Genomic DNA, 92,396 nt, shown 5'->3' with positions numbered 1-92,396 from the left:
GCGCGCCCATATTCTCGAACTTGTCCTTCAGTTCGATTTCCTTGGCGACGGTGACGCCGTCCTTGGTGATGCGCGGTGCGCCGAACGACTTGTCGATCACGACGTTGCGGCCCTTCGGCCCCAGCGTCACCTTCACTGCATCGGCCAGAATGTCGACGCCGCGCAGAATGCGCTCGCGCGCGTCACGGCTGAATTTTACGTCCTTGGCTGCCATCTGACTGCCCTTTCAATGGTGTTGAAGTTGAACGAAGAAATGGTGGTTCGGAGAATTCCCGGGTGGCCGGCTCAGCCGACGATGCCCAGAATGTCCGATTCCTTCATGATCAGCAGGTCTTCACCGTTGACCTTCACCTCGGTGCCCGACCATTTGCCGAACAGGATACGGTCGCCCGGCTTCACGTCCAGCGGGGTCACCTTGCCATCTTCGGCCTTGGCGCCCGTGCCGGCGGCGACGACTTCGCCTTCCTGCGGCTTTTCCTTGGCGGTATCGGGAATGATGATCCCGCCGGCGGTCTTTTCCTCGGCTTCGACGCGGCGAACAAGCACGCGGTCATGCAAAGGGCGAAAGTTCATGCGCTCCATCCTTTCATCGGGTTGGTCTGAGCTGTTCTTAGCACTCACTGCCCGCGAGTGCTAACGGTCGGGCATATGGGCGCGCTGGCGGCAGGCGTCAAGGGTTGCGGCCGCGTCAAAAAGCGTGTGATGGTGCTAACACGGCGGCTTTACTCAAGCGACGCTGTCGTTTAGCGCAAAGCAGGGGCTCACGAAGGATGGCATGGGCATGAAGCTGCTGCGTGGCGCGTGGAAATTGCTGGTCGGCATCAAGGATCTGATGGTGCTGGCGCTGATGCTGATCTTTTTCGGCGCGCTGTTCGCCGCACTCACCGCGCGGCCCAACACGGCCTCGATCAAGGATGGCGCGCTGGTGCTCGACCTGAAAGGCAGCATCGTCGAGCAGCCCCGCGCCGCAGAATTCGCGTTCGACGGCCAGGATCAGCCGCGCGAATTCCGCCTGCGCGACGTGGTGCGCGCGATCGACGCCGCGCGCGACGATGCGCGCGTGAAGGCCGTGGTGCTCGACCTCGATTCCTTTGCCGGTGGCATGCCGGCGGCGCTGAACGACGTGGGCGACGCGCTCGACCGGGTGCGCAAGGGCGGCAAGCCGGTGCTCGCTTATGCCAGCGGCTACAGCGATTCCGCCTATCGGCTGGCGGCGCATGCCAGCGAGATCTGGATGCACCCGATGGGCGGCGCGCTGTTCACCGGGCCGGGCGGGTCGCGGCTCTATTACAAGGGCCTGTTCGACAAGCTGGGCGTCAACATCCACGTCTATCGGGTCGGCAAGTTCAAATCCTTCGTCGAACCCTATACCCGCACCGACCAGTCCGACGAGGCGCGCGAAAATGCGCAGGCGCTTTATGGCGCGATCGCGGCCGACTGGCGCGAGACGGTCGCCAAGGCGCGGCCAAAGGCGCAGGTGGCGGCGTTCCTGACCGATCCGGTAACGCCGGTGCAGGCGGCTGGGGGAGACATTGCCCAGGCTAATCTGAAAGCGGGCCTGGTCGACAAGCTGGGTGACCGCACTGCCTTCAACAAGCGCGTGGCGCAGATTGCCGGCGCAGTGCCCGACAAGGCGGGCCAGTTCCGCACCATCGCCTATGACGCGTTCCTCGCCGCGCACCCGCCCAGCACCTCTGGCGAGGCAATCGGCGTGCTGACGGTGGCGGGCGACATTGTCGATGGCAAGGCGCCGGCGGGCACGGCGGGCGGCGACACGATCGCGCGGGCGCTCGCCAAGGGCCTCGACAGCGGCAAGCTGAAGGCGCTGGTCGTGCGCATCGATTCGCCGGGCGGCTCGGCGATGGCGTCGGAGACGATCCGCCTTGCCATTCTGGAAGCCAAGGCCAGGAAGCTGCCGGTCGTCGTGTCGATGGGCGGCGTGGCGGCCTCGGGCGGCTATTGGGTGGCGACGGCCGGCGACGTGATCTTTGCCGAGCCCAACACCATCACCGGCTCGATCGGCATTTTCGCGGTGCTGCCGACCTTTGAAAAGGCGCTCGACAAGATCGGCATCACCAGCGACGGGGTGAAGACCACGCCGCTTTCCGGCCAGCCCGACATTGCCGGCGGCACCAACGAAGCCGTGGACAAGCTGTTCCAGGCCGGCATCGAGCATGGCTATCGCCAGTTTCTGGAGCGGGTGGCGCAGGCGCGCGGCAAGACACCGGCGCAGGTGGACGAAATCGCGCAGGGGCGCGTGTGGGACGGCGGCAGCGCGCGCCAGATCGGCCTGGTCGACCGGTTCGGCGGGCTCGACGACGCGATTGCCGAGGCCGCGCGCCGCGCCAAGCTGGACCCCGGCGCCGTCTATCCCCGCTATCTGGAGAAAAAGCCGGACTGGTTCGCCGAATTCATCGCCGGGCTGATGCAGCGCAGCGGCGATGATGATGCTACACAACCGGGCGATGCCTATTCGCGGCTGGCGGCGGAGCGGCGCGCGATCTTTGCCCGCGCGCTGGGCGATGCGCAGCGGCTGGCAAGCGGTGCGGCGATCCAGGCGCGGTGCCTGGAATGCGCGAGCCTGGCGCCGGCGGCGCCGCAGGGGGGAGACAAGAGCTTGATGATGCTGCTTCTGGCAAGGCTCGACTGGTGATCGCGATCCGCCCCGCCGTCGAGAGCGATTCTCCGGCAATCGCGGCCATCTATGCCCCGTTCGTGCTGGGCGGCACCGTGTCGTTCGAGACCGAGGCGCCCGATGCCGACACGATGTGCCGGCGCATGCATGCCTGGCGCGGCTATTATCCCTGGCTGGTCGCGACCAGCGGCGAGGATGGCGGCGTGCTGGGCTATGCCTATGCCGGCCTGTGGCGCGACCGCCCGGCCTATCGCTATGTCGTTGAAACCTCGATCTACACCGCCGGGCCGCTGCAGCGTCAGGGGCCGGCACGGCTGCTCTATGACGCGCTGATCGACACGCTGCGCGCGCAGGGCTTCACCCAGGCGATCGCGGTGCTTTCGCTGCCCAATGAGGGTGCGATCCAGCTGCATGAATCGGTCGGCTTCCGCCGCACCGGCATGTACCGCGAGATCGGCTACAAGCAGGGCCAGTGGCTCGATATCGGCTTCTGGCAATGCGCGCTCAACACCTCGCGCGTGCCGCCGGTCGAGCCGCGCCCGTTCAGCGAAGTGGGCGTGGTGCGGGATTAGGTTTTTGGGGCCTTATCGAAGGCGTTGCCGGCCCTCTCCCCCACCCGACCACCCATGAAGGATGTCATCGTGGAAGGCCGACGGGGTCCCCACAAAGTAGTATTTTGTGGGGTGCCCCGGGCGGGGGCGCGGGCCGGCACCGCCAAGGTTTCAGTTCAACTGAAACCAGCTCTACCGGCAGCGATTCTTGGCCGTCAGCGTGCGATCGACCGCGCGGCCGGCAAAGGCGCCGCCGGCTGCGCCCACCGCCGTGCCGAGCAGGCCGCCGCCCGCCGCATTGCCGGCAACCGCGCCGCCAACGCCGCCCACGATCAGCCCGGTCGTGCCCGACGAGCGCCGGCACTTCTTGCGCGGCTGTTGCTGCTGGGCGTCGGCCTTGCCGTAATCGACAGTTACGGGAACGACCAGCGCTGCGGCCGCTGCTGCCAGGATGAAATGTCGCATCTTGCTCTCCATTGCTTGGGATGATTGCGCGCCGATAACGCCCAAAGGGCCAGACAGGTTTCACCGCCCTGACATGAACCCGTGCTTAAACCAGTGGAACAGCGGCTGCCGAGTCGTCGCCAAACCAATCCCCGCTATCCACGTTATCCACAGCTTTTGGCCAGCGATTCGCGCTTTGGCCGACTCGGCAGTCGTGAGAGCATCAACCCGTAAGCCGGACAGAAAGTAGCGAGAAATCGTTGATTTCAAAAAGGCTTAGGTCGGCAGGAAGACCGCGCAGGTGGCATTCGCAAACCGTGCGGAGGGAGCGTCGGCGGAATGTTGATCGGGCTGTCAAGGCGCGATGCTTCGGTGTCGCTGCACAGGTCGGTTCGGGCCAGCATTCAACGCGGAAAGCGAGATTGCTTTCGTCGCGGTTGCGCCCAGCAATGGGAGTGGCAGGACGAAGGACGGCGCCGAAGCGGATCGTTCGCGGCCAGACACCGGCAGGTGGCGACACCTCCGGCCGAGGGAACGGGAGCGGTCAGGGTCTGGTTCCGTCCCGAAAGGGGCGGCGAGATCAGGCCATGCCGCCGAAACCAGGTGGCGCGCGCGCTGCGGCCCGGCATGGTGACATGCCCGGCAGACAGGGTGCCACCGCTGAAGTCCGGCGACAGGGGGTCGATCGAAAGATCGGCCCCCATTTTATTGCGCCGCCCCCCGGTTGGCAGCGCGCGGCCGCCGCCCTAGCCTCTGTCGGCTCGTCAAGCGGGAGCGTGGCCATCAACGCAATCTATGACCGGATCGGCACCGATTATGCCCGGCGGCGACAGGCCGATCCGCGCGTCGCCCGCCTCATCCATGCCGCGCTTGGCACCGCGCAGAGCGTGGTCAATGTAGGCGCCGGGGCCGGCGCCTATGAACCCGCCGGCCGCGCGCTGATCGCGGTCGAGCCGTCGGCAGCAATGATTGCCCAGCGCCCCGCCGGCGCAGCGCCCGCACTTTGCGCGCGGGCCGAGGCGCTGCCGCTGGCCAACAAGTGCGTCGATGCAGCACTTGCGGTGCTGACCGTGCACCACTGGGCAGACAAGACCGCCGGGATGCGCGAGTTGCGCCGGGTGGCGCGCGGCGCCATCGTCCTGCTCACCTATGATCCCGCGCACCGGCCCTGGCTGACCGATTATCTGCCCCAGCTGGCCGCGCTCGACGCCGCACAGATGCCGGCGATGGCCGATTATGCGCGCTGGCTGGGGCCGGTGCGGATCAGCCCGGTGCTGGTGCCGCATGATTGCATCGACGGCTTTCTCTACGCCTATTGGCGCCGGCCCGAGGCCTATCTGGACCCGGCCGTGCGCGCCGGCAGCTCGTCCTTCTGGGCGATTGACGGCGCCGAGCAGGGGCTGGCCGCGCTCGCCGACGATCTGCGCGCGGGCGCCTGGGCACGGCGCTATGCGAGCGTTGCCGCTGAGGACAGCTATGACGCCGGCTATCGGCTGGTTGTCGCGCCGGGCTGATATCCACCACAAGCAGCGGAGCGCCCGGTGGCGGTCCTGCGCCTAGAGCCATCGCCGAGCCAGCCCGAAGCGGCGCTGGCCACAGGTTTCAAGGAGCAGACCGATGTCATTTCGCATCCGCGGGCTGGACCCCGCCCCTTTCCAGCACCTTTACAGCCTGGCCGACAGCGCCCTGCTGGCACAGGGCGTCAAGCGCCGGGTGGTGGACAGTAACCCCGGCTTCCCCGACCGCATCGAGGTGCGCGATCTGGAGGTCGGAGAGACCGCGCTGCTGCTCAATTTCGAGCATCAGCCGGCGGCAACTCCCTATCGTGCGCGCCACGCGATCTTCGTGCGCGAAGGGGCAACCGCCGCGCTCGATCTGGTCGACACGGTGCCGCCGGTGCTGCGCCGGCGCTGGATTTCGCTGCGGGCCTTTGACGCGCAGGGCATGATGCTGGGCGCCGAACTGGCGGAGGGTTCGGTGATCGAGGCCGGCATCGACCGGCTGTTCGCGAGCGGCGCGGTCGCCTATCTCCACGCCCATTATGCCGCCGCCGGCTGTTTCGCGGCGCGGATCGACCGGGCGGGGTGATTGAGGGCGCCGGGGTGAAGGTTTAGGGCTGGCGCACATGCAGCCGATCGATTCCCTCACCCACAGCATCGGCCCCGCGCTTGATCTGGCCGGGCTGGCGGTGTTTGCCGCCTCGGGCGCGCTGGCGGCCGCGCAGCGCGGGCAGACCATGGTGACGCTCGCCTTTTTCGCGCTGATCACCGGCGTGGGCGGCGGCACGCTGCGCGACCTGCTGATCGGCGTACCGGTATTCTGGGTGCAGGATTCGCGCGCGGCGGCTGTGTGCCTGGGCATTGCCTTTTTCATCTATGTAACGCCCCAGCGCTGGTGGGCGGGCGCAGCGTTGGTGTGGTTCGATGCGCTGGGGCTGGCGGCCTATGCCGTTTACGGCGCGGCCAAGGCGCTGAATGTCGCGGTGCCGGCGGTGCCCGCAATCGTGATGGGGGTGATCTCCGCCTGTGTCGGCGGCATCATCCGCGACGTGCTGGCGGGCGAACCCTCGATCCTGATGCGGCCCGAACTTTATGTGACGGCGGCAGCGCTGGCGGCGGCGCTCTATGTCGGGCTGGTGCTGGCGGGCGCGCCGGTGGCGGTAGCGGCCGCAATCGGCGCGCTGGGCGGCTTTGCGCTGCGGGCGGCAGCAATCCACTGGAAGCTCCGGCTGCCCGCCTATCGCGGACGGCGCTAGGCCCGGTTTCGGGGTCGTTGAGACGCTTCTGGTCCGGCGCTTACCGCCCTCCCATTGAATATGGCCGTCGCGACGCTTTCGGGGTCCCCGCACGGCAAGATTTGTCTGGCGCTGGGGCCGACCCGCCCTACTCAGCCGGCTTTGCCCCCAGCCGGGCGAGTCGCGCCTCATGTTCGGCGCGGCCGAACGGAAAGCGCGTGTACCAGAAGGCGGTCGCAAAGCGCAGCGCGAGTGCTGCGATGATGTAGTAGATCATCAGCCGGTCGATGGTCATCGCCGACACCTGCCCCACTTCCGCCTTGGCCGGGAAGGCGGCCAGTTCCAATATCTGCCCCGCCACGCCAATACCCAGCGCGCCGGCCACTTTCTGCACGAAGAAGCCGCCGGCGAAGAACACGCCTTCGGACCGGCGGCCGGTGCGTATTTCAGAATCCTCCACCACATCGGCCAGCATCGCGCTGCCCAGGATGGTGGCCGCCACGCCGCAGGTGATATCGGCAATGTAGATGGTGAACAGCAGCGGCACCTGGAAAGGCGATCCCTTGGGCGGGAACCAGCCGAGCAGGTCGAGCACGAAGGGCGCGACCGTCAGCAGCACCGACATGATGGTCAGGATCGCCGCGATCCGGGGCTTGTCCCCCCCGCGCGACAGGCGCGGCGCGAGGATGAAGGCAAAGATCGCCCCGATCAGCAGCGCCCCCGGCACCATGCTGCGGGTGGCGGTGTCGAACTGCCACACAAAGGCATAGATATAGTTCGACATGGTGAAGGCGACGCCCTGCGCGGTATAGCCAAAGGTGCCGGCGGCGATCAGCACCAGGAAACCCCGGTTCAGGATCGCGGCGCGGAATTCGCGCCAATGCTCGCCGGGCGGGGTGGGCGCCGGCTTCGGCAGCGACTTTATCTCCGGGTGCAGCCCCATCGACGACAACAGGATCGACAGCGCCATGATGACGGCACCGGTCAGCGCATAACGCTGATAGCCGAGCGGATTCTGCAGGCCATCGGCATGCGTGGCATCGGGCACCAGGAACACGGCATAAGCGAGGAACAGCATCCCCAGCCCGCCCGCCCAGGCGAACAGATAGCGGTAGGAGAAGAGCAGCGTGCGCTCGTCATAGTCGGAACTCAGCTCCGGCCCCATCGCGGCGGAGGGAATTTCGAACGCCGACAGCGCAATGCGCACCAGCAGCGCCGATCCGAACACATAAGCGAGCAGCGCGTCCTGAGACCAGCCGGCGGGCGGGTTCCACAAGAGCAGCCAGCCCAGCGCCACCGGCAGGGCGGAGGCATACATCCACGGGTGCCGCCGGCCCCAGGGCGTGCGCGTGATGTCTGACAGGAAGCCGACAAAGGGGTCGACAAACGCCTCCACCAGCAGCGCGGCGGCAATCACCAGCCCCAGCCGGCCGGGCGGCAGGCCCATCACCTGATTATAATAGAGCAGCAGGAAGGTGGTGAAGCCGCCGTCCTTCACCCCGTAAGCGATCGAGCCGAAGCCGAACGACCAGCGGGTGAGCCGCGATACGCGGCGTGCCGCCGGCGTCATGCCCGCGCCGGTCACTTCTGCATCGCCTCCAGCATGGTGAACAGGCCCGGTGTCTGTGGGTCCCAGCTGTGACGCGGGCCAAGCGTGATGCCGCCATCGACCACGATATGCGTGCCGGTGACGAAGCCGGCATCGTCGCTGGCGAGATAGGCCACGGCAGCGGCGATATCCTCGGCCAGCCCCGCGCGCTGCACCGGCTGCGCCTTGGCGGCGATGCCGGCAATCGCGGCATTGGCCTGATCGCGCAACGGCCCTTCGATGCCGACTGAACTGACGAAGATGTTGGTGGTGATGAAGCCCGGGCAGATGGCGTTCACCCGGATGCGGTAGCGCGCCAGATCGGCCGCCGCCAGATGTGTCAGGTGCAAGACGCCGGCCTTGGCAACCGAATAGGCAGTGGGCGCCGCCCCGGTCTGCAGCGCGGCGATGGAGGCGGTGTTGACGATGGCGCCGCCGCCCCGCTTGGCCATCAGCGGCGCGGCATAGCGGATGCCGAGCGCGACCGAGCGCAGCAGCAGGGCCTGTGTGCGGTCCCACCCGTCCGCGCTGATCTCGTCGATGGGCGCGCGGTCGCCGCCGGCGCCGGCATTGTTGAACAGGATGTCGATGCCGCCGGCCGCGTCCCCGGCCGCGATCAGCGCCTCGATCTGTGCCGGCTCCATCACGTCGCAATGCTGATAGGTGATGCGCCCGCCGCTCTCGGCCGCAAGTGCGGCGCCGCCGGCGTCGTCGATATCGCCGATCAGCACATCGGCCCCCTCGACCACCAGCCGCAGCGCGGTCGCGCGGCCGATGCCGGAGACGCCGCCGGTAATCACTGCCCGTTTGCCAGCAAAGCGCATCGGCCTGCCTCTCCTCTGTTTTTGGGCAGCATAGTATGGGGTTGCGCGTGGTCAATCGGCCAGTTTCGAATTTTGGGTTTGGCTTGCGGGGGGTGTGGCGGGCGGCTAACCAAGGGGCTGCAACCCCTTGTGAGCGGGGCGACAAATCAGGGAGAGGGGCATGGCGCTCGACGCGGAAACTTTTGCGCAGCTGATCGAAACGGTGCGCCGCTTCGTCGCCGAACGGCTGCGCCCGCTCGAAGGGCAGGTCGAGGCCGATGACGCGATCCCCGACGGCATCGTCGCCGAAATGCGGGCGATGGGGCTGTTCGGGCTGTCGATTGCCGAGGAGTTTGGCGGGCTGGGGCTGACCATGGCGGAGGAGTGCCGCGTCGCCATCGAGCTGGGGCGCACCACGCCTGCCTTCCGCTCCACCTTCGGCACCAATGTCGGCATCGGCAGCCAGGGCCTCGTGATGGCCGGCACGCCCGAGCAGAAGGCGCAGTGGCTGCCGCGCATCGCCAGCGGCGAGGTGGTGACCAGCTTTGCGCTGACCGAGCCCGATGTCGGCAGCGATTCGGGCGCGGTGAAGACGCGGGCGGTGCGCGACGGCAATGTCTACCGCCTGTCGGGCACCAAGCGTTACATCACCAATGCCGACAAGGCCGACCTTTTCACCGTCATGGCGCGCACCAGCGACGCGCCCGGCGCGCGCGGCGTTTCCGCCTTTCTGGTGCCGCGCGACCTGCCGGGCGTGTCGATCGGCGAGCCCGAGAAGAAAATGGGGCAGAAGGGCGCCAAGGTCGCCGACGTCAATTTCGACGCGGTGCCGGTGCCGGCGGAGAACCGGCTGGGCGCCGAGGGCGAAGGCTTCAAGATCGCGATGCGCGTGCTCGACCGGGGCCGGCTGCACATTTCGGCGGTGTGCGTGGGCGTCGCCGAGCGGCTGATCGCCGATTGCGTCGCCTATGCCGCCGAGCGGCAGCAGTTCGGCAAGCCGATTGCCGAGCATCAGCTGATCCAGGCGATGATCGCGGACTCGAAGACCGAGGCACTCGCCGCGCGCGCACTGGTGCTGGAAACGGCGGCGGCAAAGGATGAAGGCCGCGACGTCGTGCTGGAAAGCTCGGCCGCCAAATTGTTCGCCAGCGAAATGGTCGGCCGCGTCGCCGACCGCGCGGTGCAGATCTATGGCGGCGCGGGCTATATCGCCGATTACGGGATCGAGCGGCTGTACCGCGATGTGCGGCTGTTCCGCATCTATGAAGGCACCAGCCAGATCCAGCAATTGATCGTCGCGCGCGAAACGATGAAGCGCGGGGGGTAATCACTCCCCCTCCCGCTGGCGGGAGGGGGTCGGGGGGTGGGCCTCCGGCATCATCAACGAGACACCGTCTGCGGCTGGCCGGGCGCCCACCCCCGGCCCCTCCCGCAGGCGGGAGGGGAGACTATCATGGACACCACCAACCTGTTCCGCCTCGACGGGCGCGTCGCGCTCGTCACCGGGGGCTCGCGCGGCATCGGCCGGATGATCGCCGCCGGGTTCATCGCGCAAGGGGCAAAGGTCTATATCTCGTCGCGCAAGGCCGATGCCTGTTTCGAGACGGCCGAGGCGCTTGGCCCCAACTGCGTCGCGCTGCCGCAGGACGTGTCGACGGTGGCCGGGTGCAAGGCGCTGGCCGCGCAACTTGCCGAGCATGAAACGAAGCTCGACATCCTCGTCAACAATGCCGGCGCCGCCTGGGGTGAACCGTTCGAGGTGTTCCCGGAAAAAGGCTGGGACAAGGTGATGGACCTGAACGTCAAATCGCCCTTCTTCCTGACCCAGTCGCTGCACGAAGCGCTGAAGGCGGCGGCATCGCCCGCGCGGCCAGCCAAGGTGATCAACATCACCTCGATCGACGGGCAGCGGCTGAACCCGTGGGAAACCTATAGCTATCACGCCTCCAAATCGGCGCTCATCTACCTCACCAAGCGGATGGCGGCGCGGCTGGTGCGCGACCATATCAACGTCACCTCGATCGCGCCGGGCGCCTTTGCCAGCGAAATGAACAAGGCCGCGCGCGACCATGGCGACGCGGTGGCGCAGGCCATTCCCGCCAAGCGCATCGGCGCCGACGAAGACATGGCCGGCACCGCCATTTATCTGGCCAGCCGCGCGGGCGATTATGTGGTCGGCGACACGATCACCGTCGATGGCGGGCTGGTGAATGCGGCGCTGGGCAGCAGCATCGACGCGTAACGGGTGACGGCGCCGGGCGACCGCTGACCAAAGCCCCTCCCCTACAGGGGAGGGGGGTGGGGCCTCTCCAAAAAACAGCGCTGCGCTCTGCATAGAGGCCCACCTCCCGACCTCCTCCCCTGAAGGGGAGGAGGAGTGCATGGCCGCGACCTGGCTTTGCCTCGATTCCCCCCAACGCGTCCGCCCCGAGCGAAGTCGAGGGGCGGGATGCCCAGGGCGCCGTATCGGGTCCCCGTGTCCCGAGGAGGCTCGACACGAACGGGGCTGCTGGCGCCCGAAGTTGGCGGATCGCGCCAGAAAATGGGGCACGATACAATGGGCCGAATCGAGCACTCTCGGTTAATATCATTAAAAATCAACATCATACGTGTATGGCATGAATAATGCACTTCAGACCAGTGATGGCGGATTGCGCCATCGGTTTGAGGAGTCTGAAATCATGAGCTTGATCATCCTGGCCGCGCTGTCAATGGGCGCGGCGGCCCCGGTCGACACCGCCAGCATCAACCGGGCGGACTGGCACAAGGTTGCCACCGCTGCGCGCCGCATGGAGCTGTCCACGCGCGTGCTGTATGAAGCGATGACCGCGCAGGAAGCGCCGCGCCGCAACCCCAGCCAGCAGCGTTACTGCATCCGCCGCGACGATGTCGTCCCCGGCAAGAGCGGCACCGTCTGCCGGACCGAGGCGCAGTGGCTGGCGCTGGGCATCGACATGGCCGCGTCGCAGAGTTGACGCGAGCCGCCGGGATCAGCCGACAATTCCCCCGGCTGCGAGCACCGCGAGCGTCACCAGCTCGCTTGCGGTGCTCGTCATCGGGGCGATCTGCACCGGCTTTTCCATGCCGACCAGCATCGGACCGATCACGCTGTCGCCGCCGAGTTCGCGCAGCAATTTGGCGGAGATATTGGCCGATTGTAGCCCCGGCAGCACCAGCACATTGGCCGGGCCAGACAGGCGCGCAAAGGGGTAATTGGCCAGCTGGCGCGGGTTGAGCGCGACATCGGGCGCCATTTCGCCTTCGAATTCAAAGCTAACGCCGCGCTGATCGAGCACTTTCACGGCGTCGCGGATATTGTCCAGCCAGCGCCCCTCGGGATTGCCGAAGGTCGAATAGCTGAGGAAGGCGACGCGCGGTTCGTGCCCCATGCGGCGGGCGACGGCGGCCGTCCCCTCGGCAATGTCGGCCAGTTCTTCAGCACTTGGCCGCTCGTTGAGCGTGGTATCGGCCATGAACACGGTGTGGCTCTGCCCCACCATCAGATGGACGCCAAAGGGGGTGCGGCCAGCGGCGGGGTCGATCACCCGGCGCACCTCGCGCATCGCATGGGCATAGGTGCGGGTGATGCCGGTGATCATCGCATCCGCTTCGCCCAGCTGCAGCATCACCGCGCCGAACACGTTGCGGTCCTGGTTGATCATCCGCTCGCAATCGCGGCGCAGATAGCCGCGCCGCTGCAGCCGGGCGTAGAGGAACTCGACCATCTTGGGCACCAGCGGCGAATTGCGGCTGTTGTGCAGCTCGAACCGGGCAGGGTCGTCAACGCCCAGCGCGCGCAGCCGCTCGGGCACGTCGTCGCGCCCGACCAGCACCGGGGTGCCATAGCCGCTTTCCTGGAAGGAAATCGCCGCGCGCAGCACGACCTCCTCCTCGCCTTCGGCAAACAGCACGCGCTTGGGCCGCGCGCGCGCACCTTCATAGGCAAGTTGCAGCACCGAGGTGGTGGGGTTCAGCCGCGCGCGCAGGCAGTGGCGGTAATTGTCGAAATCGCTGATCGGCCGCGTCGCCACGCCGGTTTCCATCGCCGCTTTGGCAACGGCGGCCGGCACCACTTCCATCAGCCGCGGGTCGAAGGGGGCCGGAATGATATAATCGGGGCCGAAGCTGTGCCGCACGCCGTACGCCATCGCTACTTCTTCGGGCACCTGTTGCCGGGCAAGCTCGGCCAGCGCATTGGCCGCGGCGATCTTCATCGCGTCGTTGATGCCGGTTGCGCGCACATCGAGCGCGCCGCGAAAGATGAACGGGAAGCCCAGCACATTGTTGACCTGGTTGGGATAGTCGGACCGGCCGGTGGCGACGATTGCGTCGGGGCGCGCCGCTTTCGCATCGGGCGGCGTGATTTCGGGGTCGGGATTGGCCATCGCGAAGATGATCGGCCGGGGCGCCATGCCGCGCACCATCTCCTGCGACACGGCGCCCGCTGCTGACAGGCCCATGAACACATCGGCGCCCATCAGTGCCTCGGTCAGCGTGCGGCAATCGGTATCGACGGCGTGCGCCGACTGCCACTGGTTGACGCCCGCGCGCCCGCGCCAGATCACGCCGGTGCGGTCGCACATCATCAGATTTTCGCCCGGCAGGCCCATTGCCTTGATCAGTTCGGCACAGGCAATGGCGGCGGCACCCGCGCCATTCATCACCACCCGCGTCGTCTTGATGTCGCGGTCGGTGAGGTAGAGCGCGTTGATCAGGCCGGCCGCCGCGATGATCGCGGTGCCGTGCTGATCGTCATGGAACACAGGGATGTTCATGCGTTCGCGCAGTGCCTGCTCGATCACGAAACATTCCGGGCTCTTGATGTCTTCCAGGTTGATGCCGCCAAAGGTCGGCTCGAGCAGCTCGACACACTCGATGAAGCGGTCGACATCCTCGGTCTTCACCTCGATGTCGATCGAATCGACATCGGCGAAGCGCTTGAACAGCACTGCCTTGCCTTCCATCACCGGCTTGGAGGCAAGCGCCCCCAGATTGCCCAGCCCCAGAATGGCGGTGCCGTTGGAGATGACCGCGACCAGATTGCCCTTGGCGGTATAATCATAGGCAGTGGCGGGGTCGGCGGCGATCGCCCGCACGGGCGCGGCGACGCCGGGCGAATAGGCAAGCGCCAGATCGCGCTGGGTGGCAACCGGCTTCGACGCGATCACCTCGATCTTGCCGGGGCGCCCCTCCGAATGGAACAGCAGCGCTTCGCGGTCGAGCTGGGCGGAGGTTTCTTCGGTCATGCGGTGCCATTCCCTTGCTTTGGCGCTTCCTTACGACGCGGGGCCGCGTCCGTCACCCCGGCTTTCGCGCGCCGCGCCCGCCAAGCGCATAGACGACCGCACCCGACGCCACCGCCGCACCCAGCCCCAGCCAGGCGGCCGGCTGGGTGCCCGCGATCAGCGCCAGCGCAACCAGCGCGGCCGCCACCAGCACCACCCGCTGCGCGGTGCCGCTGCCAAGCCCGCGCCGCCGCTCGATCACCGGCAGCGCGGCGATGCAGCCCAGATAGACCAGCAGCCGCGACGCCACGCTGATCAGCGCCAGCGCGGTGAACCCGCCCGACAGCGCGAGCAGCGCCGCCACCGCGCAGATGGCGACCACTGCATTGCGCGGCACCGCGCCCGGCACCGAGAGCCGCCCGAACCAGCCAGGCGCCGTTCCCTGCCCGGCAAAGACGACCAGCCGGCGCGAACTGATCAGCACCGTGAACATGGTGTTGCCCAGCACCGAAATCGCGGCAGTGAGCGTGACCACCAGCGCGCCCGCGCCGCCGATCAGCCGCGCGGCAAGCGTGGCCAGCGGCGCGGTGTCGACCGGGCCGGGGGCAAATGCGATGGCGACATAGGCCCAGCACAGCAGCGCATAGAGCGCCGTCACCCCGGCAAACACCAGGATCACCGCGCGCGGCATGTCGCGCTCGGGGTGTCGCGCCTCGCCGGCGACGGTCAGCGCGCCTTCGAAGCCGACAAAGGCAAAGGCGGCAACCAGCCCGGCCTTGACCAGATCCTGCCCGGCGGCATCGGCCGGCGCGGCGCCACCCGCCAGCGCCACCGGCACCGCCAGCACGATCAGCAGCACCAGCGGCGCGAGCTTGGCGACCGAGCCGAGCTGCAACAGCCGCGACACCCCCGCCACCCGGCCTAGGTTGAGCAGGGCCAGCAGCGCAATCGCGCCCGCCACCAGCAGCGGGTGCAGCACCGTCGCCAGCGCCGGCGTCGCGGTGCCGATGCCCGCCGCGCGCAGCAGATAATCGGCCAGCACATTCACATTGGCCGCCAGCGCCGACAGCGACGACAGCAGCTGCATCCAGCCGATCTGGAAGCCGGCGGTGCGGCCGAATGCCTCCTCCACATAGAGAATGGGGCCGCCGGTGCCGCGATAGAGCGTTGCCAGCCGCGCCATCACCAGCACGACAGGCAGCAGCACCACGCCCACCAGCACCACGACCAGCGGCGCGGCGCCACCGGCTTGCGCTGCGACCAATGCGGGAAAGGCAAACACCCCGGCGCCGACAATGCCGTTCAGCACAAAGGCGGCGACGCCCCCGATGCCGACGCTGCGCGCCAATCCGCTGGGCTGTGCCGGCATCTCCATCGGGCGCAGGCTATCGCGCGGTGCCGGCCGGGGCAACATCGCGCGCCATCGGTTGCGCAAGGGGTTGAACCACCCCGGCCAATCCGTGCTAACCGCTGTCGGATGACCGCCGCTCCCACGCCGATGATGGCGCAATATCTGGCGCTGAAAGCGGAAGCGGGCGATTGCCTGCTCTTCTATCGCATGGGCGATTTCTTCGAGCTGTTCTTTGACGATGCGAAGGCGGCAAGTGCCTGTCTCGACATCGCGCTCACCGCGCGCGGCGAGCATCTGGGCGCGCCGGTGCCGATGTGCGGGGTGCCGGTGCATGCGGCCGAAGGCTATCTGGCGCGGCTGATCAAGGCCGGGCACCGCGTCGCCATTGCCGAGCAGACCGAAAGCCCCGAGGCCGCCCGCCGCGCGCGCGGATCAAAGGCGCTGGTCGACCGCGCCATCGTGCGGGTGGTGACCGCCGGCACGCTGACCGAGGAAGCCCTGCTCGACGCGCGCAGCAGCAACTGGTGCTGTGCCATCGGCGCGGCGGCGGGCGGCGTGGCGGTGGCGGCGGCCGATATCTCCACCGGCCGGTTCGAGATCATCGAGACGACCGAGGCAGCGCTGGCTGCCGAGCTTGCCCGCCTCAACCCGGCCGAGACGCTGGCCGCCGAAGACGGGCCGTTCGCACACCATGCCACGACACTGCGCCCGCGTGCGGCGTTTGACAGCGCCGGCGGCGAGGCGCGGCTGAAGAGCCTGTTCGCGGTCGCCACGCTGGAGGCGTTTGGCGATTTCAGCCGGGCGGCGCTGTCGGCCGCGGGCGCTTTGGTGGACTATCTCGTTTACACCGGAAAAAGCGGTCGCAACCCGCTCGAACGCCCGCAAATCCATCGCAGCGAAGACACCATGGCGATCGACGCGGCGACGCGCGACAGCCTGGAGCTGACCCAGGCGCAGGGCGGCGGGCGCAGGGGCAGCCTGCTCGACGCGGTCGACCGCTGCGTGACGGGGGCGGGTGCGCGGCTGCTGGCGGCGGATCTTGCCGCCCCGCTGATGGACGCCGGCGCCATCGGCGAGCGGCTCGACCTGTTGCAGCTGTTTGCCGATGATGCCGGCGGGCGCGCGGCCTTGCGCGACACGCTGCGCCAGGCGCCGGACATCGGCCGCGCGCTGGGGCGGCTGGTGGCGGGGCGCGGCACCCCGCGCGATCTGGGCCAGCTGCGCGACGGCCTGGGCGCGGCCTGGGCGCTGGCCGAGCGGCTGGCCCGGATCGCCCCGGCGCCGGCGCTGCTCGCCCGCCTTGTCCCCGCGCTGCAGGGGCATGGCGCGCTGATCGACACGCTTTCCCGCGCCCTAGTGCCCGCCCCGCCGGTCGATGCCGGCCAGGGCGGCTATATCGCCGAAGGCTATGACCCCGCGCTGGACGATCTGCGCGCGGCGGGTGCGGGCGGGCGGCGGGCGATTGCCGCGCTGGAGGCACGCTACCGCGCCGAAACCGGCATATCGGCGCTGAAAATCCGCCACAACGCCGTGCTCGGCTATCATGTTGAGGTGCCGGCGCGCCACGGCGACACGCTGATGCGCGAGGGCAGCGGCTTCACCCACCGCCAGACCATGGCGGGCGCGGTGCGCTTCAACGCGCCCGACCTGCACGAGGCGGCGCTGAAAGTGACGCAGGCCGGCGCCCATGCGCTCGCCGCCGAAGCCGCGCATCTGGAGGAGCTGACCGCGCTCGCGCTGGACCGGCGCGCAGCGATTGCCGCGACGGCGGACGCGCTTGCCCGGCTGGATGTGGCGGCCGGGCTGGCCGAACGCGCGGCCGAGGGCGGCTGGACCCGGCCCCGCCTGGCCGACACCCCGGTGTTCGAGGTAACGGGCGGCCGCCACCCGGTGGTGGAAGCGGCCCTTGCCCGGGCGGGCGACCGCTTCGTCGCCAATGACTGCGCGCTGGGCACCGGCGCCCGGCTATGGCTGGTGACCGGGCCGAACATGGGCGGCAAATCCACCTTTCTGCGCCAGAACGCGCTGATCGCGGTGCTGGCGCAGGCGGGCAGTTTCGTGCCGGCGGAGTCGGCGCGGCTGGGGCTGGTCGACCGGCTGTTCAGCCGGGTGGGCGCCGCCGACAATCTGGCGCGCGGCCGATCCACCTTCATGGTCGAAATGGTCGAAACGGCGGCGATTCTGGCGCAGGCGACACCGGCGAGCTTCGTCATTCTGGACGAGGTGGGGCGCGGCACCAGCACCTATGACGGGCTGGCGATTGCCTGGGCAGTGGTGGAGGCGATCCATGACGATATCGGCTGCCGCTGCCTGTTCGCCACCCATTATCATGAGCTGACCCGGCTGGCGGAACGGTGCGAGGCGCTGGCGCTCCACCATGTCCGCGCGCGCGAGTGGAAGGGCGATCTGGTGCTGCTGCACGAAGTGGCGCCGGGGCCGGCCGACCGCAGCTATGGCATTGCCGTCGCCCGGCTGGCCGGCCTGCCGCCGGCGACGCTTGCCCGCGCCAAGGCCGTGCTCGCCCGGCTGGAGGCGGGCCGCGCCAAGACCGGCGGACTGGCGGCGGGGCTGGACGATCTGCCGCTGTTCGCCACCGCCGCCCCGGCCGAGCCCGCGCGCGATGCGCTCCGCGACGCGCTCGCCGCGCTCGACCTCGACGCGCTCACGCCGCGCGCCGCGCTCGACACGCTCTATGCGCTGAAAGGGCTGGCGGGGGAGGCGGGCTGAGAGGCGCCTGACCCGGTTGAGGGGCGCCTGAGATAAAGCCCCTCCCCTTCAGGGGAGGGGTTGGGGTGGGGCGTCTCCAAAGAAGCGCCGCGCTCTATGATAGACGCCCCTCCTCCCGACCTCCTCCCCTGAAGGGGAGGAGGGGACCGTGCCCCAACCCGTTCGCCCCGAGCAAAGTCGAGGGGCGCGGCCGCAAGCTCCAATCTCCCCTCCCGCAGGCGGGAGGGGCTAAGGGATGCCGTCGATCAGGGCTTCAGCCCTGGCGCAACTGTTCCACAAAGCCAGTGCTGGCGGCGTCCAGCGCGCGCGACTGGCTGGTCACGCCTTGCGCGACCTCGGCGATCGATTTGGCGAGCGATATCGCGATGCCGGCTTCCTTGGTGAGCGCGATCAGATCGGACTGCACCGTCTGCGCGCCGCCCGTGGCGCTGGCGACGCTGGCGAAGATGCCGTCGGTCGCCTCGGCCTGGGCGGCGATGGCGCGGGCAATGTCGCTGGCGCTGCCGGCGATGCGGCCGAAATCGCCAGTCATCGCTTCCACCGATTGCAAAACGCCATCGGCGCCGGCGTCCATTTCGGCAATATGGCGGCCGATCGCGGCGGCCGCTGCACGAGTCTGCGCGGCGAGGGCCTTCACCTCGCCGGCCACCACGGCAAAGCCGCGCCCCGCCTCGCCCGAATGCGCCGCCTCGATCAGCGCGTTCAGCGCCAGCGTGTTGGTGCGCGCCGCGATCCGCTCGATCTCGGCAGTGATGCCGCGCACGGTGCGGCTGCTCTCGGCCAGCGTCTCGGCGCGCAACCGCGCCTGATGCGCCGTGCTTTCAGCGGTGGCCGTTGCGCTGACCTGGCCTTCCACCTCGGCGCGAATCGCATCGATCGACTCGCGCAGCCGCGCCGCCGCCGACTGGACCGCTGCCATCGAGGCACCGGCGGCTTCGGCCCGCGCGCGCACCGCGCCGACATGTTCGCTGCTGACATCGCCCACCCGGATCAGCCGGTTGGTCGACACGCCGAGCGCCTTGGCCGCCTGGCCCAGCGCCTCGATCACCGCGACGACCGATGATTCATAGCGGCCGGCATGCGCGTCCATCGCCGCGCGATGCTGCTGCGCGGCGGCCGCCTGTTCGCGCGCCTGGCGTTCCAGATGGGCGCGCTCCATAGCCTGCTGCTCGGTGGCAGCACGGGCGGCATCTTCGGCGCGGCGTCGTTCCGATGCGATCAGCTCGGCACTGGCACGCATCCGGTCCGCAAACATGCGGGTGTTGTTGAGCCCGATGACGGTCAGCGCGGCGATGAACAACACCAGACCCATTTCATAGATCCAGGGCACACTCAGCATGGGGATCAGGCTACCGCCGAGCCATGCCGCTACGATGCCCAAGAACACCAGCCCGGCCAGCGGAAGCAGCGCGAAATTCGCGCCGCCCAGCGCGATTGCCGCGACCGACACGCAGGCAATACCAATGCGATCCTCGATGACGGCACTCTGGTTGAGAACATCCAGATGAAGATACCAGGCAATGCCGGAGAACAGGGCATAGCCATAGAGCGCAGCCACACGATCATCCGCCGTCATGTGCCGGCGATAATAGGGGAACAGCACCGCCGCGCACACCGCAACCTGCGGCAGCGCAGCCAGCAATGGCGCCAGGCTCATCAGTTTGAAGGCATAGCAGCCGCCCAGCCCAAACGCGGTGCACAGGTTCAGCCACGCCATCTTGCTGGCGATGTTCATCGTTTCGGCGACCCGATCGGCGCGGCTGGCGGCGTCGATGCCGACGCGATCCTCCGCCGCCGCAACGACGGAAGACAGCCGTTTCTGCCACTTGTCGAACATGTCCCCTCGCATTTTTGGCGGTCTATCAGGGCTTTGGTTAACAATGTCCCAACCATGATTGCGCGGATGACGGCGGCGGCGCGCCCGGCTATGCTCGGCGGGCCATGAGCAACCGTTTCGAAGCCGTCCGCCAGCGCCGCCAGATCATCGACCGGCGGGCGCTGGCCGAGGAACTGGCCGCGCTCGACGGGGCGGACACGACCGCGCTGCGCCGGGGCGCGACCGCCATTCTGAAGCGCGCGCTGGTGGCGGGCCGGGTGGAGATTGCCCGGCGGCTGGCCGAGCACCCCTCACGCGGGCTGGAGGCGGCCGCCGCGCAGGCCTTCCTGACCGACCAGATCCTGCGCCTGCTCTATGATTTCACCACGCAGCGGCTGCACCCGCTGGCCAGCCCGACCGCGGCCGAGCGGCTCGTCCTGATGGCGGTCGGCGGCTATGGCCGGGGCGAGATGGCGCCGCATTCGGACGTCGACATCGCCTTCCTGACGCCCTGGAAACAGACCGCCTGGTCCGAACAGGTGATCGAGTCGATGCTCTATGCGCTGTGGGATCTGGGGCTGAAACTGGGCCACAGCGCGCGCGGACTGGACGAGATGGTGCGCCAGGCGCGCGCCGACATCACCATCCGCACCGCCCTCCTCGAAGGGCGCTATGTATGGGGCGACATGGCGCTCTATGACGAGGCGCATCGCCGCTTCAACGCAGAGGTGCAGCAGGGCACCGCCCGCCCCTTCCTGACCGACAAGCTCGCCGAGCGCAACGAGCGCCACCACCGCATGGGCGACAGCCGCTATGTCGTTGAACCCAATGTGAAAGAGGGCAAGGGCGGCCTGCGCGACCTGCACACCTTGTTCTGGATCGGCAAATATTTCTACCATGTGTCGAGCGTCGCCGGGCTGGTCGAGGCCGGGCTGCTGACGCCGGCCGAATATCGCCAGTTCCACCGGGCGGAGAACTTCCTGTGGGCGGTGCGATGTCACCTGCACATCATCACCGGCCGTGCCGAGGACCGGCTGACCTTCGACGTGCAGCGCGAAATCGCCGAGCGGATGCGCTTTGCCGACCGCGCCGGCGCCTCGCGCACCGAACGTTTCATGCGCTTCTACTTCCTGCAGGCAAAGACGGTGGGCGACCTGACCGGCGTGTTCCTGGCGCATCTGGACGACGCGATTGCCGCGCGCGGGCGGCGCTTCGGCTTTCCGATGATGCTGCGCCGGCCGCGCCGGCTGAACGGCTTCGTGCTCGATCGCGGGCGGCTGGCGCTGCCGGCAGATGACTTTTTCCAGCGCGATCCGGTGCGGCTGGTCGAGATCTTCGCACTGGCCGACAAGCAGGCGCTTGAAATCCACCCCCAGGCAATGCGCGCCGCCGCGCGAGACGCCAAGCTTGCCGATGACGTGCGCGACGATCCGCGCGCCAACGCACTGTTCCTCGACGTACTCACCTCGCCGCGCGACCCGGAGACGGTGCTGCGCTGGATGAACGAGGCCGGCGTGTTCGGCCGCTTCATTCCCGATTTCGGCCGCGTCGTCGCCAAGATGCAGTTCGACATGTACCATCACTATACGGTCGATGAGCATTCGATCCGCGCGATCGGCCTGCTCGCCCGCATCGAGCGCGGCGAGTTGAAGGCCGATCATCCGGTGGTCAGCAAGGTGCTGAAGCAGATCGTCTCGCGTCGCGCGCTCTATGTCTCGGTGCTGCTGCACGACATTGCCAAGGGGCGCGGCGGCGACCATTCGGTGCTGGGCGCGGAAGTAGCGATGAAGCTGTGCCCCCGGCTGGGGATGAGCGCGGCCGAAACCGAAACCGTCGCCTGGCTGGTGCGCTGGCATCTGCTGATGTCGGCCACCGCCTTCAAGCGCGACCTGTCCGACTACAAGACCATCCTCGACTTTGCCGCTGCAGTGCAAAGCCCGGAGCGGCTGCGCCTGCTGCTCGCACTCACCGTGGTCGATATCCGCGCGGTGGGACCGGGGGTGTGGAACAGCTGGAAGCGCCAGCTGCTGGGCGAGCTGTTCGAGCTGGCCGAGGAATTGCTGCGGCTGGGCCACAAGCAGAAAGGGCGGGCCGAGCGGATCGCCGCAAAACAGGCCGCGCTCGCCGCGACGCTGGGGTGGGAGGCGCCCCGCTTTGCCGCCCTCGTCGCGCGGCTGCCCGATGCCTATTGGGTGGCCGAGCCCGACGATGTGCTGGCCGGCAATGCCCGGCTGATCGCGGACGCCGGCGATGCCGAGCTGGCGATCGACGCGCGCGTCTATGCCGAGCGCGGCGCGACGCTCGTCACGCTCTATGCGGCCGATCATCCCGGGCTGTTCTATCGCGCGGCGGGCGCCATCCATCTGGCCGGCGGCAACATCATCGACGCGCGCATCCACACCACGCGCGACGGCATGGCGCTGGACAATTTCCTGGTGCAGGACCCGTTCGGCCGCCCGTTCGACCGGCCCGAACAGCTGGCGCGGCTGAAAAAGACGATCGACGATGCGCTGGCCAACCGGGTGCGCCTGTCCGAGCGGCTGCACGCGCGCCCCCTGCCCCGCACCCGGGCGGAGGCGTTCGAGATCGCCCCCAATGTGCTGATCGACAACAACGCCTCCAACCGCTTCACCGTGGTGGAGGTGAATGCGCGCGACGGCCCGGCGCTGCTCAACCGGCTGGCGCAGGCGCTGTTCCAGTCAAAGGTCACGATCCATTCGGCGCATGTCGCCACCTATGGCGAGCGCGCGGTCGATACCTTCTACATCACCGATCTGCTGGGCGAGAAGATCACCGCCACGCAGCGGCTGCGCGCGCTGGAGCGCCGGCTGCTGGGCGCGGCAGCGAATGACGGAGACTGGGCACGGGCTGCTTAAGGGAGGCGGACATGGGCGTGGTGGGCTTGGGCGGCTTTTTCTTTCGGGCCGCCGATCCGGACGGGCTGAACAGCTGGTACCGGGAACATCTGAACGTCGGCGCCGGCTGCAATGCCGACGCGACCGGCCCGGTCGATGACTGGTCGTGGCAGGTCGAAGCGGGACCGCTGGTGTTCGCCCCGTTCAAGGCCGACAGTGACTATTTCGCGCCCGACAAGGCGTTCATGCTCAACTTCCGCGTGCGCGACCTCGATTCGCTGCTCGAACAGCTGAACGCCGCCGGCATCGCCATCGAAACCCGCGACGAATGGGATTCGCCCGAAACCGGCCGCTTCGCCCGCATCCATGATCCCGAAGGCAACGCCATCGAATTGTGGGAACCGCCGGTGTGAGCGCTTGGGTGGTAGCCCCCGGTCAGGCCCGGGGTGATGCTCTGCCTGATCGGGGGGCGCTGCTGAACTGACGCCGCGCGGGCGGCGCGCGATTCAGGGCGCCTTGTGCCGTGCCAGCCAGGCTTTCATCTGCGCGATTTCGCGTTCCTGCGCGGCGATCACGTCGGTGGCGAGTTTGCGCACCTCCGGGTCCTTGCCATATTTGAGCGCGGTCTTGGCCATCTCCACCGCGCCCTGATGGTGCGGGATCATCAGCCGCATGAAGCTTTCATCGGCATCGGCCGAGGCCTGCCCCATATCCTTGTGCATCGCCGCCATCGCCGCGTCGAATTCGGCCGCCGCCGGGCCGGCCGCTGAGCCATTGGCCGGGGCGCCATGCCCCATCGCGGCATGATCTTCCGGCGGCTTGGGCGCGGGCGGGGCGGATGGCCCCTGGTTGCAGGCGGCAAGCAGAGCCAGCGCGGCGAGCGCGAGGGATGAACGCAGCATAAAGGTTTTTCCTTATTTGGGGGCCAGCACCATCAGCATCTGCTTGCCCTCCATCCGGGGGTAAGCCTCCACCTTGGCGACTTCGGCGGTGTCGGCCTGCACGCGCTGGAGCAGCGCCATGCCGAGCTGGCCGTGCGACATTTCGCGGCCACGAAAGCGCAACGTCACCTTCACCTTGTCGCCTTCACCGATGAATTCGATGATCTTCTTCATCTTGGTGTCGTAATCATGGTCGTCGATATTGGGACGGACCTTGATTTCCTTGATTTCCTGCGTCTTTTGAGACTTGCGCGCGGCGTTGGCCTTTTTCTGCGCTTCGTACTTGTACTTGCCGACGTCGAGGAATTTGGCGACCGGCGGGTCCGCATTGGGCGACACTTCGACCAGATCAAGGCCCACTTCGGCCGCCTGGGCAATCGCCTCGCGCGTGTACATCACGCCCAGATTTTCGCCATTTTCGTCAATCACCCGCACCTTGGGCGACTGGATCCATTCGTTAAAGCGCGGGCCGGTCATCGGCGGTGCGGCCATCGGGCGCCGGGTCAGGGGAGGACGGATAGGGAAAGCTCCTGTGATTGCATGATCTGCCAATATAATGGTTGGCGTCTAGCTTGGCAAAGTTAATCAGCCATGGCGGCGGCGGCGGCGGCCTCGTTCCGGCGCAGATCGGGCGCCAGTGCTTCCGCCACCAGCTGCTCGACCAGCGTGTCGAGCGCGATCACCTGCTGCCGCTCGCTGCCCAGTTCGCGCAGGGCGACGGTGCCTTCTTCCGCCTCGCGCTTGCCGACCACGATCAGCCTGGGCACCTTGGCCAGGCTGTGCTCGCGCACCTTGTAGTTGATCTTCTCGTTGCGCGTGTCGGTTTCGACGCGGATGCCGGCGGCGGCGAGCCGCGCGGCGACGTGGCGGGCATAATCATCCGCGTCGGACACGATGGTGGCGACCACCGCCTGCACCGGCGCCAGCCATAGCGGGAAGCGGCCGGCATAATGTTCGATCAATATGCCGATGAAGCGTTCATAGCTGCCGAAGATCGCGCGGTGGAGCATCACCGGGCGGTGCTTCGCGCCATCCTCGCCGACATAGCTTGCGTCGAGCCGTTCGGGCAGCACCCGGTCGGATTGCAGCGTGCCGACCTGCCAGGTGCGGCCGATGGCGTCGGTCAGATGCCATTCGAGCTTGGGCGCGTAGAAGGCGCCCTCGCCCGGCAGTTCTTCCCAGCCATAATCGGCGTTCGCCATGCCGGCGCGCTCGACCGCCTCGCGCAGTTCCTGCTCGGCCTTGTCCCAGTCCGCCTCCGACCCGAAGCGCTTTTCGGGGCGCAGCGCGAGCTTGACCGCATAGGTGAAGCCGAAATCCTTGTAGATGCGGTCGGCCAGCGCGCAAAAGGCGCGTGCCTCGTCGACGATCTGGTCCTCTCGGCAGAAGATATGCGCGTCGTCCTGGGTGAATTGCCGCACCCGCATCAGACCGTGCAGCGCGCCATGCGCTTCGTTGCGGTGGCAGCAGCCATGCTCGAAGAAACGCAGCGGCAGGTCGCGATAGCTTTTGATGCCCTGGCGGAACACCAGCACATGCGCCGGGCAGTTCATCGGCTTCATCGCCATCCAGTCGGCATCGGCGGCAACCTTGGGTGCGCCGCCCTCCCCATCGGGCACGATGTCGGGCACCGCGAACATGTTCTCGGCATATTTGCCCCAGTGGCCGGACTGCTCCCACTGCGCCACGTCCATCAATTGCGGCGTCTTGATCTCGCGGTAACCCGCGCCGTCGATCGCGCGGCGCATATAGGCCTCCAGCGCGCGCCAGATGGTGAAGCCGTGCGGGTGCCAGAATACCGACCCGTGCGCCTCCTGCTGCAGGTGGAACAGGTCCATTTCCTGCCCCAGCTTGCGGTGGTCGCGCTTGGCGGCTTCTTCCAGCCGGGTCAGATGCGCGTCGAGCTGCTTCTTGTTCAGCCAGCCGGTGCCATAGATGCGGCTCAATTGCGGGTTGTTCTGATCACCGCGCCAATAGGCGCCCGAGACGCGCGTCAGCTTGAACGCATCGGGCGCGAGCTTGCCGGTGGAGGGCAGATGCGGCCCCCGGCACATGTCCAGCCAGTCCTCGCCCGACCAATAGACCGTCAGCGGCTCGCCCTCGGGCAGTTCGGCGGCCCATTCGGCCTTGAAGCTTTCGCCCTGCTGGCGCCAGCGGCTGATCAGCGTGTCGCGGTCCCACACTTCCCGGCGCAGCGGCTTGTCGGCGCGGATGATCGCGCGCATCGCGTCCTCGATCGCGGGCAGGTCGTCCTCGGTGAAGGGTCGGTCCTTCGGCGCGAAGTCATAGTAAAAGCCATCGTCGGTCGACGGGCCGAATGTGATCTGCGTGCCCGGGAACAGCGCCTGCACGGCTTCCGCCAGCACATGCGCATAATCGTGGCGGACCAGTTCCAGCGCGTCGGCCTCGTCACGCGCGGTGACCAGCGCGAGCGCGGCATCCCCCTCCAGCGGCCGGCCCAGATCGCGCAGCTCGCCATCGACGCGGGCAGCAAGCGCCGCCTTGGCCAGGCCCGGGCCGATCGCGGCGGCGATCTCGGCCGGGGTGGTGCCCGCCGCCACTTCTCGAACCGAGCCATCGGGAAGGGTGATGCGGACAAGGGCGGACATTGCGGGCTTTCTTGGCTGCGGACAAAACTCTGAAAGCGGCGCTTACGCCGGGAGGGCGTGGCTAGGCAAGCATTGGCGGCATAACCATTGGCGGCGCGGGCATTGGCGGCAATTGCGGCGACCGGCGGGCTCGCCTAGGCTGCGCCGCATCGCCCACCCCAGCAAGCGGAGCCAGCCGATGCCCATCCTCACCCGCCCCGATGGCACCGAAGCCGAAGACCTGCACCTGTCGCGGCGCGGGGTGATCGGCTCGCTGTTCTTTTCGGGCTATGCGCTTGCCGCGCTCTCGGCAGAGGCCGCACCCATCACCACCGCCGCCGATGGCCTGGTGATCGAGGAGGCGCTCATCCCCAATGGCGCGGCCACGCCGCTGCCCGCCTATGTCGCGCGGCCGGCGGGCAAGGGGCGCCACGCATGCGTGATCGTGGTCAACGAGATTTTCGGCGTGCATGACTATATCAAGGATGTGTGCCGCCGGCTGGCGAGGCTGGGCTATGTCGCGGTGGCGCCCGAATTCTTCTACCGCTCGGGCGTCAACCTGCCCGCACTCACCGATTTTGCCGAGATCAGGAAAGTGGTCGGCCAGGCCTCCATCGATCAAGTCGATGGCGATGTGCGCGCCACCTCCGCCTGGATGAAGGCGCAGAAATTCGCGCGCGGCGACCGGATCGGCATTACCGGCTTCTGCTGGGGCGGCGCGGTGGTGTGGCGCGCGGCGATGGTGGACCCGGACATCAGGGCAGGCGTTGCCTGGTATGGCCAGCTCAAGCCGCTGATCGCGCGCGCCGCCGAGCTGAAGGCGCCGGTGCTGGGGCTCTATGGCGGCAAGGACCAGGGGATTCCGGTGGCCGATGTGGAGGCGATGCAGGCCGCGCTGAAAGCCGCGGGCAAGACCGGCTCGTCGATCCAGCTCTATGCGGACGCACCCCACGGCTTCCACGCCGATTACCGCCCCAGCTACACCGAGGCAGCCGCCACCGACGGCTGGGCACGGCTGCTCGCGCATTTCAAGGCGAACGGGGTGATTTGAGCGGGGGGGCATAAGCTCAGGCCCCAGGCATAGCGCCGCGCGCGTGCCATGGGCATCAACCTCCGTGATCAGCCGGTCGCCCATATGGTCGAACCGCATCGCCTGCACCGCGCCGTTCGCGCCATAGCTGTAGATCTGCAACAGCCGGCCCAGCGGATCATAGGCCAGATAATGCGCGCCTGCACCCGCATAGCCCAGCGCCAGCCGGTTCTCCGCCGTGCAGAAATACTGGTTGTCCTGCGAGCTCGACAAATTGCCCCGCGCATCATAGCCCAGCGCCACGCTGCCCGATTGGGTAAGCTGGTTGCGGCCGTTCACCGCATAGGCACGGTCCACAGTGTACAGGCCAGACCAGGCATAGGCATCGTTCGACATCACCCGGCTCGCCAGCTGGCCACCCGCAGTGTAACTGAACGTCACCCCAACATCGCGCACCGTGCCCGCCACATCGTGCGAGAGCGCCTGCAACTGCGATAGCGACGTATAGCTGTAATCCGTCACCGTCCCATTGCCGCGCTTTAAAGGGCATGACAAAACGGCCACGTGGTTTTACAACGCATATAAGAATATATAAGGCCTAGCTTACAGGCCCTCTATTATCTTCTTTAATGTCGATCTTTATGCTGGATGCAATCCAAATCTAGGCCGACATGAATCAATTTATTTTTTGGATACTCTAAGAAAATTGGCTCAATCAAGCTAACTGATCCATCACAAAATTTTATATAGATTGTTTGTTTTATTTTGGCTATCTTGAAATAATTTGGGTTGCTACCTTCAAAGAACTTATTTTTCTTATTATTGTATATATAATACACATTATAAGTTTCTTCGCCCAGTGCGCCACCCGAATTTGTTATGGTAGTTACAATTTTAATTTCAGGATCGTAATTGAATGAGCTATCATATTCTTCATTATAATTACAGCTGGCCATCAGCGCAATTAGTGTGAATGGAACATATTTCACTTCGAGCATCCTCTTGAATAATACTTGTATCCGAGAGTTATCAATGCGGCATCGCCTGGGCTATCGCGCCCCTTAGGAAATTTTAACTTGATCAAATCTTGTATAATTTGTGCATTTTTGCCCCATTCCAATGCCTCTTTCAAGCTCAAGCCGGCAGCAGCTGCTTCTGCTCCAAACAAAAAATTGCCTTATTTTTCAGAGCGTCTTACATAAGATTTTGAATCATTAAAAGAATATGGAGCACTTTTAGCAAACAATTCTTCTCGATTACCTATGCCCAAAAAGGTACTTATTTCGAAATGACGCCCTCAATGCGCTACTGTTCACACGTCTATTCAGCTCATCAGGCCCATAACCCGGGCTGGGAACCGGGGGACAGCGAGGCGCAGTAACCACCACCTCTGGCTCCAGCGGCGGTGCAGCGTTGCCACCGTCCACAGGTCCGGGGGTGGGGCCAGAACTTGTGTTGAGGGCCTCGCAAGTACCCGGAATTCCAGTTACGACGATTTCGCCATTGTTGGTTGTCCATCCGCCATTGTGCGGCACATAGACCGTTCCCGCCGGACATTCCTTCATCCCGCTCGGATCGATCTTATTGACCGGATCGCTGCCGACATAATTGTACCAGTTCATCCCATCGCCATAGCCGATGGGGTCGGTCTGCAGGAACCGGCCGAGCGTGGGCGAGTACATGCGGGCTTTATAATCATAGAGGCCCAGCTCCGCGATCCATTTCTGGCCGGTATACTGGAACCGGCCCCCCTCGCCCCCGTCACGCCAGCCCGAACGGCACCACCTTGTTATCGACATCATGGCCGATATCGGCCGGCCCCAGATAGGGCACGCCCATTTCCGCGCACCAGCGCCGGATCATCATGTCGAGCGGCTCGCGCCAGGGCGGGTCGTTGGGCTGGATGTCGCTCACCCGGCCCAGCCGCACGCCGGCCACGCCCTTCAGCTGGGTGGCGTGGGCCAGCTGGAACAGCAGCCGGTCGACGCGGTAGAGCGGCTCTGACACATCCTCCACCAGCAGCACATGGTCCGCCAGATCGGGCAGCCAGGGCGTGCCGCAAAGCGCGGCCAGGATCGCCAGGTTGAAGGCCGCCGCCGGCCGCGTGCCCAGCCCCCCTTCCAGGCTCGACCGGTCCCCCCGGGCCAGCCAGGCGAGCGCGCGTGCAGCCGCCGCCCCGCCGCCCTCGCGCGCCAGATCGCCCAGCATCGGCCCATGCGCCACCCGCCCCAGCCGCCGGGCATAAAGCGCGCCCAGCAGGAAGCCCATGTCGGAATAGCCCATGTACGTCTTGCGCTCGGCCGCCTTGGTGAGGCGCGGCAGCGCGGCGGCGAGGATGCGGCCCGAGCCATAGCCGCCCCGCGCGAACCAGATCGCGTCGATCGCGGGATCATTCGCCATCGCCACAAAGGCATCCGCGCGCGTGGCATCCGGCCCGGCAAAATGCCCGTCGGACAGATAGCATTGCGGATCGATGACCAGCTCCACGCCGGGAAAGCGATTGGCCGCGAGCACGCGCGCACTGTCCGCCAGCGCCGGATCGATCGATTTGGCCGGTGCGACGACGCCGATACGCATCCTTGCTCTCCTGATCTTTTGCCGCGATAGCCGCCGGTGATGGCTGGAAACAACTATTTCTTCGTGGGCATCGGCGGATCGGGGATGATGCCGCTTGCCATGATCCTGGCCGGCCAGGGGGCCGAGGTCGCCGGTTCCGACCGGGGGCTGGACCAGGGGCGGGTGGCGGCGAAATTCGCCGCACTCCGGGCGCTGGGCATCACGCTCCACCCGCAGGACGGCAGCGGCGTTACCCGCGCGGACCAGATCGTGGTCGCCTCCGCCGCGGTGGAGGCAAGCGTGCCCGACATCGTCGCCGCCGACCGGGTGGGCGCGCGCCGGCTGAGCCGCGCCGAGCTGCTCAGCACGCTGTTCAACCGCGCGGGCACCTCCATCGGCGTGGCCGGCACCAGCGGCAAATCGACCGTCACCGGCATGATCGGCTGGATTCTCCACGCGCTCGACCGCGAACCGACGGTGATGAACGGCGCGGTGATGAAGAATTTCGCGCGGCCCGAAGCGCCGTTCGCCAGCGCGCTGGTGGGCGATGGCGGGCCGTTCGTCAGCGAGGTGGACGAAAGCGATGGCTCGATCGCGCTCTACAACCCTGTGGTCGCGGTGCTGAACAATGTCAGCCTCGACCACAAGTCGCTGGATGAACTGCGCGCGCTGTTCGGCGGCTTTATCGGCCGGGCGAAGGCCGCGGTGGTGAACGCCGACGATGCCGAGGCGGCCGCGCTGCTCGCCGCCCATGCGCCAGCGACGGTTGCGCGCTTTTCGATCGCGGGCGCGGCCGGCGCCACCCATGCCGCGACCGACATTGTCGAGGAACCCTTTGCCGCCGCCTTCACGCTGGTCGTGCGCGGCGCGGTGGCGGGCCGGGTGCGGCTGAACGTGCCGGGGCGGCACAATGTCGCCAATGCGCTCGCCGCGCTGGCGGCGGTCGAGGCGGCGGGCGTGCCACTGGCCGGGGCGATGGCGGCGATCGAGGATTTCAAGGGGCTGAAGCGCCGGATGGACCTGGTCGGCACGGCGGGCGGCATCGGGGTGATCGACGATTTCGCGCACAATCCCGACAAGATTGCCGCGACGCTCGACACGCTCCACGCCTTTCCCGGCCGGCTGCTGCTGCTGTTTCAGCCGCATGGCTATGGCCCGCTGAAGGTGATGCGCGCCGAACTGGTGGAAAGCCTGGCGGCGCGGCTGAATGCAGAGGATCAACTGGTGCTGTGCGACCCGGCCTATTTCGGCGGCACCGTCAGCCGCGAAGTGACCAGCGCCGACATCGTGGCCGATCTGGTCGCGCGCGGCGCGCCGGCCCGCCACATTGCCGATCGCGCCGCCGCCGCCGAGGCGCTGGTCGCCGCCGCCCGGCCGGGCGACCGCATCGTCGTGATGGGCGCGCGCGACGACAGCCTGAGCGAGCTGGCCGCGCAGATGCTGGCGCGGGTGGCCGAACGGGTGTAGCGTTTTCGCCCTTGGCCCGTTCAACTGGAGACACCGATGCTGCGCCTGTTCACCGATCACCCCGCGTCCGTCGGCGAAAGCTATGCCGCGCATTTCGGCGTGGCGACGCGGTTTGGCGCGCGGATGGTGTGGGGCGGCGCGCGCTGCATGGTGCACGGCCTGCTGCCCTTTCTGTGGCAGACGGCGGGCAGCGACACGGTGAACGAGCTGCACGCGACGCTGGTGCGCAAGCGCAACGCCGCCCGCGCCGCACAGACACAGATGATGACGGTCGACTATGTGATCTGACCGGCACGATGGAAAGCTTGCTTGACTGACAAGCGACCTTGACTGTAAAGCTTCCTTTACCGAGTCGAAAGGAAGCCCGTCGTGCCCCGCATGTCCGCTGCTGCCCGTACCTATCTCAGCCGCTTCGTGCCGTTGACGATTGCCTATGCGGTGCTGGTGTTCGCCGCGCCCTATGCGATCTGGGCGTGGACGGCGCAGGGGCCGCTGCTGTGGCTGATCGCGGCGCTGCCGGCGGTGCCGATCATCGGCATGTTCTGGTGCATCGGCCGCTATATTGTTGAACTAAGCGACGAATATCTGCGGCTGCTGGAAATCCGCAAGGCGCTGGTTGCAACCGCGGTTACGCTGTCTGTCGCCAGCATCTGGGGCTTTCTGGAAATCTATGCCGATGCGACGCATCTGCCGACCTTCTTCATCCCGGTGATCTGGTTCGGCGGGCTGGGCGTGGGCAGCCTGGTCAATCTGGTGATCGAGCGGGAAGCGGCCCAATGAAGAACAGCCTGCGCGAGCTGCGCGCCGCGCGCGGCTGGAGCCAGGGCGACCTGGCCGAGCGGCTCGACGTGTCGCGCCAGAGCGTGAACGCAATCGAGACCGGGCGCTACGACCCGTCGCTGCCGCTCGCCTTTCGCATTGCCGAGCTGTTCGGGCTGACCATCGAAGAGATTTTCACCAGTCCATCGAAGGAGCAATGAGATGACCCGGTTCGCGCTGCGCCTTGCCGTCGCCGTCCTCGCGCCGGTCGCCCTGCTCCAGCCAACCGCCGCGACATGCCAGGCAGCGCCGGCCGAGGAGCGGCTCGCCCATATCTCGGTCACGACGCTTGGCACCGGCGGCACGCCCGTCATCCTGATCCCCGGCCTCGCCAGCCCCCGCGCCGTGTGGGACGGTGTCGCGCCCGATCTGGCGAAGACGCACCGCGTCTATCTGGTGCAGGTCAACGGCTTTGGCGGCGATGCGGCGGGAGACAATGGAAAGGCGGGGCTGCTCGACGGCATCGCCGCCGACCTCAACAGCTATATCGCCAAGCACAAGCTGCAAAAGCCCGCCATCATCGGCCATTCGATGGGCGGGTTTCTGGCGATGATGATGGGCGCGCGCTATCCGGCGGCAACCGGCCGCGTGATGGTGGTCGATGCGCTGCCCTTTTTCAGCCTGCTCTACGACCCCGGCATGACGGTGGAAAAGGCGCGCGCCTTTGCCGAACAGGCGCGCGCACAGACACTCGCAGCGCCCGCCCCCGCCGCGCCCGTCACCGCCGATCCTGGCGGCATCTGGTCGATCACGCCAGAGGGGCGGATCAAGGTCGCCAACTGGGGCGCCAAGGCCGATCCGAAAGTGACCGCGCAGGCGCTGTATGAAGTGATGACCACCGACCTGCGGCCCGAGCTGGCAAAGGTGACCGCCAGGCCCTTCACCGTGCTCTACGCCACCGGCGCCGGGCCGAGGGCGAAAGTGATCTGGGAGAGCAGCTATGCCGGGTCGCCGGCGACGCTGGTGCCGGTTGCCGACAGCTGGCATTTCATCATGCTCGACCAGCCGGCGCGCTTTTCGGCCGCGCTGAACGCCTTTCTCGACGCGCGCTAGGGCGCCAGCCCGCGCATTGGCCACCAAGAATCATTTGACGGCGGCCGCGTGACTTGCTCCACCAGCATTGGGGGTGCCCAATGCTCGCAAAAACCGACAGCGCGTTCGAATTTCATGGCAACTGGCGCCAATTCGCGCCGATTGCCTTCACCAATTTGCTGCTGTGTATTGTCACGCTGGGTGTCTATACTTTCTGGGCACGTACGCGCGAACGGCAATATCTGTGGGGCCAGACGCGGTTCATCGACGAGCGGCTGCAATGGACCGGCACCGGGGTTGAACTGCTGATCGGCTATGTGATCGCGATCTTCCTGTTCGGCGTGCCGCTGGGCATCCTCAATTTCGGGCTGCAGGCGCTGGCGATCCGGGGCTATGTGGTGGTCGCCGGGCTGATCGGCGTCTCGCTCTATTTTGCGATCCTCTATCTTGGCGGCGTCGCGATCTTCCGGGCGTTGCGATACCGGCTCAGCCGCACCTTCTGGCGCGGCATTCGCGGCGGCAGCAGCAGCCAGGGGCTGCGCTATGGCCTCAGCTATATGTGGCGCACGCTCGCCGGCTCGCTGTGCCTGGGGCTGCTGATCCCCTGGTCGATGACCGAGCTGTGGAACATGCGCTGGCGCGAGATGAGCTTTGGCCCGCTGGAGTTCGTCTCCGGCGCGCGGTTCGAGGTGCTGATGAAGCGCTTTCTGCTATTCTATGCGGTGCCGTTCGCGGCGGTTTTCGCCGCTATCGTCTTGATCGCTGCCGCGCTCAGCTCCGGCGCGAAGATGCCCGTCCCCGGGGGTGCGCCTAGCGAAATGGGGGCGGCTATCGCCCTCGTGGTTATCGGGGCCTATTTCGCCGTTATCGCCCTGCTCGGCCTTGTCGCGATCTTCTACTACGCCGCCTTTTTCCGGGAGGCGATTGGCGGGTTGCGGCTGGGGGGACTGGAATTCGCGTTCAAGGCGCGCAGCTGGGACTGGATCAAGCTGGCGCTCGGCAATCTGGCGCTGGTTGTCTGCACGCTGGGCGTGGGCACGATTTTCCTCGGCTATCGCAACTGGAAATTCTTCATCACGCACATGGAAGCCTATGGCGAAGTCCATGTCGACGAGCTGACCCAGTCGACCACCCGTGAGCCCGGCCAGGGCGAGGGGCTGCTGGATGCCTTTGATGTCGGCGCTTTCTGAAGACCCGGCCGACGCCGCGCAGGGCTGGCACTATGATGGCGAAACCGCCATCCGCCACCGGGTGCGCGCCTTTATCGATGGCGGCCATCTGCATCTGGTGGGCGCGGGTGAGGCGTTTCGCGCCTATCGCCTGGTCGATCTGGTCGCGCAGCCGGCGCAGGGCAGCACCCGCGTCTATGGGCTGAAGGCGCGGCCCGGCTGGCAATTGGGGCTGGAGGGGCCGCTGCCCGACGGCTTTGCCGCGCAATTGCCGGGCGCCGCGCGCTATGGCGGGGTGATCGACCGGCTGGGGCTGTGGCCGGCGGCGGCGCTGTTCGCGGTGATTGCCGCCGTCACGCTGGTGGGCTTGAGCTATGTGCCCGGCGTCGTCGTCGCGCTGGTGCCGCGCAGCGTGGAGCGCCAGCTGGGCGATGCGATGGTTGGCGATTTCGGCGGGCGGCTGTGCGCCGCGCCGGCGGGGCAGGCCGCGCTCGACACGCTCGCCCGCCGGCTGGGCGCCGACCCCGCACAGGCCCGGATCGAGGTGGCCGCCATCCCGATGGTGAACGCGGTCACGCTGCCCGGCGGGCGGGTGATCATTTTCGAAGGGCTTCTGAAACAGGCGGAGTCGGCGGACGAAGTGGCGGGCGTGACCGGGCACGAGCTGGGCCATGTCGCGCACCGCGACGTGCTGGCGACGTTGGTGCGCCAGCTGGGGCTGAGCTTCCTGCTCGGCGGGCTGGAAGGCAATGTGCGCGGCTATACCGATCTGGTGCTGTCCAGCGCCTATTCGCGCCAGGCCGAAACCGCGGCCGACGGCTTTGCCATCGACGCGATGGCGCATGGCGACATCAGCCCGGCGGCGACCGCAGCCTTTTTCAATCGCCTGTCCGGCGGCGCGGCGAAAAAACCGGGGACGAAGGGCGAAAAGAGCGGCGTCGTCAAGGCGGCCGAGATGCTCGACTATGTCTCCTCCCACCCCAACAGCGCCGGCCGCGCCGAACGCTTTGCCGCCGCCGCGCGCGGCCATGGCGGGTACGCCCCGGTGCTGACCCCGGTCGAGTGGCAGGCGCTGCGCACCATCTGTTCGGCCGATCCGAAGGTGAAACGCGGCAACGTGATCTTCTAATCGCCGCCACGGCGCCCTATGGCGCGCAGGCATGAGCGCGCTTGCCCATCATTATACCCCCGGCGCCGGGCCGGTGGTGCTGTTCCTGCCCGGCTATGCCAGCGACATGGCCGGCACCAAGGCGCTGGCGATTGACGGCTGGGCGCGCGCCGGCGGCCGCGCGGCGCTCCGCTTCGATTATCGCGGCTGCGGCCAAAGCGGGGGCGATTTCGCGGCGATGACGCTGGAAGACTGGCGCGACGACGTGATCGCGATGATCGACCAGGTGGCGGGGCCGGTGGTGCTGGTCGGCTCGTCCATGGGGGGCTGGCTGATGCTGTCGGCCGCGCTTGCCCGGCCCGGCCGGGTGGCGGCGCTGGTGGGCGTGGCCGCCGCACCCGATTTCACCGACTGGGGGTTCAGCGCGGACGAGCAGCGCACGCTGTTGGCCGACGGGCGGCTGCTGCGCCCCTCCCCCTATGGCCCGGAACCCACACTCTATACCCGGGCGCTGTGGGAATCGGGCGCGCGGCTGCGCCTGCTCAACGCGCCGATCGCACTCCACATGCCGGTGCGGCTGCTCCACGGCATGGCCGATGCCGATGTGCCTTATGCGGTTGCGCTGAAGCTGGTGGAACGGCTGGCCGGCGGCGACGTTCAGCTGACGCTCATCAAGGATGGCGACCATCGGCTGTCGCGCGCGGCCGACATCGCGCTGCTGATCCGAACGATCGAGGAGGTTGCCCGATGATCGCGCTGTTGCTCGCCGCGCAGGCCGTGGAGCCGGTGGCGCCGCGCCAGGCCTTTGCCGAGCGCTATGAACGCTGCCTGGATCTGGCCACCGACGATCCCGGGCGCGGCATCGAGGAGGCGACCGACTGGCGCATCAAGGGCGGGCGCCATTATGCGCGCCAGTGCCTGGGCATGGCCTATGCCAATCTGAACCGGTGGACCGCCGCCGCCACCGAATTCACCGAGGCCGCGCGCGAGGCGGAGGTGGACCGCGATGTGCGCGCCGCGCGCTATTGGGCGCAGGCCGGCAACGCCTGGCTCGCCACCGGTGACGCGGCAAAGGCGCGCGCGGCGCTCGATGCGGCACTCGCCTCGGGCAATCTGGTCGCGCTGCAGCTGGGCGAGGCGCGGCTGGACCGGGCGCGCGCGCTCGTCCTGCTCGGCGAGCTGGCGGCGGCGCGCACCGATATCGACAAGGCCAAGGAAACCGCCGCCAAGGACCCGCTGCTGTGGCTCGCCTCGGCAACGCTGGCGCGACGGATGGGCGACCTGCCGCTGGCCAAGGCCGACGCGATCAAGGCGCATGGGCTGGCGCCCGATGATGCCTCTGTCCTGGTAGAGATCGGCAACATCGCCGCGAGCGAGGGGGATGCCACCGGCGCGCAGGCCGCCTGGCGCGAGGCCATTGCCCGCCAGCCGGGGAGCGACGCCGCCAACAGCGCGGAGGCCGCGCTGCGCCAGTTCGAAGACCCGCCGCCGCCTTGAGGTTTGGGCGGCACCGGCCCACTCCCCCACCCGGCCACCCACGAGCGTATCCTGATAGGTGGTCGGGTGGGGGAGTGGGCCGGCACCGCCACCGTTGCACCCCGGCCCCGACCACCCCTATCGTCGCCACCGTCCAACCAGGAGCGCCCGTCCGTGAAATATCTCCACACCATGATCCGCGTTCATGATCCCGATGCGACCGTCGGCTTCTTCAGGCTGCTGGGGCTGGAAGAAGTGCGCCGTTATGACAATGAAGCCGGGCGCTTCACGCTCATCTTCATGGCGGCGCCCGGCGATCATGGCGCGCAGGTCGAGCTGACCCACAATTGGGACCCGGAAGATTATGGCGAGGGCCGCAATTTCGGCCATCTCGCTTATGCCGTTGACGATATCTATGACAGCTGCGCGCGGCTGATGGCGGGTGGCGTGACGATCAACCGGCCGCCGCGCGACGGGCGCATGGCCTTTGTGCGCACGCCCGACAATATCTCGATCGAGCTGCTGCAGGCCGGCCCCGCGCTGCCCCCGGCCGAGCCCTGGGCGTCGATGCCGAACACGGGGCATTGGTGATGGCACTCGACGTCGTCCGGCTGCCCGCGCTGACCGACAATTATGTCTGGCTGGTGCATGACGATGCATCGGGCGAGACGATCGTCGTCGACCCCGCCACTGCCGAGGTGGTGGACGACGCGCTCGCCGCGCGCGGCTGGCGGCTGTCGGCGATCTGGAACACCCATTGGCACCCCGATCACACCGGCGGCAATAAGGCGTTGAAGGCGAGCTGGGGCGCGACCGTCATCGCGCCGGCGGCCGAGCAGGCCCGCATCCCGACCGCCGACCGGCTGGTGGCGGAAGGTGATGTGGTGGCAATCGGCGCCCACCGCGCAGTGGTGATGGAAACCGCGGCCCACACCGCCGGGCATATCAGCTATCACTTTGGTGACGAGGCGCTGCTGTTCGTCGGCGACACGCTGTTCGCGATGGGCTGTGGACGGCTGTTCGAGGGGGATGCCGCGCAGATGTTCGCCAACATGCAGCGTTATGCCGCGCTGCCCGACGAAACGGCCGTCTATTGCGCGCACGAATATACCGAATCGAACGGACGCTATGCGCTGACCGTGGAGCCGGACAATGCCGCGCTCGGCGCGCGCATGGCGGCGGTGCGGGCAGCGCGTGCAGCGGGCGAGGCAACCGTGCCGACCAGCATCGGCCTGGAACGCGCGACCAACCCGTTCCTGCGCGCACGTGATGCCGCGCATCTGGCCGAATTGCGCGCAGGAAAGGATGGCTTTCGCGGGTGAACTAAGGCACTATCGCCACGCGGGGGCAACGCGTTGAGCTTGGGAGAGCGCTGACGATGCAACGCCTGTTACTGCTGTGCCTGCCACTGACATTGGGCGCCGCCGCGCCGCAGCAGGCCTATGACCCCAACACCACCGATGCGCAGACCGAGGCAAAGCTCGCCCGCGCGCTGCAGGGCTTTACCAAGGCCGGCCCGCCGCAAAGCTGCATTCCCACGCTGCGCGGCGACATCAGCAGCACCACGATCGGCCGAACCATCCTGTACCGGGTCAACCGCAACCAGATTTACGCGAACGAGACCAATGGCTGCGAACGCGCCGAACGCGGCGACGCGCTGATCGTCGTCAACCCGGTCGCGTCGCAGCTGTGCTCGGGCCAGATCATGCAGACGGTCGATGTGTATAACCGCTTCGTCACCGGCGGTTGCGCGCTCGGCCAGTTCACGCCGTACCGCCGCGACCGATGAGGAAGCGCCGGCTGATTCTGGGCGCCGCCGCCGCTCTGCTGGCGGGCGCGGCGACGGCGGCGGTCACGCTAGACGATCCGCCGCCCCCCTCGCCCGCGCTGCTGAAGGCGGTGGAGGGGCGCGTGGCGGGCAAGCCCGAAAACTGCATCGAACAGACCCGCGTCAACGGCCCCGAACCGGTCGATCAGCGGCATCTGCTCTATCGCCAGTCGGGCAAGCGCGTCTGGATCAATACGCTGCGCGGCTTCTGCCCGCCGCTGGTCAACGACTTCCTGCTGGTGTTCGACAATCAATATGGCGTGCAGCTGTGCCGCAACGACCGGTTCCAGGTGGCCACGCGCAACGGCGGCGTCTCGTTCGCCTATTGCTTCCTAGGCAGCTTCACGCCCTATGACAAAGTGCCGGTGCCCAAGGGCTGATTGTTACAGCACGAAGCGGCTGAGATCGGTGTTGCGGGCAATGCTCGCCAGTTCCGCCTCCACATAGGCCGCGTCGATCCGCACCGTCTGGCCGCTGCGGTCCTCCGCGTCGAAGCTCACGCTTTCCAGCAGCTTCTCCATCACCGTCTGCAGCCGCCGCGCGCCGATATTCTCGATCTGCGCATTCACCTCGGCGGCGATGCGGGCCACCGCGCGGATGCCGTCCTCGGTAAAGTCGATGGTCACGCCCTCGGTCGCCAGCAGTGCACAATATTGGGCGATCAGCGAGGCCTTGGTGTCCGACAGGATGGCAATGAAATCGGCCTCGGTCAGCGCCTTCAGCTCGACACGGATCGGCAAGCGGCCCTGCAGCTCGGGCAGCAGATCGCTGGGCTTGGCGACATGGAAGGCGCCCGACGCGATGAACAGGATATGGTCGGTCTTCATCGGGCCATATTTGGTGGCAACCGTCGTCCCCTCGATCAGCGGCAGCAGGTCGCGCTGCACGCCTTCGCGGCTGACCGAGCCGCCGCGCACGTCACTGACCGCAATCTTGTCGATCTCGTCGAGGAAGACGATGCCATTGGCTTCGGCATCGGCGAGCGCGACGCGGCTCACCTCGTCCTGGTCCAGCCGCTTGTCGGCCTCCTCCTCGACCAGCTTTTCCCACGCCTTGGGCACGCTCAGCTTGCGGCGCTTGAGCGGCGGCTGGCCGAACGCCTTGCCCATCATCTCGCCCAGATTGATCATGCCGACCTGCGCGCCGCCGGGGATTTCGAACGGCATCTGCGGCGCCTGTTCGATCTCGATCTCGACCTCGCTCTGGTCCAGATGGCCGTCGCGGAAGCGCTGGCGGAAGGCCTCGCGCGTCGCCTCGCTCGCGCCCTTGCCGGTCAGCGCATCGAGCAGCCGGGCCATGGCCGCTTCCTCCGCCTTGTCCTTCACGGCCTGGCGGCGGCGTTCCTTTTCCAGCCGCACCGCTTCCTCGACCAGGTCGCGCGCGATCTGCTCCACGTCGCGGCCGACATAGCCGACCTCGGTAAACTTGGTCGCCTCCACCTTCACGAAGGGGGCGTCGGCCAGCTTGGCCAGCCGGCGGCTGATCTCGGTCTTGCCGCAGCCGGTGGGGCCGATCATCAGGATGTTCTTGGGGCTCACCTCGTCGCGCAGATCGGCACCCAGCCGCTGGCGGCGCCAGCGGTTGCGGAGCGCCACCGCAACCGCGCGCTTGGCGTCACGCTGGCCGATGATGTGCGCGTCGAGCGCGGCGACAATGGCTTTGGGGGTAAGGGCGTCGTTCATGTCTTCACTCTGGGTCCCCCTCCCTGGTGAAGGGAGGGGATAGGGGTGGGTGGATATGGGGTTGAGGAAGGAACCAATTACTGGCCCACCCACCCCCGGCCCCTCCCTTCACCAGGGAGGGGATGACAGGTCAGGCCGCGCTTGCCAGCGTCTCCACGGTCAGCGCTTCATTGGTGTAGACGCAGATGTCGGCCGCGACTTTCATCGCCTTGCGGCAGATCGTCTCTGCATCGGTTTCATAATCGGCCAGTGCCCGCGCGGCGGCGAGCGCGAAATTGCCGCCCGAGCCGATCGCGGCGATCCCTGCCTCCGGCTCCAGCACATCGCCATTGCCGGTCAGGATCAATGTCACATCCTTGTCGGCGACGATCATCATCGCTTCCAGATTGCGCAGATATTTGTCGGTGCGCCAGTCCTTGGCGAGCTCCACCGCTGCGCGCAGCAGCGCGCCGTGGTGCTGCTCCAGCTTGCGCTCCAGCCGCTCGAACAGGGTGAAGGCATCGGCGGTCGCCCCGGCAAAGCCCGCGATGACGCCGCCATCGCCCAGCCGGCGCACCTTCTTCGCATTGGGCTTCATCACCGTCTGCCCCATCGACACCTGCCCGTCGCCGATCACGACGACCTTGCCGCCGCGCCGCACCGACAGGATGGTGGTGCCGTACCATGTGTTTGCATTGCTGTGTTGGTTGTTCATGGCGGGCGATATGGGAAGCGTTTTGCCGCCTGCAATTGCCCGCCTGCTTTGCCCGCGCTACGCTCTCCCTGAAAAAGACTGGGGAGGATGGGCATGAACCGCAAGCAGCTGATTCTGGCTTTGGGCGCGGGCGCCGCGACGCTGGCCCTGGCCGGCCCCGCCGCCGCCAAGGGGCCGGGCTATGCCGCCACCATCACCCGCACCAGCTATGGCATTCCGCACATCCGCGCCGCCAGCTGGGCGAGTGCGGGCTATGGTGTGGGCTATGCCTATGCCGAGGACAATCTGTGCATGCTGGCGGAGGAATTCGCGACCGTAGCCGGCGACCGATCGCGCTATTTCGGGCCGAAGGAATCGGCGGTGCTGGGGTTCGAGAAGATCGACAATCTGTCGTCCGACATCTTCTTTCGCGCGCTGATCGACCTGCCGGCGCTGAAGCGGCGCTGGGCGGCGCGCCCGGCCGATGAGCGCGCGCTGCTGGCGGGCTATGTCGCGGGCTATAACCGCCACCTGCGCGATGTGGGGGCGAAAGCGCCCGAGGCGTGCCGGGGCAAGCCCTGGCTGCGGCCGATCACGCTCGACGATCTGCTCCGCCTGACCGAAAAGCAGGTGCTGCTGGCGAGCAGCCTGGCGGTTGCCCCCTATATCGTGAACGCCGCGCCCCCGGGCAAACAGGCCGCGGCCGCATCACCCGCCTGGGCATTGCCGGGCGAGCGCGACATTGGCTGGGGCAGCAATGGCTGGGCATTCGGCGCGGAGAAGACGAAGAACGGGCGCGGGCTGGTGGTGGGCAATCCCCACTTCCCGTGGAACGGCCCGTCGCGCTTCTGGCAGATGCACATCACCATTCCCGGCCAGGTCGACGTGATGGGCGTGGGGCTGGCCGGCACGCCGCTGGTGGCGCTGGGCTTCAACAAGGATGTCGCCTGGACACACACGGTGACGGCGGCGCAGCATTTCACCATGTTCGAGCTGCAGCTCGACCCCGCCGACCCCACCCGTTACATCATCGACGGCAAGGCAGAGGCGATGCGCCCGATCGCCGTGTCGGTGCCGATGCCCGATGGCAGCAGCGTGAAGCGCACGCTCTATGCCAGCCGCTTTGGCCCCATGCTGACCATTCCCTTTGTCGGTATGGGGTGGAAGGCGGACAAGGCCTATACCATCCGCGACGCCAATTACGACAATGACCGCAGCCTTTCCGCCTGGATGGCGATCGGCAAGGCCCGGTCGGTGGCGGAGGTGAAGCGTGCGGTCTCGACCACGCTTGGCATTCCCTGGGTCAACACCATCGCGGCGGACCGGGCCGGCAATGCGCTCCATGCCGATGTGACGGCGGTGCCCAATGTTAACGCCGAGAAGGTGAAGGCGTGCGCGACGCCGCTGTCGGCCGCAGTCGCGGCGCGGTTCGTGCTGCTCGACGGGCGGCGCTCGGCCTGCGACTGGGACAAGGCGGCCGGCACCCCGGCGCCCCGGCTGATGCCGGCGGCGGACCAGGCGATCTGGGAACGGCGCGATTATGTCGCCAATTCGAACGACAGCTATTGGCTGAGCAATGCGAGCGCCCCCTATCGCCAGCTGTCGCCAATTCTGGGCGCCTGGGGAACGGTGCGCACGCTGCGCACCCGCTCCGGCCTGCTGGAACTTGACCGGCGCTTCACCGGCGCCGACGGGCTGGGCGGCACCAAGGTGGACAATGCGATTGCCGCGCAGATGGCCTTTGCGAACAAGTCGCTGGCGGCAGAGCTGGTGCTGCCCGGGCTGCTGAAACTGTGCGCCGGCAAGGACAATGTTGCCGCCGCCTGCGCCGCGCTTGCAAAATGGGACGGCCGCTTCGACCTCGACAGTCGCGCCGCCTATCTCTTCCACGTCTTCTGGATGCAGGCGCGGAACGTTGCCGGGCTGTGGACGGTGCCGTTCGACCCCGCCGACCCGGTGCACACCCCGCGCGACTTTGCGCCGGACGCCGCTGCCCAGACCAAGCTGATCGACGCGCTGGCCAAGGCGGCGGAGGCGCTCGGCAAGCAGCAGATCGCGCTCGACGCGCGCTGGGGCGATGTGCAGGTGGCGCTGCGCGGTGCCGAGCGCATTCCGGCGCATGGCGGCGACGGGCAGCTGGGCGTGCTGAACGTGCAGGTCCATGCCCCCATTCCGGGCGGCGTCACCCCGGTGCATGGCAGCAGCTATGTGCAAGTGGTGAGCTTTGACGAGAACGGCCCGGTGGCGGATGCGGTGCTCAGCTATTCGCAGTCGACCGATCCCGCCTCGCCCCATTTCGGCGACCAGACCCGGCTCTATTCGGCCAAGCGCTGGGTGCGGCTGCCCTTCACGCCGGCGGAGATCGCGGCGGACGCACAGGGCAAGCCGCGCGTCATCAGCGAATAGCAGGGCGGCCCGGTGAGCGGGGGCGGCTATCGCGGGCGGCTGCGCGCCTATTGCGCGATGCGGGGCGATCCGCCCGATGCCGGCTTTCTGGCGGATCTAGAGTTTTTGCAGAACCGCGACCTTGATCTGTCGATCCGGCTGGGGGCGATGATTGCGTTCAACGCGCTGATGATCACCATCGGCACCCATCCGATCTCCGCGTCGCCTGGCGCGCCGCTCAGCCTGGATGCCGCGCGCCAGCCGGGGCTGACGCTGGCCAGCATTGCCGGGCTGGTGCCGCTGGCGCTGTCGACCCTGCTGTGCCTGCGCGCGCTGCTGCTGGGGGAGGAGTTCGACGCCGACGGCCCCGAGGATGACGCGGCGCTGCGGCAGCGGCTGTTTGCCGCCTTCGTCCGCTCGATCGATGCGCAGGGGCGGCTGCTGCGCCGGGCCGTGCAGCTGACGGTGGCGGGGGGCGCGGTGACGCTCGCTGCCTGGGGATGGATCATCGCCGCCAAGATGGCTTGAGGCTTTGGTGGAGCATCTCGTGGACACCGGATGCGGTCTTTTTGCGCGCGCCGGACACCTCGAATTTACCATTTAATTATTTAATGTCATAATGTTAACGTCAGCCTGCCGCTACCCAGCGCCCGTTGCCCGCGCGGCCGCGTGCCGCTAAACTTCCACCATGTCGACTGAGCGGTTCGCCGGTGCCCAGAAGCTGCCCTTTCGGACCGTCGAAATGGTCGCAAAGCGGCAGTTTCTGTCGGCGGACGAATGCACCGCGCTCATCGCGCTCATTGATGCGCAGCGCCGCCCCTCGGGCCTGGCCGATCATGTCGGCGACGCGAGCTATCGCACCAGCGAGACGTGCGACCTAGACCCCGCGCACCCGCTGGTGGCCGGCATCACCCGGCGGCTGGCCGATTTTGCCGGGCTCGATGTCGCCCATGCCGAGCCGCTGCAGGGCCAGCGTTATGCCGTGGGCCAGGAATTCAAGCTGCACACCGATTATTTCGAGCCGACCGGCCCCGATTTCGAGCGTTATTGCGGCCGATCCGGCCAGCGCAGCTGGACGTTGATGGTCTATCTGAACGAGCCCGGCGCGGGCGGCGCCACCCGTTTCAAGCGGCTCGACCGCACCTTTCAGCCCGAAACCGGCAAGCTGCTCGGCTGGAACAATATCCGCCCCGATGGCGTGCCCAATTACGATACGCTGCATCAGGGGCTGCCGGTGCGGCGCGGCACCAAATATATCATCACCAGCTGGTTCCGCGATCACCCCTGGGCGGGGTGATGCGGCGCTATCTCTGAATCCCTTCGTCCCGAGCGCCGTCGAGGGACGTGATGGCAAGCGCTGTGCCCAGCTTTACGGAACATGCGCACCCCAAACCCCTCCCGCTTGCGGGAGGGGCTTAAGGGGCCCTTCGATCAGAACTGCGCCGACAGCCCCAGCTGGAAGGTGCGGCCCAGCACGAACGTGTTGTTGTCGATGCGCGAGCCGTTGAGCGTCTGGAATTCCTGATAGCGCACATTGGTGATGTTACGCGCTTCGAACTTGGCTTCCAGCGGCACGCCACCCAGCTTGAAGCCCTGGCGGACGACGAAATCGAACCGGAGCCCGGGCCGTTCGACCAGGTCGGGCTGGCCATTGGGGCCGCGCTGCGTGGCGCGTTCGCTGGCATAGTTCACCAGCAGCGTCTGCTCGGACAGGCTGTTGCGGTCCTGCAGGCTGAGCTGCAAGTTGACGATATGGTCCGACTGGCCGGTCAGCGGCTGGCCCAGCCGGAACAGGTCGCGCGCCGGGCGCACTTCGCCCGAGAAGGGGAAGACGGTGGTATCGTTGTTGCCGAAGCTGATGCTCGAATTGGTGAAGGTATAGTTGGCGTTGATGAAGATCCGCCGGGTCGCCAGCGCCCGCCACGACACGATCTGGTCGACCGGGATATATTTCTGCACTTCGGCTTCAAAGCCGAACAGCTGCCCCTTGGGGGCATTGGCATAGGTGGTGTTGAAGGTGCCGCCCACGTTGAACGCCACCGATTCGATCGGGTTGGTGATGTCCTTGTAGAAGCCGCCGATGGTCAGCCGCTCGTCACGCCCGAAATACCATTCATAGCGGGCTTCGGCATTGAACAGCTGGCTGTCCTGCAGGAACTGGTTGCCGAACGAGGTCCGGTCGGTGTCGGTATCGATATAGGTCTGCGGCGCCAGTTCGCGGAACTGCGGGCGGGCCACTGTCTTCGATACCGAGAAGCGCGCCTGCATGTCTTCGGCGAAATTCCAGGTCAGCGTGCCGCCCGGCAACACATAGTTGCGGTTGATCTCGGTGCGGCGGGTCGCCGCCGGGTTCACGTTGAACACGTCGACCGGATTGACGAACTGGTTGCCCGATTCATAGCGCACACCGGCGGTCAGCTGCACGCCGTCGAGCGGCTCGATCTCGAACTGGGCATAGCCGGCATGCACCACCAGCCCGGCGGTGAAGAACGGTGCCGTCGTCGAGATGGTGTTGAGGAAGATGCCAAAGGTCTGGACGTTGAAGTCGGACAGCAGAAAGTCCGGCCGCTGCTGCGTCACTTCGAACGGCAGCACGCCGTTGACGTTGAAGCGATAATCGAAGCGGCTGGAGTTGCGCTGGTTGTTGGTGAAGGCATAGCCAGCGGTCAGCCGGATCGGGAACGGCCCGCCTTCAACCTTGTAGCCGAAATCGGCGCCGGCGGCCCACACATTTTCATTGAGGCGGCTGAACGCCACCGTGCTGGCCTGACCGGGGCTGCGCAGATCGTTGACGAAGTCGCGCGCGCGCGCGCTGAACGCATAATTGTTGTTGCGCTCATAGGGCGCCAGACGCTTGGTGTTGGCGTATGATGTGCGCACATCGATGGTGAGCTTGTCGAACTTGAACTCACCCACCAGCTGCGAGGTGATCAGCTGGCGCTGGAACGTGCCGGTGAAGCTGCGGTTGAGCAACACGTCGCGGCCGACATTGGTGTCGTCGCGGCCCGCCTGGATACGCGCTTCCTTGATCGTGTCGTTGATATAGACATTGGTGAAGCGGATGCGGTGCTCGCCGATTTCCGCGCCGAAGCCCAGCAGGCCGTTCACGATGACGCGGTTTTCGCTCGACACGAAGTTGAAATCGGTATCGGGGCGCAGGATCGGAATGCCGTTCGGGCCGACCGCCTCGCCATTGGAAAGCTGCTGCAGGCCCGCCTTGGTCTGCCAGTCAGTGCTCCAGCCGGCAGCCGCGATGAAGCCGAGGCGGACGGTACCCACATCCCATGAACTGCCGGCGCTGAAGTTGAGGCCCCAGTTGGCCGGCATGCTGGTGTTGGCCTGGATGACGTTGGTTTCGGCATTATTCAGGCTGATCGTAATGTCCTGCAGCTGGCGCAGGTTGAAATTGCCCCCCACGGCAAGCAGGCGGCCATTAGCCTGCGAGGCGGCAAGGCCCGGCGGCAGCGCCAGCTGCGAATCGAGATAGCCGAAAACGCTGTTGCGGCTGCCCTGGAAGACATAGCCCAGCTGGCCCGTGGTCGCGGTGTTGGCGCCGATATTGCCGCCAATTTCGAGAAAGGCCTTTTTCGGCACGGCGCGCGTCGTGAGGTTGATGACGCCGCCGCCAAATTCGCCGGGGAAGTTGGCCGAATAGCTTTTCTGCACCAGCGAGGAGGCCAGCAGTTTGGTCGGGAACAGATCGAGCGGCACGACGCGGCGCAGCGGATCGGGCGAGGGGATCGGCAGGCCGTTGAGCAGCGCCAGCGAATAGCGCTCACCCAGGCCGCGCACATAGACGAAGCGGCCGCCAACCACCGACAGGCCGGTCACGCGCTGCAGCGCGCCGGCAATGTCGCCTTCGCCGGTGCGGGCGATGTCGGCCTCGGTCAGCAGCGAGGCAACCTGGCGGCTGGTGCGCACGACGTTGGGAATGCGCCGGCCGACAACGACGACTTCGTCGCTGACGCCGCCGGGGGCCGAGACTTCGGGCTTTTCTTCCTGCGGCTCGGCGGCCTGATCGGCCTGCTCGGCGGGCGCAGGCGCGGCGGCCTGTGGCGGCTGTTGCGGCGCGGTCTGCTGTGCAAATACCGGGGCGGGCAGGACAGTCCCCACCAGCAACAGGCCCTTGATCTTGGTCTTGAACGTCATGCCATAGCCCCCTTGGTCTCGCGCATCGTCTGGCCGGGGCAGGCGCGCTGCCCCGGCGCGACGGATCAGCTGCCGGTGTTTGCCGGCGCGGTTTCGCACGAGGTGGCGCCGGTGCCGACGCCGCAGGTCCAGCCGGTGTACCAGGTGTCGGTGGCGTTGCGGAACGCGCCGACATAGGTCGCGGCATCAAAGAAGGTGCCCGAACCCGCAATCGTCGTCGGGTTGGTGCCAACCGCGGCGGTTTCGAACGTGCCGGGCAGGAAGATGTTGAGCAGCGTCAGCACCACCGGCGGCAGCACGTTGTTGTTGCCGGTGATGAGCGGGGTGATCTGCGCCAGCGGCACGTCCGCCTCGTCGCGCGCGGCCGACGGGCAGCCAAAGATCACCGAGCGGAACACCGGCGGGCCGGCTTCGTCGGTCGCGGCATCGGCCGGCGCCACGGTCTGGTTGCCGTCAATGTCCAGGCACGGGTTGGTGCTGTTCTGCACGATGCCGTTGAACAGCGTATAGTCGGTGCCGCCGCGCAGCAGGATCGGGTCCGACGGGCGGTTGCTGATGAAGGTGAAGTTCGACAGGCGGATGTTCGAGCGTGGCGTGCGGGTTTCGAAGCCGGCGGTTTCGGCCTCGATCACGCGGTCGCCACCGGCCGAGCGCTGCACCACCAGCGCATATTGCCAGAAGCCCTTGAAGCCCAGATCGGTGTCGAGGCTGTCATCGTCGGCGCCGGTGATCACCAGATATTTGGAGTTCACGCGGCCACCGAACCATTCGATGCCGTCGTCCGAGCTGTTGTGGATCTGGATATAGTTGAAGGTCGTCCCCGCGCCGACGCCGGCGACGGTGATGCCGTTCAGCTCGTTGCCCGGCGACACTTCGAAGCCCGGATAGCGGACCTGCACATACTGAATGCGGCCGCTATTGTCCGAAACCGAGGCGCCGCCATAGAAAGCGCCGGTGAGCCCTTCGACCGCCGACTGGCAGCCTACAGTGCCCGGCGTCACGCCCGCGCCGATGCAGGTGTGGATGGGCGCGCGGCCGAGAATGACGATGCCGCCCCACTGGCCGATCGAGTTGGCGTTGACGCCGCCTTCGATGTTCGAGCGGCTGGTGAAGATGATCGGGCGAGTCGCGGTGCCTTCGGCGAACAACTGCGAGCCGCGATTGACGACCAGCGCGTCGGCGCCGGCCGACCCGAAGATCACCGTGCCCGGCTCGATCGTCAGAATGCCTTGCGCGCCGGTGGCGAGCGGGGCGGCGGGATCGCCACCCAGATCGGCGCCCACGTCGACGCGGCCGGACAGCGAATAGATCACGCCGCGCAGGTTGCGCAGCGTCAGCCCGCCGCGAATCACGCCCGAAAGCTGGCAGTTGCGCAGATTGTTGATGACACCGACATTGGTGGTGCCGGTCGGGCAGTCGGCCGCAGGGCCGGTCGGTGTCGGGGTCGGCGTGGGGGTCGGAGTCGGCGTGGGGGTCGGCGTGGGCGCGGGCACCAGCGTGCCCTCACCGGGCGATGCGATGCTGGTGGCACCATCACAGGCAGCCAGCGCCAGCCCGGATGCGACGACAAGAAAGATCGACTTGTTTTTCAGCATTGACCTGGCCTTTCGAGCAGCAACCACGCCGAGGTGGTTGGCCACACGAACCCCCGTGAGCCTGGCGCACCCCGTTTGCGCCGCCCGTCTAGGGTGACCAAATGACAATGAAGCGACTATTCAGTTACATTGGGATGGCGTTAGAATGACAGTTATATGTCATGGCTCAGCGGACGCCGGGCGGCGTCGCCAAGTGGAGCCTAAACGTCGCCGCACCGATGGCAGCGGCCATCACGTGCGCAGCAGCTGGTCGTCGATCAGTTCGTCATTATCCGGGCGCAGCGGCCCCCGTTCTTCATAAAATTACGTAATATCAGTATTTTGCGGGCCGGAAGGCGATTCGGACACCCGCCCGAACCGCCCCCTGACCCACAGCGTTAAAGTTTGAAGCCCATTTCCACGCCAAAGGTACGCGGCGCGTTGAAATTGCCGTAATCGCCCAGAATATTGTTCACGCTGCTGACCGGGAAGGTGTTCTGCCCGTTCACCACCACGGCCGCCGGCAGCGCGCCCAGGCTGTTGCTGGGGTCGCGGCGATAGACGAACTGCGCGTCGAACATGTTGCGCGCCCAGACCGACAGATTGAAGCGCGCGCCCGAGTCGTTCAGCCGGATATCGGCCAGCGTCAGCCGGCCATTGACCAGGAACGAGGCATCGTTGCGCGTCGCATATTGGTCGAACGTCTGCGTCGATTGCGCATAATTGGCATCGACGTGCAGCTTCAGCGTCATCTTGTCGAGGCGATAGGCATAATCCAGCGCCGCATTCGCCGCGTTGCGCGGGGTGAACACGATGAAGAAGTCCTGCAGCACGCCCGTCACCGGGTTCACCACCTGCGGAATGCGGGTATAGGTATAGGCATAGCCGCCGCTCAGCGTCAGCCCGTCAATGGGCGTGATCGAGCCGTCGATTTCCACGCCACGGATGCGGGTGGTGCCCGGCGCATTCACCGTTTCGATGGTGTTGCGGTTGCTGTTGGTGATCGGGTCGAACTGCACCACGCTGAAATCGGCCTGGGTGCCAGTGCGGTCGGCGATATAGGCGGCGATGTTGAGCGTGATCCGGCGATCCCAGAACTGCGTCTTGAAGCCCACTTCGTACGAGGTGATGTCTTCCGGACCGAAGGAACGATAGGTCACCGAGCGCGAGCTGGCGCCGCCCGAGCGATAGCCGGTTGCATATTTGGCATAGACGTTGATGCCCGGCGCCGCATCCCAGGCCAGCGTCACCAGCGGATTGAAGCGGCTGGCGTTGAGCGCAAAGGCAAAGGGGCGCGGGATGTTGTTGACGATGGTCAGCCGCCCGCTCTTTTCATCGCGCGTGAAGCGGCCGCCCACCGTCAGGTGCAGCGTGTCGTTCGCGATCGGCGGGGTATAGGTCGCCTGGCCGAACGCGGCATAGCTGGTCGCCTCTGCCCGGCTCTGCCGGTCGAGCGAGCGCAGACCCGGAATGGTCGGTGTCGGATCGTTGATGGTGAAGGCGGTGCCGGTCGCGTTCCAGGTGTTGGTGTTGGGCGTCGCCGCGTCATCATTGGCGCGCTCATAGAAATAATAGAGGCCCACCACATAATCGAGGCGCGGAATGCTGCCGACCAGTTCGATTTCCTGGCTCCACTGCTGCTGCCACAGATTGGCAAGGCTGTAGCGGCTGAAGGCATTGCCGGTCAGCACGCCGTTCACCAGCGTGGGGCGGAACACCGGCGGGCGGTGCGCGCCGCCGCTATTGTCCCACTGATAGGACTGGACCTCGCGATAAGCGGTGATCGAGCGCAGCTCGCCCCATGATGCGAACTTCCACTTCTGCGTCAGGCTCACGCCAAAAGTCTGGTCGACGCTGGGCTGTTGCGGCACGCCGATATCGGCGACGTCCATGCGCGAAGTGCCGTTGATGACGACCAGCGGCGGCAACTGGGCAATGGTGCCGCTGAACGAGGTGGGGTTGGTGCCGGGCAGCACGCATCGCGGCTGGGCGGCGGCCGGGGTGTTCACCCCGTTCACCGTGCCACGGCAGTTATTGGGGTTGAAGTTCAGCAGCTGGCTGTAAAAGGGCGTGCTGGCGTCGCGGCCGATATCCACCGCCAGATCGGCGGTGTAGTTGTCGACCGGCTTCCACCGCGTCGCCACGCGCAGCGCGCGGCGGTCATAATAGTTCCAGCCGGTCTGGCCCGGCAGCGGGTTGGCGGTGGAGGCGTCCTGATGCTGGATCAGCCCGTCGACCTTGAACGAGAAATTGGCGACTTCGGGGAAGTCGACATGGATGTCGGTGTTATAGCCATTGTAATTGCTGACGCCGGCGGTGGCGCGCAGCTCGAACTTGCCCGAGGGCGCACGGCTGACCAGGCTGAGCGCGCCGCCTTCGGTGTTGCGGCCGAACAGCGTGCCCTGCGGCCCTTTGAGCACCTCGATCCGCTCCAGATCGAACAGCGCCGCGTTCAGGCCATGCTGACGGCCGAGATACACGCCGTCGATATAGATGCCGACGCCCTGTTCGCGCGCGGGCTGGTTGGCGTCGAGCGGCACAATGCCGCGAATGCCGATGGTGAGTGCGTTCTGGCGCGCTTCGAACGTGGCAACGCGCAGCGAGGGGACGGCGCCGTCGGCCAGATCATACAGGCTCTGGACGTGGCGGTCCTGCAGGTCTTTGGAGGACAGCACCGAAATGGCGATCGGCGTCTTCTGCAGGTTGGTCGCGCGCTTGGTGGCGGTGACGACCACGTCCTTGATTTCTTCCGCCGTCGGCGCGGTGACCTGGTCTGCGGGCGCGGCCTGGTCGGCAGGCGCGGGCTGCGCCTGCGCATCAGCCGGCGCGGCGGGCGCCGTATTTGATTTCGCCTGGACAGCAGCCGGCACGACAAGCGCAAGCATAGCCGCGCCCAACTGCAGCCGCAGCCGCAGGGCGTTACGATAATACATTTGTATTCCCCTATAGACACCCCAGGAGGGGCTAGCCGTTATTGTCGCTTTCAAACTAGGCAGCGGCGGGGACAGTTTTGTTACAATGAAGATTATGTTTCAACAATGCGACGCAGCATGAATTTAATCTATATTATACTGTATCAATATTACGAGAGCGCCAACTATATGTCATTTTTGTTGCAGCGCGACCGGTGCAGCGCGGCACCGGCGCCGCGCGCAAAGCAGCGGGAGAGGATCGCGCGCCAGGGCGCGTCAGGCGCCGGCGAGTTCCATTATGACCGCCCATTCGGCATCGCTGACCGGCGAGACCGACAGGCGCGACTGGCGGATCATGCGCAGCTCGACGAGACGCGGATCGGCCTTCATCGTGGCGAGCGGCACGGTGCGCGGCAGCGGGCCGACCACTGCAAATTCCACCGACACCCATTTGGGGTCGGTCGGGTCGGGCTGGAAGGCGCGGGTGACGCGGGCAATGCCGACCGCTTCCTTGCCCTCGTTCGAATGGTAGAAGATCGCCTCGTCGCCCACGCTCATTTGGCGCAAGTGGATGGCGGCGGTGGCGTTCTTCACGCCGGTCCATTCGGTGCGCCCTTCGGCGACGAATTCCTGCCAGCTATAGGCGCTGGGTTCGGAGCGGATCAGCCAATATGCCATGCCCGCGTCTGTGCCGCCGCCCCGGCACCGGGTCAAGATGCGCGCGCCGCGCTCGCTAAACCGGCGATGAACGCGCCGTTCGCGCGCCGTTCAGCCAGCCCGCGTTAGGCAGGGCGCAGATTGAGCGATTCTGGCAGGAGCATGCTGATGGGCAAGTTGGTGACGAAGGCCGTGCTGGCGGCCGTGACGGGCGCAACCCTGCTGGCCGCCGCCACCCCGGCAGAGGCGCAGCGCTGGCGCGGCGGCTGGCGGCGCGGCCCCGGGCCGGGGGCGGTGGTGGCCGCCGGGGTTGCCGGCGTTGCCATCGGCGCGGCCATCGCCTCGCGCCCGCGCGGTTTCTATGGGCCGGGGCCGGGCTTTTATGGCCCGCGCCCCTGGGCCGGCCCCGGTTTCTATGGGCCAGGCCCTGGCTTTTACGGCCCCGGGCCATGGGCCGGGCCGGGCTTCTACCGCCCATTTCCGGTGTGTGTCGTCCGCCAGCAATGGGACCCCTATTGGGGTGGCTTCGTGCCGGTGCGCATCTGCCGCTGAGTGTCTGATCCGAAACGCCGTTTCGGATCGTCCGGCGCCAGCCCGCTCCCCCGCCCGGCCACCCACAAGAGTATCCTGAATGGGTGGCCGGGCGGGGGAGCGGGCCGGTGCCGCCTCGAAACTCGCTCTTTCGCGAGTTTCGAATCAGACTCTGAGAGGCGCGCCGCGCACCGCTTGCACGCCCGCGCGCTTTGCGGCAGAGGCGCTGGCCATGACCGACACGCCCCCCGACCGGCTTTCGACCGACCCGCGCAGCCCCTTTTTCGACCAGTCCGTGCTGGAGCGCGGCATCGGCATCCGCTTCAAGGGCGCCGAGCGGCACGATGTCGAGGAATATTGCCGGTCGGAAGGCTGGATCCGCGTCGCGCTGCCCAAGAAGGTCGACCGCCACGGCCGGCCGCTGACGATCAAGCTGACCGGCCCGGTCGAGGCGTGGTTCGAACGCGGCGCGGAGAGCGACGCCGGCGACGGCGACGCCACCCAATAGACTCAGCCGAATAAAGCGCGCGCCGCTTCTTCCAGCTGCTTCATCACCGCGCGATAGGGGAACGGCCCGTGGCTGATCCGCGCGATGCCGGCGCTCGCCAGCGCCGCCCGCGCGGGGCCGCCGGGCACCGCCATATGGTTCACCGGCAGCGGTGACTTGACGCACAGCTTCTCGATCAGGTCGAGCCGGGCGAGCCCCGGCACGAACAGCCCGCTCGCCCCCGCCTCGGCATAGGCATGCGCGCGGTCGAGCGCGGCGCTGACCAGCCCGGCATCATGCGCGGGCGCCGCCACCTTCAGGAACAGGTCGGTGCGCGCGTTGATGAAAAAGGCGGGGCCAGCGGCCTTGCGCGCGGCGGCGATCCGCGCCTGTTGCGCCTCGATCGGGTAAAGCCCCTCGCCGCCCACCACCTGATCCTCGAAATTGCACCCCACCGCGCCGGTCGCCGCCAGCGCGGCAAAATTCGCGGCGAGCAATTCGGGCGCGGCCGCATAGCCGCCCTCGAAATCGACGGTCACAGGGAGCGTCGTCGCCGCCACGATCCGCGCGGCATTGGCCAGCGCGAGATCGAGTGGCAGGCCTTCGGCATCGAAAAACCCGTGCGCGGCGGCGACCGACCAGCTGCCCGTCGCCAGCGCCTTTGCCCCGGCGCGCGCCACCGCCTGCGCGCTGCCCGCATCCCAGATGTTATAGAGGATGAGCGGCTTGCCCGGCACGTGCAGCCGGGCGAACGTGTCGAAGCTGGTCATCGCGCCCCCCGAAGCCATGGGGCCAGTTTCGGGCGAAAGCGCCGCGCGTGCAAGCCCCGCGCGTCAATGCACGAAGCGCGCCACCACGTCCCGGTAACTCCGGCTGACCTTTACCTGCGCGTTGGACTGCAGCACCAGGAAGCATTCGCCATTGGTGTGCGGCTTCACTTCCTTCACCAGATCGAGATTGACGATGGTGGAGCGGTGCACGCGCTGGAAGCGGCGCGGGTCCAGCCGCTTTTCCAGGTCCTTCATCGTCTCGCGCAGGATCAGCGTCTTGTCGCCGGTATAGATGCACATGTAATCGCCGGCCGCGTCGATCCGTTCGATGGTGTCGACATCGACGCGGAAAATCTGGCCCTGATCCTTGATGTTGATCAGCTTTTCAAAGCGGTTGGCGGCGGGCTGGTCGGCGGCGTCGGCCATGGTTTCCGCCAGGCTCTCGGCCGCTTCCGGCGCGACTTCGGCCAGCACTTCCTTCAGCCGGTCGGCCTCCTCCACCCCGCGCTTCTCGGCCAGGCGCTGGCGCACGCGGTCGAGCGTGTCGGCCAGCCGCGCTTCCTCCACCGGCTTCATCAGATAGTCGATCGCCTGCGCCTCGAACGCGCGGATGGCATGGTCGGAATAGGCGGTGACGAACACGATCAGCGGCGGCTCCACCTCCATCAGGCCCTGCACCACCGAAAAACCGTCAAAACCCGGCATCTGGATGTCGAGGAACACGAGGTCTGGCTTGTGCGTCTTGATCGCGCGGATCGCCTCGCGCCCGTTCACGCACGTCTCGATGATCTCGATGTCTTCATGCGCGCGCAGGCGCAGTTGCAGGCCCTGAATGGCGAGCGTCTCGTCATCGACGAGAATTGTCCGGATGGTCATGCCGCCTCCCTTGCCGGTTCCGTCAGCTGGAACGGGATTTCAATGTCGACGCGAAACCCGCCGCCGGGGTGCTGCCCCGCCTCGAACCGATGGTCGGCACCATAGGCCTGGGCAAGGCGGTCCCTGATATTGGCAAGGCCCACCCCGGTTGAAAGACTGGGGCGCGATTTTGTTTCACCGGGGCCAGGCCCGGTGTCGATCACGCTGATCTGCACCCGGTCGCCGGCCAGTTGCGCGGTCACGGTGATGTCGGCGCCGTCCTCCTGCGGGGTGACCGCATATTTGATGGCGTTTTCCACCAGCGGCTGGAGCAGCAGCGAGGGCAGCCGGGCATTAGCGGCGCGCGCGTCCACCTCGAAATGCGGGCGCAGCCGCTCCTCGAAGCGCATCTTCTCGATCTCGAGATAGAGCTTCAGCGTCTCCACCTCCTGCGCCAGTGTCACATGCGCGGTCGGCTCATTGGCCAGCGTATAGCGCAGGAACGCCGACAGCCGGCTGAGCATCGCATTGGCGCGCTCGCTCTGCTTCAGCAGCACCAAGGTGGAAATCGAATTGAGCGTGTTGAACAGGAAATGCGGGTTCAGCTGATAGCGCAGCATCGCCAGCTGCGCGCTCGACGCCTGGCTTTCCAGCCGCTGCAGCTGGTCGATCTGTTCCTCGACGATCAGGTAGAAATTGATCCCGAAGTAAAGCGCCGACCAGCCGGCCAGCACGGTGAAGTTCAAGAAGATCGTGCCCAGCACCAGCGTGAGGTTGAGGCCGGGCGAATCGAGCTTGATCAGCGAGAAGGCAAAGGCATCCAGCACCGCATAAAGCGCGGTCGCCAGCGCCAGCGTGACGACGCTGAGCGCGACGAAGGGAATGCGCGGCAGCGTGCGATAATAGCCGTACAGCGCCGAGAGCAGCAGCGTGATGCAATAGCCGATGATCGATTCGATCGAGACCGCGATGAGCACCGCGATGTTGAGGCCGTTGGAAACGCTGGAAACCGAGCGCAGCACCAGATAGCCCGACCAGCCCGCGGCCTGGAGCAGCCAGAAGGCGCGGTTCTTTTCCTCAAAAAACGGCCGCGAGAAAAAGGTAGGGCGCGGTGCTGTGGCCATGCCCTCTTATACCGGCTGACAAGCGCGCCGGAAGAGGCCATGCTGTGCCATCTGCATCAGGAGAGCGACGATGAGCGATATCGACGTGCATGAGGGCCGCGCCGCCTTTCGCGCGATGACGGAAGGAACCGCCGAGGACTGGGCGCTGATCTCCACCCATTTCCGCGATTTTGCGCGTGGCCTGCCCGAACGGGTGCTGACCCATCTGAAGCTGCTCGACGGTGATTATGGCGGCTTCCCGGTCGACCGGCTGGAACATTCGCTGCAATGCGCCACCCGCGCCCACCGCGACGGCCGTGACGAGGCCTATGTGGTGATGGCGCTGCTGCACGACATTGGCGACACGCTGGGCAGCTATAACCACCCCGAAATCGCCGCCGCGATGCTGAAGCCCTTCGTGTCGGAAGAGCTGCACTGGATCGCGCAGCACCACGGCATCTTCCAAGGCTATTATTATTTCCACTATCTGGGCATGGACCGCGACCTGCGCGAGGGGTTTCGCGGCCATCCGCACTTCCAGGCCTGTGCCGAGTTCTGCGAGAAATATGACCAGTCGGCGTTCGACCCGGGTTACGAGAGCGCACCGCTCGACTTCTTCGTGCCGATGGTGGAGCGGGTGCTGGCCCGGCCGATCCACAGCATCTATCCAAGCCCGGCAAGCGAGGTCTGAGCCGGCGCGCCGGACACCAGACTGCCATCCCGTAGCGCGCCGCCCCGGGCCTGGGGCGGCGCGCTTTTTTCGAAATCCTGGAGTCTGCCGTCGCCCCGGCCCCCGAGCCGGGGCTGGGCTTCTTCTTCGTCAGTCGCAAGGCAGTCTGGCCCCGGCTCAAGGCCGGGGCGACGGGTTGGTTTGGTCGCAAAGCCCGCCAAAACGACAAACCGCCGCCCCCATTGCCGGGGACGGCGGTCTGATCGTCTGGATCGGTGGCGCGGTTAGAAGGTAACGCGCGCGCCGATGCGGATGGTGTAGAGCGACGTGCCCAGCACCGGGTTGCCGAACGCGGCATCGTTGGGCGCACGCGCGGTGCTGAAACGATACTGGGCGCAAGGCTGGGTGATGGTCGAGGTCTGCGCCGCCGTCGCCGCGGTGCCGGTGGCGACCGGCACGTTCAGGCACGACACGTTCACCACCGCCGCATTATACGGGAAGCCCTGCTGGCGCAGGCCGCCCCAATCCGAATTGAGCAGGTTCGGCAGATTCTCGATGTCCGCGAACAGCGAGATGCGCGACTTGCCGACAAAGGTCGGGATTTCCTGCTCCAGGTGGAGGTCGATGCGGGTGAAGGCACGCGACCGGCCGATGTTGCGCGGCGCGGTCTGGCCGCGGAAGTTGCGCAGCACCGAGCCGTTGATGATGCCGTCAAGCGTCGTCTGCGTGGCGGCGCTGTCATACGACACGATCGGATCATTGCCAGCGAGCGGCACGTAGAGCAGCTGGTTGGCCAGGTTGCCGACGGTGCCGAACACCGGGCCGCGACCGGCGCTGGGGTCCTGCATCGTGTAGCTGAACCGGCGTCCCGCGCGGCTTTCGCCGAACAGCTGGATGATCGTGCGATAGTCACCGAAGAACGCCCGATCGAAGCCGATATTATACTTGAACTGCCAGGTCGTCTCGTCGTTCGAGATGCCCGCCGCCTGGAAGTTGGGATCGCGGAAGGCGGCGTTCTGGTAGTTCGAAGCCGCCACCGACGAGGTCGACGGGCCGGCATCGGTCACGTCCTGCAGCGTGTAGCTGCCGCCGAACGACAGGCCGAAGTTGAAGCGCTTGTCGAAGCGGATGACATAGATGTGGCTGCGGCCGACATTGCTGTTGGTCATCAAAATGTCGGTGTTGACGCTGCCCGCCGGCTGCAGGCCGACATTCACGTTATAGCGCGGGCGGCCGTCCGGCGTCAGCAGGCCGGTGCGGTTCGAGCGCAGGTCGGTGAACACGATCTGCTGGAACGGCTTTGCATAGAGATAGTCAAAGCCGAAGTGCCAGCCATCGCCCAGCGGCCCGAGATTGGCCGTATAGTCGAGCGAGATCGTGGCGCGCGAGGTGGCGGGCACCTCGAAGCGCGGATCGACCAGCGCGGTCGGCGACCCGGCGATGGCGCCGGTGTTGGTCGCCAGGAACTGCTGGATCGCCGGGTTGATGGTGCGGCCATCAACGCCCGTCAACGCCGCCGTGCCGACGTTCGCGGGCACGTTGTTCTGGAACGGTGGAACGCCGCCCAGCGTGTTGTTGCGCAGAATGTTGACGGTGTTGGTGATGACGCCGGTCACCGAATAGCTGTTCGAGAAATACACAGCCGGGTTGCCGCCGCCATAGACGCCGGCAGTACCGCGTACCGACAGGCGCGGCGTCGGCTTCCACTGGAAACCGATGCGCGGCTGGAACAGGCCACGGCCAGCCAGCGTCGCGGTGTTGGCAATGCCCGAGCGCGCCAGCAGGTTGTTGTTCAGCGGAATGGCGCCGTTCTGGTCATAGAGATCATAACGCATGCCATAGTCGATGGTGAAGTTCGGCGTGACCTTCCACGTGTCCTGGATACCGAAGGTCCAGGTGCGCGTCTTGAAGTTCGCAACCGCGTCTTCAAGATTGCCCGACAGCGCGTTCTGATAGGTGAAGGTCGCGGCGTTGCGGTTCTGGAAATCGGCAATGGTGTCGAAGAACCAGGTACCGGCCGAGTTCTGCACGAACGCGTTGCGGACGCGATATTCCTCGAACTCGAACAGCAGCTTCAGGCTGTGCTGGCCCAGGTTCAGGCGGGCGAGCAGCGAGCCGCTATACGCATCCGAGAACAGCGCGTTGGTCTGGCGCGACGGGTCCGGCCCGAAAAAGATGCGCGGCGAGGTCGGCGTGCAGACGGTCGCGTTGCTGGTGTTGGCCGTGCCGGCGGCGTTGGTCGTCGCGTTCGGGTCAAGGCAGACCGAGAACTGGCCGAAGCCGCGGCCCTGCAGCGGGTCCTGCCCGCGCAGGAAGCTCAGATAGCCGATACGCGCTTCGGTCGAGAAATTGTCGGTCCAGTCGCTGTTCAGCTGGAGCTGGCCCGAGCGCTGCAGCTCGGTCAGCACATAGGCGTTCGACGCCAGACCAACCGACGGCGACTGCGGGTTGACCGAGTTGCCCTGCGGAATGATCAGCGAGTCATACGCGTTGGTGAAGGTGAAGAAGGCGCGCTGGCCGTCGGTGATGTTCCAGTCGATACGGCCGACGATCTTTTCGTCGATTTCGGTCTGGTTCCGCACCAGATCGCCCGGGTTGTAGTTGTACACCTGCTGCGCGATCTGCTGGATCTGCGTGATCTGCGCGCGGGTCAGGCCCTGGGCGGCGTTGGCGAAACCTTCGCCGGCAATGCCGTTCGGGTTGGGCAGGCCCTGGGTGGTGCGCTCGGCAGCGACCATGAAGAACAGCTTGTCCTTGATGATCGGGCCCGACAGGCGGCCGCCATAGGTCTGGCTGTTGAAGCTGTTGATCGTGGTGGTGGTGCCGATGCGGTCACCGCTCAGCCCGTCGGTGTTGATCGACCAGAAGCCGGTGCCTTCGAACTTGTTGGTGCCCGGACGCAGCACGACGTCGATTGCGCCGCCGGTGAAGTTGCCCTGGCGGACGTCGACCGGCGACAGGCTGACCGTGAACTGGTCGATCGCGTCGAGCGGCACCGGGCCACGGCGGGTGGGGTTGGCGTCGGCGTTCAGGCCGAAGCGGTCGTTCACGCGCACTCCGTTGATGGTGAAGGCGTTGAAGCGCGGGTTGACACCGGCGAACGAGACGGCGCGGTTGTTGGCAAGGTCAAGCGTCGCAAACGGGTCGCGGCGGGCCAGGTCGCGCACGTCGCGGTTGACCGAGGCCACCTTGGCGATGTCGCGCGCGGTGAGCAGCGTCTGCGGCCCGAGCGAGCGGGTGCCCGAATTGCGCACCTTCGACGCGGTGACGACAATGTCCTGCGACGAGGTCAGCACCACGGGCACGTCATAGGGCTGGCCGATGACGGTGTAGATGTCGGTAATCGTCGCGACGTCCTTGCCGGCCTGCATCACTTCGACGGTGAACGGACCGCCCACGCGCACACCCGAGACCTGGAACTGGCCATCGGCGTTGCTGGTGACCGTCGACCTGGTGCCCGACGGGGTGTGCGTGATGGTGACGCGGGCGCCGCCAACGGGGTTGCCCGATTCGTCGGTGACGGAGCCGCGGATCTGCGACGTGGTTTCCTGGGCGCTGGCAGCGGCCGGAATCATCAGCGCAGCAACAGCCGCGCCCAGAAAGAGTTGATTGCGCATAATTTCCCCTATTGAGGTGGTTCGCTTGCAAAAAAGCGCGGCGTCTTCGCCGTCGTAGGCGCCCATGCCGGGGAAATATTTCGGTTCGATGACATTTGCCGCGCCGCAAACCGACGCCCCGATTCCTTTACAAATCGTTGCAAAAACACATCACCGGCCGGGGCCGGCGGCGCCCCCGGCTTCGGCCACCAGCGCGAGCCACGCGGCCTCGTCGATCACCCGGATGCCAAGCTCTGCAGCCTTTTTCAGCTTGGAGCCGGCACCCGGGCCGGCGATGATCAGGTCGGTCTTGGCCGACACCGACCCCGCCACCCGCGCGCCGAGCATCTCGGCCTGCGCCTTCGCTTCGTCGCGGCTGAGCGAGTCGAGCGAACCGGTGAAGACCAGCGTCTTGCCCGTCACCGGCGATTCGCGCGCCTCGAACACGGTGTCAGCGGGGGTCAGCTGCGCGAGCAGCTCGTCGAGCGCGGCGACATTGTGCGGCTCGGCAAAGAAATCGACCAGCGCGAGCGCCACTTCCGGCCCGACGCCGGGGGTTTCCACCACCGCCGCCAGTTCCCTGGCAGTGCGGGCGAGCAGCTTGTCATCGCTTTCGGCAAGCGCGCGGACCATGCCGGCGCGAACCTCCAGCGCGCGGTCGATCATCGCGCGGAATGCCGCCCAGCTGCCATAGCGCCGCGCCAGGTCGCGCGCGGTCACTTCGCCGACATGGCGGATGCCGAGCGCGAACAGGAAGCGGTCGAGCGGCGGGCTGCGCTTGGCGTCGATCGCGGCGATCAGGTTGGCGGCCCAGACCCGCCCGTCCTTCTTGCGGGCGCGCAACGCCTCCTCGCTCAGGCGGAAAATGTCGGCGGGGCTGGCGATCAGCCCGTCATGGAAGAAATCCTCGATCTGCTTCAGCCCCAGCCCCTCGATATCGAGCGCGTGGCGGCTGACGAAATGGCGCAGCCGCTCCACCCGCTGCGCCGGGCAGATGAGGCCGCCCGAGCAGCGCCAGTCGACCTCGCCCGGCTCGCGCTCGGCCGCAGAGCCGCATTCAGGGCAGCTCGCCGGGAAATGCCAGGCATCGCGCACCACGTCGCGCGTCAGATTCTCCACGATCTGCGGGATCACGTCGCCGGCGCGTTGCAGCACCACCCGGTCGCCCGGGCGCACGCCGAGCCGGGCAATCTCATCGGCATTGTGGAGCGTGGCGTTGGTGACGATGACGCCGCCCACCCCCACCGGCGCCAGCCGCGCGACCGGGGTCAGCTTGCCGGTGCGGCCGACCTGGATGTCGATGGCGAGCAGCGTGGTCTGCGCGCGTTCGGCGGGGAATTTATGCGCAATCGCCCAGCGCGGCGCGCGCGCCACGCTGCCCAGCCGCGCCTGCAGGTCGAGCCGGTCGACCTTGTAGACCACGCCGTCGATATCGAAGGGCAGCTCGGCGCGGCGCCCCTCGATCGCGCGGTAATGGGCGAGCACCGCGTCGAGGCTTTCGGCGCGGATCAGCAGCTCGCTGACCGGCAACCCCCAGTCGCGGATGGCGTGCATCAGATCGAGCTGGGTGTCGGCGGGCACGCTGCTTGCCTCGCCCCAGCCATGCGCCAGGAAGCGGAGCGGGCGGCCGGCGGTGACGGCGGCATCCTTCTGGCGCAGCGACCCGGCGGCGGCATTGCGCGGATTGGCGAACTGGCGCGCCTTGGCCGGATCGTCGGCCTCGGCGAGCAGGCGCGCGTTCAAGGCGGCGAAATCGGCCTTGGCCATATAGACCTCGCCGCGCACCTCGAACACGTCGGGCACATCCCCGGCCAGCGTTGCGGGGATGTCGGCGATGGTGCGCACATTCGCCGTCACATCCTCGCCCACCGCGCCATCGCCCCGCGTCAGCGCCTGGACGAGCCGCCCCCGCTCATAGCGCAGCGAACAGGACAGGCCGTCGATCTTGGGCTCCGCCGTGAGCGCGACGGGCGCATCCTCAGCGAGCGCCAGAAAGCGGCGCACGCGGGCGAGGAACTCGGCCACCTCCTCCTCGGCAAAGGCATTGTCGAGGCTCATCATCGCCCTGGCATGCGCGACCTTGGCCAGATGCCCGGCGGGCGCGGCGCCGACCTGGGCACTGGGCGAATCGGCGCGGATCAGGTGGGGGAAGCGCGCCTCGATCGCGGCATTTTCGCGCACCAGCGCGTCATAGTCCGCATCGCTGATCTCGGGCGCGTCATCGGTGTGATAGAGCCGGTTGTGCCGCGCAATCTCGGCGGCGAGTTCGGCAAGCCGCGCGGCGGCGTCTGCTTCAGCGATTGGGGTCATGCCGCTGCCAGCAACCTTGCCGCCTGCGCGCGGGCCTCGTCAGTAATCTCTGCGCCCGACAGCATGCGGGCGATTTCCTCGCGGCGTTCGGCGGCGTCCAGCGCACGCACGCCGGTGCGGGTGACGCGGCCGTCGTTCGACTTGGCGATGAAGAAATGCGCGTCGCCGCGTGCCGCCACCTGCGGGCTGTGCGTCACCACCAGCAGCTGCGTGTGTTCGGCAAGCCGGGCAAGGCGTTCACCGATCGCCGACGCCACCGCGCCGCCCACGCCCCGGTCGATCTCGTCGAAGATCATCGCCGCTGCCCCCCCTTCCGCCGCCAGGCTGACCTTCAGCGCCAGGATGAAGCGCGACAGCTCCCCGCCCGAGGCAATGCGCGCCAGCGGGCCGAACGGCGCGCCGGGATTGGTGGCGATCTCGAACTCGACCCGGTCAACCCCGGCCGCCGACCAGCCCTGCTCGGCGAGCGGCGCGATCATCGTGCGAAACCGCGCGGCATCGAGCTTCAGGGGGGCAAGCTCGCGCGCAACGGCGGCATCGAGCCGGTCGGCGGCCGCGCGGCGCGCGGCGGACAGCGCCTCTGCCGCGGCACGATAACGCTCTGCGGCTTCCGCCACCGCGCGCTCCAGCCGGGCCAGTTCCTCCTCGCCGCCTTCGATCACCGCGAGCCGCGCCGACAGCTCGCCCGCCAGCGCGGCCAGATCGTCGGGCTGCACCCGGTGCTTGCGGGCGACTGCGCGCAGCTCGAACAGGCGCGTCTCGTCGGCATCCAGCCGGGCGGGGTCGAAGGCCAGCGCGTCGGCGGCCCGGTCAATCTGTTCCTGCGCCAGCGCGCCCTCGCCGATCGCGCGGTCGAGCCCGGCCAGCGCCTCGGCCAGCGCCGGGTGCGCGTCGGTCACGCGGACCAGCACGCGCGCGGCCTGGCGCAGCTTGGCCAGCGCCCCGTCGGACCCGTCGAGCAGATCGGCCGCCGCCTGCAGGTCGCCGGCCACTTTCGCGCCGCGCTGCATCGTCGCGCGCCGCTCCGCGAGCAGCGCTTCCTCGCCGGGTTCGGGGGCAAGCGCGGCCAGTTCCGCCACCGCATGCGCCAGCCAGTCTTGATCGCGCGCGGCGGCGTCGGCCTGCTGGCGCGCGGCGTCGAGCGCGGCCTGCGCCTGCCGCCAGCCCCGGTGCGCCTCTGCCACCGCCGCCCCATCCAGCCGCCCGAACGCGTCGAGCAGCGCCCGGTGCCCGGCGGGGCTCAGCAGCCCGCGATCATCCTGCTGGCCATGGATTTCGACCAGGTGCGGCGCCAGCTCGCGCAGCAGCGCGACCGACACCGGCTGATCGTTCAGCCAGGCCCGGCTGCCGCCATCGGCCTTCACCAGGCGGCGGACCAGCAGCGGCTCGCCGGCGTCAGCCTCCAGCGCATTGTCGGCCAGCAGCGCGGCGAGCGGACCACCGGCGGGCGGGGGCGAAAAGCTGGCCGTCACCACCGCTTGTGCAGCGCCCGCGCGGACCAGCGCCGAATCGCCGCGCGCGCCCAGCGCCAGCCCCAGCGCGTCGAGCAGGATCGACTTGCCGGCGCCCGTCTCCCCCGTCAGCACGCTCAGGCCGCCGCCGAACTCCAGGTCCAGCGCCTCGATCAGCACCACGTCGCGAATGGCAAGCCCGGTCAGCATTGCGGTGCCTTTTGCCCCAAGACAGGCGCCCGCGCCAAGCCCGGGTCAGGCGCGTTCGAAAATTGGTGCCGTTGGTGATTTTGGGCGGTACCAGCCCGCTCCCCCACCCGGGGAGTGGTGATTGTGGCCGCACCAGCCCGCTCCCCCACCCGGCCACCCATCAGGATACTGTCGTTGGGCGGCCGGGTGGGGGAGCGGGCTGGAACCGCCTCAAAGGCGCCTCAGGCCTTAGGCGCTTCCTTTGCCACCGGGTTCTTCTGCATCAGCTCATAGGCGCGCTTGTACCACACCGTGCCCGGGTAGTTGGCGCCGAGCACGGCGGCCGATTTCAGCGCTTCCTCGCGGATGCCGAGCGCCAGATAGGTTTCGGTGAGCCGCATCAGCGCCTCGGGCACATGGGTGGTCGACTGGAAGCTCTCCACCACGTGGCGGAAGCGCATGTTTGCGGCCAGCCAGTCGCCCCGGCGCTCATAGAAGCGGCCGATCTCCATTTCCTTGCCGGCCAGATGGTCGCGCACCAGGTCGATCTTCAGCCGCGCATCCGCCGCATAGCGCGAAGCGGGGTAGCGCCGCGTCAGCTCGCCGAGCGAATCGAGCGCCTGCTGGGTGATCTTCTGGTCGCGCGTCACGTCCGAAATCCGCTCATAATAGCTGAGCGCGATCAGATAATAGGCATAGGGCGCGTCACGGTTGCCGGGATGGACGGCGAGGAAGCGCTGCGCGGAGTCGATCGCCTTCTGATAGCTGGCGTCCAGATAATAGCTGAACGCGCTCATGAGCTGGGCACGGCGCGCCCAGATCGAATAGGGGTGCTGGCGCTCCACCTCGTCGAACAGCTGGGCGGCGGGCAGGTAATTGCCCTGGTCGAGCAGCTTCTTGGCCACCGAATAAAGCGAGCCGACATCGCGCGCGACATAGGGCACGTCGCCCTTTGAACGGCCGCCGCCGTTGCACCCGGCAAGCGGCAGGGCAAGGGCGATGATCGCGACGGCAGCGGCAGCACGGGCAAGGTTTCGCATGGCCGCTTCCTAGCCCATGCCGGGCACCGCGAACAATGGTTTTTGCCGCGCGCGCCAAGCGGCGCTAAACCCGCCGCACAGGGGAGCGAATCGAGACATGACCGCACAGACTTTGTCGACCCGCCGGGTCGAAAAGCCATGGGGCCGCACGCAGCTATGGCCCGCTTTTGACGATCCCGCGCCCGGTGCGCCGCCGATCGGCGAAATCTGGTTCGAGGGTGAAGGCGACCCCGATCTGCTGGTCAAATATCTGTTCACCAGCGAAAAACTGTCGGTTCAGGTCCACCCCGACGACGAGGCCGCCCGCGCGCGCGGCCATGCCCGCGGCAAGGACGAGGCATGGGTGATCCTGGCGGCCGAACCCGATTCAACCATCGCGCTCGGCACGCTGGCGCCGATGACGCGCGACGAGCTGGCCATGGCCGCGCGCGATGGCTCGATCGAAGCCCTGCTCGACTGGAAGCCGGTCAAGGCCGGCGACGTCTTCTATTCGCCCGCCGGCACGGTGCACGCGATCGGCGCCGGCATCACGCTGGTGGAGGTTCAGCAGAATGTTGATCTCACTTACCGTCTTTACGATTATGGCCGTCCGCGCGAGCTTCACCTCGAAGACGGGGTCGCGGTCGCCGATCCGGTTCCTTTCACGGCGCCCGGCGCGCCGGCCGAGCCTGATGCGGACGGGCGCGCGCTTCTGGCGCAGGGGCCGAAATTCGTCCTCGAACGCTGGACAGGCGGCGCGCGGCGGCTGAACCTGCCCGCCGGCACGCCGGGCTGGCTGATCCCGCTCGCCGGCAGCGGCCATGCCGACGGCACCCCCTGGGCAGCGGGCGAATGCCTGATGCTGTCGGGCGCCTGCGAGATCGTGGCGGACGCGGGCGCCGACCTGCTGGTCGCCTATCCGGGGACCACCCGTTTTTGAGGGCATTTTAAGCCGCCTGGCGGCATAGGGGCAGCCGATGCTGCGCGTGCTGACCCTGTCGACCCTGTTTCCGGACGCGACCCGCCCCAATTTCGGCGTGTTCGTCGAACGGCAGACCTTGGGCCTGGCCGCGCACCCCGATGTCGCGCTGAAACTGGTGGCGCCCGTCGGCGTGCCGCCCTGGCCGGTCAGCCGCCACCCCCGCTACCGCGCGCTGGCCGGGCTGCCCGAGCGGGAAAGCTGGCGCGGGCTGGAGACGTGGCGGCCGCGCTTTGACAATCTGCCCGGCACCGGCGGGCGGTTCTTCGCCGGTGCGCTTGTCCGCCGGCTGAAACCGCTGCTGGCCGACATCCGCCGCGACTTTCCCTTCGACGTGATCGACGCCGAATTCTTCTTCCCCGACGGGCCGGCCGCCATCGCGCTGGGCCGGCATTTCGGCGTGCCGGTGTCGATCAAGGCGCGCGGGGCGGACATTCACCTGTGGGGCCAGGGCGCCACCGGGGCACAGGTGCGCACGGCCGGGCAATCGGCGGCCGGGCTGCTCGCGGTATCGGCGGCAATGAAGGACGACATGGTCGCGCTCGGCATGCCGGCGGAGCGGATCAGGGTACATTATACCGGTGTCGATTTCGGCCGCTTTGGCCAGGTCGGGCGGCAGGCGGCGCGGGAACGGCTGGGGCTGCGCGGCCCGCTCGTGATTGCGCTCGGTGCGCTGGTCGAGCGCAAGGGGCACGCGCTGGTGATCGACGCGGTGGCGGCGCTGCCGGGCGTGCAGCTGATCATCATCGGCACCGGGCCGGATCAGGCAGCGCTCGAGGCGCGGATCGCGCGCGCAGGGCTCGCGGACCGGGTGCGGCTGATGGGCGCGGTGCCGCATGCCGAGCTGGGCGCGCTGCTCCCCGCTGCCGACGTGATGGCGCTGGCGTCGGCGTCGGAGGGGCTGGCCAATGCCTGGGTGGAGGCGCTGGCGTGCGGCGTGCCGGTGGTCATTCCCGATATCGGCGGCGCGCGCGAGGTGTTGACCGACCCCGCTTATGGCCGGCTGGCCGAGCGCAGCGCGCCGGGCTTTGCCGCCGCCATCGCCGCGCTGCTCGCCGACCCGCCCGCGCCCGACGCCGTGAAGCGCGGCGCCGAGCGCTTTACGTGGGAGGCGAACACCGCCGCGCTCCACGCGCATCTGTCGGCGCTGGTGGGGTGAAAGATTGAGACCGCAGCAGCCCGCTCCCCCACCCCGCCTCCCAAATGATACTGCCGTTGGGAGGCGGGGTGGGGGAGCGGGCTGGAACCGCTTCAGCGAAGCTGAATAAAAACCCTAACGCTTCGCCTTGGCCCAGGCTTCGGCCTGCTCGTTGCTGAGCGCGACCAGATTGCCCATCGCCACCGGCATGTCGATCAGATGCAGGCCCCAGTCGGGAAGAATCTTGCCCAGCACGTTCACGTCGCCCACGATGGTGTCGGTGCGTGCGCCGCCGGGATTGGGGTTCACTGTCACCGCCAGATAGCTGAACCGCCCCTGGGTGACGCACTTGGCGGAAATCAGCCCCGGCGCGCGCACGAAGCTGGTCGTCACCGGCGCCCCGTCCCTGGTCCACGGGCCTTGCGGCGCGCTGCGCAGCCCCGCGCCCTTCGCGCCCAGATAGGCATCCATGACGGCCTTGCCGCCGCCCAGCGCCGCCGGGTTGGTGCAGGCCGCCTGCCACCCCGCCTCGGGCACGATGCCGAAGCGGCTGTTTTCGGGCGGGGGCGCGGTGTCGCGGAAGGTGACATAGCTGACGACACAGCCGGTCTGCTTCGCCCGGGTGCACAGGGGGATGGTTTTGAAATCGCCGCCGCGATCCTTGCCCTGCGGCACGCCGATATTGGCACCCAGCAGCATGGCGGAGATCAGCCGCGCCTGCGCGGGCTTGCCGTCAATCTCCTCGGCGAGCAGCTGCTTCAGCATGAACGAGCCCTGGCTGTGCCCGATCAGCACCACGCCGCGCCCGCCATTATGGTCCTTCAGATACTGGTTCCACGCCGCCTTCACATCGCCGAAAGCCAGCGCCCGGTCGGCGGCAACGGGCTTGCCGGCCATGATCGCCTGCAGCGCGGTGATCGTCACCTGGCGATAGAGCGGGGCGAAGACGCGGCAATGCCTGGCAAAGCGCGCCGCCTGGAACGCCGCGACCGCGCGTTCCTCCGGCCCCGCATTCATGTCGCTGTTGGGCGTCACGTCGAGCGAGACGGTGGGGTAGACATAGAAACAGTCGAATTTCGGATCGGCGGCCGGTTTGAAGACTTCGGCGCTGCGCGTGCCGTCTGCGGCGATGACGGTGGCGTCCTGGTTCGCCTGGCACGCATCGGCCCGGCCGGGCAGGCACAGCCAGGCGGCGGGGCTTGCATAATCGGGTGCCGGCGCCGGGGTGGGCGCGGGCGCCGCCGTCTGGGCCAGCGCGGGGCTCGCCGCCATCAGGCCGAGCGCGAGCGTGTAACGAAGCATGTGTCCCCTCCCTTGGATCATTGTCCTGGGGCGCGATCATAGCGACGCGCGCGCGCCGGTCGAGCGGTTAGAAGGGTATTGCGGCGGCGCTCAACCAAGCCCCTCCCCTTCAGGGGAGGGGTTGGGGTGGGGGAGCGGGCCGGCACCGCCAGAACAAACCCTAAAGCGGATAGAACGCCCCGGCGATCCAGCGCCCTTCCTGGCGCAGCACACCCCAGGCGCGGGCGGCGGCGCGGCTGTCCATCGCTTCCAGGCCGATCCCGCGCGCCTCCAGCGCCGCTACCAGCGCGCGCGGCGGGTGGTGGAGCGCGGCGCCCGTGCCCAGCAGCACGAATTCGGGCGCCGGATCGAGCGTCAGCAGCCAGCCGAGCGCCGCCTCGTCCAGCTGGTCGACGGGCGGCGGTGCCCAGCCATCCACGCGTTCGGGGGAGATCAGCAGGCTGGTGAAAATCCGGTCGTCGATGCGAAAGCCACCGCGCGCAAACCCCTGGATCAGCGGCCCGGCGCCGGCGCCCGCCCGCGCCAGCTTCACGCGCGCGGGCCCACCCGTTCGGCGCCTGCAATCGCGCTTGGCTTGTCGGGCTTGTCCGGGTCCGGCCGCAGCCCGAGTGTGATGAGCAGCGACGACGACACATAGATTGACGAATAGGTGCCGACGATGACGCCTAGGATCATCGCCGCGGTAAAGCCGCGCAGCACATGCCCGCCCCAGATCAGCAGGGCAGCGAGCGCAATCAGGATGGTGAGCGAGGTCATCACCGTGCGCGGCAGCGTTTCGTTGACCGACAGATCGATGATCTCGCGCATTTCCATCTTGCGATAGCGGCGCATGTTTTCGCGGATGCGGTCGTCGATCACGATCTTGTCGTTGATCGAATAGCCGATGATGGTCAGCACGGCGGCCACGATGTTCAGGTCGAACTCCCACTGGCTGATCGCGAAAAAGCCCAGCGTCATCAGCACGTCGTGGACGATGGCGACCACGGTCGACACGCCGAACTGCCATTCGAAGCGGAAAATGGCGAACAGGCCGATGCCCAGCACCGCCAGCACAACGGCAATGGCGCCGCTCAGGATCAGCTCGTTCGAAACCTTGCCGGAGACCGCATCCTGCTTGGAAAATTTGGCGGCGGTGAAGTTGGCGTCAATCGCTGCCTGCACCTTCTTCACGATCGCCTGCACCGCATCCTTGTCGTCACTGGGCGGGGCGGGCAGGCGGATCGACACCGTCTTGGGATCGCCGAACTGCTGCAGCCGCACTTCGCCCAGCTTCAGATCGTCGATCACCGTGCGCAGCTTGTCGAGCGAGGGTTCGGTGGCGAATTTTTCCTCGATCATCAGCCCGCCGACGAAATCGACGCCCAGGTTCAACCGGTAGACCAGCACGCTGGCGAGCGCGGCAATCGACAAGAGCGTGGTCAGCGCGAACGCCCAATAGCGCAGCCGCACGAACGCGATATTGGTGTTGTCCGGGATCAGCTTCAAAAGACGCATCGGTGCCAGACCCTTAAATATGCAGCGTCGCCGGGCGCTGGCGCTTCAGCCACAGCGCCACCAGCATGCGGGTGAACAGCACGGCGGTGAACACCGAGGTGGCAATGCCGATCAGCAGCACCACCGCAAACCCCTTTACCGGGCCGGAGCCCAACAGCAGCATGATCACCCCGGAAATCGCGTGGGTGACGTTCGCTTCGAAAATCGTGCGGCTGGCTTCCTTATAGCCCAGCTCCACCGACTGGAGCACGCCGCGCCCGCGCCGCTGTTCCTCGCGGATGCGCTCGTTGATCAGCACGTTCGCGTCCACCGCCGTGCCGACGGTCAGCACGAAGCCGGCAATGCCGGGCAAGGTCAGCGTGCCGCCGATCACCGCCAGCACGCCGACAATCACCAGCACGTTCAGCACCACCGCGATATTCGCATAGACGCCGAAGCGCCCATAAGTGACGAGCATGAACGCGATCACGGCGACGGTCGCGATCACGGAGGCAGTGATGCCGGCGTTGATCGAATCCTTGCCCAGTTCCGCGCTCACGGTGCGCTCATCGACCACTTTCAGCGTAACCGGCAGCTTGCCCGAGCGCAGCGCGATGGCCAGCTGGGTCGCGCTTTCAACCGTGAACCCGCCCGAGATGGAGGCGTTGCCGCCCAGGATCGGCTCGTTGATGTTGGGCGCCGACAGCACCTTGCCATCGAGAATGATGGCAAAGGGCTTGCCGACATTTTCCTGCGTCACGCGCGCGAACTTCTTGCCGCCGCTGGTGTTGAAGGTGAGCGAGACATTGGGCTGGTTGGTGTCGGGCTGATAGGCCTGCTTGGCGTCGATCAGCTCGTCGCCGGTCAGGATCGCGCGGCGGATGACAGCAATCCCGCCGCCGCCGGCCGCATAGGGCAGCACCTGGCTGCCGGCGGGCGCGATGCCCAGCTGCACCTGCGCGGGGTCTGCGGTCAGGTCGACCAGCTTGAATTCAAGCTTCGCCGTCTTGCCGAGCAGCTCCTTCAGCGCCTTGGGGTCCTGCAGGCCCGGCACCTGCACCAGAATGCGGTTGCTGCCCTGGCGCACGATGGTCGGCTCGCGCGTGCCCAGCGCGTCGATGCGGCGGCGCACGACATCGGTCGCGTCGTCCATCGCGCGGTTGATCGCCTGGCTGAGCCCGGCCGCCGTGGGGGTCAGCACGAAGCGGCTGCCATCGACCACCTCGATCGTCCAGTCGCGCTGGCCGGTCAGCCCCGCGCCGGTGGTGAGCGGCAGCAGAATCTCGCGCGCGGCATCCAGCTGGGTCACGTCGCGCACGAAGAAGCTCAGCCGCCCGCCCGCCAGCGAGATTTCGCCGATGCCGATGGGCGTCTTTGCGCGCTTCATTTCGGCGATCACCGTTTCGCGCATCGTCTCCAGCCGGGTGGCGGCGATGTCGGCGGTGTCCGCCTCCAGCAGCAGGTGCGAGCCGCCGGCCAGATCAAGCCCCAGCGCGATGCGCGGCAGCTTCACCGGCCAGCCGCGCGTCGCGCTTTCGGGAATGAAGCTGGGCACCGCCAGCGCCACCAGCGCGAGCAGCGGCAGGACGATCGACAGGATTTTCCAGCGCGGGAAATCGAGCATGGGATCAGTCGTTCGCCGGCCTGGCGCCGCCCTGGCTGGCGACGGAGGCAATGGTGGCCTTCACCACCTTCACCCGCACATTGGGGGCAATCTCCACCTCCACCAGCGCGCCATCGGCCTTCACCACCTTGCCGACAATACCGCCGGCGGTGGTTACCTCGTCGCCCTTCTTCACCGCGTTTATCGCTTCCTGCAGCTGCTTCATGCGGCGCTGCTGGGGGCGGATCATCAGGAAATAGAAAGCGACGACCAGCAGGATGAGCGGCGCGGTCTGAACCAGAAATTCAAGGCCGCTCGGGGCGACGGCACCGGTCGACTGGGCAAAAGCGGGGGAAGCGAACATGGCCTCTTTCGGGTTGCAAGATCAACTGGCGGGGGCGGCGCACCCTGCCCTATAAGCGGCGCGCGCTACCACCATAAAGGCGGCCGCGCAACCGGAAGGGATTGAATTGACCATCATCGTCATGGGCCATATCCGCGCCCCCGCTGCCGAGATCGACCGGCTGAGCCCGGCCATCGCCGCCGTCGTTGCCGCCACCAACCAGGAGGAAGGGTGCGAGCATTACAGCTTTGCCCGCCACCTGGCCGACCCGGAAATGCTGATCATCTCCGAACGCTGGGCCTCGGCAGAGGCGCTTGCCGCGCATGGCAAGTCGCCGCACCTCAAGGCCTTCAACCAGGCGATTGCCGGCGCGACCATGCACGACGTGTCGGTGAAGGCATGGGACGGCAGCTTCTGGCGGACACTCGTCGGTGGCTGAGCCGCCCGCCGGCTTTGCTCCGCATTTCCGGCAGAGCCCGCTGACCGACCCGTGGGAGCCGCTTTATTCGCGGCGGGACGGCGACGCGCTGCTGATCGGCGTGTGGGTGCGCGACGTGCACTGCAATTCGCGGGCGGTGGCGCATGGCGGGCTGATCGCGGCGCTGGCTGACAATGCGATGGGGCTGGCCTGTGTGCTGGCGAGCGAAGGCCAGGGCGGGCCGATTGGCGGCATCGTGACGGTCAACCTCTCGGTCGATTATCTGGGCGCGGCAAAGCCGGGCGACTGGCTGGAAGTGGCGGCACGGCCGGTGCGCATCGGCCGCAGCCTGGCCTTTGCCGAGGCACAGGTGCGCGCCGGCGACCGCGCCGTCGCGCGCGCCACCGCCGTGTTCAGCGTGCCGGCGAAGGGATAGGGCCGGACAAGAGGGGGTTGCATCGGCCGCCCTTGCGACCTATGCCCCTGCGCCTCGGTCGGGACGTAGCGCAGCCTGGTAGCGCATCACACTGGGGGTGTGGGGGTCGCAGGTTCGAATCCTGTCGTCCCGACCAATTTTTTTCGTGCCAAGACACGACGGCTCCAGCCCGCTCCCCCGTCCCGCCTCCCAACGGCATTATTCTATGGGAGGCTCGGATGGGCGAGCGGGCCGGTGCGGCAACCGTTTCACCAACGCTCAAACGTAATCCCATGCCACCCTCCCGGCGGAGGGTGGCCCGGGCACCGCTCAGTGAACGGCGAGCGCCGCGAGCAGCAGCAGCGCCACGATATTGGTGATCTTGATCATCGGGTTCACCGCCGGGCCGGCGGTGTCCTTGTACGGGTCGCCCACGGTGTCACCGGTCACGGCCGCCTTGTGCGCCTCGCTCCCCTTGCCGCCATGGTGGCCGTCTTCGATATATTTCTTGGCATTGTCCCACGCGCCGCCGCCGCTGGTCATCGAAATGGCGACGAACAGCCCGGACACGATCACGCCGAGCAGCATGGCGCCCAGCGCCGCAAAGCCGTTTTCCTGCCCGGCCACGCCATAGATGATGAAATAGACCGCGATCGGGCTCAGCACCGGCAACAGGCTGGGGATGATCATCTCGCGGATCGCCGCCTTCGTCACCAGGTCGACGGTGCGGGCATAATCGGGCCGGCTGGTGCCCGCCATGATGCCGGGATTGTTGCGGAACTGGTCGCGCACTTCCTCCACCACCGCGCCCGCCGCGCGGCCGACCGCGGTCATCCCCATCGCCCCGAACAGATAGGGGAGCAGCGCGCCGAGCAGCAGCCCCACGATCACATAGGGGTTGGACAGTGAGAAATCGACGTGCAGCGCCGGGAAATAGGCGGCCAGGTCCGTCGTATAGGCGCCGAACAGCACCAGTGCGGCAAGCGCCGCCGAGCCGATGGCATAGCCCTTGGTCACGGCCTTGGTGGTGTTGCCCACCGCGTCGAGTGCGTCGGTCTTGTGGCGCACATCATCGGGCAGGCCCGCCATTTCGGCGATGCCGCCGGCATTGTCGGTGACCGGGCCGTAAGCGTCGAGCGCCACGACCATCCCCGCCTGGGCCAGCATGGCGGTGGCGGCAAAGGCAATGCCGATGATGCCGGCCAGCTGATAGGCGGCGACCACCGCGACCACGATCACCAGCGTCGGCAGCGCGGTCGATTCCAGGCTGATCGCCAGCCCCTGGATGACGTTGGTGCCATGGCCGGTTTCGGATGCCTTGGCGATGCTGCGCACCGGGCGGAAATTGGTGCCGGTATAATATTCGGTGATCCATACCATCGCACCCGTCACCACCAGGCCGATCATCATGCAGGCAAACAGCGCGTTGCCGCTGAAATTGCCCGCCTGCCCGGCGACGAATTCAGGCGTGCCGCCCGACAGGAAGCTGTTGCCGCCGACGGGGGCGCTCATGTCGCCCAGCGCATAGCGGGTGGCGCCATAGATCAGCGGCACCGACAGCAGGGTCGCCGTCCAGAAACCGCGATAGAGCGCGCCCATGATCGAGCCGTTGCTGCCCAGTCGCACGAAATAGGTGCCGATGATCGAGGTGACGATGCACACCCCGCCCACGATCAGCGGCAGCGCCATCAGCGCCTGCAGCTTGTCCGCCTTGGCCAGCAGCAGCGCGACCGAGATCATCGTCACGCCCAGCGTCACCACATAGGTTTCGAACAGGTCGGCGGCCATGCCGGCGCAGTCGCCGACATTGTCGCCCACATTGTCGGCAATCACCGCCGGGTTGCGGGGGTCATCCTCGGGAATGCCCGCTTCGACCTTGCCGACCAGATCGGCGCCGACATCGGCCGCCTTGGTGAAGATGCCGCCGCCCAGACGCGCGAAGATCGAGATGAGCGACGCGCCGAAGGCGAGCGCGGTCAGCGCCTCCACGATGGTGCGGTCGCTGGTGTCGCTCACCCGGTGGCCGGCAACATCGACCAGATACCAGTAGAACACGGCGATCGAGAGCAGCCCCAGCCCCGCCACCAGCATGCCGGTGATCGCGCCCGAACGGAACGCCAGCGTCAACCCGCCCTGGAGCGAGGTCCGCGCCGCCTCCGCCGTGCGCACATTGGCGCGCACTGAGATGTTCATGCCGACATAGCCGGCGACGCCTGACAGCACCGCGCCGATGACGAAGCCGACCGTCGAAATCCAGCCGAGCGTGACCGCGAGCACTGCCGCCACCGCCACGCCGACAATCGCGATGGTGCGATATTGCCGGCCGAGATAGGCCTGCGCGCCTTCCTGAATGGCGGCGGCAATGTCCTGCATCTTTTCATTGCCGGGCGACGCCGACAGCACCTGTCGGCTGGTGACGAACCCATAAAGCACGGCCAGCAAGCCACACAGCATGGCCGCATAAACGATCTGCATCCCCTGATCCCCTGTCATGCCCGTTTGCGGGACTTTTCGTTCTATGCCGGCAGCGTAGACGCGGGAGCGGGCGGGATGCAAGCGGCCTCAACCGCGATGTTCAAATCCCAGCCGCGCGGGGAGCGCCACTGGCGCGCCCTGATCGGTGATCGACAGCCCGGCGCCGGGTGCAAACCGGCCGACCGGGGTGGCCGGCACCGGCAGCACGGCATCGGGCGCGGCGGCGAACAACAGCTGATAATCATCCCCCGCCGTCACCGCCGCCAGCCGTGCCGCACGGTCCGCCCCGGCAAAGTCGCGATAGGCCGCCGACAGCGGCACCGCATCGAGCGCGACCGTCACCGCCAGGCCAGAGGCGGCCGCCATCCGCGCGGCGTCGATCAGCAGCCCGTCCGACACGTCCATCATCGCATGGACGCGCGGGGCAAGTGCCGCGCCCTCGGCCAGCCGCGGCACCGGGCGGCGATAGGCGGCGAGCAGCTCGGCCGGGCCGGGCGCCCCGCGCGCGATGCCAAGCCCCGCGCCTGCGTCACCAATATTGCCGGTCACATAAAGCACGTCCCCCGCCTGCGCGCCCGCCCGCCCCGGCGCCTGCGCGGCCCGGCCGATCGCGGTGATGGTCAGCACGCGCGGGGCACCGGCGGGCAGGCTGACCGTGTCGCCGCCGATCAGCGGGCAATCGAACGCCCGCAGCACCTCGCCCAGCCCGGCCAGAAAGGCGCGGTCCCACCCGGCATCGCCCAGCGGATAATTGAGCAGCACGCCTTCGGACGCCGCGCCCTTCGCCGCCAGATCGGACAGGTTCACCGCCACCAGCTTCCACGCGACATCGCCCGCCGGATCGCTGGAGAGGAAATGCACTCCCTCCGCCACTGTGTCGGTGGTGAGGATGAGGTCGCCCAGCCGCGCGGCATCGTCCGCCAGACCCAGCGCACCCGGATGCAGCGGCAGCGCCCGCAGCGCGGCGAGGAAATCGGCTTCGTCCATGCCCGCCGTGGTAGCGCGGCGCGACGCGCCTGTCTTGGCCTTCAGTCCGCGCCGTCAGCCGCGCACGCCCTTGCCGATGGCGTCGAGCAGGCCGTTGACGAAGCCGGCCTCGCGCTTGTCGTAAAAGGCGTGGGCGACGTCGACATATTCGGTGATGACCGCGCCCATCGGCACATCGGCGCGCGCGATCAGTTCATAGGCGCCGGCGCGCAGAATCTGGCGCATCGGCCGGTCGAGCCGCTCCAGGCTCCACCCGGCCGCGAGCTTCGCGGCGATCAGCGCGTCGATCTCGTCGCGCCGGGCCAGCGCGCCCTTCACCACATCGTCGAAGAAATCGACATCGGCCTCGGCATATTCGGCATCCTCGATCACCGCACCGAGGCGATGCTGGTGGAATTCGTGGAGCAGCGCGGCAATCGCGGTGCCCTCCATCTCATGCTGATAGAGCGCCTGAACGGCGGCAAGCCGCGCGGCGGCGCGTGCCTGGGTGCGGGGGGCGGGGCGGGTCATCACGAAATTCCTGTCATGCTTGGGCGAGCCGGATCGCGACCGACCGGGCATGGGCGGGAAGCCCCTCGGCCTCGGCCAGCGCGACGGCGGCGGGGCCGATCGCGGCGAGCGAGGCGTTATCGAGCTGAAGAAAGCTGGTGCGCTTCATGAAATCGAGCACCGACAGCCCGCTGGCAAAGCGCGCGCGGCGGCCGGTGGGCAGCACATGGTTGGGGCCCGCAACATAATCGCCCACCGCTTCGGGGGTGTGGCGGCCCAGGAACACAGAGCCAGCATGGCGGACCTGATCAAACAGCGCCTGCGGATTTTCCACCGCCAGTTCAAGATGCTCGGCGGCGAGGCGATCCACCAGCGGCATCGCCTCGGCCAGGTCGCGCACCAGAATGATCGCGCCGTTCGCGTCCCACGCCGCGCGCGCCACGGCTTCGGTGGCAAGCGTCGTCAGCTGCGCCGCCACCGCAGCGGCCACGCGCTCGGCAAAGCCCGCATCGTCGGTGAACAGGATCGACTGGCTGGTCGGGTCATGTTCGGACTGGCTGAGCAGGTCGGCGGCGATCCAGTCGGGATCGTTCGCGCCATCGGCCACGACCACGATCTCGCTCGGCCCGGCGACCATGTCGATGCCGACCACGCCGTAAAGCTGGCGCTTGGCCTCCGCCACCCAGGCATTGCCGGGGCCGGTGACGACATCGACCGGCGCGATCCGGCCGGTGCCATAGGCGAGCGCCGCCACTGCCTGCGCCCCGCCCACGCGCCAGATCTCGTCCACCCCGGCAACATGCGCGGCCGCCAGCACCAGCGGATTGACCACGCCCTGCGGTGTGGGCGTCACCATCACCAGCCGCTCGACGCCCGCCACCTTGGCCGGAATGGCGTTCATCAGCACGGAGCTGGGATAGGCCGCGCGCCCGCCCGGCACATACACGCCGGCCGCCGCCACCGGCCGCCAGCGCGCGCCCAGGCGGACGCCCGCAGCGTCGGTCGCGTCGCTATCGGCCGGGCGCTGCTGCGCGTGATAGGTGCGGATGCGCGCCGCCGCCAGATCGAGCGCGTCGCGCAGCGCGGGGGCAAGCGCGGCATAGGCGGCGCGGCAATCAGCCAGGTCGATCGTCCAGCCGCCCGCGTCCAGATCATGCCCGTCAAAGCGCGCCGTCAGCGCGGCGACGGCGGCATCGCCCTCGGCGCGCACCCGCGCGATGATCGCCGCCACGTCGCGCGCGACATCGGCATCGGCTTCGCGCCGCGCATTGACGAGTGCGTCGAATTCAGCAGCAAAGCCGGGCGAAAGCGTCGATAACCGGATCATGTCAGGCCGCCGCCTTTCGAAACGCCTCGACCAGCGGCACCAGCGCCGCCCGCGTCTTGAACGCGGCGCGGTTGACGATCAGCCGGCTGGTCACCTGCGCGATCACTTCCACTTCGACCAGGCCATTGTCCTTCAGCGTCTTGCCCGAGCTGACCAGGTCGACGATGCGCGGCGCCAACCCCAGCGTGGGCGCCAGTTCCATCGCGCCGTTCAGTTTTACGCATTCGGCCTGCACGCCGCGCGCGGCGAAATGCGCCTTCGTCACATGCGGATATTTGGTGGCGATGCGCACATGGCTCCACCCGCGCGGATCGTCGGTCGCGGCAAGGGCGGCCGGTTCCGCCACCGACAGCCGGCAATGGCCGATGCCCAGATCGACGGGGGCGTAAAGCTCGTCATAGTCGAACTCGGCCAGCACGTCGGAGCCGACAATGCCCAGCTGCGCCGCGCCATGCGCGACAAAGGTCGCCACGTCGAACGCGCGCACCCGGATGAGCGCGATCTGCGGATCGCTGGTCGCAAAGCGCAGCGCGCGCGACTCCTCATCGGCAAAGGCAGGCTCGGGCACGATGCCGACGCGCGCCAGCAGCGGCAGCGCTTCGCCCAATATGCGCCCCTTGGGCACGGCAAGGATGATCGGATCGGGCATTGGAAGTGCGGCCTTAATTGGGGACGTTCGGCAGCGCAACAAGGAGGCACGGGTGATGGCGGATGAGAATGAGAACCGGCAGTCCTTCGTCGTGCAGGCGCAGTATAGCGCGGCGATGGCGGCACCCATCACCACGCGGCTGTGCCTGTCGTTGGGGCGCGTGCTCGATCGCGGCACCGCAACCGGCCGCGCGGTGCTCGATTGGCCGGGCGAGCCGGTTGCCGATGCCATCGTGCTGCGGCTGGTCGGCGGCTTTCACGCGCTGCACCGCGCCGGTGCCGATGCCGATCTGTCGCGCGTGTTCCAGGGCGTAGTGACCGAAGAGGCTGCGGTCGATGCCATCGTCGCCGCCACGCTCGCCGCGCATGATGCAGCACTTCTGCCCTGGCTCGACAGCCCGCCGCAGACCAATGAGGCGGGGCGTTCGGCCGGGTTGATGACCGGGCTGCTGCACCTGGCGGAGCGCTTCGGGCCGCGCATGGAACTGCTCGAAATCGGCTCGAGCGCGGGGCTCAACCTGCTGATTGATCGTTATGGTTTCGATCTGGGCGGGGTGCGGGTCGGGCCGGACCCGGCCGAACTGACGATCCGGCCCGAATGGCGCGGGGCCCCACCGCCCAACGCGGCGGTGGATATTGTCGCCATACGCGGGGTCGATATCGCGCCGGTCGATTTGACCGACAACGCGGCGGCCGAGCGGTTGACCGCCTATGTCTGGGTCGATGCGCAGGAACGGCTGTCGCGCATATCCACGGCGATCGACATGGTGCGGCGGCACGGCGTTTCACTCGATTCGGGCGATGCCGCCGATTGGGTCGAAGCGCGCCTGGGCGAGCCGCAGGCCGATGATACCACCCGTGTGCTAATCCATTCGGTCGTCTGGCAATATCTGCCCAGCGAGGGCCGTGATCGCATTCGCGCGGCCATGGCGGCGGCGGGCGCCCGGGTAACACCCGAACGGCGGCTCGGCTGGGTGATGATGGAGCCCAATCGTGACCTGCACCGCCACGAAGTCCGCGTGCGGGGCTGGCCTGGCGACGTACCGATGGCGCTGGTTGCCCTCACCCATGCGCATGGCGCCTGGGTGGAGGCGCTCGCGCCGCCCTATGAAACGCGCGACTATGTCATGCGCGGTGGCGGCTCGGATCAGCGATAATCGGGCTGGTCGAACCATTCCTCGATCCCCGGCAGTTCGTCCGACACGCGATCGGTGAAAACGGCATCGCGCTTGTCGAGGAACGACGCCACGCCTTCGCGCGCATCCGCACTGCCGCCGCGCAGCCACACCGCGCGGCTGTCTAGCCGGTGCGCCTCCATCGGGTGCGCCGCGCCCAGCATCGACCACAGCATCCGCCGGGTGAGCGCGACCGAGACCGGCGCGCTGTGCCCGGTCAGTTCCAGCGCCAGCGCACGCGCGGCGGGCAGCAGATCGTCGGGCGCGTGCAGGCTGCGCACCAGCCCGCCCGCCAGCGCTTCTTCCGCGCCGAAAACCCGGCCCGAATAGCACCAGTCGAGCGCCCGGCCGATGCCCACCAGCCGGGGCAGGAACCAGCTCGACGCCGCCTCGGGCACGATGCCGCGCCGCGCAAAGACGAAGCCGAACCGCGCCCCCATGCTCGCCAGCCGAAAATCCATCGGCAGCGTCATCGTTGCGCCCACCCCCACCGCCGCGCCGTTGATCGCGCCGATCACGGGTTTGAGCGAGGCGAAGATCCGCAGCGTCAGCTGCCCGCCGCCATCGCGCACGGCGGGGTGCGCATAATCGACCGTGCCATCGGCCGCCACCGGACCCGCCGCGCCCAGGCTTTGCGCATAGTCGAACGTCGCCGCACCCGCGCCCAGATCGGCGCCCGCACAAAAGGCCCGGCCCGCGCCCGTCACGATCACCGCGCGCACAGCGTCATCGGCGTCGGTCGCGTCGAACGCGGCGATCAGGTCGGCCATCATCTGCGGGGTGAAGGCGTTCATCCGCTCGGGCCGGTTGAGCGTGATGGTGGCGATGCCCGCCTCCACCGCCAGCGTGATCGTTTCGAACCCGGCCATGCCTTCCTCTCCCCATTGCTCACCCGTAACGGGATTTTAGCGGCTGCCAGCTTAACGTCCGGCGATGGGTGGGGAAGTGCAATCGCATGGCTGGTGATCGTCAACCGCATTATCCGTTGGCGGCGCCCAATCCGCCGCGGCTGAGCGAACATCTGGCGGCGCTGCGCCGGCTCGAGGCATCGGGCGTGTTCACCAATCACGGGCCACAGGCGCGCGCGTTCGAGGCGGACGCGACCGAGGCTTTGTTCGGCGGCACCGGCGCGTGCCTGGCGGTGGCCAATGCGACGCTGGGGCTGATGATTGCGCTGCGCGCCGCCGCCGGCGCCCGCCACCGCGCCGACGCGCTGGTGCTGACCCCGGCGCTGACCTTTGCCGCCACCGCGCAGGCGGTGCTGTGGGCGGGGATGACGCCCGCCATTGTCGATGTCGATCCCGATGACTGGAGCGCCTGCGCCCGGGCCGAGGACCGGCTGATCGCCACCCACGGCGCGCGGGTGGCGGTGATGCTGCCCTATGCCACCTTTGGCGCGGCAATCGACCTTGACCGCTATGCCTGGCTGCGCGCGCGGCACGGCGTGGGGGTGGTGGTGGATGCCGCTGCCTCGCTCGGCACGCGCGATGCCGCCGGGCGCGGCTTTGGCGCGGGCGCGCCCTTTGCCATTGTCCATTCGCTCCACGCGACCAAGACCTTTGCCGTCGCCGAAGGCGGCCTCATCCATTCGGGCGATGTCGCGCTGATCGACACGCTGCGCGCGATGACCAATTTCGGCTTCGAACAGGGCCGCCGCGCGACTCTGCCCGGCATCAACGCCAAGATGCCGGAGATCATCGCGCTGATGGCGCGGCTGAAGCTGGCCGAGATCGAGGCGGTCTGCACCGCGCGCGCCGCGGCAGAGGCGGCCTATCGCGCCGCGCTGCCCGGCTTCCAGCTGCAGTCGGCCGCACCCGGCCGCCGCGCGACGCAATATATGCCGGTCGCGCTGCCCGACGCGCTGGTGCCGCATCGCGCTGCGATCATCGACGCGCTGGCGGCCGAGGGGATTGGCGCTGCCACCTATTTCAGCCCGCATCTGGGCGAGCAGCCCTGGATTGCCGCGAACGCCATGGTCACGCCCACCCCGGTTGCCGATGCGCTGTGCCGCCGGCTGGTGTCGCTGCCCGTGACCGATACGATGACGCCTGACGACGCCGCGCACATCGCCGCGCGCTTTGCTGCTATCTGCGCAGCCCACGCCGCGCCTGCCGCAGTGCCGGCGCGGGCAGCAGCGGCAGCAGTCGCGGGGGCGATCATCATCGGCGGCGGGCCGGCGGGCACCGCTTTGCTGACGGCCGCGAGCAAGCGCGGGCGGCTGGAAGAGCTTGCCGGGGCCGGGCTCGTTCTGGTCGAGCGCGGCCAGGCGCTGGGCGAGGGGCAGCTCGGCCGCTATGCGATCACGTCGGACAGCACCGCCGACACCTTTTTGAGCGCGGTGCGCGACGATCCGCATCCGGAGATTGCCGCGCTTGCGCACCATCCCGTCGGCGCCTCGATTGCCGCGCAGGCCGATCCCGCCGGGCGGCTGGGCGTGCCGCTGGTCGATGCCGGGCCGCTGGTGCGCGAAACCGGCGCGCGGCTGGGCGCGATTGTCACCCGCGCCGGCGGCACGGTGCTGACCGGGCATCAGGCGCTGGGCGCGACGCGCGGGGCCGACGGGCTGTGGCAGGTGCGGCTGCAGCGACTGAGCGACGGCGCCGTCATCGCACAGCGCGCGCGCGCGATCGTGCTGGCCACCGGCGGGCATCAGCCGCTCGACCGGCTGGCGGCGCAGAATGTGGCGGGCGTGCCGCTGGCAACGACGTGCGCGCACAAGCTGCTCCAGTCCGATTCGGTGCTGCGCGTGGGCGGCATGGCACAGGTGGCGGATCTGCTCGCCGACCGGCGGGCGCCGCGCGTGGTGGTGGTGGGCGGATCGACCAGCGCGGTCGCGGCGGTGGCGCTGCTGCTGAAATCGGGGCTGCCCTTTGGCGCGGGCGGGGTGACGCTGCTCCACCGCCGGCCGCTCCGGCCCTTCTACCCCTCGGCCGCCGCCGCGCTGGCCGACGGCTTTACCGACTTTACCGAAGACGACATCTGCCCGGTGTCGGGCTTTGTCTACCGGCTGGGTGGCTTCCGGCTGGAGGCGCGCGCGCTCGTGCTGCGCATGCTGGGCGTGGGTGGCCGCGTGCCCGAGCCGCGCCTGGCGCTCCACCGGATTGCGGGCGAGGAGGACGCCGCCGCCGCTGCACTGCTGGAGGGCGCCGATCTCGTCATCGCGGCGCTTGGCTATCGCCCGGCCGCGCTGCCGCTGTCGACCGAGGCGGGGCCGATGGCACTCGCGGCCGACACGGGCGGCGCGCTGGTGGACCGCCACTGCCGTGTGCTGGCGGCGGACGGCTGCCCGGTGCCCGGCGCTTATGGCATTGGCCTTGCCGCCGGCTTTGTGCCCTGGGGGCCGATGGGCGGCGAGCCGAGCTTTCGGGGTCAGGCCAACGGGCTTTGGCAGTGGCAGAATGATGTCGGCCAGATGATTGTCGACCAGCTGCTGGCGCCGGCGGCGCGCGCGGCGGCATGACGCCCCGGGTCAGCGTGATCATCGCCGCCTATAATGGCGCGGCGCTGATCGGCGAGACCATCGCCAGCCTGAAGGCGCAGACGCTGACCGAGTTCGAGGTGGTGATCGTCGACGACTGCTCGACCGACGATACCCGCGCGGTGCTGGCCGCCATCGACGATCCGCGCTTCCGCGTGATCGAGGCGGCGGCCAATCGCGGCCCTGTCCACAGCCGCAACCGCGCCTTTGCCGAGGCGCGCGGCACCTATATCGCCGGGCTGGACCAGGATGATCTGTGCGCGCCCACGCGGCTGGCCGAACAGGCCGCCTATCTGGACGCGCACCCCGACACGGTGCTGGTGGCAAGTGCGGCTGACGTGATCGAGGGCGGGCGCGTGCGCGCCGCACGGCTGCCCGCCGTCACCTGCCCCGCGCTCGTCGAATGGATGCTGTGGATTTGCAACCCGCTGGTCTGGTCGAGCGTGATGGTGCGCGCGGACGCGGCCCGCCGGCTGGCGCCCTTCACCCGGCCCGACCGGCTCTATGCCGAGGATTTCGACCTGTATCACCGCATCGGCGCGCTTGGCCGCGTCGCCCGGGTCGACACACCCCTGCTCCATTATCGCAGCCATGAAGGCGGCGCCTCCAGTCGCCACACCGCGATCATGCTGGCCAGCGCCACGCAGGTGCTGGCCGAACGCTATGCGCCGCACTTCGCCGATGCCGAGGCGCGGGCAAAGCTCATCGCCACGCATGTGATGGCGCGCGAGCCGGTGCCCGACCGGGCGACGCTGGCGCTGCTGGGCGAGACGCTGGCGGGGCTGCAGGCGGCGTTCGTGGCAGATCGCGCGCCGCAGGCCGAGGCGCTGCGCCGCATCCGCTGGGAAACCGCGCGGCTATGGGCGGCAATCGGGCGCGCGGGGCTGCGTTCGGGCGCGCTGGGGCTGGCCGATGCGCTGAGCGTGCGGCCCGATCATCTGGGGCTGGGCTATGCCGGGCTCGACCAGCTCATCCTGTCGCGGCTGGTGGGCGGGGTGCGCCGGCTCAGTAGCGCGAAAATTGTTGTTCAAGCGTGATGAATAATATCAATTGCCAATGTAAATTATTTTTTACACTCCGGCCATGGAAACCAAAGTTGTCATGTTCTATATAGTGGGGGTCGCTGGAACTGCCCCCTGCCAGCGACCTTGGTGAGGCGGCGTCTGGCAGCTCCCCCTGATCCGGACGCCGCCCTTCCTGTATTTGGGGTCTATTTTCCAGAATTGCCGGGTTTATTATCCGCTTAGTTCCATCACGACGCGCAGGCCGGGGGCATTATCTTCAAGCTTTACCGTGCCTTCGTGCATCCGCGCCACCGCCTCGACCAGCGACAGCCCCAGCCCCGAACCACCCGGCCGGCGCGCCGGATCGAGCCGGCTGAACCGCCGGAGCGCGGCCGCGCGCTGCCCCTCGGCAATGCCGGGGCCATTATCCGCCACCCATAACAGCGCGCCGCCGGGCACGCGCCGCACCCCCAGCTCGATGCGCGAGCCGCCACTGGCATAGGCCAGCGCATTGTCGACCAGATTGCCCATCGCCTGCGCCACCAGCTGGCGGTGCACCGGCAGCCGCACCAGCGCCGGCGCGGCCAGCTCCAGCGCGAAACCGCGATCTTCCGCCGATGGGCCGTAAAGCTCGACCAGATCGGCCAGTAGCTGGCCGAGATCGGTGGTTTCAAATTGCTCGCGGCCCAGCCCGGCCTCGGTCCGGCTGATCAGCAGCGCGGTCGACAGCATCGCCAGCAGATGGTCGGTCTCCTGAGTCGCACGCTCAAGCGCCGCCAGCGCCGCCGGGTCGCGCGTTTCGAGCGAGGCCTGCTCCACCACCGTGCGCAGCCGCGTGATCGGCGAGCGGAAATCATGCGCCAGCCCGTCGGTCATCAGCCGCAGCTGCGAGACGAGCGACTGGATGCGGTCGAGCATCGCGTTGATTGACTGGCCCAGCGCGTCGAATGCGTCGCGGCTGCCATCCACCGGCACCCGGCTGGTCAGCGCGCCGGCCTCTACCGCGCGCGCGGTCGCCACCACCCGCTCGATCTGCCGCGATACCAGCCGCCCCAGCACCAGCGCGGTGATCAGCATCAGCGCCAGCCCCACCAGCAGCCCGGTCAGCATCGCCTGCTCGGTCATCGTCTCCAATTGGTCGCTGGCAGCGACCGAGCGCGCGACCAGCATCCGCCGGCCATCGGGCAGCGTCCAGGCGATCATCGCCATCGGCACCGCATCCATCCGGCCGGGATAGCGCACCGTCAGCCGGCGCCAGGCGGGTCCCGGCTGGGCAGCGGCAGGCCAGGCGACCAGATTGCCGGCCACCACGCCACCATCGGGCCGGGCCAGCAGCATCACCACCCGGTCCGGCCCGGCCGCGCCCACGCGCGCGCGGATCAACCGCAGCAGCGCGGGATCGCCGCCATCATAATAAGCCGACATCAGGTCGCGGCGCAGTTCCTCGATCGTGTCGCGCTCGGCGACCGCAATGGCCGCGCCGCTGGCCTGCCACACCAGCGCCAGCACGCCGCCAAACACCAGCAGCTGCAGCACGAAGGCCAGCATCACGAAGCGGGCAATCCGCGACGGCAGCCAGCGCCAGCCCATCGTCAGGCGTCGATCCCCAGCCGGTACCCGGCACCGCGCACGGTGTGGAGCAGCGGCGCGCCAAAGCCTTCGTCAATCTTCTTGCGCAGCCGGCTGACATGCACGTCGATCACATTGGTGGTGGGGTCGAAATGATAGTCCCACACCCCTTCGAGCAGCATCGTGCGCGTCACCACCTGGCCCTGATGGCGCAGCAGATATTCGAGCAGGCGGAATTCGCGCGGCTGCAGATCGATGCGGCGGCCGGCGCGGAACACCTGGCGGGCGAGCAGATCCATTTCCAGATCGCCGCAGCTGAGCCGGGTGACGGCCGCCACCGGCGCACCGCCGCGCTTCATCAGCAATGTCAGCCGCGCCATCAGCTCGGCAAAGGCAAAGGGCTTGACCAGATAATCGTCGGCGCCGGAGGTCAGCCCGCGCACCCGGTCTTCGGGCGTGCCGAGCGCAGAGAGAATCAGCACCGGCGTCTCGATGCCGGCGGCGCGCAGTGCCTGCAGCACCGCCATCCCGTCCATCGCCGGCAGCATCCGGTCGAGGATCATCGCGTCGAAGCTGCCGTCGCTGCCCAGGAACAGCGCGTCGCGGCCATTGTCCGCCCGCTCCACCACAAAGCCCGCCTCGCCCAGCCCCTTGGCAATATAGCTGGCGGTCGCTTCGTCATCCTCAACCAGCAGGATCTTGCGCGCCATCGGCGATTGCCCCGTTTCTTGTGCCCGGGCGGCCGGAAAAATGCCCCCACCAATCTTGCCCGCGTGGCGGATGACAAAACGGTAAGGTCCGCGTCACCGCCACGCAAGCCAGTCGCCGCTAGCACGAAAATGGGGAGGGCTGTAGCGCAAGGGCATGTCAGCGTTGCTAGGCGAAACTTCAAAGCCGGTCTTTTACGATCCCAGCGGTGGCCGCCAGCGCTGGGCACGGCGCGGGCTGGCGCTGGTCGGCGCGCTGGTGCTGCTGGCAGCGCTCGTATTTGCCTTCACGCTGGTCAGCGTCTCGCGCCAGGCAGACCTGCCGCTGGGGTTCGAGCGGAGCCAAGCCGCCCCCTTGAGCAAACAGATCGACAGCGTGCGCCGGCGCCTGCGCGGCGAGGCGCGGCAGATGGGCTGGTTGCCGCCGCGCACGATGGCGGCCGCCGGCGCGCCGGTGCGGCTGGGCTTCTATGCGCCGTGGGACCCGGCCAGCGCCGCCTCTCTCCAGGCGCATCTGGACGATATCGACTGGCTGGCGCCGGCGACACTCAGCATCACCGGCCCGCGCTACAAGCTGGAAACCGCGCAGGACCCGCGACTGGCGCGCATTCTGGCAGAGGCGACCAAACGCCCCGTCCTGCTGCCAATGGTGCAGAATGCGGCGGCCGAGAATTGGGATGGTGAGGGCACCGGCCGGCTGCTCGCCAACCCGGCGGCGCGGGCGAAACTGGCCGCTGACTTGTCTGCCGCCGTGGTGGAGCAGAACGGGCGCGGGCTGGTGTTCGACCTGGAAGCGCTGCCCGCCGGCGCGCTCGCCGATTACCGCCGGCTGATTGCCGAGACGCGCGCGCGCCTGCCCGCCGGGCGCCAGTTCGTCGCGGTCACCCTCCCCGCCGGAGACGAGGACTGGCAGCCCAGGGACTTTGCCCCCGTCGCCGACCGGCTGATCCTGATGGATTATGACGAGCATTGGAACACCAGTGCCCCCGGCCCGATTGCCAGCCAGAGCTGGTTCGTCGAGCAGCTTCACAAGGCGGTGCAGCAGGTGGGCGCCGGCAAGATGATCGTCGCCATCGGCAGCTATGCCTATAACTGGACCAAGGGCGACGACAGCGCCGATCCGATGTCGATCGAGGAAGCCTGGCTCGCCGCGCATGACAGCGAGGCGAAGATCGTGTTCGATCCCGCCAGCGGCAATCCGGGCTTCGGCTATGACGAGGACGGCAAGCACCATGACGTGTGGATGCTGGACGCCGCCACCGCCTGGAACCAGCTGCGCGCGGTGCAGGCGATGGGGGTGCAGGGCGTCGCGCTGTGGCGGCTGGGCAGCGAAGACCCCGGCATCTGGCCGGTGTTCGACAGCTATCGCGGCAACCACCCGCCGGACCTCAGCCGGATCGCGCAGACCGCGAACACCGATGTGGAGGGCACCGGCGAAATTCTGCGCATCACCCAGACGCCGCAAGGGGGGAGCCGCCAGCTGACCTTTGACAAGCATCTGCTGGTGCGCGGCGAAACCTATCAGAAGCTGCCCACCCCCTATGTGGTGGAGCGCACCGGCGCGCGCGACAAGCTGGTCGCGCTGACCTTTGACGATGGCCCCGACGCCAACTGGACGCCGCAGATTCTCGACATTCTGGAAACCAAGCATGTGCCGGCGACCTTCTTCATCGTCGGCGAATCGGCGCTGGAGCATCCCGGCATCCTGCGCCGCATCGTCGCCGACGGCAGCGAGCTGGGCAACCACACCTATACCCACCCCAATCTGGCGCTGGTGAGTTCAGGCGGCAGCCGGATCGAGATGAACGCCACCCAGCGGCTGATCCAGGCCTATACCGGCCGCTCCACCCGGCTGTTCCGCGCGCCCTATTTCGGTGACGCCGAGCCGACCACGGCCGATGAACTGGGGCCGGCGCTGATCGCGCAGCAACAGGGCTATACGATTGTCGGCCTGCATGCCGACCCCAATGACTGGCAGCGCCCCGGCGCCGATGCGATTGTCCAGCAGACGATCAATGCCGTCACCAATCCGCGCCCCGATTATTCGCAGAATATCGTGCTGCTCCACGATGGCGGCGGCGACCGCGCGCAGACGGTGGCGGCCCTGCCGCGCCTGATCGATGAACTGCACCGGCGCGGCTATCGCTTCGTCCCAGTCTCCACGCTCGCCGGGCTGAGCATGGATGATGTGATGCCGCGCGTCACCGGCACTGATCTGGCGATGGTGCGCGCCGATATCGGCATTTTCGCGGTGCTGGCCGCGCTCCAGATCCTGCTGCGCTGGGCGTTTTTCCTGGCGATCACGCTTGGCATCGTGCGCGGCGTGTCGATTGCGGTGCTGGCGCTGACCGCGCCCCGCCGCACGCCCGCAGACCCCAGCCACCGCCCCAGCCTGTCGGTCATCATTCCCGCCTATAACGAGGCGCGGGTGATCGAGGCGTCGGTGCGGCGGATTCTGGCCAGCGACTATCCCGGGCTGGAGCTGATCGTCGCCGATGACGGATCGACCGACGGCACCAGCGACATTGTCCGCGCCGCCTTTGGCGACCATCCCCAGGTGCAGCTGCTGACGCTGGCCAATGGCGGCAAGGCGGCCGCGCTCAACCGGGCGCTTGCCCGCGCGCATGGCGAGGTGATCATCGCGCTCGACGCCGATACCCAGTTCGAGCCCGACACGATCAGCCGGCTCGCCGCGTGGTTTGCCGATCCGGCGGTGGGTGCGGTCGCCGGCAATGCCAAGGTCGGCAACCGCCACAATCTGGTCACCCGCTGGCAGGCAGTGGAATATGTGACCGCGCAGAATCTGGAGCGCCGCGCGCTCGCCCGGTTCGCGGCGATGATGGTGGTGCCCGGGGCGGTCGGCGCCTGGCGCCGCGCCGCGCTCGACCAGGTCGGCGGCTATCCCGAAGACACGCTGGCCGAGGATCAGGACATGACCATCGCCATCCAGCGCGCCGGCTGGCGGGTGGACTATGATTGCGACGCCGTCGCCTGGACCGAAGCGCCCGAGAGCTTCGCCGCGCTTTCCAAGCAGCGCTATCGCTGGGCGTTCGGCACGCTGCAATGCCTGTGGAAGCATCGCCGCGTCATCACACGCGCGCGGCCGCCGGGCCTGGCCTTTGTCGGCATGCCGCAGGCCTGGGCATTCCAGATCGTGTTCGCGGCCATCTCGCCGCTGATCGACCTGGCGCTGGTCGCCTCGGTCATGGCGACCGGCATTCGCATCTATCAGCATGGCTGGGCACAGACGCAGAGCGACGTGCTGCTGATGGCGGGCTATTGGCTGGTGTTCACCGCGATCGATGTCGGCTGCGGCTTTGTCGCCTATCGGCTCGACACGCGCGAGCCGCGCTATCCGATGCTGCTGCTGGTCGCGCAACGCTTTGTCTATCGCCAGATCATGTATTGGGTGGTGCTCCGCGCGATCCGCTCGGCGGTGGCGGGCTGGTCGGTCGGCTGGGGCAAGCTGGAGCGCACCGGCCGCGTCGCGCCCAGCGCCGCCAGCGCCCGGCACCAGCCCGCCTGAGTGCGGCCACCGGCTTGACGGGCGCGGCCGCCGCCGCAAGACCGGCACCATGGCCGACACCATCAAGCTCCACGACAGCTGGCGCACGCCGCTCGCGCCGGTTTTCGCCAGCCCGGCGATGCAGGCGCTCAAAAGCTTCCTCCAGGCCGAGCGCGCCGCCGGCAAGCCGGTGCTGCCCCGCCCGCGCGACTGGTTCCGCGCGCTCGACCTGACCCCGCTCGACGCGGTGCGCGTGGTGATCCTGGGGCAGGACCCCTATCACGGCCCCGGCCAGGCGCATGGCCTCGCGTTCAGCGTGCAGATGGGCGTGCGGGTGCCGCCCAGCCTAGTGAATATCTACAAGGAACTGCACACCGATCTCGGCATTGCGCCCGCGCGCCACGGCTTTCTGGAGGCGTGGGCGCAGCAGGGCGTGCTGCTGCTCAACAGCGTGCTGACGGTGGAGCAGGGCCGCGCCGGCGCGCATCAGGGGCGCGGCTGGGAAGGCTTTACCGACGCGGTGGTGCGGCTGGTCGCGGCGCGGCCGGTGCCGGCGGTGTTCATGCTGTGGGGCAGCCACGCGCAGAAGAAAGGCGCGATGATCGACCGGCAGCGCCATCTCGTGCTCACCGCACCCCACCCGTCGCCGCTTTCGGCACATGGCGGCTTTTTCGGCTGCCGGCATTTTTCGCGCGCGAACGCGTTTCTGGAAAGCGCGGGCCTCGCGCCGATCGACTGGGCGCTGCCGCCGGTCACGCGGGACGATGATCGCTGAACGGCACTGGTAAGCCCCTCCCGCTCGCGGGAGGGGTTTGGGGTGGGCCTATCCCGCACCCGACCCTGTTTGCCCACCCCCGGCCCCTCCCGCTCGCGGGAGGGGAGAGTCGCGCTCATGGCAGTCCAGGATCGCCCACCCCCGCCAGCCAGCGCGCGGCTGCCCGGTCGCCGCGCAGCCGCACGGTGCGGGCGCGCATGTCGTGCCGGTCGATCGCTGCCTCGATGCGTGGTGCAATCGCGGTGCCGAACGTCCAGATATAGCGCAGAAACTCCAGATCCGGCAGTTGCTCGGGGCAGCCCGGCGCCATGTCCGGCCGGACGCGGCCATAGCTCTTCGCCACTCGCCGCCCGACGCGCCACAGGCAGCGCAGCCGGTGGCACTCCAGCCAGATCAGCAGGTCCGCGCGCGGCAGCCGCAGGTCGAGCGAGCTGGGATTGACGCCCTCGATGATCCAGCGATCCTGCGCGACCACCGCCTGCAGCCGCGCCAGATAATCGGCCTTGTCGCGCTGCACCCAGCCGGCCTGCCAGAACAGCTGGTCGATATGGGTGACAGGCAGCCCCGTCGCCGCCCCCAGCCGCCGCGCAAACGTGGATTTGCCGGCGCCCGAGCTGCCGATCACGATGACGCGCTGAAAGTCTGGCGGTGCCGGGGGGCGGCTGGCGGGCGGTGCGGGCAGCATGGGCGCGGCCTGTGCACCGCATCGCGGGCGCCAGGCAACAAAAAACCCGGCCGAAGCCGGGTTGATTGATTGGTTGCGGGGGCAGGATTTGAACCTGCGGCCTTCAGGTTATGAGCCTGACGAGCTACCGGGCTGCTCCACCCCG

The 92,396-nt window shown here is 67.8% G+C and carries 82 protein-coding genes and 1 tRNA gene; 41 read left to right on the top strand and 42 right to left on the bottom strand.

The window, feature by feature from the left end:
- Both K2Y03_RS10335 and groES read right to left on the bottom strand, forming a co-directional pair.
- Positions 1–214 (bottom strand): TCP-1/cpn60 chaperonin family protein (locus K2Y03_RS10335; protein WP_294090558.1); only part of this gene is annotated, 214 nt, incomplete at its 3' end.
- Between the two features lie 71 nt (positions 215–285).
- Positions 286–573, bottom strand: a complete 288-nt coding sequence (groES, locus tag K2Y03_RS10330) for a co-chaperone GroES (RefSeq protein WP_294090557.1) — start codon at positions 571–573, stop codon at positions 286–288.
- Positions 574–781: 208 nt separating this feature from the next.
- Between groES and sppA the strand changes: the two genes are divergently transcribed.
- A complete protein-coding gene (gene sppA / locus K2Y03_RS10325; protein ID WP_294090555.1) occupies positions 782–2,653 on the top strand; it encodes a signal peptide peptidase SppA in 1,872 nt (623 codons plus the stop codon).
- Positions 2,650–3,207, top strand: coding sequence for a GNAT family N-acetyltransferase (locus tag K2Y03_RS10320; RefSeq protein ID WP_294090554.1), 558 nt, complete (start codon positions 2,650–2,652; stop codon positions 3,205–3,207). Before sppA ends, K2Y03_RS10320 begins: the two co-directional genes overlap by 4 nt.
- A 171-nt stretch (positions 3,208–3,378) precedes the next feature.
- Here the strand turns inward: K2Y03_RS10320 and K2Y03_RS10315 are convergent, their stop codons facing one another.
- On the bottom strand, positions 3,379–3,651 hold the full coding sequence (locus K2Y03_RS10315; RefSeq protein WP_294090553.1) for a hypothetical protein: 273 nt from the start codon (positions 3,649–3,651) through the stop codon (positions 3,379–3,381).
- 755 nt (positions 3,652–4,406) lie between these two features.
- Here K2Y03_RS10315 and K2Y03_RS10310 point away from each other — a divergent pair.
- The 3 genes from K2Y03_RS10310 (at position 4,407) to K2Y03_RS10300 (ending at position 6,385) form a co-directional block, all read left to right on the top strand.
- Complete coding sequence (locus K2Y03_RS10310) at positions 4,407–5,144, top strand: methyltransferase domain-containing protein (protein WP_294090552.1); 738 nt, start codon at positions 4,407–4,409, stop codon at positions 5,142–5,144.
- A 103-nt stretch (positions 5,145–5,247) separates the two neighbouring features.
- A complete protein-coding gene (locus K2Y03_RS10305) occupies positions 5,248–5,718 on the top strand; it encodes a DUF1203 domain-containing protein (RefSeq protein WP_294090551.1) in 471 nt (156 codons plus the stop codon).
- 37 nt (positions 5,719–5,755) lie between these two features.
- On the top strand, positions 5,756–6,385 hold the full coding sequence (locus tag K2Y03_RS10300; RefSeq protein WP_294090550.1) for a TRIC cation channel family protein: 630 nt from the start codon (positions 5,756–5,758) through the stop codon (positions 6,383–6,385).
- Between the two features lie 127 nt (positions 6,386–6,512).
- Here K2Y03_RS10300 and K2Y03_RS10295 read toward each other — a convergent pair whose 3' ends face one another.
- Both K2Y03_RS10295 and K2Y03_RS10290 read right to left on the bottom strand, forming a co-directional pair.
- Positions 6,513–7,949: an MFS transporter gene (locus K2Y03_RS10295; protein WP_294090548.1), complete on the bottom strand. Its 1,437-nt coding sequence runs from the start codon at positions 7,947–7,949 to the stop codon at positions 6,513–6,515.
- Positions 7,946–8,776, bottom strand: coding sequence for an SDR family NAD(P)-dependent oxidoreductase (locus tag K2Y03_RS10290; protein ID WP_294090546.1), 831 nt, complete (start codon positions 8,774–8,776; stop codon positions 7,946–7,948). The genes K2Y03_RS10295 and K2Y03_RS10290 overlap by 4 nt, the downstream gene beginning before the upstream one ends.
- Before the next feature lie 160 nt (positions 8,777–8,936).
- On the opposite strand from K2Y03_RS10290, the gene K2Y03_RS10285 reads away from it, so the two are divergent.
- The 3 genes from K2Y03_RS10285 (at position 8,937) to K2Y03_RS10275 (ending at position 11,730) form a co-directional block, all read left to right on the top strand.
- Positions 8,937–10,082, top strand: coding sequence for an acyl-CoA dehydrogenase family protein (locus K2Y03_RS10285; protein ID WP_294090545.1), 1,146 nt, complete (start codon positions 8,937–8,939; stop codon positions 10,080–10,082).
- Between the two features lie 126 nt (positions 10,083–10,208).
- Positions 10,209–10,997, top strand: coding sequence for an SDR family oxidoreductase (locus K2Y03_RS10280; RefSeq protein ID WP_294090543.1), 789 nt, complete (start codon positions 10,209–10,211; stop codon positions 10,995–10,997).
- Between the two features lie 439 nt (positions 10,998–11,436).
- Positions 11,437–11,730: a hypothetical protein gene (locus K2Y03_RS10275; RefSeq protein WP_294090541.1), complete on the top strand. Its 294-nt coding sequence runs from the start codon at positions 11,437–11,439 to the stop codon at positions 11,728–11,730.
- A 15-nt stretch (positions 11,731–11,745) separates the two neighbouring features.
- Here K2Y03_RS10275 and K2Y03_RS10270 read toward each other — a convergent pair whose 3' ends face one another.
- On the bottom strand, positions 11,746–14,001 hold the full coding sequence (locus tag K2Y03_RS10270) for an NADP-dependent malic enzyme (protein ID WP_294090539.1): 2,256 nt from the start codon (positions 13,999–14,001) through the stop codon (positions 11,746–11,748).
- Positions 14,002–14,053: 52 nt separating this feature from the next.
- A complete protein-coding gene (locus tag K2Y03_RS10265) occupies positions 14,054–15,355 on the bottom strand; it encodes an APC family permease (RefSeq protein WP_294090538.1) in 1,302 nt (433 codons plus the stop codon).
- Between the two features lie 123 nt (positions 15,356–15,478).
- Here K2Y03_RS10265 and mutS point away from each other — a divergent pair, with 123 nt between their 5' ends.
- Complete coding sequence (gene mutS, locus K2Y03_RS10260) at positions 15,479–18,058, top strand: DNA mismatch repair protein MutS (RefSeq protein ID WP_294090560.1); 2,580 nt, start codon at positions 15,479–15,481, stop codon at positions 18,056–18,058.
- A 253-nt stretch (positions 18,059–18,311) separates the two neighbouring features.
- Here mutS and K2Y03_RS10255 read toward each other — a convergent pair whose 3' ends face one another.
- On the bottom strand, positions 18,312–19,895 hold the full coding sequence (locus K2Y03_RS10255) for a methyl-accepting chemotaxis protein (protein WP_294090537.1): 1,584 nt from the start codon (positions 19,893–19,895) through the stop codon (positions 18,312–18,314).
- A gap of 104 nt (positions 19,896–19,999) precedes the next feature.
- Here K2Y03_RS10255 and K2Y03_RS10250 point away from each other — a divergent pair, with 104 nt between their 5' ends.
- Together K2Y03_RS10250 and K2Y03_RS10245 are read left to right on the top strand one after the other, a co-directional pair.
- The gene (locus K2Y03_RS10250; RefSeq protein ID WP_294090536.1) at positions 20,000–22,750 is read left to right on the top strand and encodes a [protein-PII] uridylyltransferase; all 2,751 of its coding nucleotides are present in this window, start codon (positions 20,000–20,002) and stop codon (positions 22,748–22,750) included.
- A gap of 11 nt (positions 22,751–22,761) precedes the next feature.
- Complete coding sequence (locus tag K2Y03_RS10245; RefSeq protein WP_294090535.1) at positions 22,762–23,142, top strand: VOC family protein; 381 nt, start codon at positions 22,762–22,764, stop codon at positions 23,140–23,142.
- Positions 23,143–23,235: 93 nt separating this feature from the next.
- Here the strand turns inward: K2Y03_RS10245 and K2Y03_RS10240 are convergent, their stop codons facing one another.
- The 3 genes from K2Y03_RS10240 to thrS all read right to left on the bottom strand — a co-directional run bounded on the left by K2Y03_RS10240 (position 23,236) and on the right by thrS (position 26,279).
- Positions 23,236–23,631, bottom strand: a complete 396-nt coding sequence (locus K2Y03_RS10240; RefSeq protein ID WP_294090534.1) for a DUF305 domain-containing protein — start codon at positions 23,629–23,631, stop codon at positions 23,236–23,238.
- A gap of 12 nt (positions 23,632–23,643) precedes the next feature.
- Positions 23,644–24,162 carry a translation initiation factor IF-3 gene (infC, locus tag K2Y03_RS10235; RefSeq protein WP_294090533.1) on the bottom strand — a complete coding sequence of 173 codons (519 nt, stop codon included), beginning with the start codon at positions 24,160–24,162 and terminating at the stop codon, positions 23,644–23,646.
- An 89-nt stretch (positions 24,163–24,251) separates the two neighbouring features.
- The gene (thrS, locus tag K2Y03_RS10230; protein WP_294090530.1) at positions 24,252–26,279 is read right to left on the bottom strand and encodes a threonine--tRNA ligase; all 2,028 of its coding nucleotides are present in this window, start codon (positions 26,277–26,279) and stop codon (positions 24,252–24,254) included.
- Between the two features lie 178 nt (positions 26,280–26,457).
- Between thrS and K2Y03_RS10225 the strand changes: the two genes are divergently transcribed.
- The gene (locus K2Y03_RS10225) at positions 26,458–27,309 is read left to right on the top strand and encodes a dienelactone hydrolase family protein (protein ID WP_294090529.1); all 852 of its coding nucleotides are present in this window, start codon (positions 26,458–26,460) and stop codon (positions 27,307–27,309) included.
- Between the two features lie 605 nt (positions 27,310–27,914).
- Here K2Y03_RS10225 and K2Y03_RS10220 read toward each other — a convergent pair.
- The 4 genes from K2Y03_RS10220 to K2Y03_RS10210 form a co-directional block, all read right to left on the bottom strand.
- Positions 27,915–28,286, bottom strand: a complete 372-nt coding sequence (locus K2Y03_RS10220) for a hypothetical protein (RefSeq protein ID WP_294090528.1) — start codon at positions 28,284–28,286, stop codon at positions 27,915–27,917.
- Positions 28,274–28,456: a hypothetical protein gene (locus tag K2Y03_RS13140; RefSeq protein ID WP_367114769.1), complete on the bottom strand. Its 183-nt coding sequence runs from the start codon at positions 28,454–28,456 to the stop codon at positions 28,274–28,276. Before K2Y03_RS13140 ends, K2Y03_RS10220 begins: the two co-directional genes overlap by 13 nt.
- An 88-nt stretch (positions 28,457–28,544) precedes the next feature.
- Positions 28,545–29,087, bottom strand: coding sequence for an RHS repeat-associated core domain-containing protein (locus K2Y03_RS10215; protein WP_294090559.1), 543 nt, complete (start codon positions 29,085–29,087; stop codon positions 28,545–28,547).
- A complete protein-coding gene (locus K2Y03_RS10210; RefSeq protein WP_294090527.1) occupies positions 29,050–29,865 on the bottom strand; it encodes an LD-carboxypeptidase in 816 nt (271 codons plus the stop codon). The genes K2Y03_RS10215 and K2Y03_RS10210 overlap by 38 nt, the downstream gene beginning before the upstream one ends.
- Positions 29,866–29,904: 39 nt before the next feature.
- Here K2Y03_RS10210 and K2Y03_RS10205 point away from each other — a divergent pair, with 39 nt between their 5' ends.
- The 13 genes from K2Y03_RS10205 to K2Y03_RS10145 all read left to right on the top strand — a co-directional run bounded on the left by K2Y03_RS10205 (position 29,905) and on the right by K2Y03_RS10145 (position 39,123).
- Positions 29,905–31,311, top strand: a complete 1,407-nt coding sequence (locus K2Y03_RS10205) for a Mur ligase family protein (protein ID WP_294090525.1) — start codon at positions 29,905–29,907, stop codon at positions 31,309–31,311.
- Between the two features lie 36 nt (positions 31,312–31,347).
- Positions 31,348–31,599: a DUF6356 family protein gene (locus tag K2Y03_RS10200; protein ID WP_294090523.1), complete on the top strand. Its 252-nt coding sequence runs from the start codon at positions 31,348–31,350 to the stop codon at positions 31,597–31,599.
- 90 nt (positions 31,600–31,689) lie between these two features.
- Complete coding sequence (locus tag K2Y03_RS10195) at positions 31,690–32,091, top strand: hypothetical protein (RefSeq protein ID WP_294090522.1); 402 nt, start codon at positions 31,690–31,692, stop codon at positions 32,089–32,091.
- Entirely contained in the window at positions 32,088–32,291 is a 204-nt protein-coding gene (locus tag K2Y03_RS10190) for a helix-turn-helix transcriptional regulator (RefSeq protein WP_294090521.1), read from the top strand. The genes K2Y03_RS10195 and K2Y03_RS10190 overlap by 4 nt, the downstream gene beginning before the upstream one ends.
- Position 32,292: 1 nt before the next feature.
- Positions 32,293–33,183, top strand: a complete 891-nt coding sequence (locus tag K2Y03_RS10185; protein WP_294090520.1) for an alpha/beta hydrolase — start codon at positions 32,293–32,295, stop codon at positions 33,181–33,183.
- Positions 33,184–33,263: 80 nt separating this feature from the next.
- Positions 33,264–34,352 carry a YjgN family protein gene (locus tag K2Y03_RS10180; RefSeq protein ID WP_294090519.1) on the top strand — a complete coding sequence of 363 codons (1,089 nt, stop codon included), beginning with the start codon at positions 33,264–33,266 and terminating at the stop codon, positions 34,350–34,352.
- Positions 34,336–35,460: a M48 family metallopeptidase gene (locus K2Y03_RS10175; protein WP_294090518.1), complete on the top strand. Its 1,125-nt coding sequence runs from the start codon at positions 34,336–34,338 to the stop codon at positions 35,458–35,460. The genes K2Y03_RS10180 and K2Y03_RS10175 overlap by 17 nt, the downstream gene beginning before the upstream one ends.
- Before the next feature lie 31 nt (positions 35,461–35,491).
- A complete protein-coding gene (locus tag K2Y03_RS10170; RefSeq protein ID WP_294090517.1) occupies positions 35,492–36,190 on the top strand; it encodes an alpha/beta hydrolase in 699 nt (232 codons plus the stop codon).
- Entirely contained in the window at positions 36,187–36,936 is a 750-nt protein-coding gene (locus K2Y03_RS10165) for a hypothetical protein (RefSeq protein WP_294090515.1), read from the top strand. Before K2Y03_RS10170 ends, K2Y03_RS10165 begins: the two co-directional genes overlap by 4 nt.
- Before the next feature lie 153 nt (positions 36,937–37,089).
- A complete protein-coding gene (locus K2Y03_RS10160; RefSeq protein WP_294090513.1) occupies positions 37,090–37,506 on the top strand; it encodes a VOC family protein in 417 nt (138 codons plus the stop codon).
- Positions 37,506–38,237 (top strand): hydroxyacylglutathione hydrolase, encoded by a 732-nt coding sequence (gene gloB / locus K2Y03_RS10155; RefSeq protein ID WP_294090512.1) that lies wholly within the window; start codon positions 37,506–37,508, stop codon positions 38,235–38,237. The genes K2Y03_RS10160 and gloB overlap by 1 nt, the downstream gene beginning before the upstream one ends.
- Before the next feature lie 56 nt (positions 38,238–38,293).
- Complete coding sequence (locus tag K2Y03_RS10150) at positions 38,294–38,704, top strand: hypothetical protein (protein WP_294090511.1); 411 nt, start codon at positions 38,294–38,296, stop codon at positions 38,702–38,704.
- Positions 38,701–39,123, top strand: a complete 423-nt coding sequence (locus K2Y03_RS10145) for a DUF6491 family protein (RefSeq protein ID WP_294090510.1) — start codon at positions 38,701–38,703, stop codon at positions 39,121–39,123. The genes K2Y03_RS10150 and K2Y03_RS10145 overlap by 4 nt, the downstream gene beginning before the upstream one ends.
- Positions 39,124–39,126: 3 nt before the next feature.
- On the opposite strand, the gene hslU is transcribed toward K2Y03_RS10145, so the two are convergent.
- Together hslU and hslV are read right to left on the bottom strand one after the other, a co-directional pair.
- Positions 39,127–40,425, bottom strand: coding sequence for an ATP-dependent protease ATPase subunit HslU (hslU, locus tag K2Y03_RS10140; RefSeq protein ID WP_294090509.1), 1,299 nt, complete (start codon positions 40,423–40,425; stop codon positions 39,127–39,129).
- Positions 40,426–40,555: 130 nt separating this feature from the next.
- On the bottom strand, positions 40,556–41,119 hold the full coding sequence (gene hslV, locus K2Y03_RS10135) for an ATP-dependent protease subunit HslV (protein ID WP_294090507.1): 564 nt from the start codon (positions 41,117–41,119) through the stop codon (positions 40,556–40,558).
- Positions 41,120–41,212: 93 nt separating this feature from the next.
- Between hslV and K2Y03_RS10130 the strand changes: the two genes are divergently transcribed.
- The 3 genes from K2Y03_RS10130 to K2Y03_RS10120 all read left to right on the top strand — a co-directional run bounded on the left by K2Y03_RS10130 (position 41,213) and on the right by K2Y03_RS10120 (position 44,780).
- Positions 41,213–43,504 (top strand): penicillin acylase family protein, encoded by a 2,292-nt coding sequence (locus K2Y03_RS10130; RefSeq protein WP_294090506.1) that lies wholly within the window; start codon positions 41,213–41,215, stop codon positions 43,502–43,504.
- Positions 43,505–43,516: 12 nt separating this feature from the next.
- Positions 43,517–44,011 carry a hypothetical protein gene (locus K2Y03_RS10125; protein WP_294090505.1) on the top strand — a complete coding sequence of 165 codons (495 nt, stop codon included), beginning with the start codon at positions 43,517–43,519 and terminating at the stop codon, positions 44,009–44,011.
- 160 nt (positions 44,012–44,171) lie between these two features.
- Entirely contained in the window at positions 44,172–44,780 is a 609-nt protein-coding gene (locus K2Y03_RS10120) for a 2OG-Fe(II) oxygenase (RefSeq protein ID WP_294090504.1), read from the top strand.
- Between the two features lie 134 nt (positions 44,781–44,914).
- Here the strand turns inward: K2Y03_RS10120 and K2Y03_RS10115 are convergent, their stop codons facing one another.
- The 4 genes from K2Y03_RS10115 to K2Y03_RS10100 form a co-directional block, all read right to left on the bottom strand.
- Positions 44,915–47,632 carry a TonB-dependent receptor gene (locus K2Y03_RS10115; RefSeq protein ID WP_294090503.1) on the bottom strand — a complete coding sequence of 906 codons (2,718 nt, stop codon included), beginning with the start codon at positions 47,630–47,632 and terminating at the stop codon, positions 44,915–44,917.
- Between the two features lie 65 nt (positions 47,633–47,697).
- Positions 47,698–49,227 (bottom strand): hypothetical protein, encoded by a 1,530-nt coding sequence (locus tag K2Y03_RS10110; protein ID WP_294090501.1) that lies wholly within the window; start codon positions 49,225–49,227, stop codon positions 47,698–47,700.
- 377 nt (positions 49,228–49,604) lie between these two features.
- Positions 49,605–52,076: a TonB-dependent receptor gene (locus K2Y03_RS10105; RefSeq protein WP_367114768.1), complete on the bottom strand. Its 2,472-nt coding sequence runs from the start codon at positions 52,074–52,076 to the stop codon at positions 49,605–49,607.
- Positions 52,077–52,394: 318 nt separating this feature from the next.
- Positions 52,395–52,796 (bottom strand): EVE domain-containing protein, encoded by a 402-nt coding sequence (locus K2Y03_RS10100; protein WP_294090498.1) that lies wholly within the window; start codon positions 52,794–52,796, stop codon positions 52,395–52,397.
- A 147-nt stretch (positions 52,797–52,943) separates the two neighbouring features.
- Here K2Y03_RS10100 and K2Y03_RS10095 point away from each other — a divergent pair, with 147 nt between their 5' ends.
- The gene (locus K2Y03_RS10095; RefSeq protein ID WP_294090497.1) at positions 52,944–53,327 is read left to right on the top strand and encodes a hypothetical protein; all 384 of its coding nucleotides are present in this window, start codon (positions 52,944–52,946) and stop codon (positions 53,325–53,327) included.
- 211 nt (positions 53,328–53,538) lie between these two features.
- Complete coding sequence (locus tag K2Y03_RS10090; protein ID WP_294090496.1) at positions 53,539–53,814, top strand: DUF3297 family protein; 276 nt, start codon at positions 53,539–53,541, stop codon at positions 53,812–53,814.
- Between the two features lie 2 nt (positions 53,815–53,816).
- Here K2Y03_RS10090 and K2Y03_RS10085 read toward each other — a convergent pair whose 3' ends face one another.
- Genes K2Y03_RS10085 through K2Y03_RS10075 form a run of 3 tightly spaced genes read right to left on the bottom strand, consistent with a single transcriptional unit; the run spans position 53,817 to position 56,542 of the window.
- Positions 53,817–54,581, bottom strand: coding sequence for an isocitrate lyase/phosphoenolpyruvate mutase family protein (locus K2Y03_RS10085; RefSeq protein ID WP_294090495.1), 765 nt, complete (start codon positions 54,579–54,581; stop codon positions 53,817–53,819).
- A gap of 45 nt (positions 54,582–54,626) precedes the next feature.
- Positions 54,627–55,439, bottom strand: coding sequence for a LytTR family transcriptional regulator DNA-binding domain-containing protein (locus K2Y03_RS10080; RefSeq protein WP_294090493.1), 813 nt, complete (start codon positions 55,437–55,439; stop codon positions 54,627–54,629).
- On the bottom strand, positions 55,436–56,542 hold the full coding sequence (locus K2Y03_RS10075) for a sensor histidine kinase (RefSeq protein WP_294090492.1): 1,107 nt from the start codon (positions 56,540–56,542) through the stop codon (positions 55,436–55,438). Before K2Y03_RS10075 ends, K2Y03_RS10080 begins: the two co-directional genes overlap by 4 nt.
- A 70-nt stretch (positions 56,543–56,612) precedes the next feature.
- Between K2Y03_RS10075 and K2Y03_RS10070 the strand changes: the two genes are divergently transcribed.
- Positions 56,613–57,212: an HD domain-containing protein gene (locus tag K2Y03_RS10070; RefSeq protein ID WP_294090491.1), complete on the top strand. Its 600-nt coding sequence runs from the start codon at positions 56,613–56,615 to the stop codon at positions 57,210–57,212.
- Between the two features lie 263 nt (positions 57,213–57,475).
- Here the strand turns inward: K2Y03_RS10070 and K2Y03_RS10065 are convergent, their stop codons facing one another.
- The 4 genes from K2Y03_RS10065 to K2Y03_RS10050 all read right to left on the bottom strand — a co-directional run bounded on the left by K2Y03_RS10065 (position 57,476) and on the right by K2Y03_RS10050 (position 65,777).
- A complete protein-coding gene (locus K2Y03_RS10065) occupies positions 57,476–60,808 on the bottom strand; it encodes a carboxypeptidase regulatory-like domain-containing protein (RefSeq protein WP_294090490.1) in 3,333 nt (1,110 codons plus the stop codon).
- A 150-nt stretch (positions 60,809–60,958) separates the two neighbouring features.
- Entirely contained in the window at positions 60,959–63,097 is a 2,139-nt protein-coding gene (ligA, locus tag K2Y03_RS10060; protein WP_294090487.1) for an NAD-dependent DNA ligase LigA, read from the bottom strand.
- Positions 63,094–64,758, bottom strand: a complete 1,665-nt coding sequence (recN, locus tag K2Y03_RS10055) for a DNA repair protein RecN (protein ID WP_294090486.1) — start codon at positions 64,756–64,758, stop codon at positions 63,094–63,096. The genes ligA and recN overlap by 4 nt, the downstream gene beginning before the upstream one ends.
- A gap of 221 nt (positions 64,759–64,979) precedes the next feature.
- Complete coding sequence (locus tag K2Y03_RS10050; RefSeq protein WP_294090485.1) at positions 64,980–65,777, bottom strand: outer membrane protein assembly factor BamD; 798 nt, start codon at positions 65,775–65,777, stop codon at positions 64,980–64,982.
- A gap of 97 nt (positions 65,778–65,874) precedes the next feature.
- On the opposite strand from K2Y03_RS10050, the gene K2Y03_RS10045 reads away from it, so the two are divergent.
- Entirely contained in the window at positions 65,875–66,696 is an 822-nt protein-coding gene (locus K2Y03_RS10045) for a class I mannose-6-phosphate isomerase (protein WP_294090483.1), read from the top strand.
- Between the two features lie 37 nt (positions 66,697–66,733).
- A complete protein-coding gene (locus tag K2Y03_RS10040; protein WP_294090482.1) occupies positions 66,734–67,894 on the top strand; it encodes a glycosyltransferase in 1,161 nt (386 codons plus the stop codon).
- Positions 67,895–68,008: 114 nt separating this feature from the next.
- Here the strand turns inward: K2Y03_RS10040 and K2Y03_RS10035 are convergent, their stop codons facing one another.
- The 5 genes from K2Y03_RS10035 to yajC all read right to left on the bottom strand — a co-directional run bounded on the left by K2Y03_RS10035 (position 68,009) and on the right by yajC (position 72,615).
- Positions 68,009–69,175: a DUF3089 domain-containing protein gene (locus tag K2Y03_RS10035; protein WP_294090481.1), complete on the bottom strand. Its 1,167-nt coding sequence runs from the start codon at positions 69,173–69,175 to the stop codon at positions 68,009–68,011.
- A 160-nt stretch (positions 69,176–69,335) separates the two neighbouring features.
- A complete protein-coding gene (locus K2Y03_RS10030; protein WP_294090480.1) occupies positions 69,336–69,707 on the bottom strand; it encodes an MTH938/NDUFAF3 family protein in 372 nt (123 codons plus the stop codon).
- A complete protein-coding gene (gene secF, locus K2Y03_RS10025) occupies positions 69,704–70,669 on the bottom strand; it encodes a protein translocase subunit SecF (RefSeq protein ID WP_294090479.1) in 966 nt (321 codons plus the stop codon). Before secF ends, K2Y03_RS10030 begins: the two co-directional genes overlap by 4 nt.
- Positions 70,670–70,682: 13 nt before the next feature.
- The gene (gene secD / locus K2Y03_RS10020; protein WP_294090478.1) at positions 70,683–72,272 is read right to left on the bottom strand and encodes a protein translocase subunit SecD; all 1,590 of its coding nucleotides are present in this window, start codon (positions 72,270–72,272) and stop codon (positions 70,683–70,685) included.
- 4 nt (positions 72,273–72,276) lie between these two features.
- The gene (gene yajC, locus K2Y03_RS10015) at positions 72,277–72,615 is read right to left on the bottom strand and encodes a preprotein translocase subunit YajC (protein WP_294090477.1); all 339 of its coding nucleotides are present in this window, start codon (positions 72,613–72,615) and stop codon (positions 72,277–72,279) included.
- 106 nt (positions 72,616–72,721) lie between these two features.
- Here yajC and K2Y03_RS10010 point away from each other — a divergent pair, with 106 nt between their 5' ends.
- The 3 genes from K2Y03_RS10010 to K2Y03_RS10000 all read left to right on the top strand — a co-directional run bounded on the left by K2Y03_RS10010 (position 72,722) and on the right by K2Y03_RS10000 (position 73,584).
- On the top strand, positions 72,722–73,033 hold the full coding sequence (locus K2Y03_RS10010; protein ID WP_294090476.1) for a putative quinol monooxygenase: 312 nt from the start codon (positions 72,722–72,724) through the stop codon (positions 73,031–73,033).
- Positions 73,026–73,448 (top strand): PaaI family thioesterase, encoded by a 423-nt coding sequence (locus tag K2Y03_RS10005; protein ID WP_294090475.1) that lies wholly within the window; start codon positions 73,026–73,028, stop codon positions 73,446–73,448. Before K2Y03_RS10010 ends, K2Y03_RS10005 begins: the two co-directional genes overlap by 8 nt.
- Positions 73,449–73,507: 59 nt before the next feature.
- A tRNA-Pro gene (locus tag K2Y03_RS10000) sits at positions 73,508–73,584 on the top strand.
- A 173-nt stretch (positions 73,585–73,757) separates the two neighbouring features.
- Here K2Y03_RS10000 and K2Y03_RS09995 read toward each other — a convergent pair.
- The 5 genes from K2Y03_RS09995 to hisG all read right to left on the bottom strand — a co-directional run bounded on the left by K2Y03_RS09995 (position 73,758) and on the right by hisG (position 79,354).
- A complete protein-coding gene (locus tag K2Y03_RS09995) occupies positions 73,758–75,902 on the bottom strand; it encodes a sodium-translocating pyrophosphatase (protein ID WP_294090474.1) in 2,145 nt (714 codons plus the stop codon).
- An 87-nt stretch (positions 75,903–75,989) separates the two neighbouring features.
- Positions 75,990–76,889 carry a thiamine-phosphate kinase gene (gene thiL, locus K2Y03_RS09990; RefSeq protein ID WP_294090473.1) on the bottom strand — a complete coding sequence of 300 codons (900 nt, stop codon included), beginning with the start codon at positions 76,887–76,889 and terminating at the stop codon, positions 75,990–75,992.
- Between the two features lie 54 nt (positions 76,890–76,943).
- Entirely contained in the window at positions 76,944–77,399 is a 456-nt protein-coding gene (gene nusB / locus K2Y03_RS09985; RefSeq protein ID WP_294090472.1) for a transcription antitermination factor NusB, read from the bottom strand.
- Positions 77,400–77,412: 13 nt separating this feature from the next.
- Positions 77,413–78,705 (bottom strand): histidinol dehydrogenase, encoded by a 1,293-nt coding sequence (gene hisD / locus K2Y03_RS09980; protein ID WP_294090471.1) that lies wholly within the window; start codon positions 78,703–78,705, stop codon positions 77,413–77,415.
- A 1-nt stretch (position 78,706) separates the two neighbouring features.
- A complete protein-coding gene (gene hisG, locus K2Y03_RS09975; RefSeq protein ID WP_294090470.1) occupies positions 78,707–79,354 on the bottom strand; it encodes an ATP phosphoribosyltransferase in 648 nt (215 codons plus the stop codon).
- A gap of 55 nt (positions 79,355–79,409) precedes the next feature.
- Between hisG and K2Y03_RS09970 the strand changes: the two genes are divergently transcribed.
- Positions 79,410–80,510, top strand: a complete 1,101-nt coding sequence (locus K2Y03_RS09970) for a DUF2332 domain-containing protein (RefSeq protein ID WP_294090469.1) — start codon at positions 79,410–79,412, stop codon at positions 80,508–80,510.
- Here the strand turns inward: K2Y03_RS09970 and K2Y03_RS09965 are convergent.
- Entirely contained in the window at positions 80,501–81,397 is an 897-nt protein-coding gene (locus tag K2Y03_RS09965; protein WP_294090468.1) for a crotonase/enoyl-CoA hydratase family protein, read from the bottom strand. The genes K2Y03_RS09970 and K2Y03_RS09965 overlap by 10 nt on opposite strands.
- An 86-nt stretch (positions 81,398–81,483) precedes the next feature.
- Between K2Y03_RS09965 and K2Y03_RS09960 the strand changes: the two genes are divergently transcribed.
- A complete protein-coding gene (locus K2Y03_RS09960) occupies positions 81,484–83,988 on the top strand; it encodes a DegT/DnrJ/EryC1/StrS family aminotransferase (protein ID WP_294090467.1) in 2,505 nt (834 codons plus the stop codon).
- Positions 83,985–85,043 carry a glycosyltransferase gene (locus K2Y03_RS09955; protein WP_294090466.1) on the top strand — a complete coding sequence of 353 codons (1,059 nt, stop codon included), beginning with the start codon at positions 83,985–83,987 and terminating at the stop codon, positions 85,041–85,043. The genes K2Y03_RS09960 and K2Y03_RS09955 overlap by 4 nt, the downstream gene beginning before the upstream one ends.
- Before the next feature lie 198 nt (positions 85,044–85,241).
- Here the strand turns inward: K2Y03_RS09955 and K2Y03_RS09950 are convergent, their stop codons facing one another.
- Both K2Y03_RS09950 and K2Y03_RS09945 read right to left on the bottom strand, forming a co-directional pair.
- Positions 85,242–86,600, bottom strand: coding sequence for an ATP-binding protein (locus K2Y03_RS09950; protein ID WP_294090465.1), 1,359 nt, complete (start codon positions 86,598–86,600; stop codon positions 85,242–85,244).
- A gap of 2 nt (positions 86,601–86,602) precedes the next feature.
- Positions 86,603–87,289, bottom strand: coding sequence for a response regulator transcription factor (locus tag K2Y03_RS09945; RefSeq protein ID WP_294090464.1), 687 nt, complete (start codon positions 87,287–87,289; stop codon positions 86,603–86,605).
- Positions 87,290–87,443: 154 nt separating this feature from the next.
- Here K2Y03_RS09945 and K2Y03_RS09940 point away from each other — a divergent pair, with 154 nt between their 5' ends.
- Entirely contained in the window at positions 87,444–90,812 is a 3,369-nt protein-coding gene (locus tag K2Y03_RS09940) for a glycosyltransferase (protein ID WP_294090463.1), read from the top strand.
- A gap of 49 nt (positions 90,813–90,861) precedes the next feature.
- Positions 90,862–91,566, top strand: a complete 705-nt coding sequence (gene ung, locus K2Y03_RS09935; protein ID WP_294090462.1) for a uracil-DNA glycosylase — start codon at positions 90,862–90,864, stop codon at positions 91,564–91,566.
- A 115-nt stretch (positions 91,567–91,681) separates the two neighbouring features.
- Here the strand turns inward: ung and K2Y03_RS09930 are convergent, their stop codons facing one another.
- Positions 91,682–92,251: a topology modulation protein gene (locus K2Y03_RS09930; protein WP_294090461.1), complete on the bottom strand. Its 570-nt coding sequence runs from the start codon at positions 92,249–92,251 to the stop codon at positions 91,682–91,684.
- Between the last annotated feature and the right edge of the window lie 145 nt (positions 92,252–92,396).

Origin of the sequence: Sphingomonas sp., from assembly GCF_019746015.1 — a bacterium.
Lineage (GTDB): Bacteria > Pseudomonadota > Alphaproteobacteria > Sphingomonadales > Sphingomonadaceae > Sphingomonas.
The sequence above is the reverse complement of the archived record's forward strand: the minus strand, read 5'-3'. Positions and strand labels throughout refer to the sequence as shown.

What these genes read in the sequence shown, in the direction of transcription:
- hisG (WP_294090470.1), bottom strand. Translation starts at nt 79,354, where the DNA reads ATGCCCGATCCGATCATCCTTGCCGTGCCCAAGGGGCGCATATTGGGC.
- gloB (WP_294090512.1), top strand. Translation starts at nt 37,506, where the DNA reads ATGGCACTCGACGTCGTCCGGCTGCCCGCGCTGACCGACAATTATGTC.
- K2Y03_RS10280 (WP_294090543.1), top strand. Translation starts at nt 10,209, where the DNA reads ATGGACACCACCAACCTGTTCCGCCTCGACGGGCGCGTCGCGCTCGTC.
- recN (WP_294090486.1), bottom strand. Translation starts at nt 64,758, where the DNA reads ATGCTGACCGGGCTTGCCATTCGCGACGTGGTGCTGATCGAGGCGCTG.
- K2Y03_RS10130 (WP_294090506.1), top strand. Translation starts at nt 41,213, where the DNA reads ATGAACCGCAAGCAGCTGATTCTGGCTTTGGGCGCGGGCGCCGCGACG.
- K2Y03_RS10305 (WP_294090551.1), top strand. Translation starts at nt 5,248, where the DNA reads ATGTCATTTCGCATCCGCGGGCTGGACCCCGCCCCTTTCCAGCACCTT.
- K2Y03_RS10270 (WP_294090539.1), bottom strand. Translation starts at nt 14,001, where the DNA reads ATGACCGAAGAAACCTCCGCCCAGCTCGACCGCGAAGCGCTGCTGTTC.
- K2Y03_RS09965 (WP_294090468.1), bottom strand. Translation starts at nt 81,397, where the DNA reads ATGGCCGGGTTCGAAACGATCACGCTGGCGGTGGAGGCGGGCATCGCC.
- K2Y03_RS10215 (WP_294090559.1), bottom strand. Translation starts at nt 29,087, where the DNA reads ATGTCGATAACAAGGTGGTGCCGTTCGGGCTGGCGTGACGGGGGCGAG.
- thiL (WP_294090473.1), bottom strand. Translation starts at nt 76,889, where the DNA reads ATGGACGAAGCCGATTTCCTCGCCGCGCTGCGGGCGCTGCCGCTGCAT.
- secF (WP_294090479.1), bottom strand. Translation starts at nt 70,669, where the DNA reads ATGCGTCTTTTGAAGCTGATCCCGGACAACACCAATATCGCGTTCGTG.
- K2Y03_RS10205 (WP_294090525.1), top strand. Translation starts at nt 29,905, where the DNA reads ATGGCTGGAAACAACTATTTCTTCGTGGGCATCGGCGGATCGGGGATG.
- K2Y03_RS10095 (WP_294090497.1), top strand. Translation starts at nt 52,944, where the DNA reads ATGGGCAAGTTGGTGACGAAGGCCGTGCTGGCGGCCGTGACGGGCGCA.
- ligA (WP_294090487.1), bottom strand. Translation starts at nt 63,097, where the DNA reads ATGACCCCAATCGCTGAAGCAGACGCCGCCGCGCGGCTTGCCGAACTC.
- K2Y03_RS10040 (WP_294090482.1), top strand. Translation starts at nt 66,734, where the DNA reads ATGCTGCGCGTGCTGACCCTGTCGACCCTGTTTCCGGACGCGACCCGC.
- K2Y03_RS09945 (WP_294090464.1), bottom strand. Translation starts at nt 87,289, where the DNA reads ATGGCGCGCAAGATCCTGCTGGTTGAGGATGACGAAGCGACCGCCAGC.
- K2Y03_RS10115 (WP_294090503.1), bottom strand. Translation starts at nt 47,632, where the DNA reads ATGACGTTCAAGACCAAGATCAAGGGCCTGTTGCTGGTGGGGACTGTC.
- K2Y03_RS10180 (WP_294090519.1), top strand. Translation starts at nt 33,264, where the DNA reads ATGCTCGCAAAAACCGACAGCGCGTTCGAATTTCATGGCAACTGGCGC.
- K2Y03_RS10045 (WP_294090483.1), top strand. Translation starts at nt 65,875, where the DNA reads ATGACCGCACAGACTTTGTCGACCCGCCGGGTCGAAAAGCCATGGGGC.
- K2Y03_RS09955 (WP_294090466.1), top strand. Translation starts at nt 83,985, where the DNA reads ATGACGCCCCGGGTCAGCGTGATCATCGCCGCCTATAATGGCGCGGCG.
- K2Y03_RS10175 (WP_294090518.1), top strand. Translation starts at nt 34,336, where the DNA reads ATGTCGGCGCTTTCTGAAGACCCGGCCGACGCCGCGCAGGGCTGGCAC.
- K2Y03_RS10070 (WP_294090491.1), top strand. Translation starts at nt 56,613, where the DNA reads ATGAGCGATATCGACGTGCATGAGGGCCGCGCCGCCTTTCGCGCGATG.
- K2Y03_RS10075 (WP_294090492.1), bottom strand. Translation starts at nt 56,542, where the DNA reads ATGGCCACAGCACCGCGCCCTACCTTTTTCTCGCGGCCGTTTTTTGAG.
- K2Y03_RS10035 (WP_294090481.1), bottom strand. Translation starts at nt 69,175, where the DNA reads ATGCTTCGTTACACGCTCGCGCTCGGCCTGATGGCGGCGAGCCCCGCG.
- K2Y03_RS10275 (WP_294090541.1), top strand. Translation starts at nt 11,437, where the DNA reads ATGAGCTTGATCATCCTGGCCGCGCTGTCAATGGGCGCGGCGGCCCCG.
- K2Y03_RS10080 (WP_294090493.1), bottom strand. Translation starts at nt 55,439, where the DNA reads ATGACCATCCGGACAATTCTCGTCGATGACGAGACGCTCGCCATTCAG.
- mutS (WP_294090560.1), top strand. Translation starts at nt 15,479, where the DNA reads ATGATGGCGCAATATCTGGCGCTGAAAGCGGAAGCGGGCGATTGCCTG.
- K2Y03_RS10050 (WP_294090485.1), bottom strand. Translation starts at nt 65,777, where the DNA reads ATGCGAAACCTTGCCCGTGCTGCCGCTGCCGTCGCGATCATCGCCCTT.
- K2Y03_RS09960 (WP_294090467.1), top strand. Translation starts at nt 81,484, where the DNA reads ATGGCTGGTGATCGTCAACCGCATTATCCGTTGGCGGCGCCCAATCCG.
- K2Y03_RS10300 (WP_294090550.1), top strand. Translation starts at nt 5,756, where the DNA reads ATGCAGCCGATCGATTCCCTCACCCACAGCATCGGCCCCGCGCTTGAT.
- K2Y03_RS10210 (WP_294090527.1), bottom strand. Translation starts at nt 29,865, where the DNA reads ATGCGTATCGGCGTCGTCGCACCGGCCAAATCGATCGATCCGGCGCTG.
- K2Y03_RS10110 (WP_294090501.1), bottom strand. Translation starts at nt 49,227, where the DNA reads ATGCTGAAAAACAAGTCGATCTTTCTTGTCGTCGCATCCGGGCTGGCG.
- K2Y03_RS10190 (WP_294090521.1), top strand. Translation starts at nt 32,088, where the DNA reads ATGAAGAACAGCCTGCGCGAGCTGCGCGCCGCGCGCGGCTGGAGCCAG.
- hslV (WP_294090507.1), bottom strand. Translation starts at nt 41,119, where the DNA reads ATGAACAACCAACACAGCAATGCAAACACATGGTACGGCACCACCATC.
- groES (WP_294090557.1), bottom strand. Translation starts at nt 573, where the DNA reads ATGAACTTTCGCCCTTTGCATGACCGCGTGCTTGTTCGCCGCGTCGAA.
- K2Y03_RS10085 (WP_294090495.1), bottom strand. Translation starts at nt 54,581, where the DNA reads ATGGCTTCGGGGGGCGCGATGACCAGCTTCGACACGTTCGCCCGGCTG.
- nusB (WP_294090472.1), bottom strand. Translation starts at nt 77,399, where the DNA reads ATGACCCGCCCCGCCCCCCGCACCCAGGCACGCGCCGCCGCGCGGCTT.
- K2Y03_RS09930 (WP_294090461.1), bottom strand. Translation starts at nt 92,251, where the DNA reads ATGCTGCCCGCACCGCCCGCCAGCCGCCCCCCGGCACCGCCAGACTTT.
- hisD (WP_294090471.1), bottom strand. Translation starts at nt 78,705, where the DNA reads ATGATCCGGTTATCGACGCTTTCGCCCGGCTTTGCTGCTGAATTCGAC.
- infC (WP_294090533.1), bottom strand. Translation starts at nt 24,162, where the DNA reads ATGGCCGCACCGCCGATGACCGGCCCGCGCTTTAACGAATGGATCCAG.
- K2Y03_RS09970 (WP_294090469.1), top strand. Translation starts at nt 79,410, where the DNA reads ATGGCGGATGAGAATGAGAACCGGCAGTCCTTCGTCGTGCAGGCGCAG.
- K2Y03_RS09995 (WP_294090474.1), bottom strand. Translation starts at nt 75,902, where the DNA reads ATGCAGATCGTTTATGCGGCCATGCTGTGTGGCTTGCTGGCCGTGCTT.
- K2Y03_RS10220 (WP_294090528.1), bottom strand. Translation starts at nt 28,286, where the DNA reads ATGCTCGAAGTGAAATATGTTCCATTCACACTAATTGCGCTGATGGCC.
- K2Y03_RS10120 (WP_294090504.1), top strand. Translation starts at nt 44,172, where the DNA reads ATGTCGACTGAGCGGTTCGCCGGTGCCCAGAAGCTGCCCTTTCGGACC.
- K2Y03_RS10065 (WP_294090490.1), bottom strand. Translation starts at nt 60,808, where the DNA reads ATGCGCAATCAACTCTTTCTGGGCGCGGCTGTTGCTGCGCTGATGATT.
- K2Y03_RS10150 (WP_294090511.1), top strand. Translation starts at nt 38,294, where the DNA reads ATGCAACGCCTGTTACTGCTGTGCCTGCCACTGACATTGGGCGCCGCC.
- K2Y03_RS10170 (WP_294090517.1), top strand. Translation starts at nt 35,492, where the DNA reads ATGAGCGCGCTTGCCCATCATTATACCCCCGGCGCCGGGCCGGTGGTG.
- yajC (WP_294090477.1), bottom strand. Translation starts at nt 72,615, where the DNA reads ATGTTCGCTTCCCCCGCTTTTGCCCAGTCGACCGGTGCCGTCGCCCCG.
- K2Y03_RS10255 (WP_294090537.1), bottom strand. Translation starts at nt 19,895, where the DNA reads ATGTTCGACAAGTGGCAGAAACGGCTGTCTTCCGTCGTTGCGGCGGCG.
- K2Y03_RS10100 (WP_294090498.1), bottom strand. Translation starts at nt 52,796, where the DNA reads ATGGCATATTGGCTGATCCGCTCCGAACCCAGCGCCTATAGCTGGCAG.
- ung (WP_294090462.1), top strand. Translation starts at nt 90,862, where the DNA reads ATGGCCGACACCATCAAGCTCCACGACAGCTGGCGCACGCCGCTCGCG.
- K2Y03_RS09940 (WP_294090463.1), top strand. Translation starts at nt 87,444, where the DNA reads ATGTCAGCGTTGCTAGGCGAAACTTCAAAGCCGGTCTTTTACGATCCC.
- K2Y03_RS10245 (WP_294090535.1), top strand. Translation starts at nt 22,762, where the DNA reads ATGGGCGTGGTGGGCTTGGGCGGCTTTTTCTTTCGGGCCGCCGATCCG.
- K2Y03_RS10290 (WP_294090546.1), bottom strand. Translation starts at nt 8,776, where the DNA reads ATGCGCTTTGCTGGCAAACGGGCAGTGATTACCGGCGGCGTCTCCGGC.
- K2Y03_RS10225 (WP_294090529.1), top strand. Translation starts at nt 26,458, where the DNA reads ATGCCCATCCTCACCCGCCCCGATGGCACCGAAGCCGAAGACCTGCAC.
- sppA (WP_294090555.1), top strand. Translation starts at nt 782, where the DNA reads ATGAAGCTGCTGCGTGGCGCGTGGAAATTGCTGGTCGGCATCAAGGAT.
- K2Y03_RS10240 (WP_294090534.1), bottom strand. Translation starts at nt 23,631, where the DNA reads ATGCTGCGTTCATCCCTCGCGCTCGCCGCGCTGGCTCTGCTTGCCGCC.
- K2Y03_RS10315 (WP_294090553.1), bottom strand. Translation starts at nt 3,651, where the DNA reads ATGCGACATTTCATCCTGGCAGCAGCGGCCGCAGCGCTGGTCGTTCCC.
- K2Y03_RS10090 (WP_294090496.1), top strand. Translation starts at nt 53,539, where the DNA reads ATGACCGACACGCCCCCCGACCGGCTTTCGACCGACCCGCGCAGCCCC.
- K2Y03_RS10250 (WP_294090536.1), top strand. Translation starts at nt 20,000, where the DNA reads ATGAGCAACCGTTTCGAAGCCGTCCGCCAGCGCCGCCAGATCATCGAC.
- K2Y03_RS10285 (WP_294090545.1), top strand. Translation starts at nt 8,937, where the DNA reads ATGGCGCTCGACGCGGAAACTTTTGCGCAGCTGATCGAAACGGTGCGC.
- secD (WP_294090478.1), bottom strand. Translation starts at nt 72,272, where the DNA reads ATGCTCGATTTCCCGCGCTGGAAAATCCTGTCGATCGTCCTGCCGCTG.
- K2Y03_RS10265 (WP_294090538.1), bottom strand. Translation starts at nt 15,355, where the DNA reads ATGGAGATGCCGGCACAGCCCAGCGGATTGGCGCGCAGCGTCGGCATC.
- hslU (WP_294090509.1), bottom strand. Translation starts at nt 40,425, where the DNA reads ATGAACGACGCCCTTACCCCCAAAGCCATTGTCGCCGCGCTCGACGCG.
- K2Y03_RS10145 (WP_294090510.1), top strand. Translation starts at nt 38,701, where the DNA reads ATGAGGAAGCGCCGGCTGATTCTGGGCGCCGCCGCCGCTCTGCTGGCG.
- K2Y03_RS10200 (WP_294090523.1), top strand. Translation starts at nt 31,348, where the DNA reads ATGCTGCGCCTGTTCACCGATCACCCCGCGTCCGTCGGCGAAAGCTAT.
- K2Y03_RS10165 (WP_294090515.1), top strand. Translation starts at nt 36,187, where the DNA reads ATGATCGCGCTGTTGCTCGCCGCGCAGGCCGTGGAGCCGGTGGCGCCG.
- thrS (WP_294090530.1), bottom strand. Translation starts at nt 26,279, where the DNA reads ATGTCCGCCCTTGTCCGCATCACCCTTCCCGATGGCTCGGTTCGAGAA.
- K2Y03_RS10195 (WP_294090522.1), top strand. Translation starts at nt 31,690, where the DNA reads ATGTCCGCTGCTGCCCGTACCTATCTCAGCCGCTTCGTGCCGTTGACG.
- K2Y03_RS09950 (WP_294090465.1), bottom strand. Translation starts at nt 86,600, where the DNA reads ATGGGCTGGCGCTGGCTGCCGTCGCGGATTGCCCGCTTCGTGATGCTG.
- K2Y03_RS10185 (WP_294090520.1), top strand. Translation starts at nt 32,293, where the DNA reads ATGACCCGGTTCGCGCTGCGCCTTGCCGTCGCCGTCCTCGCGCCGGTC.